This is a genomic window from Microbacterium awajiense, from assembly GCF_039536545.1.
In the GTDB taxonomy this organism is placed as follows: Bacteria; Actinomycetota; Actinomycetes; order Actinomycetales; family Microbacteriaceae; genus Microbacterium; species Microbacterium awajiense.
In genome coordinates, this window is the sequence record NZ_BAAAYU010000005.1 from 289,371 (window position 1) to 404,713 (window position 115,343).

Genomic DNA, 115,343 nt, shown 5'->3' on the forward strand with positions numbered 1-115,343 from the left:
CGCCGACGCCGACATCGTCGTCTACGACCCGAACGGACACACGTCGATCGGGTACGAGAAGACCCACCACATGAACATGGACCACTCGGCGTGGGAGGGCTACGAGATCGACGGACACGTCGACACGGTGCTCTCGCGCGGCAGGATCATCGTCGACGACGATCAGTACCTCGGCTCGAAGGGTGACGGGCGCTACCTCAAGCGCGGCCTGTCGCAGTACCTGGTGTGACCATGGACTTCGGAGTCGTCCTGCAGACCAATCCGCCCGCGTCGCGCGTCGTGCAGCTCGCGAAGCTCGCCGAGGCGCACGGGTTCAGCCACGCCTGGACCTTCGACTCCCACCTGCTGTGGGAGGAGCCGTACGTCATCTACTCGGCGATCCTCGCCGAGACGAACCGCATCACCGTGGGCCCCTTCGTGACCAACCCGGCGACGCGCGACTGGACGGTGACGGCATCCGTCTTCGCCACGCTCAACGAGATGTACGGCAACCGCACGGTGTGCGGCATCGGTCGCGGCGACTCGGCAGTGCGGGTGACCAACGGGCGGCCGTCGACGATGGCCGAGCTGCGCGAGTCGATCCACGTGATCCGCGAACTCGCCAACTCGCGGCCGGTCGAGTACAAGGGCTCCACCCTGCAGTTCCCGTGGAGCAAAGGCTCCGAGCTCGAGGTGTGGGTCGCCGCCTACGGTCCGATGGCGCTGAAGCTCACCGGAGAGGTCGGCGACGGGTTCATTCTGCAACTGGCCGACGTCGACATCGCCGAGTGGATGATCAAGACGGTGAAGGATGCCGCCTCCGCCGCCGGCCGCGACCCCGACGCGCTGCAGTTCTGCGTGGCCGCTCCCATGTACATCGGCGACGACATGGCGCACATGCGCGATCAGTGCCGCTGGTTCGGCGGCATGGTCGGCAACCACGTCGCCGACATCGTCACCAAGTACGGCCATCACGGATCCGGCGTCCCCGAAGCGCTCACCGACTACATCGAGGGCCGCAAGGGCTACGACTACAACACCCACGGCAAAGCCGAGAACGACCATGTCGACTTCGTACCCGACGAGATCGTCGACCGGTTCTGCATTCTGGGCACCGCCGACGAGCACATCGCGAAGCTCACGCAGCTCGCCGAACTCGGCGTGACCCAGTTCGCCGGCTACCTCCAGCACGACAACAAGGAGGAGACGCTGCGCGTCTACGGCGAGACCATCATCCCCGCCCTCGCCGAGCACGTGACGGCGAAGGCATGACGGCACCGCCCGAGACCGCCTTCGACCCTGCGCAGGCCCTTGCCGGTCGGCGCCGCTACCGCCGGAGCGTCGACTCCAGCCGGTGGGTCGCCGTCGGCTGGGGCGCGGTCGGCATCATGCTCGTCGTCTTCCTGTGGGAGGCGTACAAGTTCCTCGGGCCGGCCGAGGGCGTCACGATCGGCGCGGTCGAGGGCGAGGCGGGGTCGGGCGTCATGATCCTGCCGCGCACCCACGACCGCGCGATGCCCCACGTGTGGGACATGGTGGCGCGCCTGTTCGCGCCGACCAGCGGCGGCGACACCGCGCCGCTGTGGGTCGCCGTCGTCGGAGCAGCACTCGTGACGCTCGGGATCGCGGCGGTCGGCTGGCTCATCGGGGTGCTCGTCGGTGCGCTCCTCGGCCTCGCGATGCAGCGCTGGCAGCTCGTCGAGTGGGGCCTGCTGCCCTGGATCGTCGTGAGCCAGATCATCCCCCTCATCGCGTTCGCCCCGGTCGTCAACGCGATCGGCACCCAGATCGACCGCGGCGGCACGCCGTGGCCGCAGTGGCTCTCGGTCGCCGTCATCGCGTCGTACCTCGCGTTCTTCCCCGTCGCTGTCGGGATGCTGCGGGGCATGGCTGCTCCCGATGCGATCCACCTCGACCTGATGCGCACGTATGCCGCCGGGTACTGGCCGACGCTGTGGCGGCTGCGCCTGCCCGCGGCAGTGCCCTATGTGCTGCCGGCGCTGCGGCTCGCGGCCGCCAACGCCGTGCTCGGCGCCGTCGTCGCCGAGGTGTCGATCGGCATGCGCGGAGGCATCGGACGCATGCTGATCCAGCTCGCCGGACAGGCGTCCTCCGACCCGGCGGCCCCCTGGGGACCGACCTTCGGCTCGATCGTGCTGGGGCTCATCGCGGCCGGTTCGGTCGCGATCATCGCGCTGCTGCTGCGCAACTACCGCCGCGGGGAGGCGACCTGATGACCGTGCCGACCACCCAGACGAATGGGGCCTCCGCGCCGACGGCGGCCGCGGTCCACGCTGCCGGCGTGGGCAAGATCTTCCCCGGAACCGGCGGCGAGGTGACGGCGCTCGCGAGCGTGGATCTCGACGTGGCGGCCGGGGAGTTCGTCTCGCTGATCGGGCCCTCGGGATGCGGCAAGTCGACCCTGCTGCGCCTCATCGCCGACCTCGACCGGCCGACCTCGGGCGACCTCTCCCTGTTCGGCAAGCCCGCGCCCAAGGCCCGCACCGACCAGGACTACGGCATCGCCTTCCAGCAGGCGGGGCTGCTGCCGTGGCGCACGGTCGCCGCGAACATCGCGCTGCCGCTCGAGCTGCACGGCTCCTCGCGAGCCGAGCGCGCCGCGCGCGTCGGCGAGCTGGTCGACCTCGTCGGACTCGGCGAGTTCCAGGACCGCTATCCCGACCAGCTGTCGGGCGGCATGCAGCAGCGCGTCGCGATCGCCCGGGCTCTGGCATCCCGCCCCCGTCTGCTGCTGATGGACGAGCCGTTCGGCGCGCTCGACGAGATGACCCGCGAGTACCTGCAGTCCGAGCTCACGCGCATCGCGGGCGAGACGGGGGCGGCCGTCGTCTTCGTCACCCACTCCATCCCCGAGGCGGTCTTCCTCTCGGACCGCGTCGTCGTCATGAGCCCGCGCCCGGGGCGGATCACCGACGTGATCGCGACCGGGTTCACGGCCGCGCGCGACGAGCAGCTGCGCGAAGCGCCGGAGTACTTCGACCGGGTCACCGCCGTGCGCGAGGCGCTGCACGGCCGCCGCCTCGAGCGGGCGGACGAACGCTGATGGCCGCGACGACGACCGCACCGCCGCCCGCCACCCGGACCCTGCCGTCGTGGGTGCGCGTGGCCGCGCCGCTCGGCGTCGGCGTCATCGGGTTCGCGCTGTGGGTGCTCTACGTCGACGTGATCGGCACCGCGCCGCTCGGCCTGCCCAGCCCCTTCGCGGTCGCCGACGAGTTCGTCGCCCGGTGGGACATCATCTTCGAGGACATGCTCGTCACCGCCACGAACGCGCTCGTCGGCCTGATCTTCGGCTCGCTGCTCGCCGTCGCCCTCGCGGGTCTCGCGGCGACGGCGAAGCCGATCGACGGGATGCTGGCGCCCCTGGTCGCGGCGCTCGCGGTCATCCCGATCGTCGCGATCACGCCGATCCTCAACACGATGTTCGGCGCGTCGAGCCAATTCGGGCGACAGGCGGTCGCCACCATCGCCGCATTCATCCCGGTGTTCGTCAACGTGCTGCGCGGGCTGCGGCAGACGCGCGCCGTGCACCGCGACGTGCTGCGCGCCTCGGCGGCCACGCCGGGGCAGACGTTCCGCTACCTCACGCTGCCCACGGCACTGCCGTACCTGCTCACGGGCCTGCGCATCGCGAGCTCGCTGGCCGTGATCGCCGCCCTCGTCGCCGAGTACTTCGGGGGTCCGGCCGACGGAATCGGCACCGCCATCGCCACGTACGCGAAGTCCGGCCGTGCCGCACTGGCGTGGGCGTACGTCGCCGGCGGCGTCATCATCGGGCTCGTCTTCTTCCTCGTCACCGCGCTGCTCGAGCGCCTCGTGACCAGGAGATCGCCGGCACCCTGACCGGCACCGCACCACCTGCACCATCACATCGAAAGGAACAGCATGAGAGTCACACTCCGGCGCGGCCTGGCCGCCGCGTCCCTCACGACCGTCGCGGCGCTCGCCCTGGCCGCCTGCTCGTCCTCGTCGCCCGACCCGGTGACGACCGATGCGGACTCGGGCGAGTTCGAGCCGCTCACCTCGGTCAGTCTGCAGCTGCAGTGGCTGCCGCAGGCCCAGTTCGCGGGATACTACGTCGCCCTCGACCAGGGCTACTTCGAGGAGGAGGGCTTCGACGAGGTCGAGGTCATCCCCTCCGGCGGCGACATCGTCCCGCAGGACGCCCTCGTCGCCGGCGACGTCGACTTCGCGATCGCCTGGGTGCCGAAGGTGCTGGGAACCCTGGAAGCGACCGGTGTCGAGCTGACCGACATCGCCCAGGTGTTCCAGACCTCGGGCACCCTGCAGGTCTCATGGGCCGAGGACGACATCACCTCGGTCGCCGACTTCGAAGGCAAGCGCATCGGCTCGTGGGGCTTCGGCAACGAGTGGGAGATCTTCGCGGCGATGGCCGCCGAAGGCCTCGACTCGACGACCGTGTCGATCACGACGCAGGACTTCTCGATGAACGCGCTGCTCGACCGCGACGTCGACGCCGCCCAGGCGATGACCTACAACGAGTGGGCGCAGATCCTCGAGGTCGTCAACCCCGACACCGGCGAGCTCTACCAGCCCGAGGACTTCAACGTCGTCTCGTACGAAGAGACCGAGGGCGCCATGCTGCAGGACGCCATCTGGGCCGACACGCAGCGCCTCGCCGATGATCCGGCGTACGCCGACGCGGCGGTGCGGTTCCTCAAGGCCGTCACGAAGGGCTGGATCTTCGCGCGCGACAATCCCGAAGAGGCGGCTCAGATCACCTACGACGCCGCGATCAACGCCGAGGCCGCCTTCCCGGTCGGTCCCACCCACCAGCTGTGGCAGATGAACGAGGTCAACAAGCTCATCTGGGCCGGCGGCGAGTTCGGCGTGATCGACTCCGCGGCGTGGGACAAGACCGTCGCGGGCGCCCTGTCGGCGGTCAACCAGGACGGCCTCGAGCTCATCACGGCCGAGCCGCCCGCCTCGGCGTACTCGAACGAGTACATCGAGCAGGCGCTGTCGGAGCTCGCCGAAGAGGGCATCGTCGTCGACGGCGTGTACACGCCGATCGTCGTCGTACTCACCGAGGGCGGGCAGTAGCACCATCGCGGGGCGCTGCGGCTGCGGCCGTAGCGCCCCGCGGCCCGATCGGGAAGGATCTCGGCATGACCGATCACGACCTCGACGCGCAGGCGAAGCAGCTCGACCGCGCGCACGTCTTCCATTCGTGGCTCGCCCAGGGCGGTCTCGACCTGCCCGTGGTCGCCGGCGGATCGGGCGCGACGGTATGGGACCACGTCGGCAACCGGATGCTGGACTTCTCGAGCCAGCTGGTGAACGTGAACATCGGCCACCAGCATCCGGCCGTCATCGCCGCCATCCACGCGCAGGCCGACCGACTCGCGACCATCGGGCCGGCGACGGCCAACCTGCAGCGTGGCGAGGCCGCCGCCCGTATCGTGTCGAAGGCACCGGACGGATTCTCGAAGGTGTTCTTCACCAACGGCGGGGCCGACGCGAACGAGAACGCGATCCGCATGGCCCGACTGCACACCGGACGAGACACCGTCCTGTCGACCTACCGCTCGTACCACGGCAACACCGGCGCCGCGGTCGTGGCGACCGGCGACTGGCGGCGCCAGCCCAACCGCTACGCACGTGGCCACGTCCACTTCTTCGGGCCTTACCTGTACCGCTCCGAGTTCTGGGCGACCACTGCCGAGGAGGAGTCGGAGCGAGCGCTGCGCCACCTCGAGAGGGTGATCCAGTCCGAGGGCTCCGAGACGATCGCGGCGGTGCTGCTGGAGTCGGTTCCCGGCACCGCAGGCATCCTCCTGCCCCCTCCCGGCTACCTCGCCGGGGTGCGCGAGCTGTGCGACCGCTACGGCATCGTGCTGATCCTCGACGAGGTGATGGCGGGCTTCGGGCGCACCGGCCGCTGGTTCGCGTTCCAGGGCTATGACGTCGTGCCCGACCTCATCGTCTTCGCGAAGGGCGTGAACTCGGGGTACGTGCCCGTCGGCGGCGTGCTGATCTCGGACGAGATCGCCGCGACGTTCGACGAGCGCGTGTTCCCGGGCGGGCTCACCTACTCCGGGCATCCGCTCGCCGCCGCGACGATCGTCGCCTCGATCGACGCGATGGAGTCGGAGGGCATCGTCGATCACGCCTGGCGCATCGGCGAGGACGTGATCGGCCCCGCGCTGCGCGAACTGCAGGAGCGGCATCCGCTCATCGGCGAGGTGCGCGGCGAGGGCGTCTTCTGGGCGATGGAGTTCGTCGCCGACCGCGACACGCGCGAACCGCTGCCGGCGACGCGGTTGGGCAGGCTCAAGGCCGAGATCGTCGCGCGGGGCGTGATGCCGTTCGCGGCCGAGAACCGCGTGCACGTCGTGCCGCCGTGCGTGGTGACCGCCGACGAGGTCGCTCAGGCGGTCGCGGCGTACGACGAGGCGATCAGCCTGGTCGAGGCGGCGGGCTGATCCGGACAGGTCGTCTCACGCGCGGGGTGTCACCCCGCCGTGAATCGGCGCAGACTGGTACGGGGCCCCACGACCGGCCCCGAGAAGAGGACGATGATGACCGACACCACCACCCTCGAGCGCGAGACCGCGTCCGCGACCACGATCGTCGAGCACTGGGTCGGGGGCGCACCCTGGGCCGGGGCGTCCGACCGCACCGGCGATGTGTTCAATCCCGCCCTGGGAACCGTGCAGCGCCAGGTGCGCTTCGCCACCGCCGACGACATGGACCACGCCGTGCAGGTCGCCTCGGATGCCGCGGCGTCCTGGCGCGACGTCAGCATCGCGAAGCGGCAGCAGGTGATGTTCGCGTTCCGCGAGATCGTCAACGCACGCAAGGACGAGCTGGCCCGCATCCTCACCAACGAACACGGAAAGGTGCTCTCGGACGCGCACGGCGAGATCGCCCGCGGCCTCGAGGTCGTCGAGTTCGCGTGCGGGCTGGGGCAACTCACCAAGGGTGCCTACAGCGAGAACGTCTCGACCGGTATCGACGTCTACACCCTGCGTCAGCCGCTGGGCGTCGTGGGCATCATCAGCCCCTTCAACTTCCCCGCGATGGTGCCGATGTGGTTCTTCTCGATCGCGCTGGCCGCGGGCAACGCGGTCATCCTCAAGCCCAGCGAGAAGGATCCCTCGGCCGCCAATTGGATGGCCGCCGCGCTCACCGAGGCGGGTCTGCCCGACGGTGTGTTCAACGTCGTGCACGGCGACAAGGTCGCCGTCGACGGGCTGCTCGAACATCCCGAGGTCAAGGCGATCTCGTTCGTCGGGTCGACCCCGATCGCGCGCTACGTCTACGAGACGGGCACGCGCAACGGCAAGCGGGTCCAGGCGCTCGGCGGCGCGAAGAACCACATGCTGGTGCTGCCCGACGCCGACCTCGACCTCGCCGCCGACGCCGCCGTGAACGCGGGCTTCGGCTCGGCCGGTGAGCGGTGTATGGCCATCTCGGTCGTGCTCGCCGTCGACACGGTGGCCGATGCCCTCGTCGAGAAGATCTCGGAGCGCATGGCCACGCTGCGCACCGGCGACGGCACCCGCGGCTGCGACATGGGCCCGCTCATCACCGGCGCGCACCGCGACAAGGTCGCCTCGTACGTCGACGTGGCCGCCGAGGATGGGGCATCCGTCGTCGTCGACGGCCGCGGCATCGAGGTCGACGGCGACCCCAACGGCTTCTGGGTCGGCCCGACGCTCATCGACAAGGTGCCGACGGGCTCGGCGGCCTACCGCGACGAGATCTTCGGGCCCGTGCTCTCGGTGGTGCGCGTCGACGGCTACGAGGAGGGCCTCGATCTCATCAATTCGGGCGCGTTCGGAAACGGCACCGCGATCTTCACGAACGACGGCGGCGCCGCGCGGCGGTTCCAGCACGAGGTGCAGGTCGGCATGATCGGCATCAACGTGCCGATCCCCGTGCCGGTCGCCTACCACTCGTTCGGCGGCTGGAAGGCCTCGCTGTTCGGCGACGCGAAGGCCTACGGCACGCACGGCTTCGATTTCTTCACCGCCGAGAAGGCCGTGACCTCGCGCTGGCTCGACCCCTCGCACGGCGGCCTCAACCTGGGCTTCCCCCAGCACGATTGACGCGAGGCGGGTCAATGCCGCGCAGCGGCGTTGACGCGGCTCGGGTCAAGATCGAGTAGCCGCCGCAGGCGGCGTATCGAGATCTTCAGAGAGAAGCGAGAAACCTCGACCAGGGTCACGCGGGCAGCAGCGGGCGGTTCTCGTAGAACGTCTGCAGCACCACCGTGGTGCGCGTGTTGACGGATGCCGCGGAGCGGATGTCGCGGATGAGGGTCTCGAGCGCACGGGGTGTCGCGACCCGGACGAACAGCATGTAGCTGGCCTCGCCGGCGATCGAGTGGCACGCCTCGATCGCGTCGAGGTGCTCGAGCTGCTCGGGCGCGATGTCGGGTTGCGCGGGATCCAGCGGCGTGATCTCGATGAACGCCGACAGCGGCTTGCCCACGGCCTCGGGATCGACCGTCGCCCGGTAGCCGGTGATGACTCCCCGCGTCTCGAGGCGACGCAGGCGCGCCTGCACGGCCGACACCGAGAGCCCGACCGCGGCGGAGAGCTCGGCGAGGGTCGCGCGCGCGTTGAGCGAGACAGCGCGCACGATCTGCGTGTCGACAGGATCCTCCATGCATGGAAGAATACCGGTGAAGCCCTGCATCCGCAGGAAAGTTTCCCGCCTACTTCCGATCGGAGGTTCCCATGTCCCTCACCGCGCACAACGCAGAGTCCATCATCGGAGAGCCGGAAGTGGTCGAGGACTCGGCCGCGTGGGCCGATCTCAAGGCCGCCGCCACGGCGCTGCAGTCGATGCAGATCAAAGACGGCTCCATCCCGGATGCCGCACACCACGCCGCCGCGCGCGAGCACGTCGCCACCATCACCGCCTCGATCGAAGCGCTGCGGCCGCTGTTCCCCCACGACGATGCCTACCTGAAGGCATCCGTCGCCGACTTCGAGCGCTGGGTCGCGTCGGACTTCGCCGAGCCCGACTTCCTCGATTCGCTCGTCGCCTTCCAGCCGCAGCAGCACCGCGTCGACGGCATCCGGCACCTCGTCGTGTTCCCGATGTACACGCAGAACGGGTCGGCGAACCGCCACGTCGAGGCGCTGCTCGTCGAGGTCATCTGGCCGGAATTCATCGAGCAGCTCGAGGCCGGCGACTACGGCAACAAGCTGTTCGTCTCGCTGCGGCTCATCGACTTCACGCCCGGCTACGACACCAACAGCGCGGTGCTGTTCCCCGAGACGGTCGCGATGCGCGAGATCCCGTCCTTCACGTGGGGCGCGATCTTCCAAGACCGCGAGGCGGCACGCTATCGCCGTGTCGTGCGCGCGGCCGCCGAGATCACCAAGCTCGATCTGCCCGATGACGCGGCGCGGATGCTCGACGATCAGGCGCTCGCTGAGAAGACGTTCGTGATGTGGGACATCATCCACGACCGCACCCACATGCGCGGCGACCTGCCGTTCGACCCGTTCATGATCAAGCAGCGGATGCCGTACTTCCTGTACTCGCTCGAAGAGCTGCGGTGCGACCTCACCGCGTTCCGCGAGTGCGTCGCGATCACCGCACGGCTGCGTGCCCGGGTCGAGCAGGGCGACGAGCTCGACGCCGTCGAGCAGGAGACCCTCGAGCACGCCGTGCTGGTGCAGTACGCCGTGATCTTCGACCGCATCTTCCGCTTCGCCATCACCGGGTCGCGCGTGCGCAACTACGACGGGCTGGGTGGTCAGCTGCTGTTCGCCTGGCTGCATCAGCGCGGCGTGCTGCACTGGACCGACACCGCCCTCGCGTTCGACTGGGACGAGGTGCCGGCGGCCGTCGTCGCGCTCGGCGAGGCGATCGACGAGCTCTACTGGCGCTCGATCGACCGCCCCAAGACGGCGCACTGGCTCGCCGCCTACGATCTCGTGCGCTCGACCCTCACGCCCCACCCGGCCTCGGCGTGGGCACGCGGGCTCGACGACGAGATCCTCGCGGGTGCGCCGAAGGGCTTCACCGACGCCGTGCTCGACGACGAGTTCCCGCTGTCGATGTTCTTCGAGGCGCTCGACCGCAAGATGAAGCCGGTGATCGAATCGACATCGGGGATCCGCGGGACGGATGCCTGAGGTCGCCGGCCGCACGGTCCTGATCGCCGGCGCGACCAGCGCCAGCGGACTCGTGGCCGCCCGCGCCCTGGCCGACGCCGGGGCGCGGGTGATCGCGGTCGGCCGCGACCCCCGCAAGCTCGCCGAGCTCACGGCGGCGGTTCCCGGCATCCGCACCGAGGAAGCCGACCTGACCGACCAGGCCGACGTCGCCGCGCTCGCCGAGCGGGTCCACGCCGACGGCGGACGGATCGACGGCGTGCTTCACCTCGTCGGCGGCTGGCGCGGCGGCGGGGGGCTCGCGGGGCAGACCGACGACGACTACCGGTTCCTCGAGGGGTCGCTCACCGCGCTGCGCCACGTGACGCGCGCCTTCGACGCCGATCTGCGCGCCTCTCCCGGCGCGCGGCTGGCGATCGTCTCGTCGACCTCCGTGGCCCGGCCCCTCGCCGGCGGCGCGAACTACGCCGCGCTCAAGGCGGCCGCCGAGGCGTGGACCCGCGCCGTGGCCCAGGGCTTCGCCAAGGCTGCTCGTGACGCCGAGGAGCCGCTGCAGGCGGCATCCGTCGTCTTCCGGGTGAAGGCGCTCGAGGGCCTGGAGTCCGCGCTGGCGGAGGCGTACGTCGCCCTCTGGGACGAGAGCGCCTCCGAGGTCAACGACACCGTCATCGACCTGACCGCCTGATCGGACGGGCCTCGGCGCGCCCAGCGCGCCCTGGTGTCGAGCGGACGGGAATGCCCGCTCGGGGGCCGGTTTCGCGTGCATCATCGTCCGCTCGACCGAGTGGGTGCCTTGTAGCCGGCGGGGTGCCTCGCTAGGTTGAGGGGCGATTGCGAGTGGGCAACCGAGGAGACTCAGATGCACCAGGCAAGACCACTGGCCGTGATGACCGCGTCGGCGCTGCTGCTGGGAGTGGCGGTCGCTCTGCCGGCCACCGCCGCACAGGCGGCGAAACCCGATCGATCCGTGCTGCAGGGCAGCCTCGACACCGTCTCGGCGGGCGGCAAACCCGGCGGGTGGGGCGGCTGGCGCATCGAAGCGCGCGTGACCGGCATCCCCGCACCCGTCGCGACCGACACCGTCGACGCCGACGGCGACTTCGAACTGCGGGTCACCGTGCCGATCCCCGCCGACGGGTTCCTCTCGATCTCGGCCCGTCCGCCGGTCGGCGGGGAGATCGCGTCGACGGCGTCTCTCGTCTCGGTGCTCGTCGAGATCCCCAAGCACCGGCAGGTCGCCGTGAACGAACGCACCACCGTCGCGGCAGCCTGGTCGATGGCGCAGTTCGTCTCCGACGCGGGCATCGACGGTCCGGCTCCGGGTCTGCGCAACTCCGCGGCGATGGCCGCGAACCTCGCCGACCCGCGCTCGGGCGGGATCGCACAGGTGCTGGGCAGCTCGCCCAACGGCGACGAGACGTCCACGGTCGCCGCCTTCGGGTCGATCTCGGCCGCCCTCGCAGCGTGTGTCACCGGTCTCGCAGGTGCGTGCGACGAGCTTGTCGACATCGCCGGTGAGGCGCAGGATCCGGCGGTGCCCGTCGATGCGTTCCGCGCGCTCGCCGAGATCGCGCGCAACCCCGGCGTGGCAGACCCGGAGCGCCTGTACGAGCTGTCGACGCGGGTGACGCTCGACGGCGGCGACGTGCTCCCCCACGCCCCGGCGGCGTGGACGCTGGCGCTGCGCTTCGACGGCGACGGGAAGTCGCTTTCCGGCCCCGGCAACTTCGCGATCGACCACGAGGGCAACCTCTGGGTCAACAACAACTACCGCTACCGCCCGCTCACCCACACGTGCGGTTCCGACGAGATCTTCCGTTTCTCTCCGACCGGCGACTTCGACTGGTTCAAGGGCGGCGGGCTGTCGGGTTCGGGATTCGGCATCGAGCTCGACACCGCGACCGGTCGGCTGTGGGTCTCGAACTTCGGCTTCGCCGCGCCCGGATGCCCGACCCCGATCCAGCCGCCGCACGACACGGTGTCGCTCTTCGAGACGGTCGACGAGCGGATGCTGACCGGCAAGGACGGGTGGGATGCCGGCGACCTGAACTGGCCGCAGGGCATCGAGGTCGCCCACAACCGCGACGTGTGGTTCGCGAACTGCAACGGCGGGACGGCCACGGTCTACCGCGACGGCGACCCGCAGCGGGCCGAGAACATCGACCTCGGCGCGCACGAGGACTTCGAGGTCGTCGAGCCGTTCGACGTCGTGGACAACGGGCATGGGATCTTCGTGTCGGGCATGATCAGCGACTCGGTACAGATGCTCGACGATGACGGCGTGCCGACGCAGACCTCGCCGGGACGCGACACCGACGTCTTCGCCAACCCGATGGGGCTCGCCGTCGACGGCCACGACAACGTGTGGGTCGCCAATTCGGCGCAGGTCGATCTGCCCTGCCCGACGATGAAGGACGACCCGAACGACGACGATCGTGGCCTCGGCGACCTCGTCGACACCCGTTTCGACGACACCGGCCGGTACGTCGACGGCGCCGATCCCTACATCGGATCCATCGCCCTGATCAGCCCCGACGGCACCACAACGACCCGCTACGGCGGCGCCGGCGCGGGCGGCGCGACGCTGCCGTGGGGAATCACGACCGACGGCGACGGCAACGTGTGGGTCGCGAATTTCGCGGGCAAGCGTCTGTCGGCGTTCTGCGGCGTCGATTCCTCGACGTGCCCGCCGGGTCTCGCGCAGGGCGATGCGATATCGCCCGACCTGACCGGCTTCTTCTTCGACGGTCTGGTGCGCAACACCGGCGTCAAGGTCGACCAGTCCGGCAACGTGTGGCTCGCCAACAACTGGCTCGAGATCCCGTACCAGAACGCGCCCGGCGGCCACGAGATCGTGGCGTTCCTCGGGCTCGCCGCGCCGGTGCAGATCGCCCCGCCCGACTGACGGCCCGCGCCCGAGGCGACGTCGTAGGCTGGTCACTCGTGACCACCCTGCACGATCGCGCCGTCCGCGGATTCGCATCCGACAACTACTCCGGCATCCACCCCGAGGTGCTCGCCGCGATCGAAGCGGCCAACGGCGGCCACCAGGTCGCCTACGGCGAAGACGATTACACCGCGCGCCTGCAGGAGGTGTTCGCCGCCCACCTCGGCGACGGGGTCGAGGCGTTCCCCGTCTTCAACGGCACGGGCGCGAACGTCACCGGTCTGCAGTCGATGCTGCCCCGGTGGGGCGCGGTCGTGAGCGCCTCGACCGCGCACATCAACGTCGACGAAGGCGGCGCGCCCGAGCGGGTCGGCGGCATCAAGATCCTGCATGTGCCCACCGACGACGGCAAGCTCACTCCTGAGCTCATCGATCGCGAGGCGTGGGGGTGGGGCGACGAGCATCGGGCGCAGCCCCTCGTCGTCTCGATCACGCAGTCCACCGAGCTGGGCACGCTCTACACCCCCGACGAGATCCGCGCGATCGCCGACCACGTCCACGCCCGTGGGATGCGCCTGCACCTCGACGGCGCGCGTGCCGCCAACGCCGCGGCATCCCTCGACCTGCCGCTGCGCGCGTTCACGCGCGACGCCGGAGTCGACGTCATGAGCTTCGGCGGCACGAAGAACGGCGCGATGCTCGGCGAGGCGATCGTCGTGCTCGACCCTGCCGCGTCGGACGGCCTGATCTACCTGCGCAAGCTCAACATGCAGCTCGCCTCGAAGATGCGGTTCGTGTCGGCCCAGCTGATCGCGCTGCTCGAGGGAGACCTCTGGCTGCGCAACGCCCGCCACGCCAACGCGATGGCCCAGCGCCTGCGCGCGGGCGTCGAGGCCGGCCTGGCGGACGGCTCGATCCGCGGCGTCGGATTCACCCAGCCCACGCAGGCCAACGGTGTCTTCGCGACGCTGCCCGACGGCGTCGCCGACCGTCTGCGCGCCGCGTTCCGCTTCTACGACTGGGATGCCTCACGCAACGAGGTGCGCTGGATGTGCAGCTTCGACACGTCGGAGGCCGACATCGACGCCTTCATCGAGGCGATCACGCGGGAAGCGGGCTGACGCGACCCCTCAGTGCGCCTCGGCGTGCGCGTGATCCTCGGCGTGCTCGCCGTCGCGGTGCGGCTCGGACTCGGTGCCCTCCTCGCCCGACGGCGCGGAGGCCTCGGATGAGTCGGCCGCGACCTGCTCGCCCTGCTCCTCGGTCACGTCGACCTCGGCCGCCGGCTCGGGGGCGGCGTCCCGCGCGCCCTCGGGGCGGATGAGCTCTTTCATCTCGGCCATGAAGCTCGTGAGCTGGTGCTGCTGCCAGCGCAGCTGGCGCGTGCGGTCCTCGGCGTCGCGGAGCACCGCCTGCGAGTGGGCGGTGACGGTGTCGATGATGTGCTGAGCCTTGTCGCGGGCGCGGTCGAGGTGCTCGCTCGCGCGCACGCGGGCGTCGGCTTCGATCTGCTGCGCCTGGGCACGCATGAGACGGTCGAACTCGTCGGCCTTCGCCGACACGCGCTGCGCATGCTCGAGCGACGCCGCGACCTGCGCGTTCGCGTCCTGCGTGATGCGCTCGGCGTGCGCGACGGCCTGATTGTGCAGCACGAGGAACTCCTGCTGCGCGTCGTCCTGGCGACGCGTGAGCGACTCCTCGAACTCGAGCGCGCGCATCTCGAGCTCACGCACCCGCTCCTCGGCCTCGCTGCGCGCGTGCGCCGTCTCGCGCGCGACGAGCGAGCGCAGCGACGCGGCACCCTTCTCGGCCTCGCTGCGGATGGTCGCGGCCTCCTGCTCGGCTTGCGACACCTTCTCCGCCGCATGCGCGGCCTCGCGCTCGAGCTGCGACTCGTGTGCGGTCAGCTCGGTGTCGATCCGAAGGCGCGCCTGCTGCGCGTCGTGCTGTGCGCGGGCGATGATGCCGTCGGCGTCGGCCTGGGCCTGCTTGCGGCGGTTCTCGATGTCTTCGTGCGCGGCGGCGAGCAGGCGGTCGGCTTGCACGGTGGCGTTGCGGATGATCGAGCTCGCCTGGTCCTCGGCGACCTGCAGGATCTCGTCGAAGCGGTGCCGATTCGACGACTCGGCTTCCGATCCCATGAGCTCCTCGGTGAGGGCTTCGACCTTCTGCTCGGCGGTGGCGGCCTTCGCCTGGGCGGCGGCCAGGTCGGTCTCGAGGCGGGCGACCCTGCCGTCGTCCTCGCGAGCCGCCTCCAGCTGCGCGGCGATCTCCTTCATCCGCTTCTCGGCGGCGTCGGCGCGATCGTTGGCCGCCTCGACCTGTGCGAGCAGCTCCTCGGCGTGCGCGCCGGCCTCGTCCACGGCCGTGCGGCGGCGCTCTTCCAGAGTCTCGCGGTGCTGACGTTCGGAGCGCAGCTGCGCCGACAGGCGCGACATCGCGGCATCCACCTCGTCCTTGTCGTACCCGCGGAACGCGGTCGTGAACGAACCCGTCGATGCGGCGACCGGCGCACCGGCCTCGGCTTCGTCGGCGGCGCCGTTGATCAGCTCGTGGAACGGCGACAGGCCGTCGGACTCTGTCGTGCTGGATTGCGACCGGGGGTCGGACATGGATGCTCCGCTTCGTCGGGGGGGGTGGTGCGGTTCGAAGTCGCCGGGGTCACACCCCTGCCCGCGGAACGTGGCACGCGGTGCTCGTCCGTGCCGACGGCGCGGCACGTTCGGGCGCGCCGCCAGGGGGTGAATCGGGTCGCGTGTATCATACCCGCGCCGCTCCTGCGCCAGGTGCGAGGAACCTGTCAGTGCAACGCGCCGACGCTCGCCAGCGCGAGACGCACGAGGGTGCCTCGCCCACCCTCCATCTCCGACGCCAGCGCATCGGATGCCGCCTCCTGCGGGGTCAGCCAGGTGACCTCGAGGGCGTCCTGGCGCGGCTCGCATGTGCCGGTGACGGGGACGACGAACGCGAGCGACACGGCATGCTGCCGATCGTCGTGGAAGGCCGTGACCCCGGGCAGCGGGAAGTACTCGGCGACCGTGAACGGCACCGGCTGCGGCGGCAGCAGCGGGAACGCCATCGGACCGAGATCGTTCTCGAGGTGGCGGAAGAGCGCGTCGCGCACCGTCTCGCCGTAACGGACGCGCCCCGACACGATCGTGCGGGTGATCTCCCCCACCGGAGTCGCCCGCAGCAGGATGCCGACCTGGGTCACCGCACCCATCCCGTCGGTGCGCACCGGCAGCGCCTCGACATAGAGCATCGGCAGGCGCCGACGGGCTTCTGCGAGTTCGATCTCGCTCAGCCACGCCGGGTTGGAGACGTTGCCGGGCGGCGGGCCGAACGGCTCGTCGCCCGCGGGCTCGGGGTCGGGGGTGCGCACGGCCATACCCCATTCTGACCCCGTGGCCCGGGGGATGCCAGGATGGGCTGATGGCCATCGCCCTCGATCCCGCCCTCACGCTGTGGTCGAAGCCCCCAGGGGAACGCAGCGGAAAGCCGCTCCTGGTGCTGCTGCACGGGTACGGCGCCGACGAGAATGACCTGTTCTCGCTCGTGCCCTTCCTGCCGCCCGACACCGTCGTCGCGGCCGTCGCAGCGCCGCTCAGCCCGCCGTGGCCGATGCCGGGAAGGTCGTGGTACCCCATCGAAGGCCTCGACGGCCGATCGTCGGCGGCGGTCACCGAGGGTGCCCGGGCGCTGCTCGACTGGCTCGATGACGCCGGTTCCGATGCCTCCTCGATCGGCTTGCTGGGCTTCTCGCAGGGGGCCGCAGTCGCGCTGCAGGCGCTGCGGCTCGAACCCGATCGCTTCGCGTTCATCGTGGCGCTGAGCGGCTATGCCGCGCCCGGCGCGCTCGAGGGCGATGCGCGGCTGCGCGAGCTGCGTCCGCCCGTGTTCTGGGGCCGAGGCGCGGCGGACGACGTCATCCCGACGGCGCTCGTGGACGCGACCAGCCAGTGGCTGCCCGACCACTCCGATCTCAGCGGACGCATCTACCCGGGGCTCACGCACAGCATCTCCGAGCAGGAGCTCGACGACGTCCGCCGCTTCCTCGACCTGCAGGCGGCATCGGACTGATCCGTCGGCGCCGATGTCGGCCGGGGGCGCGAAGATGGAGGGATGGCCGAAGTCCTCGAGCGGTTCGGGCCTGCGACGCAGGACTGGTTCCGCGGCGCCTTCCCCCAGCCGACCGATGCGCAGGTCGGCGCGTGGAACGCCATCGCCGACGGTCGGCATGCCCTCGTGGTGGCTCCGACCGGCTCGGGCAAGACGCTGTCGGCGTTCCTGTGGGCGATCGACCGGGTGTTCCACGACAAGGCCGAGGCGCCCGCGCGCGCCGCGGCCGCGAGGGGTGCGGCATCCCCCACCCGCGTGCTCTACATCTCGCCGCTGAAAGCCCTCGGCGTCGACGTCGAGCGCAACCTGCGGTCGCCGTTGGTGGGCATCGCGCAGTCGGCGAGACGGCTCGGCCTGACGGCACCCGAGATCTCGGTCGGAGTGCGCTCGGGAGACACCACCTCGTCGGATCGTCGCAAACTCGTCTCCGCTCCGCCCGACATCCTGATCACGACACCCGAGTCGCTCTACCTCATGCTGACCAGCCAGGCCGGTCGCACGCTCTCCGAGGTGCACACGGTCATCATCGACGAGGTGCACGCGGTCGCGGCCACCAAGCGCGGCGCGCACCTCGCCGTGAGTCTCGAGCGCCTCGACGACCTGCGGCGGGCGGAGCATCCGGATGTGCCCGCCGCCCAGCGCATCGGACTGTCGGCGACCGTGCGACCGATCGACGAGGTCGCCCGGTTCCTCGGCGGAGCCCAGCCGGTCGAGATCGTCGCGCCGCCCGCCTCGAAGACGTTCGAACTCTCTGTCGTCGTGCCCGTCGCGGACATGCTCAACCCGCCGGCCCCGCCGCGCGCCGACGAGCAGTCCGGAGGCGCTGATGCGGCCGATGACGGCGACGGCGAATGGTTCGCGCCGGATGCCGGGCAGCTCGAGATGACCGGGTCGCTGTGGCCGCATGTCGAGGAGGCGATCGTCGAGCGCATCCTTCAGCACCGGTCGACGATCGTGTTCGCCAACTCACGGCGCCTCGCCGAGCGCCTGACGGGCCGCCTCAACGAGATCCACTCCGAGCGACTCGGCATCGAGCTGCCCGACCCGGCCGTGCCCGCCGCGACGATGGCCCAGGCCGGTGCGACCGCCGGGGCCGACCCGATCCTCGCGAAGGCCCACCACGGGTCCGTCTCCAAGGAACAGCGCGCGCAGGTCGAAGAGGAGCTGAAGTCCGGCACGCTGCGGTGCGTCGTGGCCACGAGCAGCCTCGAGCTCGGCATCGACATGGGCGCCGTCGATCTCGTGATCCAGGTGGAGGCACCGCCGTCGGCGGCATCCGGCCTGCAGCGGGTCGGGCGCGCCGGCCACCAGGTCGGCGAGATCAGCCGAGCCGCGCTGTTCCCCAAGCATCGAGGGGACGTCCTGCACACCGCGATCGTCACCGAGCGGATGCTGGCGGGCCAGATCGAGGCGATCGCGGTGCCACAGAACCCGCTCGACATCCTCGCGCAGCAGACCGTCGCGGCCGCCGCGATCGGCGCCGTCGACGTCGAAGGGTGGTACGAGACGCTCAAGCGCAGCGCGCCGTTCCGGTCGCTGCCGCGGTCTGCGTACGAGGCGACGCTCGATCTGCTGTCGGGGCGCTTCCCCTCCGACGAGTTCGCCGAGCTGCGGCCGCGCGTGGTGTGGGACCGCGACCGCGGCGTGCTCACCGGTCGGCCCGGTGCGCAGCGCATCGCGGTCACGAGCGGAGGAACGATCCCCGATCGCGGGCTGTTCGGCGTGTTCGTCGCGGGCGAGTCGCAGAACGCGCGGGTCGGCGAGCTCGACGAGGAGATGGTCTACGAGTCGCGCACAGGCGACGTCTTCACGCTCGGCACCACCAGCTGGCGGATCGTCGAGATCACGCACGACCGCGTCAACGTGCTGCCGGCCTTCGGCCAGCCCGGCAAGGTGCCGTTCTGGCACGGCGACGGCATCGGCCGGCCCGCCGAGCTCGGCGAAGCGCTGGGCCGGTTCAATCGCGAGCTGTCGTCGGCACCGACCGAGAAGGCGCGCGACAGGCTCGCGCGATCGGGCCTCGACGAGCACGCGATCGCGAATCTGCTGTCGTACCTGGCCGAGCAGCGCGAGGCGACCGGCACCGTTCCGACCGACCGATCGCTCACCGTCGAGCGCGGGCGCGATGAGGTCGGCGACTGGCGCGTGATCTTGCATTCCCCCTACGGCATGAAGGTGCACGCCCCGTGGGCCCTGGCCGTCAACGCGCGCATCCGTGAGCGTCTCGGGGTCGAAGGGTCGGCGGTCGCGAGCGACGACGGCATCATCGCGCGCGTGCCCGACGCCGAGGCGGATCCACCGGGCGCCGAGCTGTTCGTCTTCGACGCGGACGAGCTCGAACAGCTCGTCACCGCCGAGGTCGGCGGGTCGGCGCTGTTCGCGTCGCGCTTCCGAGAGTGCGCCGCGAGGGCGCTGCTCATGCCACGCCTCAACCCCGGCCGCCGCAGTCCGCTGTGGCAGCAGCGGCAGCGGTCGGCGCAGCTGCTCGAGGTCGCCCGCCGCTACCCGACGTTCCCGATCATCCTCGAGACGCTGCGCGAGGTGCTCCAGGACGTCTACGACCTGCCGGCGCTGCTGCGCGTGGCCCGCTCGATCGCCGACCGGTCGATCCGTCTCGTCGAGACCACGCCGAGCCAGCCGTCGCCGTTCGCCCGAGACCTGCTGTTCGGCTACGTCGGCGCGTTCATGTACGAGGGCGACTCCCCGCTCGCCGAGCGCCGGGCCGCCGCGCTGTCGGTGGATCCCGCACTGCTGGCCGAATTGCTCGGCACCGTCGAGATGCGCGAGCTGCTCGATCCCGACGTCATCGCCCAGTTCGAGCGCGAAGCCCAACGGCTCGACCCCGATCGCCGGGCACGCGGCGTCGAAGGCGTCGCCGACCTGCTGCGGCTGCTCGGTCCGCTCGACGATGCCGAGGTCGGTGCGCGGCTCGAAGGCACCGCCGCCGAGGCATCCGCGCTGCTCGACCAGCTCGTCGAGGCGCGGCGCGCGATCCGCGTGAGCATCGGCGGCACCGCGCGCGTCGCGGCCATCGAGGATGCCGGTCGCCTGCGCGACGCTCTCGGGACAGCTCTGCCCGTCGGGGTTCCGACCGCCTTCCTCGAGCCGGTCGCCGACCCGCTCGGCGATCTGATCGCCCGCCATGCGCGCACCCACGGCCCGTTCGCCGTCGGGGCGGTGTCGCAGCGGTTCGGCCTCGGCGGCGCGGTCGCGCGCCACACGCTGCACCGCCTCGAGGCGCAGGGGCGGGTGACGAGCGGCTTCTTCCTTCCCGAGGCGGCGCGCACCGACGACGCGGACGAGACGGAGTGGTGCGACACGGAAGTGCTGCGGCGACTGCGGATGCGATCGCTCGCCGCCATCCGAGGCAGTGTCGAGCCGGTGCCGCAGGACGCGTTCGCGCGGTTCCTGCCGGCCTGGCAGCACGTCACGCGCCCGCTCGAGGGCATCGACGGCGTGGTCGCGGTGGTCGAGCAACTCGCGGGTGTGCCGATCCCGGCGAGCGCGTGGGAGTCGCTCGTGCTGCCCTCGCGCGTCTCGGACTATCGGCCTGCGATGCTCGACGAGTTGACGGCGTCGGGCGAGCTCGTGTGGTCGGGCCACGGCGCCCTCGCGGGGCGCGACGGCTGGATCGCGCTGCATCCGGCCGACACCGCCTCACTCACGGTGGCGCCGCCGGCCGACGAGATCGCCGAGGGATCGCTCGATGCGCGGGTGCTCGAAGTGCTCGCCGGGGGCGGCGCGTACTTCGCAGGCCAGCTCAGTCGACTCGCGGGTGAGGAGGTCAGCGAGACCGAGGTGACCGCGGCGCTGTGGCGACTGGCATGGGCCGGACGGGTGACCAACGACACCTTCGCACCGGTGCGCTCGCTCGTTGCCGGCGGATCGCAGGCGCACCGGGTGAGCAGGCGCGCTCCGCGCACCCGCCTCTACCGCGGCGCCGCGGTGCGGACCGTCGCCGCCTCCGTGCCCTCGCGATCGACGTCTCCCGGCGGGCGCTGGTCGCTGCTGCCCCAACGCGAACCGGATGCCTCGGTGCGGGCGGCCGCGGCAGGCGGGATGCTGCTCGATCGCTATGGCGTGGTCACACGCGGCAGCGTGCAGGCCGAAGGTCTGCCCGGCGGCTTCGCCCAGGCGTACCGCGTGCTGGCGGGATTCGAGGAGGCCGGCCACTGCCGCCGGGGCTATGTGATCGAGCAGCTCGGAGCCGCGCAGTTCGCCGCGTCGTCGACCGTCGACCGCATCCGCGAGTTCGCGGGACTGAGCGACCCGCCGCCCCGCGAAGCCGTGGTGCTGGCGGCGACCGACCCCGCCAATCCGTACGGGGCGGCACTCGCGTGGCCCGCCATCGAGGGCGTGACCCACCGGCCGGGCCGCAAAGCCGGCGGCCTGGTGATCCTCGTCGACGGCCGCCTCGCGCTCTACCTCGAGCGCGGTGGACGGTCGGCGCTCGCGTTCACCGCCGAGACCGCCGCGCTCGATGCCGCAGCGGGCGCGCTCGCCGAGACCGCCCGCGCGCGGCACCTGGACACGATCACCGTCGAGCAGGTCAACGGTGCCTTCGTGTACGACACTCCCGTCGGCCGGGCCCTGCGGCAGGCCGGCTTCGTCGAGTCCCCTCGCGGGCTCACGCTGCGTCGGGCCACGGTCCGTGCCTGAGGGCGACACCGTCCATCGCGCCGCGCGGCGGATGAACGCCGTGCTCGCCGGCGCCGAGGTCACACGCTTCGAGCTGCGCATCCCCCGCCCGCAGCGCCGTGCGTTCGCGCCCGCCGCCGATGACCCCGACCTGCGCGGTCAGACGATCCGTGAGGTCGCCGCGCGTGGCAAGCACCTGCTGCACCGCATCGGCTCCGACACGCTGCGCACGCACCTGAAGATGGAGGGCCTGTGGGTGGTCGCACACGCCGGCGAGCGCTGGCGCCGGCCCGCCCACAGCGCGCGCGTCGTGATCGACGTCGTCGATGCGTCCGGGGTCTCCTGGCAGGCGGTCGGGTTCGACGTCGCCCAGGTCGACCTCGTACCCACCGTGAGCGAAGACCTGCTCATCGGCCATCTGGGGCCCGACCCTCTCGGCGAGTCGTGGGATGCCGCTGAAGCCGCGCGGCGCGTCGGCGCCGATCCGCGCCCGGTTCACGTCGCGATCCTCGACCAGCGCAACGTCGCCGGCTTCGGCAACGAGTACGCCAGCGAGCTGCTGTTCCTGCGCGGCATCCCGCCGACAATGCCCGCGAACCGCACGGATGCCGCCGCGCTGATCGACCTGGGCGCCCGGCTGATCCGCGCCAACGTCGACCGTCGCCAGCGCGTGTTCACGGGCGACGCGCGCCCCGGGAGATCGACGTGGGTCTACGGTCGCGACCGCCGGCCTTGCCGTCGCTGCGGCACGCCCATCCGCCGCATCGACCTCGGCGCCGATCCGACGCGCGAGCGCATCGCATTCTGGTGCCCCCGCTGCCAGCCCGAGCCCGGGCAACCCTGACAGACGATCTGTCACGCCGGTCGCAGGTGTCGACCGTGAGCCGCCCGAAACCCCGCGGTTTCCTAACCGTTACACAAGCTCGGACGATCTGTCAGGCAGGGTCGGACTCGGGCGCGGATCGTCCGGTTCGCCCGCGGGTGCGTTGCGGCGCACGATCCGCCGCTATTGAATAACCCGAACAACCCGACTCCGCCGCGCATCGTCGCGCGGCCCCTCGACCAGGAGGCCCTCCGCGGTGATTACGGCGACCGATTCCGGCACGGCTCCGGCAGACAGCACCGCGACGGGCGACGGCCGGGGCGCCGTCATCCTCAACGGCATCACCAAGCGCTACGGCGACCAGGTCGCGGTCGACGATCTGTCGCTGTCGATCCAGCCCGGCGAGTTCATCTCGCTGCTGGGCCCCTCCGGGTGCGGCAAGACCACGACCCTGCGCATGATCGCGGGATTCGAGCATCCGGATGCCGGTGACATCCGCATCTCGGGGACCTCCGTCATGAACGTGCCGCCCTACCGCCGAGACGTCAACACCGTCTTCCAGGCGTACGCGCTGTTCCCGCATCTCTCGGTCGCCGAGAACGTCGCGTACGGCATGCAGCAGCGCCGCACACCCAAGGCCGAGATCCGCGAGCGCGTCTCGTCGGCGCTCGACCTGGTGCAGATGCGCCGTTTCGGCGATCGCAAGCCCACGCAGCTGTCGGGCGGCCAGCAGCAGCGCGTCGCGCTGGCGCGCGCCCTGGTCAACCGCCCCGCGGTGCTGCTCCTCGACGAACCGCTGGGGGCGCTCGACCGCCAGCTGCGCGAAGAGATGCAACTCGAACTCAAGCTGCTGCAGTCGCGCCTCGGCATCACGTTCGTCTTCGTCACCCACGACCAGGGCGAGGCACTGTCGATGAGCGACCGCATCGCCATCATGCGCGCCGGCCGCATCGAGCAGCTCGCCGATGCCGACACGGTCTATGCGCGGCCCACCTCCGCGTACGTCGCAGCCTTCGTCGGCCAGCAGAACTTCTTCCGCGGCGAGGTCGTCGAATCCGGTGCGGCCGTGAACTCCCCCCACGCCGTGGTCCGCGGTGCCGGCACGGCGCTCGCCGGCTCCAGCCAGGGCGAGGCGGCGGTGCGTCCGGAGTACATCTCCATCGAGGCGGCGGATGCCACCGGTGCCGCGTCCGCCGCGAACACCGCGTCCGGCGAGCTCATCGGCGTCGCTCACCTCGGCGACACGATGCAGTACCTCGTGCGCCTCGGCGACGACCAGAGCCTGATCGTGCGGCGTCCCACGCCCGACGCGCCGGTGCTGCGCACCGGCGACCAGGTCACCTGCACCTGGGCTGCCCACCACGTCCTGCTGTTCCCCAACGACGACTCCGCCGAGCAGGGCGGATACGTCGCCCCGCCCACCGCCTGATCCGCCGACCCCGGTCCACCACCCGAACCAGGAGACCACGATGACCACCTCACGCAGCCCCTTGCGCATCCTCGCGCCCGCCGAGTCCGCCGATCGGATCCGCAACGAGCTCTCGCGCCGCCGCTTCCTGAGCCTCGCCGCCCTCACCGGCGGCGCCGCCGTGCTCGCCGCGTGCACCCCGAGCGGCAGCACGTCTCCCACCGCGCAGGCCACCGGCGGAACCCTCGAAGACCAGCTGTCGATCTACACGTGGGGCGACTACGACTCGCCCGACGTCATCGACTCGTTCACAGCCGAGCTCGGTCCTCGCATCACGATGGACTCGTACTCGTCGAACGAGGAGCTCATCGCGAAGCTCATCGCGGCGCGCGGCACCTCGGGCTACGACATCATCGTGCCGACCGGTGTGTTCATCCCGCAGATGATCGAGAACGGACTGCTGCTGCAGCTCAACAAAGAGCTCATCCCCAACATGGCCAACCTCGATCCGGCCTACCTCAGCCGGTCGTGGGACCCCGACAACAACTACTCGGTCTGCAAGGCGTGGGGCACCACCGGGTACGTCTACGACAAGAACGTCATCACGCGCGAGCTGACCACGTGGGCCGACTTCTTCGACGCCGCCCAGAACGAGGCGAGCGGCAAGACCTCGATGTCGGACGACCCCGCCGGCATCATCGGCGCCTATTTCTGGGCCAACGACATGGACTGGAACACCGACGACCCGGCCGAGCTCGACGCCTGCGCGGACTTCCTCATCAATGAGATCGCACCGCACATCTCGGCATTCGACTCCTATGCCGGAAGCAACGCGATCCCGCAGGGCACGCACGCGCTCATGCAGTCGTGGAACGGCGATGCGCGCCTCGGCCTCATGGAGAGCAGCGACCCCGACCGCTGGCAGTGGGTGCTGCCGGGCCCGATCACCGAGCTGTGGATGGACAACTGGGCGATCGCCGAGGGCGCCCCCCACCCTGAGGCGGCCCACGCGTTCATCAACTGGTCGATGACGCCCGAGAACCTGATGCTCAACCTCGACTACATCGGCTACAACGTCGGCGGCAAGGACATGGAGCAGGCCGCGGCCGACGAGGGCCTCGAGCTGCTCGACCTCATGTTCTTCACGCCCGAGCAGCTCGCGACGATGAAGGAGCAGGAGCTCAACGACTCGCAGGCGCGTCGTGTGGAGATCTGGAACGAGATGAAGGCCGCCGCTGGTGCCTAGACGGTCCGCCGGAGCCGCGCTCGCCGTCCCCGCGTGGGCGTGGCTCCTGCTCTTCTTCGTCGCCCCCGTGCTGATGGTGGTGTACTTCAGCTTCGGCTACAAGCCGGGCATCTTCGGCACCCACGCGACCGACATCCTGTCGTTCGACCGCTATGCCGAGGCGCTCTCGCCGACGTTCTTCGTGACCTTCCAGAACACGCTGTGGGTCGGCGTCATCGGCACCATCCTCTGCTTCGCGATCGGCGCGCCGGTCGCGTACTGGATGGCCTTCAAGGTGCGCCCCGAACGGCGCGGCATCCTGATCGCCCTCGTGCTCGTGCCGTTCTGGACGAACTTCCTGGTGCGCACGATCGGCTGGCAGATCATCCTGTCGCCCGAGGGGGCGGTGTCGCAGTTCTTCGCGCCGATCATCGGCGGACCGTTCGACATCCTGTACTCGCGGGCGGCGGTGCTGCTGGGAGTGGTCTACAACTACCTGCCGCTCATGGTCCTGCCGCTGTTCGTCGCCTTCGACCGTGTGGGCCCGGCCCTGCGGGAGGCGTCGAAGGACCTCGGCGCCGGCAAGGTCTCGACGTTCATGCGCGTCACGCTGCCGCTCGCGCGGCCCGGCATCATCGCCGGCGTGCTGCTGGTGTTCATCCCGCTGATGGGCGACTACATCACCGCGACGGTGCTGGGCGGCGCGCAGGGCAACATGGTGGGGCAGCTCGTGGCGAGCCAGTTCCAGACGGCGCAGAACTGGGCCCTCGGCTCGGCGATGGCCGTCGTGCTGATGCTCGTGATCGTGCTCACCATCGCGGTCGCCGGGCTCATCATCTGGCTCGTGCTCCTTCCGTTCCAGCGGTACAACAGGCTGGTTCTGGGACCCGCCCCCGATCCGGAGCCGACAGAGGCGGCTTCCCCCGCCCGTGAGGAGGTGCCGGCATGACCGTGACCCAGACCGAGACGATCCTGCGCGAGCGCAGCGCGGGAACCCCGGCCCCTCGCGCCCGCAAGCACCGCTCGTGGTCGGACATCGCGCTCGGCGTGTGGGGCGTGCTCGTCATGCTCTTCCTGTTCGCGCCGATCATCGTGATCGTCATCTACTCGTTCAACACCGGTCGTCTGCTGGTCGCGTGGGACGGCTTCGGCTTCGACGCCTTCCTCACGATCCTCGAGAAGCCGGCCATCCAGAACGCGGTGCGCGTCTCGCTCATCACCGCCTTCATCGCGGCGATCATCGCGACCGGCATCGGCACGCTCGCCGGCATCGCGATGGCGCGCTACCCCGGCAAATGGTCGTGGTGGTTCCTGGGTCTGCTGCTGTTCGTCTCGGTGACCCCCGAGATCGTCGACGCGGTAGCCCTGCTGCCGTGGATGGTGCTGCTCGGACAGGATCTCGGCCTCACCATCTTCAACGACGGCATCGTGCGCCTCTCGGTCGGCTCGTCGCTGTTCGCCACGGCGGTGGTGTCGTACATCGTCCGCGCCCGTCTCATCGGCCAGGACGCCAACCTCGAAGAGGCCTCGGCCGACCTGTACGCCAAGCCGCTGTCGACGTTCCGCCGCATCACGCTGCCGCTCGCGATGCCGGCGGTGCTCGCCGGCTTCCTGCTGGCGTTCACGCTGAGCCTCGACAACACGATCATCGCCGCGTTCGTCCAGGTCTCAGGCACGACGCCGTGGCCGGTGTATGTGCTCAGCGCGGTGCGCTCGGGCCTTCGGCCCGAGATCGCGGCCGTGTCGACGATCATGCTGCTGCTCACGCTGGTGGCCCTCGCCCTGGTGGCGCTCGTGCTCAAGCGTGCGGGTGACTCCGCGACACAGATCGCCCGCACGATGACCGGCGGCTGATCCGGCGCGGACCGAAACCCCGAGACTGCATCCGCGGGCCGAGACCGCCGGCATCCGCCGCAGTCTCGGCGAACGGGTGCAGTCTCACGGAAAGGACGTCGGATGGCGTATGCAGAAACCGTCTTCACGGGAGGGGCGGTCTTCACCGCGAACACCGTGCGCGCCCGCGCACGGGCGGTGGCCGTTGCGGGCGGTCGCATCGTGGCCGTGTCGCAGGGCGACCTGGACGACCTGATCGGTCCGGACACCGAGGTGGTGGATCTGGCCGGGCGGATGCTGGTGCCCGGCTTCCAGGACGCACACGTGCACCCGGTGTGGGGCGGCCTCGACATGCTGCGCTGCGACCTGTCGGCGCTGGGCACGGCGGCCGAGTACCTCGACGCGATCGGCCGGTACGCGGCATCCCACCCCGACGACGAGTGGGTGCTCGGCGGCGGCTGGGGCATGGCCGCGTTCCCCGGCGGCACGCCCACGGCTGCCGCGCTCGACGCGGTCGTCCCCGACCGGCCGGCGTTCCTGCCCAACCGCGACGGACACGGAGCCTGGGTGAACTCGGCGGCGCTGCGACTGGCCGGCATCGACCGGGAGACACCCGACCCCGCCGACGGGCGCATCGAGCGGGACGCCACGGGCACCCCCTCGGGAACCCTGCACGAGGGTGCGATGAGCCTGGTCAACCGGCTGCTGCCCGAGGAGTCGCTCGACCGGCTCACCGAGGCGCTGCTCGTGGGCCAGCGCTTTCTGCACTCGTACGGCATCACCGCGTGGCAGGACGCCATCGTCGGCTCCTACGGCGATGCCGGCGACCCGGCGCCCGCATACATGAAGGCAGCCGCCGACGGCACGCTCACCGCACGCGTCATCGGCGCGCTGTGGTGGGATCGCAAGGCGGGCCTCGAGCAGATCCCCGCGCTGCGCGCGCGGCGCGAGCGCTTCCAGGCAGGACGCTTCGCCGCGACGAGCATCAAGATCATGCAGGACGGCGTACCCGAGAACTTCACCGCGTCGATGCTCGAGCCGTACTGCGACGGGCACGGCCACCGCACCGACAACTCGGGCATCTCGTTCGTGCCGCCCGAGATCCTGAACGAGGCGGTGCCGCTGCTCGACGCCGACGGCTTCCAGGTGCACTTCCACGCGATCGGCGACCGCGCCGTGCGCGAGTGCCTCGACGCCGTCGAGTTCGCCATCGCGCGCAACGGCCGCACCGACAATCGCCACCACATCGCCCACATCCAGGTGATCCACCCCGACGACATCCACCGGTTCCGAGACCTGGGCGTCGGGGCGAACATGCAGTCGCTGTGGGCCGCGCTCGAACCTCAGATGGTCGAGCTCACGATGCCGTTCCTCGGCGAGACCCGCAGCGCGTGGCAGTACCCGTTCGGCGATCTGCTGCGTTCGGGCGCCGTGCTGTGCGCCGGCAGCGACTGGTCGGTGACCTCGCCCGATCCGCTCGCGGCGGTCCACGTCGCCGTCAACCGTCTCGCCGCGCCGGGCCACGAGGAGGGCGAGTACGACGTCTTCCTGCCCGAGCAGGCCATCGACCTCGGCTCATCGCTGACCGCCTACACCGCCGGTTCGGCGTGGGCGAACCACCTCGACGATGTGACCGGCACGATCGAGGTCGGCAAGTTCGCCGACCTCGCCGTGCTCGACCGCGACCCCTTCGCCGGCCCGCCCGACCAGATCGGCGCGACGCGCGTGCTGCAGACCTTCGTCGAGGGCGAGCGCGTCTACGCCGCCGACGACGCCACCTGAGATCCATCCCACCCTCACCGAACAGGAAGTGATAGCCGTGGGCACCACGGTCTTCGAACGGCATCCCCCCGCAGCATCCGTCATCTCGCGCAGCCTCGAAGGCGCGGCGCACAGCGTCTTCTGGCTGGACGATCTGCCCGACGACCTCGTCCCCGCCCGTCCTGCGCTCGCCGGCGAGCACGACGCCGACCTCGTGGTGGTCGGCGCCGGCTACACCGGGTTGTGGACCGCGATGCACGCGCTGCGCCGAGACCCCTCGCTCCGCGTCGCGATCGTCGAGGCGCGGACGGTCGGGTGGGCGGCATCCGGACGAAACGGAGGGTTCTGCGAGGCGAGCCTCACCCACGGGTACGACAACGGCCTTTCGCGGTGGCCCGACGAGATCGAGCAGCTCGAGCGCATGGGCATGGCGAACCTGGACGCGTTCGAGACCGACCTCGCCGAGTGGGGCGTCGACGCGCAGTTCGAGCGGGTCGGCGAGCTCGACGTCGCCGTCGAGCCGCACCAGCTGGAGTGGCTGCGCGAAGAGCTGACGGATGCCGACGAGCACACGGTGTTCCTCGATGAAGCCGCGGTGCAGGCGTCCATCGCCTCGCCGACCTACCTCGGAGCGGTCTGGCACAAGCGGAACAACGCGATCGTGCACCCGGCGCGCCTGGCCGCGGGACTCGCGAAAGGGGCAGAGGAGCGCGGTGCGACGATCTTCGAGCGCTCGCTGGTGAAGTCCATCGACTCCAGCGGCACGCGCGTTCGGGTGCTGACGGCCGACGGCGCCGTCACCGCCGACCGCGTCGTGCTGGCCACGAACGTGTTCCCGTCGCTGCTGCGCCGCAACGCGCTCATGACGGTTCCGGTCTACGACTACGTGCTGATGACCGAGCCGCTCTCTCAGGAGCAGTGGGATGCCGTCGGCTGGCGCGATCGCCAGGGAATCGGCGACATGGCGAACCAGTTCCACTACTACCGGCCGACGCAGGACGGACGGATCCTCTTCGGCGGCTACGACGCGGTGTACCACTACGGCGGCAGGGTGCGCTCGGCCTACGAGAACCGCACGGAGTCGTGGCAGCGCCTCGCGAGCCACTTCTTCACGACGTTCCCGCAACTCGAGGGGCTGCGCTTCAGCCACCGCTGGGCCGGCGCCATCGACACGTCGACCCAGTTCTGCGCGTTCTTCGGCACGGCCCGCGAGGGACGGGTCGCCTACGCGGCCGGGTTCACCGGACTCGGCGTGGGGGCGGCGCGGTTCGCGGGCGAGGTCATGCTCGATCTGCTGTCGGGCGAACGCACCGAGCGCACCGAACTCGAGATGGTCCGCCGGCGTCCACTCCCGTTCCCGCCCGAGCCGGCCGCCGCGATCGGCATCAATGCCACCCGGTGGTCGCTCGACCGCGCCGACCACAACGGCGGCCGACGCAATGTGCTGCTCAGAACGCTCGATGCGCTCGGGCTGGGGTTCGACTCGTGACCGGTCTCGAAGCGGGCACGGTGGCGGATGCCGCATCCGTCGCCCTCGACCACGAGCCGGTGCCGGCGTCTCTCATCGTCGACGGCTCGCCGACCACCGGTTTCGTCGAGCTGACCGAACTCGACGGCGCCGAGGTCGGTGTGTGGGAGATGACCCCGGGCGCGATGCGCGACACCGAGGCAGACGAGCTGTTCGTCGTCGTCGCCGGGTCGGCGACGGTCGCGTTCGACGACCCGGCACTCGAGTCCATCGACCTCCGCCCCGGATCGGTGGTGCGCCTGCGCGCGGGCATGCGCACGGTCTGGACGGTGCGCGAGACCCTCCGCAAGGTCTACATCGCCCCCTGACCGCCGCCGTGCTGCGGTCGAGCGGACGGGATCGCCCGCTTCCGCCGGCGTGTCGCGTGCATACACGTCCGCTCGACGACGGGGCGGGGTGGGTCAGCGGCCGGCGCTGCGGCGCACCAGCAGCGCGAGGTGCAGCGCGGTCTGGGTCTCGCCGTCGTCGAGATCGACGTCGAGCAGCTGCTCGATGAGCGCGATGCGCTGGTAGAACACCGAGCGGGACAGATGCGACGCGGATGCGGCGGCGGTGCGGTTGCCGGGATGCGCGAGCATCGCCTCGAGCACGTCGAGCAGATCGCCGCCACGGCCGAGGTCGTGCACGATGAGCGGCTCGAGCATCCGCTCGCCGTGCTCGAGAACGCGGTGGTCGTCGCGCAGCGCGGTCACCAACTGCACCAGCGGCCGGTTCTCGGCCCGGCGCAGCTGCGGGCCCCGGCCGGGGCGCCGTCGACGTCCGCGCGCGAGATCGACCGCCTCCTGCAGCGAGACCAACGCACCCTCGAGACCCTCTGCGGCGCGCCCCACCGACACGACGAGGCGATCCGGCTCGGCCGTCGCCGCGTTCTCCATCGCGGCGGTCGCGAAGGCGAGGGCGGCATCGTCGTCGAACGTCGCGTGTGACGGCACCGACAGCAGCACGGTCGCCGCGGGTGCGGGCACCCCGTCGGGGGCCGACCCGACCAGCGCACGACCGCCGAGCGCGCGGGCTGCGGCATCCGCCGTCGTCGCTCCGACCGACGCTCCCGCGAGGATCACGCCGTACAGAGTCGAGCGCTGCATCGGAAGACCGGATGCCTCCAGCCGCGCCGCGACGCCGCCCGCCCCGATGAACCGGCCGGCGAGCAGAGCGTCGACCAGGCGGCGACGGCTGATGCGCGCCCACTCCTCCTCGCCGTCGGCGAGGCGTCCGACCGCGAGCGCGATCGCGCCCTGCTCGAGCACCGCCGAGCGTCCGGCCGGATGCGTGGGACCGGGCAGCGCGAGCAGATGCCCCCAGCGGATGCCGCGCGCCTCGACCGGCACCACGAGCCAGTCGTCGGCGCCGGCGGCCGCGCCGCGTTCGCGACGCTGCTGCGCGCGTCGGTGCGCCGACCGCGACCGCAGCTCCCAGTCGGTGAACAGCTCCTCCTCCATCACCGGGGGCACCTCGGCGGCGACGACCTCGTAGGCGAGGTTCTCGAGCACGACGGGGGCACCGAGCGTCTGAGCGAGCTGATGGACGATGAAGTCGGCCGGTGACCCGCGCAGCGCGAGGGCGGTGAACCGCTCGCGCACCTCGTCGCGCGCACGCAGGGCGTCGGTCTGACCGGCGATGATCCGGCTGTGCACGGCCTGGGTGACCGTGACGAACTTGACCTCGCGGTGCAGCAGGACCAGTGCCAACCCACGCTCTGCGGCGGCCTTCGCGACGACGGCCGGCAGATAGCGGTAGTGGGTGCCCAGCTCGAGCACGAGCCCCGACAGCCCGGCATCGGCCAGCTCGCCGACGAAGCGCGCGAGCTCCGACGGGTCGGCGGGCCACTGCGAGCCGGTCGACAGCAGCAGCTCGCCGCCGTCGAGCAGTCGTGCGACGCCCGCGCTGTCGGACACGTGCAGCCAGCGCACGCGCGCATCGAGCGCGGTGTCGCCGACGACGACCTCGGGAACGCCCTCGGCGACCGCGTCGAGACCGAGGACCTCGCGGACGGTGGGTAGCGTCTCGAGGGCGGAGCGCGCCATCGGACGATCCGTCTGGATCGCCTGCTCTTCGCGACGTTCGGCCACCTGTATCGCCCGATCTGCTCTGACACACTGGGACGACAACAGCCTAGACGATGCCCGGTCGATCTGTCCGGGACGCCTGCTCCCACCCCCGAGACAGCCCGCGAAGGACGCCATGACCCTCATCGCCGACTCCGACCTCGACAGGAACGCGCGCGTCCGTGCCGACGACCGAGCGCACGTCTTCCACTCGTGGAGCGCGCAGGCGCTCATCGATCCGCTCCCCGTCGCGGGTGGCGCGGGGTCGACCTTCTGGGATTACGCCGGCAACGCCTACCTCGACTTCAGCTCGCAGTTGGTGAACCTGAACCTCGGACACCAGCATCCGGATCTGGTCGCCGCGATCCAGCAGCAGGCCGGCCGCCTCGCCACGATCCAGCCGTCAATGGCCAACGATGTGCGCGGCGAACTCGCGCGCCGCATCGCCGGCGTCGCGCCCGCGGGGTTCGAGAAGGTCTTCTTCACCAACGGCGGCGCCGACGCGAACGAGAACGCCGTGCGCATGGCGCGCCTGGTCACCGGCCGGCGCAAGGTGCTGTCGATGTACCGCAGCTACCACGGCAACACCACGACCGCGATCTCGCTGACCGGCGACCCGCGCCGCTGGCCCAACGAGCCCGGCGACGGCTCGGTCGCGAAGTTCTTCGGCCCGTACCCGTACCGCTCGGCGTTCCATGCGGCGACGCCGGAAGAAGAGACCCAGCGCGCTCTCGAGCACCTGGAGCAGACCATCGTGCTCGAGGGCGCCTCGACCATCGCGGCGATCGTCATCGAGTCGATCGTGGGCACCAATGGCGTCCTCGTGCCGCCTCCGGGCTACCTCGCCGGCGTCCGCGAGCTGTGCGACCGTCACGGGATCGTCTGGATCGCCGACGAGGTGATGGTCGGGTTCGGCCGCGTCGGCGAGTGGTTCGCCTTCCAGGCCTTCGATGCCGTGCCCGACCTCATCACGTTCGCGAAGGGGGTGAACTCCGGCTATGTGCCGCTCGGCGGCGTCGTGATCTCGCATCGCATCGCCTCGCATTTCGACACCCTCGCCTTCCCCGGCGGCCTCACCTACTCGGGGCATCCGCTGGCGTGCGCCGCGGGCGTGGCGACCTTCGAGGTCTTCGAGCGCGACGGGATCCTCGAGCGCGTGCGCGACCTGGGCTCCCGCGTGGTCGAGCCGCGCCTGCGCGAGATCGCGACGCGGCATCCGTCGGTCGGCGACGTCCGCGGTCTCGGCCTGTTCTGGGCGATCGAGTTGGTGCGCGACCGCGAGTCGCGCGAGCCGCTCGCGCCGTTCAACGCGTCGGGAGCGGATGCCGCACCCGTCGCCGCGGTCGCGGCGGCCTGCAGGCGCGACGGCGTGTGGCCGTTCACGCACTTCAACAGGCTGCACGTCGCGCCGCCGCTGGTGATCGACGAGGACGAGCTGGTGCGCGGTCTCGACGTCATCGACCGTGCGCTGTCGGCCGCCGACGAGCACACGCGCTGACGGTCGGTCGCCTAGCGTCACCCCGCCCCGCGCGCAAGACCCCCCGGGTTTCCCTCCGATGCGAGGGAATAGAACCCTGCGGCATGAGGTTGTTCCTTTACTCGGCGCAATGACCGTGCCGAAGGAGGGGACAGTGGGCAAGAACTACGTCGACATCGAGAACGACAGTGGCGAGGTGCTTCGGTACCGCAAGCACGCCAACGGTCGGGGTCTGATCGCGCACGGCGCCAAGGTGCACCCGAGCGCGACCGTCGAAGCCGGAGCGTACGTCGAACCGGGGGTCCAGGTGGCCGCCGGTGCACGCATCGGGCGCGGCGTCTGGGTCGAGTCGAACGCCGTCATCGGCCCCGAGGCCCAGATCGCCCCCCACGCGCACATCGGCCCGGGCGCCGCGATCGGCGCGCGGGTGAAGATCGGCATCCGCACCCAGGTCGGACCGGACGCCCGCGTGGCCGTGGGTTCCCTCATCGGCGACGACGAGACTATCGGCGAGGGCGAACAGGTCGCCACCGACCCGCGAGGTCTGCGTCTGGCAGCCTGACGCGAACATCGACTCCGGAGATCTACACGGAGTTCGGACCGCATCGCCACGATGGCTCCGAGGTTCGTGAGATGCTCCGAACCTCGTGACGGGAGCGTCGGCAGCCGCAGTTAGGGTGCCGGTATGACACGTTCCGCGATCACCCGCGCGGGGATCGCGGCGACGGTGCTGCTGATCGCCGGAGCGGTGGGGCTGTCGGCGTGCACGGCGACGATCGGCGAGGTGCAGGATGCCGATCCGCCCGCGCCCGCGGCATCCGAGGCGCCAGACCTGCCGGCCGACGCGTTCGCGATGATCGTCGAGAGCGTCCACGACGGCGACACGCTGCGCGCACACGTGACCCGGCCGAACGATGTCGTCACCGACACCGGATCGACACGGGTCCGTCTGCTCGGCATCGACACCCCCGAGATCTCGCCAGACCTCGAGTGCTGGGGGTCGCAGGCGACCGCGGTGCTCGAAGAGTTCGCGCCGCCGGGCGCGACGATCTGGGCCTCGCCCGACGTCGAGGTGCGCGACCAGTACGACCGTCACCTGCTCTACCTCTGGACCGCGGACGGCACGTTCATCAATGCCGAGCTCGTGGCTCAGGGTGCCGCGCGCGTCGAGGTCTACGCTCCGAACGTCCTCTACGAACCACTGCTGCGTGACCTCGAAGCCGACGCGCAGTCGGCCGGCGTCGGGCGCTGGGGCGCGTGCGGCTGAGGCAGCGGGCGGATCACGCGAACAGCATCAGCACGAAGCCGAGGAGCGGCAGCGTTCCCTGGATGGCCGCCGCCCGAAGATAGGCGCGTCCTGTGGTCAGCAGAACGAGCGCGGCCGCGAGCATCGACCCCAGGCTGAACAGCACCAGCGCGACCCCGGCAGCCCGGATGCCGTCGACGCCGACCCAGTACAGAACGAGGCCGATCACCGCGCCGATCGCCAGGAAGAGGTTGTAGAAGCCCTGGTTGTAGGCCATCGGCCGCACGGTCTCGGCAGACGCCTGGTCGCGCACGCCGAAGCGCCTCCAGACGCGCGGCTGCGTCCACTGCACGCTCTCCATGATGAAGATGTACACGTGCAGCAGCGCCGCGAGCGCGGCGACGACGGTGGCGAAGATCGCGATCATGAGCGAACGATACCGCTGCGGATACGCTGGCCTGGTGGCCAGAGGACGCGGGGGAACCGGAAGGACGCCGCGCCCGAAGCGCGCGACCGGCGCCGCACCGCCGCGCGCGCGGCGTGCCTCGCCCGCGTCCGCCCCGACGCCGGAACCCCCACCGCCCGAACGCTTCGTGCTGGGTGCGATCCCCGGTGCGACGCTGGGGAAGTGGATCGACGCGTGGAGCCGGCGGATGCCACGCACCCCGCTCGTGCTGCGCGAGATCGCCGTCTCGGACCAGCGCTCGGCGCTCGATGCGGACGACCTGGACGCCGCCCTCGTGCGCCTGCCGATCGATCGCGCCGACCTGCACGTCATCCCGCTGTACGACGAGATTCCGGTCGTCGTGTGCTCGGCCGAGTCGCACCTCACGGCCGCCGACGAGCTGGAACTCGACGATCTGGCGGGTGAGGTCGTCATCGCACCGGCCGACGACGTGCTCGCCGTGACGGCGCCGGATGCCGCGCCCGCCGCGTTCGACCCGCCGGCGACGACCGCCGACGCCGTCGAGATCGTCGCCGCCGGGGTGGGGGTGCTGATCGTCCCGATGTCGCTGGCGCGGCTGCACCACCGGCGCGACGTCGCCTTCCGGCCGCTGCGCGACGGCCCGACCTCGACGGTCGCGCTGGCATGGCACGCGTCTCGCACCACTCCCGCCGTCGACACGTTCGTCGGCATCGTGCGGGGGCGCACCGCGAACTCGTCACGCGGCTGAATGCCCCAGGGCCGGGCGCGCAGACGAAGACGGAGGATGTCGCCGACCTGGGTCTCTGCGACATCCTCCGTGGTCCGGCTCGCGGAGTCCTCGCCGATGGCGCCCCAGGGACTCCGCTCCCAGTTCCGACGCCCCCCGGTGCCGGTCATCGAGCCTTTCCACAGTGTCGGAGCAGGCGACCGCACCCCTGATACACCGGACGCGGGATTTTTTCAGAAACCTGCGCCGTGCACCTGGAACGGGGCGCGGATGCCGGTGCGGCGCGCGGCTTCGGCGAGAGCCACGGCGGGGGGCTCCCCGGACGCGAGCCCCGCGTGGAGTCCACCGAGGAGCTCGCACGCGTCGTCGTCGGCGACGACCACGGGCGCGGCGATCACGCAGCGCGCGCCGGCGTGCAGCCAGATGCGCGTCATCCCGACCGCCTCCTCGCCCCATCGCACCGAGGAGCGGCCGACCTCGCACGCCGACAGGACCACCGTCCCCGGCACGCGTTCGATGAGGTCGATGTCGTAGCCGAACAGGGTGCCGTCGGCGAGTTCGAGACCCGAGAACATCGGGTTGTCGGCGGCGTGGCGTCCGTGCGCGGCGACATGCAGCACGTCGACGCGCTCCGCCAGGCCGGTGACACCCGCGATCGCGGCAGGGTCGAGCAGCTGCCCGTCGCGCCACGACGCCGCGGCCGTCCGTGCCTCTTCGGCGCCGCGAGGGACCCGCGGGCCCACGGCGAACCCGGCAGCCGACGGCACGACGAGGTCGCGCCCCGCCTGGAGCCAGCGCGAGACCGATCCGGCCACGGTGAGCACGCGCGTATGAAGGGCGGGCATCATCGCCCACGGGATGCCGTTGAGTACGCCCGGTGCCGTCAGGACCAGGCGGCGGTCGCCGATCGCCGGCAGGATGGGATCCAGCAGGCGCGCCGACAGCGCGCCGACGCGCTCGTCGAGCGAGCGACGGACGACGGCGGCGAGTGGGCCGTGCTGCACGGCGGCGGCCATGTCGAGGTCGCTGCGCAGTCCGGGCAGAAGCGCTCGCACGTCCGACCAGTCGCCGAGGGCTACGAGCGAGACCCGCCGTGCGGTGACCACGAGCGCCGACAGCCCCTCGCCCGAGTAGACGAACGAGATGACAGCGGTCGCGTCGTCGAGGGCGCCCTGCACCTCGTCGAGGGTCGCCCTGCCGTGCACCTGGGCCGAGCCGGTCTCCGACCACTGCCGCTGCCGCGCCCGGTTGCGCAGCTCGGTGGCGCGCGGGTCGCTCATCCAGGCATCGCCGTCGGCGCGCAGCATCCGCAGTTCTGCGAGTTCCGCGGCCAGCTCGGGGTCGGGCGGGGGGCGCAGGGGCGCAACCTGCAGGGTGAGGTGCCGGGCGCGCTCCGACCACTCGAAGACGACATCCGGCCGGCCCGATCCGACCGCCGAACGCAGGCCCTCACCCATCAGCCCGTGCCCCATCCACACGACCGATGTCTGCAGGTCGAGACTGCCGAACCGGCGCTGCCACCCCAACAGCTCCTCGAGACCCGCACGGGCATGTCGTCGCGCCTGCGCGGGCCGATTCCGCGCGGCGGCCCGCACCGCGCGCACCTCGTGCGCCAGCAGGCGCAGGTCCATCGGTGCGTTCGCGGGCGTGCGCACGGTGCGCACCGCGGGCACGCGTCCGCGGCGCGCCAGCCACAGCTCGTGCGCGAGGCGCAGCGCCGTCGCATCGACCGGCATCCCGTGCCCGCGCAGCGCGTCCACGAGCGCGGCGACCGCCTCGGGACGCGGCGAGCGCGCCGATTCCGGCACCCGCTCGCCGCGCGTCGAGACGGCGCCTGCAGCGAGACGCGCCCGCATCTCGATGCCTTCGGCCCGCACCGCCCACCGCTCATTGCGCGCACGACGGAAGCGACGTGCGGCTGAGGCTGCGATGCGCCGGGCCCGCACCGGATCGTTGCGCAGCAGCGACGTGGCCAGCGCGAACTCGGCCTCGGCGCGCTCTTTGGGCATGCGCATGGTCGCCAGGGCATCGGCGGCGTCGGAGAAGAGCTCCTCCGCCTCGCGCAGCAGACCGGCATCGCGCAGGACCTCGGCGCGGTCGAGCGCACTGATGGCGGCCCCCGCCTTCGATGCACGGGCCAGCACCGGATGCGCACGCGTCATCTCGGCGAGTGCGGCGACGACGTCGCCGCGCAGGAGGTCGATGTAGCCGAGATTGTGGCGTGCCTCCGCGGCATCCACGTCGAGCCCCTCGGCTGCGTAGATCTCGGCGGCGGCCCGCGTGTCGGCAGCGGCTCGGGCGAGGTCGCGTCGCTCGATGCCGACAACACCCCGGTTGACGAGCAGGTTGGCGCGCGCCACGCCGTCGTCGAGAGCGTCGATCGCGCGCGTGAGCCAGCGATCCGCATCGTCGAGGCGCCCCGCGCGTTCGGCGATCGAACCGAGTTGACCCGCGAGGATCGCCATGGTGCCGTCGGACAGGCCCGCCGTCTCCCACGCGGCCAACGCCACCGACTCGGCACGCACGAGGTCGCCCGACCGTGCGTGGATGAGGGCCTGCGTGCCCGCGATGCGGGCACGCAGGTCGCGGTCGTCCGTGAGTGCGTCGGCGCGTGCGAGCAGGTGCTGCGCCTGGCCGAAGCGTCCTCGATTGGTCAGGTCGACCGCGTCGTGGTGGAGCGCCTCGGCCGATCTGCCCATCCGCCCATCATGCCGTGCGCGGGGTGCGCGGCGCGTGGGATCAGTGCGGTCCGCGCCTCATCGCGAGCAGATCCTTCTCGACCGCCTTCCAGACCTTGCGCGTGTGCGCGATGCGGGCTTTGTCGTCCGAGACCTTTCCGCTCATCAGGGCGTCGGAGATGCCGGCGGCGATCATGCCCGCGACGTACGGTGCCGCGAAGGACGTGCCGCTCCACAGAGCGAACCCGCCGCGGAAGTCGTCGGGATCGATCGACTCGCGCCGGAGGCCTTCGCGGTCGTTGCGGACCTCGGCCTGCATTCCGCCGTTGAGGGCAGGGAACGAGCTCAACACGGCGGCTCCCGGCGCGTACGTCTTCACCCACGGGCCGATGTTGCTGAACAGCGCCACCGTCCCGTTGGGGTTCAGCGCACCCACCGAGACGTGCGGCGCGGCGGAGCGCGAGTCGGGCACGACCACCTCGGGCCCCCAGGGCCACAGCGCCGCCGGGAACGTCGGCCGATCGGTCGCGTCGTTGCCCGCCGAGCAGACCACGGCGCATCCCGTACGACGCGCGCGAAGCAGCAGCTCGGCGAGCGTCTGGTCGAACAGTCCGTCGTCCGGGGTCTCGTGGTAGTAGCCGATCGAGAGGTTGATCACATCGACGGCCCGTCCGCCCTTGCGCGGCGATGTCAGCATCGCCTTGACGAGCCTGCGCACGCCCAGCAGGAACGCGCCTTCGAGGACGTTGCCCATGCTGTCGGCGACGCGCACGGCGATGATGTCGGACTCGGGGCTGAGTTGTCGCACCACGCCCGAGATGAACGTGCCGTGCCCGGCCGATCCGTCGAGGGCACCGTCGAACGGACCGGCGAGGTCGCCGACGGTCTCGGGGTCCGTCGCCGGGTCGTCCTCGCCGATCACGACGCCGTCCGGTGTGCGGGGATAGCGGGTGACGATGTCGTCCGGAAGCCACTCGTGCCGGCCGCAGCCCGTATCGAGCACGGCCACGACGGGCCGGCGCCCCCCGCGGGCGAGCGCCCCGGTGCGGGTCGGCCCGGGGCCGACGTAGTCGACGACCTGGCGGCCGCCGCTGCCCGCCCACTCATACGAGTCGAGGCCGTTCGTCTTCGAGCTGAACGGGTTCGTCTTCGCACCGAAGGGATTGGTCTTGCCGCCGAACGGATTCGTCTTGCCGCCGAAGGGATTGGTCTTGCCACCGAAGGGGTCCAGGGTGAGCACGTGGTCGAGGGTGACCCGGCGCAGGCGCTTCACGCCGGAGCGGGCGCGCGCCCGCTGCAGCAGCCGCCACGCGTCGATCGGAGGCACGGGCTGGTCGTCGCGATCGGGACTGGGAGACGGGAAGATCTGAACGCGGTAGATCGTGGGCAGATCGAACTCGCGGCGGCCGCGTTCAGCCCGGTCCAGGGCGACGTCGAGCTCGACCGGGGTGTTGTCGAGGTTGCGCAGCGCGATGCCCCAGCCGAAGTCCGCGGCGGCCGGACGCAGCAGCGTCAGCAGGGCCTCGACGTCGTCGACCGCGGTGATCAGCAGGTGGTCGGGCGCGTAGTCGGTCGGGTACGCGTCGACGCCCTCGACCGGCTCGCTGCGCGGATCGAGCGGCACGCCCTCGCCGCGCGCGGCGCGATAGCGCTCCCTCCACGTGCCGTGCCGGTCGCCCGCGGAGCCGCGCGCCGGGTCGTCGGGGTCCAGAGTGCTCATGTCTTCTCCTCACACAGCGGATGCCGGGGCCCCTGGCCGCGGCATCCGCTCTCGTCGGGTCATACTTCGAATTGGGGTGTCTCGAACTCGCGCATCTCGCCGACGTCGTCCTTCACCACCAGGCGCAGCCGCACCACGCCCGGTGTCACCTCGTCGAAGGCGAACCGGCCGTTCTCGCCGGCTTCGGCCGCCCACTCGCGGTCCGCATGCACCAGTCGGATCGCGAGAGGAGCGGCATCCACCCATCCGTCGACCCTGCGACCACCCTGATCGGTGGCCGACACGTGCAGCAGCACGCTGGTCTTGCCGTCGCTGAACTGCAGCGTGGCGGTGTCGGTCTCGCCGCGCACCGCAGCGAGCTCGGCGCCCTCCACGAGCGTCAGCAGCGCGTACTCGCGCGTCAGGTCCTCGACCGCGACCGCGGCGACCATGCGGTCGACGAGGTCGGCGGGCACCGGATCGATGCGCTGCCAGTGATCGCGCATCCGCGCGAAGAGCTGCCCGTCGCTGACGGTTCCGTCATTTTCCATCGTGATCGCCTCCCCATCCGTCGCCCCCGAGAGCGGCGCGGAGCTTGCCCAGACAGCGCTGCCGCGTCGGTCCGATCGACCCCACCGGCATCCCGAGATCCTCGGAGATGCGCGCGTAGTCGGGCCGGTCTTCGAACGCGACGATCCGCAGCAGCCGCTGGCATCGTTCGTCGAGCCCGCCGACGGCCAGCCACAGGCGACGCGACTCATCGTCGTCGGCTGCGGTCTGCTCGGCGGACTGGTGGACGGGCAGATGGGGCTCGAGCGTCTCGGCCTCGGTGGCATCCGCTCTGCGGTGCTGTTTGCCGACACGCCACGCCTCGCGGCGTGCGCACATCGTCAGCCACCCCGACACGGCCTGCGGATCGACGATGCTCTCGTGCTTGCGCACGAGGGTCATCCACGTCGTCTGCACGACGTCCTCGGCGAGCTGGCGGTCGAGCCCGTAGGCGCGCACGACATGCCACAGCGGAGGCGTCATCAGCCGCACGAGGTCGTCCATCGCCCGGCTGTCGCCCACGCGCCAGCGCAGGAACAGGTCGGCGGCGCGCTCCCAGCGCGCCGGTTCGACCGAGTCGACGGATGCCTCGGCGCCGGTGTGCGTCATAAGGCCCATTCTGTCCACACCACGCCCGAGCGCGATAGGCCGCACCTGATACACGACGCGCGGAACTCCGGGGTACTCCCCTGTCGAGCGGGCGGGTATGCACGCCCGACACGGCGTGTCGCGTGCATACCCGTCCGCTCGAGTGGGTTTCGGGGGGATCGCACCCGCGGCCTAGAATCGCGGGATGACGACGCGTCCGCTGGTGTACGTCTGCGTGCGACCGCAGGCCGATGCGGCAGCCGCCGAGTACGAGTCCTTCCGCGCCGGAACACGCCTCGAGCCCGGCGCCCTCGACATGTGGGATCTCGTCGACGAGCCGCTCCCGGCCGACGCATTCGACCGTTGGTCGGGCTTCGTCATCGGCGGCAGTCCGTTCAACGTCACCGACCCCGAGTCCACCAAGACCGAGGTGCAGCGCCGCCTCGAAGCCGATCTCGAGACGATCGCGGCGCGGGCGGCGGCGTCCGAGACGGCGGCACTGTTCACGTGCTACGGCATCGGCGTCGTGACGCGGATGCTGGGCGGCGAGGTCAGCCGCGCCTTCCCCGAGGACACCGGCCCGGTCGCCGTACGCCTGACGGCCGACGCCGCGAACGATCCCGTGTACGGAGCGCTGGCCGACAGCTTCTGGGCTCTCACCGCGCACAAGGAAGGTGCCGGGGTCGCCCCTGCGGGAGCCGTGCTGCTCGCCGAGAACGACGGATGCCCCGTGCAGGGCTACCGCGTCGGAGACCGCCTCTACACCGCGCAGTTCCACCCCGAGCCGACCGGAGCGGCCTTCGTCGAGCGCATGCAGATCTACCGCGACGACGGGTACTTCGAGGCGCGCGATTTCGAGGTCATCGCGGCCCGCGTGACGGCGGCGTCGGTCACCGAGCCGCAGCGACTCCTTCGCGCGTTCGCGAAGGAGTTCGGCGCGTAGCCCGCACGGCCGCGATGATTCCGGCCGCGAGCACCACGATCGCGACCACCAGCGCGGTGATGCCGATGACGGTGCTCGAAGGCTCACCGGTCAGACGTGCGACAGCGAGCCACGACAGGCCCCACGCGAGCGCGAGACCGGGCGCGAGTCGCCCGGTGACCGCCGGGATCGTGACGCCGATGACCGCCACGGCGAGCAGCACGGCCACCCCCCACACATCGGCAGCGGCCTCCCAGTCCGCCGGCACGATCTGCGTGAGCCAGGCGGCCGTGTTCGCCGCGGTTGCCAGGGTCACCCAGCCGAGGTGCAGGCCCGTGACGCCGTCGATGAGCAGCCGGTCGAGCCAGCCGACCGGCGGCGCGACGACGACGGCGCGGCGGAACGTCAACGCCAGCACCGCGGTGAGCGCAGCGATCATGAGGACCGTGAGCGGCAGCGTGAGGAACTGGGCGGTCACCAGCCACAGGCCGTTGAGCACCATGGTCGCCGCGATCCACCAGCCGAGCGCCCGCTGACGGGCATCCGTGCGCTGCGACGGGAGCGCCTGCCACACCGTGTAGGCAATGAGCCCGAGGTAGATCACCGACCAGATCGAGAACGCCGAGGCGGCGGGAGCCAGGTACGAGCCGTCGGTGTCGAGTGCACCGTTCTGCAGGTCCTGCACCGGCGTGCCGCCGAGTGCGCCGGTGCCGACGAGCGCGGCGATGATCATGAACGACGCAGCGGCGATGACGCCGATGCGGCGGGCGAGGTCGTTGGGAGGGGAGTCCATGCCGCCGACGGTACGCGTCCGGGCCCGCGACCGGGGGGGTGTTGACACGATGCGCGAATGCTGGCAGGTCGCAGATCAGGGTCGGTCGGTCGTGCCGTCCGGAGCGTGCAGGGCGAGCTCGATCCGGTCATCGAGATAGCGCTCCAGCGGCTGATAGCCGCCCGCTGTGCTCCACCGGATCATCGGCACGCCGTCGACGGTGCGCAGCGGTCCGGATGCGGCCCCGGTCGCCGCCGCATCGAGATCCAGCTCCTGCCAGCCGAGATGGACGATCTCGCCCTCGGCGAAGCCGCCACGGTGCGCCGCCGCGGCCAGGCCCGCCCGTTCACGCTGCGACTGGGCGGTATAGCCACGGCGCACGTCGGGGCGCGCACGCACGATCTCTCCGACGAGCAGCATCCGATCGTCCGCGAGCAGCACCGTCCCCAGATGCCACGCCGCTCCGCGCCGCACGATGCGCGGCGCGCGGGAGATCCCCAGCAGGCGCCGGGGCTGGATCAGTTCGCCGAGCGCCTCGCGCGGACAGTGTGCGAGGCGTCGGCGTGCGGCATCCAGCAGGGGGATGATCGCTTCGGCCATCAGGTCACGCGGCGTCGTCCTCGATCGGGCGCGACCGGTCGCGCTTGAGTCCGGTGCCCCGGACGGCCGTCGCGAGGAGCGGGAACAGCAGCACCGACAGCATGCCCGCGCCGACCAGCACCGCGGCGTGCGAGGACGGGATGATCTCCTCGCTCACGCCGATGGCGGTCACCGCGACGATGATCGGCAGCGCCGTGGCCCCCATGAGCATCACCGCGACCCGCTCTCGGCCCGACGCGCCCGCGGGCGCCGCCAGCATCGAGGGCAGCCCGCGCACGACCAGGAGCACGACCAGGGTGACCGGCACGAACAACAGCAGCACCGGTTCGGCGATGAGTGCCTCGAGATCGAAGGTGACCCCGGTGTAGATGAAGAAGATCGGCACGAGGAAGCCGAACGCCACCGCCTCGATCTTGCTGTCGACCGCTTCGCGGGTGCGTTCGTCGGCCTCGCGCATGAGCAGCTTCCACAGGATGCCCGCGGTGAACGCGCCGAGGAGCATGTCGATCTCGAGGGCGATGCTCAACACGGCCAGAGCGGCGAGGATGAGGAGCACGAGCCGCACGGCGAACTGGCCGGAGGTGTGCAGCGTCGCATCGACGAACGCGTGGAGCCTGCCCTGCGGAACCTTCATCGCCCACCACACGGCCAGGCCCGCGATCACGGCGAACAGCAGCAGCACGAGCGTCGCCAGACCGGGATTCCGCCCACCGAGGAACACCGAGATCGCCACGAGCGGACCGAACTCTCCGACCGTGCCGACGGCGCTCACCGACTGTCCGAACGGGGTGCGCAGCTCGCCGGCGTCGCGCAGGATCGGGATGAGGGTGCCCAGCGCCGTCGACGCCAGCGCGATCCCCACGATGACCGCCGCCTCGCCCGACAGCAAGATCAGCCCGATCGCGATCCCCGCGACGATGCTGATCAACCAGCCGATCCAGGCACGACGGCCGGTGCGCCCGCGCAGGGCGCTCGCCTGGATCTCCGTACCCGCCACGAAGAACAGGAGCGCGAGGCCGAAGTCGCTGAGCGCCTCGATGAACGCCCACGGCTGGACCCAGCCGAGCAGACTCGGTCCGACCAGGATGCCGAGTATCAGCTCGAACACGATGATGGGCACGCGCAGAACGCGTCCGATGCCGCGGGCCGCGAGCGGTGCGAGCACCGCGAGCGCGCTGATGACCAGCAGCGACGGCATGCTCGACTCCATGGGGCCAGCGTACTGGCGTCGCCGTCACGCAGCGGGCCTACTCGAGGGTGCGCATGGCCGCCTGCGCGCGGCCCCGCGCGTCCTTCGCGCGGGACGCCGCCGCCCGCTCCTGCGCGTCGAGTTCGGCGAGCCGTCGCGCGGCTTCGGCCTCGTCGGATTCGAGGCGGGCGAGGTCGCGGCGCATGTCGTCGATGCGCTCGCGCAGGTGATCGACGCGCTCACGCGCCGTGTCGCGCCGCGTCGCGATCCTGCCGTGCTCGCGCTCGGCCTCGTTCGCGGCGCGGTCCGCCTCGCGCGCCGCTTTCTCAGCGGCTTTCCGCGCTCGCCGCTCGGCGAGGTCGTCGGCGGGCGCCGCCACGACGACACCCGGTACCGAGCCGCCGACGGCGGCGGCGAGGGTGTCATCGTCGACCGACCCCGCCTCCAGGGGCGCGACGAGCCGTGCCGTCATCACGGCGGCGGCCGCGGCGGCGTCCATCACGGCCGCGTTGATGGTCTTGCGGACGTCGTCGACGGCCGCGGCGCTCACCGTGACCCCGCGGTCGGCCGCGAGCTCGACCGCCTGCGCCGCCAGTGCGGCGACCAGCTGCCGCCGCTGCCTGCCGAGCCGCGCGAGTTCGGCCGCATCGAGGTCGTCCTGCGCCTCACGCAGGGCAGCCGCGAGGTCGAGTGCGTCGCCGAGCTGACCCTCCCGCGCGAGCAGGTCGACGGTCCAGGCGGCGATCACCGGCTTGCGGAGGGCCTTCAGACGCTTCGCCAGTGCGGGGTCGGCCAGCGCCGCCCGGCTGTTGCGCGCGGCGGTGAACTCGGCGGGGGTGAGAGCGTAGAGCTCGGCGGCGATCTCGTCGAGCGCGTCGGCGGTGGCCTGCGGCATCCGCCCATTCTCGCGCGTACCGTGTGTGAGCGCAGGGCCTGTCCGGATGACGCGGATGACTGCGGTGCGCCCGACCCGGCCGCGGTCAGGCGCGCAGGACGCGCGACGTGCCGGGGATCGGCGGCGTGCCGGAACCGCCGCGGATCTCGCGGTGGAGCCGCTCCATGCGCTCGTCGAGCTCGGCCGCGGCATCCGCGGCATCCGTCAGGCTCGCCAGCAGCTCGCCGGGGACGTGCGCGTCGTACTTGTAGTAGATCTTGTGCTCGAGGCTCGCCCAGAAGTCCATGGCGATGGTGCGGAACTGCACCTCGACAGGCACATCGATGCGCCCCGTGGACAGGAACACCGGCACCTCGACGATCGCGTGAAGGCTCTTGTAGCCGTTGGGCTTGGGCTTGGCGATGTAGTCCTTGACCTGCACCAGCCGCACGTCGTCCTGAGCGACCAGCAGGTCGAAGAGACGGTAGGCGTCGGCGACGAAGCTGCACGTCACGCGCATGCCGGCGATATCGGTGATGGCGGCACGAATGGACGGCAGGTCGCCGTCGATACCCTTGCGCTGCACCTTCTCGACAAGACTGTCGGGAGATTTCACACGGCTCGAGACGTGCTCGATCGGGTTGTAGTCGTGCACGAGCTGGAACTCCTCGCGCAGGATCTCGATCTTCGTCTCGATCTCGCGCAACCCGAACCGGTACTCCATGAGGAACCGCTGCAGCTCGTCGCGCAGCTCCCTCAACTCGGCCGGCGACACGCGGATCTCGAGGTCTTCGGAGGGGGAGGCGGACGCGGGAGGCGCGGGAGTCGGCATGCCCTCCAGGCTAGGAAGCGGAACTTGCAAGCGCCTGTGAAGCCTGGCGCGCCGCGCCGAGCGCGACGTACTCGCCGGGCGGCGGAACGTCGACCGGCATCCCGAACACGACGGGCGCGATCGCGCGCACCGCCTCGGATTGAGCGCCGCCGCCGATCAGCAGGGCACGGCGGAGTGGAACCCCGAGCCCGCGCAGGGCATCGAGTCCCGCGGCCAGTCCGCCGAGCATCCCCTCGACGGCAGCGCGCGCGAGGTTCTCGCGGGTGGTCGAGGCGAGCGTCATGCCGCTCAGGGTCGCCGTCGCATCCGGCAGGTTCGGGGTGCGCTCACCCTCGAAGTACGGCTGCAGCGCGAGGCCGTCGGCGCCGGATGCCGCAGCAAGGGCGAGCCGGCTGAGCTCGTCGTGGTCGACGCCGAGCAACCGCGCGATCGCGTCGAGCACGCGTGCGGCGTTGAGGGTCGCCACCAGCGGCAGGAACCGCCCGGTGCCGTCGGCGAACCCGGCGACGGTTCCCGTCGGGTCGATCGTGCGCTCATCGCTCACGGCGAAGACCGTGCCGCTCGTGCCGATCGAGACGACGACGTCGCCGGGGGCGGCCCCGAGGCCGAGGGCTGCGCCGGCATTGTCGCCCGCGCCCGACCCGACGCGCCGACCGTCGGCATCGGTCACCCACTCCTCGGGTCCGAGCACGCGTGGCAGCACGGCGTCGTGGCCGAGTGCCGCCGTGAGCAGGTCGCGGTCGGCGTCGCCGGTCTCGGGGTTCCAGTACCCGGTGCCGGAGGCATCCGAGCGGTCGGTCACGAGCTCGTCGAGCACAGGCCCCCGTGGCGACTCGTCGGCGGGTCCGAAGCCGCGCAGGCGCCACGTGAGCCAGTCATGCGGCAGCGCGACGGCGGCGACGCGGGCAGCGTGGTCGGGCTCATGATCGCGCAGCCACCGCAGCTTCGTGATCGTGAAGGATGCCACCGGCACGAGGCCGGTGCGCTGGGCGAGTTCGGCGGCGCCGAACTCGGCGATCAGGTCGGCCGCCGCGCCCGCCGAGCGGGTGTCGTTCCACAGCAGGGCCGGGCGGATCACGCGGCCCTCGGCATCGAGGACGACCATGCCGTGCTGCTGCCCGCCGATCGACCACGCCTCGACGTCCGCCAGGCCTCCGGCGGCGTCGATCGCCCGCTGCAGGGCGGCCCACCAGGCCGCAGGGTCGACCTCGGTGCCCTCGGGGTGCGCCGCACGCCCCTCGCGGACGATCGAGGCCGGCGCCGCGGCATCCGCGATCACGACCTTGCACGACTGGGTCGACGAGTCGACCCCCATCACGAGGCTCACGTCAGCGCGCGCCCATCAGGTGCTCGGTGGCCAGCTGCTGCAGGCGCACGAAGCCGAAGCCCTTGCCACCGAGGTAGGCGTCGGCGTCGAAGTCCTCGAAGGCCGACCGGTCGGCGAGGAAGTCGTCGTACGACTCGCCGTCGGCGAGGGTCGGCACCGAGAGCTCGTCGACCTTCGCGGCGGCCAGTGCCTCCTGCACCTCGGGGTCGGCACGGAACGCCGCCGCGCGCTCCTTGAGCAGCAGGTATGTGCGCATGTTCGCGGCCGCCGAATCCCACACGCCGGTCTCGTCCTCGGTGCGGCTCGGCTTGTAGTCGAAGTGGCGGGGGCCCTCGTAGGCGGGCACCCCGCCGGGACCGCCGTTCTCGAGCAGATCGACGAGCGCGAACGCGTTGTGCAGATCGCCGTGTCCGAACACGAGGTCCTGGTCGTACTTGATGCCGCGCTGGCCGTTGAGGTCGATGTGGAAGAGCTTGCCGTGGTAGAGCGCCTGCGCGATGCCCGCCGCGAAGTTCAGTCCGGCCATCTGCTCGTGCCCGACCTCGGGGTTCAGGCCCACCAGCTCGGGCCGCTCGAGCGAGTCGATGAACGCGATCGCGTGGCCCAGGGTCGGAAGCAGGATGTCTCCACGCGGCTCGTTCGGCTTCGGCTCGATCGCGAAGCGGATGTCGTAGCCCTTGTCTGTCACGTAGTCGCCGAGCAGGTTCACAGCCTCGCGGTAGCGCTCCAGCGCCGCGCGGATGTCCTTCGCCGAGTCGTACTCGGCGCCCTCGCGTCCTCCCCACATGACGAAGGTCTTCGCGCCCAGCTCGGCGCCGAGGTCGAGCTGGCGGAACACCTTGCGCAGCGCGTAGCGACGCACCTGGCGGTCGTTCGAGGTGAATCCGCCGTCCTTGAACACCGGTGCTGAGAACAGGTTGGTGGTCACCATCGGCACGATGAGGCCGGTGTCGGCCAGAGCACCCTTGAGTCGCTCGATCTGGGTCTGACGCTGCGCGTCGGTCGATCCGAACGCGAACAGGTCGTCGTCGTGGAACGTGAGGCCGTAGGCGCCGAGCTCGGCGAGCTTCTCGACGGCGTGCACGACGTCGAGCGCGTGCCGGGTCGGGCCGCCGAACGGGTCGGTGCCGTTGTAGCCGATGGTCCAGAGGCCGAACGAGAACTTGTCGGCGCGGGTGGGGGTGGGCATGGCGCTCCTTCGCGGAATTGTTGCGAACAACAACCTATACCAGCGCGGCGGCTTCGTCCACCCCGCGGCAGGCCCTACAGTGGCCGGATGGGCGAGACGACGACCGGTGCCACCGAGGGACGACGGCGCAACCTCGCCCGCCTGCTGCGACTCGTCCACGTCGACGGACCGCTTTCGCGCGCGAGCCTCACCGAGGCGACCGGGCTGAACAGATCGACGATCGCCGACCTGGTGGGCGAGCTCGCGCGCGACGGACTCGTGGTCGAGCGCGCGCCCGATCCGTCGCGGCGCGTCGGTCGGCCGTCACCGCTCGTCGTCGCGTCGGCCGACGTGGTCGCCGTCGCGGTGAACCCCGAGGTCGATGCGGTGACCATCGGCGCGGTCGCCCTCGACCGCGGCATCCGCGCGCGCGAGCGCATCGAGGTCGACCACCTCGTGACCTCGGAAGAGGTCTCCGAGCTCGTCGCCGACACCGTGAGGCGGTGGCGACGCAGCATGCTGCGCGGCTGCCAGGTCGTGGGGGTCGGGCTCGCGGTGCCGGGTCTGGTCCGCGCCGCCGACGGTCTCGTGCGCAACGCCCCGCACCTGCTGTGGCGCGACACCCCGCTGCGCGAGCTGGTCGAGTCGGCGACCTCGCTGCCGGCGACCGTGGGCAACGACGCGAGCCTCGGTGCGCTCGCCGAGCACCTGTTCGGCGCCGCGCGCGGCGTCGACGACGTCGTCTACCTCAACGGCGGTGCGAGCGGCATCGGCGGCGGGGTGATCGTGCACGGGATGCCGGTGACCGGCGCGGGCGGCTATGCGGGCGAGTTCGGGCAGAACCGTCCGGGGATCGCGTCGGAAGGCGACCGCCGGGTGGAGCACGGCGTTCTCGAAGACGAGGTCAGCCGCGCACGTCTGCTGCGGGCGGTGGGACTCGAACACGCCGACGAGCCGACCCTCGCCGAAGCCCTCGCCACGTCGGACGACCCGTCGGCCGCCGACGAGGTCGCCCGCCAGCGTCGCATCCTCTCGACGGCGCTGGCGAATGCGGTCAACGTCCTCAATCCGTCGGTCGTCATTCTCGGCGGCTTCCTCGCGACGCTCGCCTCACCCGACCTTCCCGGGCTCTCCGCCGAGGTGGCAGCGCAGGCGATGGGCGCCAGCGCCGAGGGCCTCGACATCCGCGTCGCCTCGCTGGGCGAGGATCGCCTGCTGATGGGTGCTGCCGAGTCGGTCTTCGCCGCACTCATCGCCGATCCCGCCGTGTGACGGTCCTCCGACTCAGCCCCGCCAGTCCCGGGGCTCGGTGAGCGGAACCGGAGTCGGCCGCTCGACCGTCGTCGTGAGCGTCTCGCGCATGCCCGACTCGGCCGAGGTCTGCAGCAGGGTCATGATCTCGAGCACGTGCATCGCGAGATCCGCGCCCGCGCGCCGTTCGCCGCGCACGAAGTCGACGAGACCGATGCCGCGACCGGCGCCGACGTATCCGGCCGACGGCGGGAGGGTCTCCCATCCGTCGGACGTGCGGCGCCGCACGTCGCCGTCGAAGCGGTTCGGGTCGGGCACGAGGAGAGTGCCCCCGGTGCCGTGCACCTCGATCGGCGCAGCGGCTGTGGTGCCGCCGTCGAAGCTCATGGTCACGGTCGACAGTGCGCCCGAGTCGTGGTGCAGGATGCCCGCCAGGTGCGTGTCGACCTCGACCGGCACCGACTCCCCCGCACGGGGTCCGTCGCCGATCACACGGTGATCGCGCGATCGCGACGCCGCGCCCGACACCGCGACCACCGGGCCCAGCAGATGGACGAGCGACGTGAGGTAGTACGGCCCCATGTCCAGCAGCGGCCCGCCGCCGGCACGGTAGTAGAAGTCGGGGTTCGGATGCCACGACTCGTGACCGCCCGAGACCCAGGTCGCGGCCGCTGAGACGGGCCGGCCGACGGCGCCGCCGTCGATCGCGGCCCGCGCGGTCTGCACCCCGGTTCCGAGGACCGTGTCGGGCGCCCCGCCGAGCGGGACGGACGCAGCCGCTGCGGCATCCGTCATCGCGCGCGCCTCGGCGAACGTCGCCGCGAGCGGCTTCTCACCGAAGACCGCGGTGCCGTGTGCGATCGCCGCGAGCGCGACCTCGGCGTGTGCCGCGGGGATCGTGAGGTTCAGGACGGTCTCGACGTCGTCGGCGGCGACCAGCTCGTCGGTCGTGAGCGCGCGGCAGCCGTCGATCGTGTCGGCGACCGCGCGGGCGCGCGCCTGATCGAGGTCGGCCACCGCGGTGATGCGCACGTCGGCGACGGTGCGCAGCGTCTCCAGGTACTGGCCCGAGATGACACCCAGGCCGACGATTCCTACCGTGTGCGGGCTGCCCACAGCATCCCCCTCTCGATGATCGTGCGCACGTTCGGTTCGGCGAGCACGTCGAGGCTGTGACCCGGCGTGGCCACGAACACGCGGCCGGCTCCCCACTCGCGGGTCCACACCACGGGAGAGACGATCGGCCGATGCCACGGGTGGTACGGCTGCACCGGGTGCGTCGTCGTGGCGAGCACGTCGATGAGGTCATCGTGCAGCACCCAGTACTGCTCGGTGACCAGCGTGAAGTCGTCGACGCCCTGCATGATCTCGTGTGTGCGACCGAGCGCGGTGAGCTCGATGTCGTGCGCCAGGTAGTTGTCGGACTCGTCGCCGACGGTCTCGCCCGGGTCGCGGGACGGATGCGTCGCGAACTGGCCGCCGACGAGGTGCAGGTAGTCCGAGCTCGACCGGTACGAGTCGGCGATCCCGCCGTGCCACCCGGCCAGACCCGTGCCCGCCTCGACGGCGGAGCGCAATCCTCGCAGCGCCTCGGTCGAGATCTCGGACATCGTCACCGACTGCACGATCAGATCGGTCGCCGCCATGCGCTCGGCATCGGCATAGACGTCGGGCGACGCCTCGATCGCGATGTCGAACCCCTGCGCCTGCAGGAACGGCACGAACAGATCGGTGGCCTCGACGGGATGGTGTCCCGCCCAGCCGCCGCGGACGATCAACGCGTTGCGCGTCATTGCTCTCCATTCATTCGGGTGGGATGCAGGTCTCGGACGGACCGGCGACACGGCGGCGACGAACCGGACGAACCGCTCGGGCGGCGCGCCGGTCGCACGAGTAGCGTGGAGGCACGTCCTACGGAAGGCCAGCCATGTCGACCACGACCGAACGTACACCCCGCACCGAGGCGGAACTGCAGTCGATGGCCCGCGATCACCTCTGGATGCACTTCGCGCGCCAGTCGGTGATGACCGACGGGCCCGGTGTGCCGATCATCGTCAAGGGCGAGGGCCACCACATCTGGGACTCGCGGGGCAAGCGCTACATCGACGGCCTTGCGGGCCTGTTCGTCGTCAACGCGGGACACGGCCGCAAGCGACTCGCCGAGGTCGCCGCCCAGCAGGCTGAGCAGCTCGCGTTCTTCCCGATCTGGTCCTATGCCCACCCCGCGGCGATCGAGCTCGCCGACCGTCTCGCCGACTACGCCCCGGGCGACCTCAACCACGTGTTCTTCTCGACCGGCGGCGGCGAGGCCGTCGAGACGGCGTTCAAGCTCGCGAAGTACTACTGGAAACTGCAGGGCAAGCCCACCAAGCACAAGGTGATCTCGCGCTCGGTCGCCTACCACGGCACCCCGCAGGGAGCGCTCGCGATCACCGGCATCCCTGCGATGAAGTCGATGTTCGAGCCCGTCACGCCCGGCGGCTTCCGTGTGCCCAACACGAACTTCTACCGTGCCGACGACATGGGCGCCCCCAGCGACGACCTCGAGGCGTTCGGGGTGTGGGCCGCCGATCGCATCGAGGAGATGATCGAGTTCGAGGGCCCCGACACGGTCGCTGCGGTCTTCCTCGAGCCGGTGCAGAACTCGGGCGGATGCTTCCCCCCGCCGCCCGGCTACTTCCAGCGGGTGCGCGAGATCTGCGACAAGCACGATGTGCTGCTGGTCTCCGACGAGGTCATCTGCGCGTTCGGCCGCATCGGCCACATGTTCGCGTGCGACGCGTACGGCTACGAGCCCGACATGATCACGTGCGCCAAGGCGATGACCAGCGGGTACTCTCCCATCGGCGCGACGATCGTCAGCGATCGCATCTACGAGCCGTTCGCGCACGGCGACCGCGCGTTCTACCACGGGTACACCTTCGGCGGGCACCCCGTCTCGGCCGCGGTGGCCCTGGAGAACCTCGACATCTTCGAGGAAGAGGGCCTGAACGAGCGGGTCCGCGAGAACTCACCGCTGTTCCGCGCGGCTCTCGAGCGCCTCACCGACCTTCCCATCGTCGGCGACGTGCGCGGCGACGGCTACTTCTTCGGCATCGAACTGGTCAAGGACAAGGCGACCAAGCAGACGTTCGACGACGACGAATCGGAGCGGCTGCTGCGGGGGTTCATGTCGAAGGCGCTGTTCGACGCGGGGCTGTACTGCCGCGCCGACGACCGCGGCGACCCGGTGATCCAGCTGGCCCCGCCGCTGACCATCGGACCGGCGGAATTCGACGAGATCGAGCAGATCCTGCGCGGCGTGCTCACCGAGGCCTGGACCCGCTTGTGACCGTGCAGTCGTAGGATGCACCCGTGGGAACCATCTACTACGGGGGATCGGAGACACCGATCCACATCGAGGATCGCGCGCTGGCCCACCTGAAGGTGATCATCGCGACCAAGCTGCGCCGCAACGAGAGCTTCACCGTCTCGTGGCGGCATCCCGACGACCAGCCCCGCGGCCGCAGCACGATCTGGGTGCATCCGGCGATCCCGCTGCGGTTCGTGTTCGATGACCCCGAGCCCGCCGAGCTCAGCCGCAGCTGGATCGAGAGCCTCGCGAACTCGGCCAATTCATCGGGCGGGATCATGCTCGTGCCCGAGCACCTCGAGGGCGCGGAGGCGGATGCCGCCGAGGCCGACCGCGACGTGTCGCTCGGCACGGTCGAGGTCGAGAATCTCCAGATCGATTCGCTCACCGTCGTCGACGCCGACGTGACGGCGCGCACGCGCGAGACGGTCTGACCTCAGCCCTGCGCGGGTGTGGATTCGGCGGCGGATTCGTCCGGCTCGGGCACGATCGTCAGGCCGCTGGGTCCGCTCGCCGCCTGCATGAGCGCCTCGACCCACGCACGGTTGATACGAGGTTGCCGGCCGCCGAAGAAGTGGAACTGCAGCGGCACCGCCGGGTGGATCCAGAAGCTGCGTCGCCCGCTGCCGTCGCCGATCTCGACGTCGAACATGAAGGGCTCCGACCGTCGCAGCTTGTTCATGACCACCACACGCAGGTGCGCGAGCGTGCGGTCCTCGATGTCGACCGAGTTCGCGACGGTGTCGTAGATGAACCTGCCCATGGCAGGACTATAGGCCTCAGAACGGCCAGATGAGAGGTACGTAGAGCACGGCCATCGCGATGAAGAACAGCGCGAGCGGCGTGCCCAGCCGCCAGTAGTCGCCGAACGAGTACCCGCCCGGCTCCATCACCATGAGGTTGGCAGGCGTCGCGATCGGGGTGAGGAAGGCCGCGGCTCCCGCCACGGTGAGGGCCATCATGAACGGCAGCGCCGACACCCCCATGTCGGCAGCGAGCGACAGGGCGATCGGCGCGACGATCAGGACCGTCGCCGTGTTGCTGATGAGCTGACTGAGCACGACCGTGATCACTACGAGCACCAGGAGCGCCACGTGAGGACCCGCGTCGCCGAGCACCCCGAGCAGGGCGCCCGCGACGAGGTCGGCGGTGCCTGTCTGGATGAAGGCCGTCGACAGCGGGATCATGCCGGCGATGAGCACGATCGTCGTCCACGAGATCGAGCGGTACGCCCGCGAGGGGGTGACGACCCCCGAGACCACGAGCGCGCCGGCCGCCAGCAGCGCCGCGACGGCCGCCGGCACGAGGCCCGTCGCGAGCAGGACGATCATCGCGGCGAGGATGACGAGCGAGCGCTTCGCGCCGCGACCGAGGGGCACCGCCCGTCGCAGGTGATCGGGCGGCGTGACCGCGAGCATCCCGGGTGCGGATGCCTGGCGCGACAGCTCGTCCCACGTGCCCTGCAGCAGCAGGACGTCACCGACTCGGATACGGATGTCGGGCATGTTCAGCAGGTCGTCGCCGCGGCGCACGGCGAGGACGACGAGGTCGCCCGTCGGCGTCTTCATCCCCGGCGTGATGCGATCGCCGATGAGCGGGGAGCGCGGGGCGACGACGAGTTCGCTGACTCCGCCGGCTGAACCGAGGATCACCCCGGTGTCGAGGGTGAGCGAGTACTGCTCGCGCAGCAGCCGGGCGTGACGCACGAGATCGGTCGGCATGATCGCGCCGGTGCGCTCGGGCAGCAGACGATCGCTCAGCAGCAGCAGGATCGCGGTCGCGCCGACGACGATCGGCACACCGACGAGGGCGAACTCGAAGAAGCCGAACGCGCGACCGCCGCCCTGGGCGGCGAAGTCCGACACGATGATGTTCACCGGCGTGCCGGTGAGCAGCAGCAGCGATCCGGCGGACGCCGCGAAGGCGAGCGGCATGAGCATCTTCGACGAGGGGATCGCCGCGCGTGCGGCGACGACCACGACCAGCGGGAGCAGCGCCGCGGTCGCCCCGTTGACGCTGATGATCGCGGACACCCCGGCGGCGAGCAGCGAGATGACGACGACGAGGGTCAGTCGGTTCGTTCCCGCCCGGCCGATCACCTTCTGTCCGGCCCACGCGGTCACACCTGAGGCATCCAGCGCCTCGCTGACCACGAACAGGCCCGCGATGAACAGCACCGTGGGATCGCCGAACCCGGCGAGCGCCTCGTTGAGGGTGAGCACCCCGGTGGCCCACAGCGACAGGGCGACGCCGATCGCGACGATGCCCAGCGGCACGCGATTGCTGACGAAGGCGATGATCGCGAGCACCAGGATCGTGAGCGTCGCGACGATCGGGTCCACGCGCCCAGGCTAGCGAGGGGGGTGTCCTGCGCCCACCGCGTCAGCGGTCGAGCTGCAGCCGATGCCAGCTCCACGCCGTCGCGCTCAGTGCCGCGATGCCCACCGCGACGGCGAACACGAGTTGCGCGGGAGAGGCCGCGGTACCGCCCGAGAGCGCCCACAGCGCTGGGGCCGCGAGCGGCATCCAGCCGTCGATGTCGGCGAGTACGCCCACCTGGGCGACGACCACGAACCCGATGGTCGTCGCGACTCCCGCCAGCAGTGAGCGCGACAGGGACGCGACCCACGCGACCGGCAGGGTGAGCACCGCGGTGAAGGCCCCCAGCGCCGCCTGGCGCCCCAGCGCCGCCGCTGTCTCGCTGTCGGGCGGCCCGAACCCCAGGGCGAATCCGAGCAGCAGCAGCGCGCCGGCGACCAGCACGCTCACCCCGATGGCCCACGCGAGGAAGACCAGTGCCTTCGCGATCGCGATGGTCGCGCGACCGATCGGCTGCGCGAACAGCCCGGTGATCGTGCCCTCCGCGAACTCCCGCGCATACATCCACGCGGCGACGACGCCGAACCCGACGAATGCACCCGCTGACGTGATCTGGGCGGCCGCGCCCAGCAACCCCCGCCAGTCGAACGTGCCGAATTCGCCCAGCCGGGCGACGATCGACGGCTCGCCCGCGACGACCGCGAGCATCATGGCCGCGCACAGCACGACGATGCCCGCTCCGATCGCCGCCGACGCGACGATGCCGACGGTCGATCGTGCGAACTTCGTCGCCTCGATGCGCAGGGCGGTGATCATGCGCTCGACTCCTCGAGGTCGTCCGCGTGGATGCGGTCGAAGAACGTGCGCTCGAGGTCATGGCCGGTCGCATCGAGTTCGCCGATCAATCGGCCGCGGTTCATGACGATGACGCGGTCGGCGATCCGCGCGACCTCGTCGAGATGGTGACTGCTCACCAGCACGGCGGCGCCGGCCGCGGCGCGCGCGACCAGGGCATCGCGCAGGATCAGAACGCCGGCCGGGTCGAGCGCGTTGGCGGGCTCGTCGAGCAGAACCAGACGCGGAGCGTGCTGCAGGGCCGCCGCGAGTCCGACCCGCTGGCGGTTGCCCAGCGAGAGGCGGCCGGCTCGTCGATCGGCGAGTGCGTCGAGGCGCCACGCGGGGAGGGCGCGATCGACGATCGAGAGCGGCGCGCCTCGCAGGTTCGCGGACATCTCGAGGTTCTGACGCACGGTCAGCTCGCGGTAGGAGAACGGCACCTCGATGAGGTGCCCGACCTGACGCCAGGCGTCGGCGGCCAGGCGGCCGATGGGCACGCCGTCGATCTTCACTGCACCGTGGTCCGGACGCAGCATGCCCAGCGCGAGCCGCAGCAGCGTCGTCTTGCCGGCGCCGTTGAGCCCGACGAGCGCGACGATCTCTCCCGGGGCGAGCCGCAGGTCCAGTCCCGTCACTCCGGCCCCGCCCTGGAACCGGCGCGCAACGCCCTCGAGCTCGAGCATCGTCATTCGGCACCTCCCGCCAGGGCGTGCACCGCGATCGCGATCGCCCCACCGAGATCGTCGTCGGATCGCACCGCCCACTGCAGCAGGGCCGCGTTGAGACCCGCGACGACGGATGCGGCCACGACGCCCGCGGTCGCACGGTCGTCACCGCGATCGACGAGGGCCTGCCCGATGGCCCGCTCGGTCTCACGGCTGCCGGCCGCCAGCGCGGGCAGCAGCGACGGGGTCTCGGCCACAAGACGCAGGCGCTCGCGCACGGCCTCGACCGCGGGAGGCTCGACCGCCGTCCACGCGTCGAGCACGGCCCGCGCCGCGGCCACGATCGCCTGCTCGTTCGCCGGGCGCGCGCGCACGGCGTCAGCGATGAGCGGGTCGTAGGGATCGTCCACCACGAGCGATGCCTTTGCGGGGAAGTGCCGGAACAGCGTCATCTCGGTGACCCCGGCCCGATCGGCGATGGCCTTCGTCGTCGTGGCGTCGTAGCCCCGTTCCGCGAACAGCTCGAATGCCGCCTGCAAGAGGGCGGCACGGGTCCGTTCACGTTTGGTCACTACTGTATGTTAGCGACTAACATTCTGCCGTCAAGCAGCATCCGCGCCGCAGCGTCGGAGCCGACCGGCCCGATGCAGCCTGCGCCGTGGCGGGCGAGCGGGGCCGTCTCAGAGCCCGCGCAGCGCCTGGTCGAGGTCGGCGATGAGGTCGTCGACGGTCTCGATGCCCACCGAGAGGCGGACGAGGTCGTCCGGCACCGCGAGTTCGGTTCCGCGCACCGACGCGTGGGTCATCTCGTCGGGGTAGTTCATGAGCGATTCCACGCCGCCGAGCGACTCGGCGAGCTGGAACATGCGCGTCGACTCCGCGAGTCGGCGCGCGGCGGCCGCATCGGCGAGCCGGACCGAGACGATTCCGCCGAAGCCCGACATCTGCGCACCGGCGAGCGCGTGGCCGGGGTGCGCGGGCAGGCCCGGATAGTAAACGTGGGCGATCGCGGGATGCTCGGCGAGGAACTCCGCCACAGCCTGGGCGTTCTCGGAGTGCTGGCGCATCCGCAGTGGAAGGGTCTTGATGCCGCGAGTGGTGAGCCAGGCATCCATCGGCCCCGAAACGGCGCCTGCGGCGAACTGCAGGAAGCGCGCCTGCTCCGCGAGCGCGTCGTCGTCGAGCACGAGCGCGCCCCCGACGACGTCGGAGTGGCCACCCAGATACTTGGTCGTCGAGTGCACGACGACGTCGGCGCCGAGCGCAAGCGGCTGCTGCAGCGCCGGCGAGGCGAAGGTGTTGTCGACCACCACGAGCGCCCCGGCTTCGTGGCCGAGCCGGGCCAGCTCGGCGATGTCGGTGATGCGCAGCATCGGGTTGCTCGGCGTCTCGACCCACAGCATCTGCGGCGCACGCTCGTCGAGCTTGGCCCGCACGGCGTCGAGGTCGCTCATGTCGACGACGCGCAGGCGGATGCCCCACGGCCCCAGGACGCGGGAGATGAGACGGTACGTGCCGCCGTAGACGTCGTTGCCCAGCAGCACCTCGGCGCCGGGCTGCAATGCCGCGCGCAGCAGGGCGTCCTCGGCGGCGAGACCCGATGAGAACGAGATGCCGTGCCGGCCGCCCTCCAGCGCCGCCAGCTGCGTCTCGAGCGCTGCGCGCGTCGGGTTCCCGCTGCGGCCGTACTCGTATCCGCCGCGCAGACCGCCGATGCCGTCCTGCGCGTAGGTGGTCGAGAAGTGGACCGGCGGGATCACCGCGCCGGTCGTCGGATCGAAGGCCTGTCCGGCATGCACCGCCCGGCTGGCGAAGCCGCGCGCGCGGTTTCCGTTCTGGTCGCTCATCGCTGCCCCTCCTCGACCTCGTAGCCCCGAGATCGCATCCACTCGTCGTCGAACACCTTGCTGAGATAGCCGCGGCCGTGATCGGGCAGCAGCACCACGACGATCGCGTCGGCATCGAGGCCGCGTGCGGCCGCGAGGGCACCCACGACCGCCATGCCACTCGAGCCTCCGACGAGCAGCCCCTCCTCGCGGGCGAGGCGGCGGGTCATCGCAAATGCCTCGGCATCGCTCACCGAGTGGATCTCATCGACGACCGACGGGTCGTATGCGGCGGGCCAGAAGTCCTCGCCGACGCCCTCGATGTCATAGCCGTGCACCGGTCCGCCGTTGTAGATCGACCCGACCGGGTCGACCCCCACGATCCGCACGGCGCCGTTCGACACCTCACGCAGATATCGCCCCGTCCCGGTGATCGTGCCACCGGTGCCGACGCCGGCGACGAAGTGGGTCACGCGTCCGTCGGTGTCGCGCCAGATCTCGGGCCCGGTCGACTCGTAGTGACTGCGCGGCCCGTTGGGGTTGGCGTACTGGTTCGGCTTGAACGCACCGGGGATCTCGCGCACGAGCCGGTCGGACACCGAATAGTACGACTGCGGATCGTCGGGTTCGACGGCGGTCGGCGTGACCACGACCTCGGCGCCGTAGGCGCGCAGCACGGCGCGCTTGTCTTCGGCGACCTTGTCGGGCACGACGAACACGCACCGGTAGCCGCGCTGCTGTGCGATCAGGGCCAGACCCACGCCGGTGTTGCCGCTCGTCGGCTCGACGATCGTGCCACCCGGCTGGAGCAGTCCGTCCCGCTCGGCGGCATCGAGGATGTTCGCGGCGATGCGGTCCTTCGACGATCCGCCGGGATTGAGGTACTCGATCTTCGCGAGCACCGTGGCGGCGACGCCATCGGTCACGCGATTGAGTCGGACCAGGGGGGTGTCGCCGACCAGTTCGGCGATGGTGTGGGCGTAACGCACGGTCTGTTGTCCTCGGTCGGGGCCGCACACACGCGTGCGGAGGCTGTCGTCAGGGGTGGAGGTCGCGATTCAACGGCGACAACAGGCGCGGATCAACACGTGTCCAGTCTATCCGGCGGCCGCGACCGTGTTGCCGAAAAGGTGGTTCGGTAGGGCATCCGCGGTTCGTGAAGTGAAATTCGGTATTGACCTGTTAACTGAAAAGCCGCTAGACAGGTCGCAAGCGTCGACACGTCCGCACCCGCGAACCCCCGCCGACGCTGCCGGAGAGGTGCAGGCCCTCCATCCGAGCACCTCCGGCTCGTTGCGCAGCGATGCGCCCCACGAGGAGAGGCAGTTCGCCTGATGTTGTCGAAAGTCAGAAGGAGAGCGCTCGGGGGGACGGCCGCCGCGGCCGGACTGCTCGGGCTGTTGGTGACGACCCTGGGACCGGTCGGCGCCGTCGGATCCGAGACCGAGCTCGAACTCGTCCGCGACGCGGACGAGACCGTGCAGGTCGTCGAGATCACCGTGGCCGACACGACCGAACTCGACCGACTGGTCGACACCGGAGTCGACCTCGATCACCACGTCCACCCCGAGAACAACGGCTCGATCACCGTTCACGCCGTGATCAGCGCGAAGGAGGCCGCCGCCCTCGAATCGAAGGGCTTCGCCGTCGGCAAGTCGATCCACGATGAAGACGACACCGAAGCCGCCATCGAAGAGCGCGACGCGACGATCGCCCGTCACACCGCCGACAACGAGGAGTTCGAGCAGGCCGTCGCCGCCGGCGAGTCGGACGTGCGGATCATCCGTGCCGACTGGTACACCTCGTTCGGCCAGGGCTACCTCTCGGTCGAGGCCAAGTGGGCGAACGGTCAGACCAGCAGCAGCCAGCTGACGGTGCAGCGCGACAGCGGACCGGGCACGGCGATCGGCAGCGGCGGCAGCCAGAACATCAGCCGCTTCGTCGACGCCGGCGTCTACCTCTACCACCGCGGCGCCACGGCGGTCGAGACGCGTCCCGACTACGTGCAGATCACCAGCCCGACCGGTGACGTCGCGAAGATGAAGGTGAACGACTGGCTGCCCATCGAGGGCGAGGACCAGTTCGGCCCGAACTACCAGAGCGACTTCATCACGTCGTACCTGACCCCCGTCGAGCTGTACGACCGGATCAAGGCCCTCGCGGCGGAGTTCCCCGAGATCTCCGAGATCTTCGAGCTGCCGTATCAGACCAACGGCTACCAGCGCCTCGCGCAGGCGCTGGTCGGATCGTCGAGCTCGAACCGCGTCGGCGTCGACTCGCACACGTGGGGACACGAGGGCGGCAACGACCTCAGCTTCGCGATGGTCGACCCCGGTGCCGCGAACTCGCCGCTGTCGGTGTCGGTTTCCGGAGACGACATCACGGTGTCGCTCGGGACGGACGGTTTCGGTGCGATCACGAGCACTGCGGCCGACGTGGTCGCGGCCGTCAACGCGTCGCCTGCCGCATCCGCCCTGATCGTCGCGTACACCTACCGCGGCAACAGCGGTGGCGGTGTGGTCTCGCCGGCTTCAGCCGACCTCACCGATGGCCTGTCGGTGCCCGAGGACGTGCTGCGCGGGCCGCAGACCGTCTACGGCATCCGCATCGGCAAGCACCGCGACGGCTCGAAGACGGGTGTGCTCGCGTACGCCCAGGAGCACGCTCGCGAGTGGGTGCCGCCGCTGGTGACGATCGAGGCCGCCGAGCGCATGCTGCGCAACTACGCGCAGGATGCCGAGACGAAGAAGCTGGTCAACAACCTCGACATCTTCATCATCCCGTCGGTCAACCCGGATGGCGGCATGTACTCGTTCTACGACTTCGCGTCGCAGCGCAAGAACATGACCAACCACTGCGACCTCTCGGGCAGCGCGGACTACCTCGCCCGCAACAGCTGGGGCGTCGACAACAACCGCAACTACGACACGTACAGCCTGTTCGACGGCTACAACGGCGCCTCGACCTCGTGCACCAGCGGCACGTACGCGGGCCCGTCGGAGCTGAGCGAGCCGGAGAGCGCGAACATCGACTGGATCGCCGGGGCGAACCCGAACATCAAGTTCTCGATGAACCTGCACAGCTCGGGCAACTACTTCATGTGGTCGCCCGGTGCCTACATGACGCCGGGTCGCATCGACGCCCCTCGCCCGACCCTCGAGCAGGAGTCGTTCTTCTGGGGTGCGTCGTCGCGGATCCTCTCCGAGATCAAGCGGTATCGCGGCCTGTCGGTGACCCCGGCTCGCACCGGCCCGATCTCAGACGTGCTGTACTCGGCGGCCGGGAACTCCGGTGACATGCTGTGGTACAAGTACGGGATCTACGCGTGGAACTTCGAGGTGGGCTCGCAGTTCCAGCCCCCGTACGAGAGCGAGAACCCGAACGCGGCCGCCGCGCACCCGGAGTCGCAGGAGTACGCGAACGGCCTGGTCGAACTGTTCGAGGTCGCCTACGACTTCGACAAGGATCACCAGCGCCCCACGAGCACGATCATCAGCGCCCCCAGCAGCACGCCGGGCATGGTGAACGTGCAGTTCCAGACGAGCGAGACGGCGTCGGTGTTCTACACCCTCGACGGCTCGACGCCCACCTACGAGTCGCTCCTGTTCGGCAGCGCCGGTGTCCGTGAGGGCGCCGAACTGCTGACCGTTCCGGTCGGGACCCAGATCAACTGGTTCTCGGTCGACTCGGCGGGCAACGTCGAGAAGAACTACAAGCCGGACGGCAAGGGGAAGAACTTCAACAAGAAGAAGATCACCGGCTGATCCCCCCGAGAACACTGCGGCCGCGGCGCTTCGGCGTCGCGGTCGCAGTCATTCCCGCGGTGGTCGGCCGGCCGCGGGCGGTCAGCCGGCCGTCGTCGTCATCACGACCCGGCGCGCACCCGGCACGTCCTCGGTCTCGAACGACACCGACACGGTGCCGAGATCGGCGAGACCGGTGGCATGCGTACCGCCGCACGGGATGCGGGCCTCACCCTCCGGCAAGTCGCACACCCAGCTGCGGCGGGCCGACAAGCCCGGCTCGGAGGCATCCACCCGCACCGACGCGCCCGAGGCCGTCCATTCCCCGAGGATCGCGTTGACACGCCCGGCGACCGCGACCGGGTCGTCGAAGGCCGCCGGATCGAACCCCTTGCGCCTGAGAGACTTGCCGATGCGATAGACGTCGCGCGAACCGCGCTCGAGGATCGTCGAGGTCTCGATCGCCTGCGCGTCGAAGCCCGGCGCCCCGAGGGCGTCACCGGGGACCGGTTTGCCCCAGGCATCCGACAGTGCCCGATCGAGGGCGAGGGATGCCAGGTGGCACGCGGTATGTCCGATCGACAGCGCCGCGCGGTGATCGGCGTCGACGATGACGCGAACGCGATCGCCTTCCGCGATCACCGTTCCGGCGGGCACGAGGTGGGCGACCGAGAACACCCAGCCCTCCGTGCCGGTGCGCACCGGCACGTCACCGCCGAGGAAGAGAGTCTCGCCGTCGGTCGCAGCCACGACCGCGTCGATGACCGGCAGCGCGGGACCTCCCGGGACCGCGACCTCGAGCACTCCGCGGTCCGCGGGCTGGTCGGGCCAGTGGGCGTCGACGGGGTGGAAAGCGGTGCGATCGAGCAGGACGGCGACGAGGTCGCCCGGGCCGTCGGCGACGTGCACGACGGTGCCGTCGGACTCGACCGCCCCCCGCGGGTAGTCGACGACGGTGTCAGCGGAGGGAAGAGCCATCCTCCGACGCTACCCGGCGCCGTGGGAGGGGCCGCTCAACGGCCCGCGAAGCGGGGTGCCCGCTTCTGCTGGAAGGCCGCGAAGCCCTCGCGGTAGTCCTCGGTGTCGCGCAGCGCGACCTGGGCGCGGTTCTCCTCAGCCATGACGTCCCACAGCGCCAGCCGCTCGTCGCGGATGCGCGCGACCAGGCGCTTGCTCGCCAGGAACGCCGCCGTCGCACCCGTCGCGGCGGCGGCGGCGGCATCCTCGGCCGCATCGACCACCTCGTCGACGGGGAGCGCCCGCGAGAACAGACCCGAGGCGACCGCCTCTTGACCGGTCATGAGCCGACCCGTGTAGATGAGGTCGAGGGCCTTGTGGGCGCCCAGCCGATCGACGAACAGGGCGTGTCCACCCGAGTCGAGGGCCGCGCCGAGCGCGGCGAAGGGCGAGCCGATCTTGGCGTTCGCTGCGACGTAGACCACATCGGTCGCGATGAGCAGTCCGAGCCCGACGCCGAGGCACGCCCCGTGCGCGGCGGCGAAGGTCGGCGCGGGGAACGCCGCCATGCGGCGCAGCAGGGGGGTGACGAGTCCGTCGAGGTAGCCCGACACGTCGTCGCGGGCGGGGTCGACGCCCGCGATGTCGCGGCCGGCGCAGAAAGCGCGTCCTTCGCCGCGCAGCAGCAGTGCGCGCACGCCCGATGCCTCCGCCTCGGCGTATGCGGCATCGAGCTCGCGGAGAGCGGCTTCGTCGAGCGCGTTGAGTTTGGACGGGTTGTCGAGCACGACGCGGGCGACCCCGTCGTCGATGGTGAGGTCGATCATCGCGGCTCCTCGGCGTCAGATGTCGTAGTCGACGACGACCCGATCGGTCGTCGGGTGGGACTGGCAGGTGAGCACGTAGCCGCGGTCGAGCTCATCCGGCTCGAGTGCATAGTTCTCGGTCATGTTCACCGAGCCCTCGACCAGGCGCGCGCGGCACGTGCCGCAGACGCCGCCCGCGCACGCGAACGGCACGTCGGGGCGCACACGCAGCGCCGCGTTCAGGATCGTCTCGTGCGCGGCGACGGGGCTGTCGACGGATCCCGCCTGCCCGTCGAGGGTGAAGTCGATGCGACGCACCGGCTCGTCGCGCGCGACGACGACGGGCCGACCGGCCTCAGGGCGCTCGGCCCCCGGCTCTCCCACGGTGAACAGCTCGTACCGCACATGGGCGCGCTCGATGCCGATGTCCGCGAGCACATCGCGGCACATCTGCACGAGGTCGAACGGCCCGCACAGGAACCACTCGTCGACCGTCTCGGGCAGCACGAGCCGGTCGAGGATGCCGCGCAGCTTGGCCTCGTCGATGCGGCCCGACAGCAGCGGCGCGGAGCGGTCCTCACGCGAGAGCACGTGGTGCACGGCGAGCCGCGTCGGGTAGCGGTCCTTGAGGTCGGCGAGGTCTTCGAGGAACATCACATCGAGCGTGGAGCGGTTCGTGTACACGAGCGTGAAGCGCGACGACGTGGAGCGCGCGAGCACCGCATGGGCGAGCGCCATGAGCGGCGTGATGCCCGAGCCCGCGGCGATCCCCGCGACGTGTGCGCCGTCGAGGGCGGCCAGAGACGACGTGAACGTGCCCTGCGGACTCATGACGTCGATCTCGTCGCCGGGTTTCAGGCCGGTCTGGGCCCATGTCGAGAAGCGTCCGCCGTCGTCACGCTTGATCGCGACGCTGATCGTCGCGGGCCCGGTCGCCTCGGAGTCCGTGGGCGGTCGGCACAGCGAGTACGACCGGCGCACCTCGCGGCCGTCGAGATGCGCCCGCAGCGCGACGTGCTGGCCGGGCAGATAGTCGTACTCCCCGCGCAGGTCGTCGGGCACCGCGAAGGTGACCTCGATCGAGGCATCCGTTAGCGGACGCACGGCGTCGACGGTGAGCGTGTGGAAGCGAGCCCGCGCACGGGGCCCGTCGGTGCCGCCGACGGCGCCGGAGAGGAATGCGCCGGCGACCTGCTCGTCGTCGGCGAGGGTGCGGCCGTCCATCAATGCACCTTGAAGTGGTCGAAGGGCTCGAGGCAGGCGGTGCACTCCCACAGCGACTTGCACGACGTCGAGCCGAAACGAGACACCTCGCGGGTCTGCGGCGACCCGCACCGCGGACAGCGCACCGACAGGGCCAACGGAATGGGGCCGCGCACCGCGGAACGGCCGCTCGGCGGTGCGATGCCGTACGCGGTCAGCTTGCGTTTGCCCTCATCGCTCATCCAGTCGGTGGTCCAGGCCGGCGACAGCACGAGCCGCACGTCGACGTCGGAGAAGCCGGCTTCGGTAAGGGCGAGCACGAGGTCGTCGCGGATGGTGTCCATCGCGGGGCAGCCCGAGTACGTCGGCGTGATCGTCACGATCACCCGGTCGCCGTCGGCGCTGACGTCGCGCAGCACACCGAGATCGTCGATCGTGAGCACCGGCACCTCGGGGTCGCGCACCTCGGCGGCGACCGCGCGGGCGCGCATGGCGGGATCCGTCGTGGTCGTCATCGTCACCACGTCGCCCCCGGATGCTGCCGAGCGAGAACCTGCATCTCGGCGAGCAGGTAGCCGAGCGACGAATCGTGGCGACCGTGCCTGCCACCCGCAGCCGAGACGAACGTCGTCGGGGCCTGGAGGTCGGCCTCGCCGAAGACGGCGGCGATCACGCGGTCGAAACCCTCACTCAGACTCGACGGGCGCACGGCGACGCCGGTCTCGGCGAGCACGTCGGTGAGCGGTTCGTCGCGGAACAGCTCGTCGACGTACGGCCAGACGTCGTCGACCGCGCGGATCATCCGTCGGCGCGACTCATCGGTGCCGTCGGCGAGCCGCAGCGTCCACTGCACGGCGTGGTCGCGGTGGTACTCGACCTCTTTCACGGCCTTCTCGGCGACGGCCGCGAGAGTGGCGTCGCCACTCGCACGCAGGCCGGTGTAGAGCTCGAACTGGTAGACGGATGCGGCCAGCTGGCGTGCGATCGTGTGCGCGAAGTCGCCGTTGGGCTGCTGGAACAGCCATGCGCAGCGGAACTCGGGCTCGTCGCGCCAGAAGGCGAGGTCGTCTTCGGAGCGCCCGTCGGCGGTGCCGGCGTAGCGCAGCAGCGAGCGCGCATGGCCGAGCAGATCGAGGGCGATGTTGCCGAGCGCGACATCCTCCTCGAGCTCGGGGGCGCGCGCGATCCAGGCGCCAAGCTGCTGCGAGAGGATCAGCGAGTCGTCGCCCAGCCACAGCGCGTACTCCGCAACGTCGGGTGAGGCGACGGCGTCCGCGTCGCCGGCCAGCTCGGCGGCGAGCTCCACCCGGTCGACCGTGACGTCGCCGTGGATGTCGATCTCGGGGGCGGTCGCATCGCTCACAGGTGAGGCACCCCCTCCGACGCCGTGTAGTACGTGGCGTGCCGGTAGTTCTTGCCCGCGGCGCTCTCGAAGAAGGCGCCCTTCGCGTCGGGGTCGCTGGTGGTGATCGCCTCGGACGGCACCACCCACACGCTCGTGCCCTCGCTGCGGCGCGTGTACAGATCGCGCGCGTTGCGCAGCGCCATGTCGGCGTCGGGTGCGTGCAGCGAGCCGGCGTGCACGTGGCTGAGCCCGCGGCCGGCGCGGACGAACACCTCCCACAGGGGCCACGTCTCGCGATCGTCGTTGCCGGGGGTCGCCATCACGCCACCTCGCGCGTGTCTTCGACGCGGGCGGCCTGCTTCCGCGCGTACGCGGCCGCGGCCTCGCGCACCCACGCGCCGTCCTCATGGGCGTCGCGGCGGATGCGCAGCCGTTCGGCGTTCATGGGTCCGCGGCCGGCGAGCACTTCGAAGAACTCGTCCCAGTCGATCTCGCTCATGTCCCATCGACCGGTCTCGTCGTTCCACCGCAGGTTCGGATCGGGCAGGGTGACACCGAGCACTTCGGCCTGGGGCACCAGCATCCCGACGAAGCGCTGGCGCAGATCGTCGTTCGAGAACCGCTTGATGTTCCACGCCATCGACTGCGCCGAGTTGGGCGACGCGTCATCGGGCGGGCCGAACATCATGAGGCTCGGCCAGTACCAGCGGTCCACGGCGTCCTGCGCCATCTCGCGCTGCGCGTCGGTGCCCTGCATGAGCGACAGCAGGATCTCGAAGCCCTGCCGCTGGTGGAAGGACTCCTCTTTGCAGATGCGCACCATGGCGCGGCCGTAGGGTCCGTACGATGCCCGGCACAGCGGCACCTGGTTGCAGATCGCCGCACCGTCGACGAGCCAGCCGATCGCGCCCATGTCGGCCCACGTCGGGGTCGGGTAGTTGAAGATCGACGAGTACTTCGCCCTGCCGGTGATCAGCTGCTCGGTCATCTCGTCGCGCGTGATGCCGAGGGTCTGGGCGGCCGAGTACAGGTACAGGCCGTGGCCGGCTTCGTCCTGCACCTTCGCCATGAGGATCGCCTTGCGCTTGAGGCTGGGCGCGCGCGTGATCCAGTTGCCCTCGGGCTGCATGCCGATGATCTCGGAGTGCGCGTGCTGCGATATCTGCCGGATGAGCGTCTTGCGGTAGGCCGCGGGCATCCAGTCGCGCGGTTCGATGCGCGAGTCGGCGGCGATGACGGCGTCGAACGCCGCCTGCCCCGCCTCGTCGTCGGCGGTGATCGTCGTCGATCCCTGTGTCGTCGTCATCGGCGCTCCTTTACAGAACGATCGTTCAGTTAGTCTACGCTCGGAGGTGGAGCACCGCAACAGCGGGATGGGAGCATGGGCGCATGACGACCGAGACCTCGCGCGCGGCATCCGCCGCCGTGCCCGCCCGGCGCGGACGGCCGGGATACGACCGCGACCGCGTGCTCGAGATCGCCGTCGAGCTGTTCAACGAACAGGGGTACGACGCGACATCGGTGTCGGATCTCGCCGCCCGCCTCGGCCTGTCCCGCTCGGCGCTGTACCACCACTTCACATCGAAGGAGGAACTGCTCGCCGTCGCGCTCGACACGGCGCTCGGCGGACTCGAGGGCGTACTCGAGCGCCCCGAGGCGCGGCAGGGCAGCGCGGCCGCCCGGCTGCAGTTCGTCATCGCCGCCGCCGTCGAGGTGCTCGTCGACCAGCTGCCGTCGGTGACGCTGCTGCTGCGTGTGCGCGGCAACGGCGCGGTCGAGCAGGCGGCGCTCGCGCGCCGGCGCCTGTTCGACCAGCGGGTCGCCGCCCTCGTCGCCGACGCCCAGCGCGAGGGCCTCGTGCGCGCCGACCTCGATGCCGCGCTGGCGACCCGCCTCGTGTTCGGCATGGTCAACTCGGTGGTCGAGTGGTACCGCCCCGACGGCCCCGTCGACCGCGACACGCTCGCCCGCGAAGTGCTCGCCGTCGTGCTCGAGGGCCTGCGCACCCGCTGACGTGGCTCACGCGGCGGGGGCGTGCTCCTTCGCGACGAGGGTGAGCACGTCGTAGGTCGCGACGGTCTCGTCGTTCTGATTGAGGATGAGCGCGTCCCACCGCACTTCACCGTACTCGTCGGTCTCGCGCGGCGTGATCTGCTTGGCGGTGAGGATCACACGGATCTCGTCGCCGGGCGAGACGGGTGTGATGAACCGCAGGTTCTCGAGCCCGTAGTTGGCGAGCACGGGGCCCGGGTCAGGATCGACGAACAGTCCCGCGGCCCACGACACCAGCAGGTAGCCGTGCGCGACGCGGCCGGGGAAGAACGGGTTGGCCGCGGCGGCCTCCTCGTCCATGTGCGCGTAGAAGGTGTCGCCGGTGAAATCCGCGAAGCTCTCGATGTCGTCGAGCGACACCGTCCGCGGCGCCGAGATCACCTGGTCGCCAAGGGCGAGTTCGCCCAGCGACTTGCGGAACGGGTGCCGGTCGACGCGCGCCTTCGCACCCGTATGCCAGATGCCCGTCAGCGCGGTGAGCACGTCGGGCGACCCCTGCACGGCGGTGCGCTGCATGTGGTGCAGCACGGCGCGGATGCCGCCGAGCTCTTCGCCGCCGCCGGCACGCCCGGGGCCCCCGTGCACGAGATGGGGCACCGGCGCGCCGTGCCCCGTCGAGGTGCGGGCGTTCTGCTCGCCGACGAACAGCACACGGCCGTTGTAGGCCGCGATCCGCGACATGAGCGTCACCGCGACATCGGGATCGTCGGTCGCGACGCTGGTGACGAGCGACCCGCCGCCGCGGTCCACGAGGGCCGCGGCCTCGTCGAGCGAGGCGTACGGCAGGATGCTCGCGACCGGACCGAACGCCTCGATGCGGTGGACCTCGTCGGGCGAGTCCGCCCCGAAGCCGAGCAGGATCGGGCCGACGAACGCGCCGGCCTCGGCGGTTCCGGACGTGCCGTCGGCACGCGTGACCTCGGGCGCGTCGGTCGATCCGAGGAGCACGCGACCCCCGGCGGCCTCGAGCTCGGCGACCCGCTCCAGCACCTCGTCGCGCTGGGCTGTCGACACGAGCGGGCCCATCGTGACGCCCTCGGCGTGCGGGTCGCCCAGCACCACGCGCTTCGCGATCTTCTCGCCGAGCGCGCGGACGACGGCGTCGACGGATGCGGCGGGCACGATCGCCCGGCGGATCGCGGTGCACTTCTGCCCCGCCTTCGAGGTCAGCTCGACGAACAGCTGCGAGATGTAGGCGTCGAAAGCCGGCGTGCCGTCCTTCGCGTCGGGGCCGAGCACCGATGCGTTGATCGAGTCGGTCTCGCTCGTGAAGCGCACCCCACCGGTCTGCACGCTCTCATGGCGGCGCAGGCGGTCGGCGGTGGCGGCACTGCCGGTGAAGCCGACGATGTCGCCCAGCCGCAGGTGGTCGAACAGCCCGGGCACGCCACCGCTCACGAGCTGCAGCGAACCGGCAGGCAGCAGGCCGGTCTCGACGAGCATGCGCACCCACGCCTCGGCGACGTACGCCGTGGGCGAGGCGGGCTTGACGATGGTGGGCACGCCCGCGAGGAACGCCGGTGCGAACTTCTCGAGCGCTCCCCACATCGGGAAGTTGAAGGCGTTGATCTGCACGGCGACACCGGGCAGCCGTGTGTACACATGCCGGCCGAGGAAGGAACCGTCCTTCGACAGGGGTTCGGCCGGTCCGTCGACGTAGACCCGGCTGTTGGGCAGCTCGCGGCGGCCTTTGGACGAGTAGGTGAAGAGCACCCCGATGCCGCCGTCGACGTCGCTGAGCGAGTCGCGCGCGGTCGCGCCGGCCCGCTTCGACAGCTCGTAGAGTTCCTCTTTGCGGTCGTTCAGCGCCAGTGCGTACTGCTTGAGCAGAACGGCACGCTCGTGGAACGTCAGATCACCCAGACTCGCCTGGCCCACGGTGCGGGCGTGTTCGAGTGCGCCGGCGAGGTCGAGTCCGTCGGTGCTGAGGGCCACGACCGGATCGCCCGTCGAGGCATCCCGCAGCACCGTCGCGTCGCTCGCAGCGGTGGGCAGCCACCACTCGTCGCGCACGTAGCTCGGCAGGATCTCGGTCATCACTCGCTCCATTCGTAGAAGCCCCGTCCGCTCTTGCGTCCGAGGTGGCCGTCGGCGACCATGCGCCGCAGCAGGTCGGGCGGCGCGAACCGCTCCCCCAGTTCGGCGTGCAGCTCTTCGGCGATGCCGAGGCGCACGTCGAGCCCGACGAGGTCGGTCGTGCGCAGCGGGCCGACCGGATGCCGGTAGCCCAGCACCATCGCGGCGTCGATGTCTGCGGCGTCGGCGACACCCTCTTCGAGCATCCGGATCGCCTCGAGACCGAGGGCGACGCCCAGGCGGCTCGACGCGAATCCCGGCCGGTCGCGCACGACGATCGGGGTCTTGCCGATCCCCTCGACCCAGCCGCGCGCGGCCGCGACCACCGTGGGATCGGTCGCCTCGCCCGTCACGATCTCGACGAGAGCCGAGGCGGGCACGGGATTGAAGAAATGCAGCCCCAGGAACCGCTGCGGTCGTGCAAGACCCCCGGCGAGGGCGTCGATCGAGATCGACGATGTGTTGGTGGCGAGCACCGCGTCGGGGTGCAGCAGCGTCTCGGTGTCACCCAGCATCCGAAGCTTGACGGACCTGTCCTCGGGAAGCGCCTCGACGACCAGCTCGCACACCGCGAGGGCCGTGCGGTCGGACGAGACCGACAGCATCGCGGTGAGTTCGTCGGCCGACCGCTCGGTGGCGCCGCGTTCGACCGAGCGCGCGACATACGCCTCGACCGCGCCGCGCGCGCGGTCGGCGGCCGCGGCGTCGCGCTCGACGATCGTCACGCGCGAGCCGGCGAGCAGGAAGGCATGGGCGATGCCGGCGCCCATGCGCCCGCCGCCCAGCACACCGATCTCGGCGGGCACGGCGCTCATCGGCTTCTCCTCGCCAGGAACGCATCCATGCGGCGGAACTTCTCGGGACTCTCGAAGAGCTCGGCCTGCAGTTCGCCTTCGATGTCGGGATGCCGCTCGACGGGCGCACGCAGCGCGGTCTTGGTGTGGCGTGTGGCGAGCGGATCGTTCGCGGCGATGCGGTCGGCCAGTTCGTGCGCGGCGTCGAGCAGGTCGTCGGGCTCGTGCAGGGCCGAGACCAGCCCCCACGCCAGCGCCGTCTCCGCGTCGAGGAGCCGCCCTGTCAGCAGCAGCTCCGCGGCACGGGCGTCGCCGACCAGACGCGGCAGCCGCCAGGTCGCGCCGGCCGCGGCGATGATGCCCAGGCCGGTCTCGGGATTGCCGATGCGCAGCCGCGGGGTGGCGATCCGCAGATCGGCGGCGTAGGCGAGTTCGGCACCGCCGCCCAGGGCGTAGCCGTCGAGCGCGGCGATCACCGGCATGGGAAGGGCACCCACACGCAGGAACGCGTTCGAGTTGATGCCGCGGCGCGCGTCGTCGGCGCGGCGCTCGCGCAGCTGAGCGATGTCTGCTCCCGCGGCGAAGTCGCCGGCCGCGCCGATGAGGATCAGCGTTCGAGGCCGCTCCTCGAGGCTCTCGCACAGGGCGTGCAGCGCATCCACCGTCGCCTGGTCGATCGCGTTGCGGGTCTCAGGTCGGTCGAGGGTCGCGACGACGCGGTCTTCGCGCTCGTCGACGCGCAACGGTCCTGCGGACATCCTCATCCTCTCGATCCGACGTTATCGAACGATCGTTCAGTAAATCATGCCAGGCGGATGCCCGTCCGCCAACCCCGCGGCTGCGTCAGCCGGTGGAGGGGTCGGGGCGACGCGGTCCGCGGCGCCTCACGCGCGAGGCGGGGATCGCCACGACAGCGTCGATACCCACCCCGTCCGGCTCGCGTTCGGCCGCGATGATCACCGCGCCCGGATGCGCCTCGAGGCGCTGACGCAGGTACGAGACCTCGAGGTTCGCGTACCGGTCGTGCGCATCGCGCACGTCGGTCCGCTTTCCGAAGAGCGCGTCGGCCTCATCGAAGAACAGGATCCACCCGCCCTGTTCGGCGCGGTCGAAGAGGGCGTCGAGGTTCTTCTCGGTCTCGCCGATGTACCGCGAGGCCAGCCGCGACAGGTCGACGCGGTAGAGCGGCTGGTCGAGCTCGGTGGCGAGCGCCTGCGCCGCGAGGGTCTTGCCCGTGCCGGATGGCCCGGAGAACAGGGCGCGGAAGCCGCGGCCGGTGATGTCTTCGTGGGCTTCCTCGGCGGTCCGCATCCGTTCGGCGGTCGCGCGCAGCATCCGCACGGTGTCGTCGTCCATGCCGCCTCCCGTCTCAGCCCCTCGCCGTCAGGCTAGTCCGCGGCGCTCACCGCAGGTAGGCATCGACCAGAAGGGGACCACGGATGTCGCGCAGGCGGTCGATCACGCGATCGACGCCGCGCGCACCGAGCGAGCCGAGCCGCAGGTCGTGCGGCCCCAGCGGTTCGAGCCTGCCGGTGCGGATGCGCACGACCTCCCAGCGCGCTGCGCGCAGCGCGCGGTCCTTCCGCCGGTCGGCATCCTCGCGCGCACCGACATGCTCGAGACCGAACCGACCGGGGCTGTCGTACTCGATCGCGATGCGCAGTTCGGGCAGCAGGATGTCGGGCCACACCTCGAGGTGGTCGAAGAACGGGCGCGCGACCCGCACCGCGGTGAACCCGGGGGTGAGGTCGAGGCGCGCGAACAGGTCGGCGCGCAGCCGCGCCTCGACGGCCGACGCGGGCTTCGGCGCGCACTGGCTCACGAAGGGCTCGCCGACGGGCAGGTCGGGCGTGCGAGGACACAGCGCGCGCGGCCGCTTCACCCGGCCCGGGCGCGCGCCGCCGGCGGGCCGCACGCGTGGCGGCGCGGCCAGGATGCTGCACTCCGGGCACCACGCCGACCTGCGGCGCTGCCGACCGGGGCGCGCCCGCTGCTCGGCCGGCGTCGCGGCGAAGGTGTGCCCTGCCTCGCACTGCCACAGCAGCAGCACGTCGGCGGCGGGTGGGATCTGCGTGAGGGTGATGCCGTCGTTGAGATCGGGATGGTACTGGCGGATGAGCGCGGGATAGGAAGCCCACGCCTCGCGGTAGGTGCCGACCGCATAGGGCACGTCGACGCCGCGCGAGAACTGCCGCCGCGCCCACCAGTCCTGCACCCGCTCCGCCATGGCCGGCACGGTACCGTCGACCACCCCCACTGCGTGGGGCCGTCTCGCTCAGGCGATCGGCGACGTCGCCTCGGCGACCCGGGACGCCTTGATACGGGTCTTCGCCTCACGCTCGACCAGCACCGGGACGAAGTCGCGCACTCGCGCGTTGGCCATCCCGGCGTACGCCTCCTGCACGATGGTCTCCACCATCGCCGGTTCGACGTCGGGGAACGCGAGCCCGAGGCGATCGATGATCTCCTGTTCGGCGCCCGCCTCGTCGATGCCCTTCTCGCCCATCGCCATCTCCGCCCTTTCAGCCCGCCGCGGCGAGCGTCTCGTCGTTTCTGCCGCTCGAGTCCCGCCCGGTGAGGGATCTCAGGCGTCGCAGCGCCCGCCCCTCGACGAGGACGGGGACGTAGTGCCGCAGCCAGGCACCGTCGAAGGCGATGAACTCCTCGATGACGATGTCGCGAACGACGTCCTCGTCGACCGAGCGGAACCGCGAGGACAGCCGTGCCACCACGTGCAGCAGCGCCTCGTACTCGGTCGACGGGTTCGTCGCGCTCACACTCTCAGGATGCGCTCTCCCACCGGGCGATGCAAGGCCCGCGATGACGCGTAACCTTCCGTTCCCCTTGACGCTGTAACCTATGCCCCGCCCGACCGCGGTACCCCCGGTGCGCGTCGGCGAACGGAGGACGACATGGCCAAGGCGACGACCAAGACGGCGAAGGCGGCACTGACCGCCGCCGCCGATGCCGCGAAAGATGCCAAGAAGCTCGCCAAGACGCTGCCCAAGAAGGATGCGAAGAAGCTGCGCGAGCTCGTCGACGACGCGAAGGACGCCTCGTCGACCACGAAGAAGAAGGTCGCGAAGAATCCGCGGAAAGTGCAGAAGAAGGCCGAGACGGTGACCGAGCGCCTTCAGAAGGCCGCAGACAAGCTCGAGGCCAAGCACGGCACGCCGTCGGCCCCCAAGAAGGCGAAGAAGGCGAAGAAGCCCGACGCTGCCGAGGCCGAGCCGAAGAAGAGCCGGAAGCCGAAGAAGACGAGCGCGAAGCCGGGCGAATCCGGCCCGAAGAAGGCGAAGAAGCCCGCACCCGACCGTGAGACCGTGCTCGTCACCGAGCCGGTGGTCGCCGAGCCGGTGGTGGCCGATCCGGCACCGGTGGCGTCCGAACCGGCCGCGACCCCGACAGCATCCGCCGACGAGCTCGCCGGCCTCACCGTTGTGCAGCTGCGGGCCCGCGCGCGCGCCGAGGGCCGCACCGGGTACTCGCGACTGACCAAGGCGCAGCTGATCGCCCTGCTGTCGGCCTGACCCGCCCGTGCAGCAGTCCTTCGACCGCGCCGACGCCGCTCCTGCGCCACGGACGCTGATCGACATCCTTCGTGCGACCGCCGCGAAGCATCCGGATGCCTCGGCGATCGAAGACGCCGACGGAGCGCTGAGCTACGGCGAGCTGCTGGCCTCGGTGCTGCTGACGGCCGCCCGTCTGCACGAACACGGGGTGAGACGCGGCGACCGCGTCGGCGTGCGGATGACGTCGGGACGCAAGGAACTGTACATCGCGATCCTCGGGGTGATGGCAGCGGGCGCGGCGTACGTGCCCGTCGACGCGGACGACCCGCAGGAGCGGGCAGACCTGGTCTTCGGCGAGGCCGGCGTGGTCGGTGTCATGACGGGCGACGGCGTGCTGCAGCGTGCAGGCGCCGACACGTCGGCGTCCGACTCGCTGTTCGACGGCGATACCCCCCACCCCAACACCAGCAGCCTGATCGCGCTGCCCCCGCCGACCCCCGACGACGACGCGTGGATCATCTTCACCTCCGGCTCGACCGGGGTGCCCAAGGGCGTCGCGGTCACCCACCGTTCCGCGGCGGCATTCGTCGACGCCGAGGCCCGGCTGTTCCTGCAGGACGCGCCGCTGGCTCCGGGCGACCGCGTGCTGGCAGGACTCTCGGTGGCCTTCGATGCGTCCTGCGAGGAGATGTGGCTCGCGTGGCGCCACGGCGCATGCCTCGTGCCGGCACCGCGCGCGCTCGTGCGGTCGGGCGAAGACCTCGGACCGTGGCTGGTCGGCCACGGCATCACCGCCGTGTCGACGGTACCGACGCTCGCGGCGATGTGGCCGCCCGACGCCGTCGAGAACGTGCGGCTGCTCATCTTCGGCGGCGAGGCGTGCCCGCCGGAACTCGTCGCGCGACTGGTCGCCGACGGGCGTGAAGTGTGGAACACGTACGGCCCGACCGAGGCGACGGTCGTCGCGTGCGGTGCGCTGATGGCCGCAGACGACACTGTGCGCATCGGACTTCCCCTCGACGGCTGGTCGCTCGCAGTGGTCGACCAGGACGGGCGGCGTGTGGCGGACGGTGAAGTGGGCGAGCTCATCATCGGCGGCGTCGGTCTGGCGCGCTACCTCGACCCCGAGAAGGATGCCGCGAAGTTCGCGCCCATGCCCGCACTGGGCTGGGAGCGCGCCTACCGTTCGGGCGATCTCGTGCGCGCCGACCCCGAGGGACTGGTCTTCCAGGGTCGCGCCGACGATCAGGTGAAGATCGGCGGTCGGCGGATCGAACTCGGCGAGGTCGAGGCCGCCGTGCAGGCGCTGCCGTCGGTGACCGCGGCCGCGGTGGCGGTGCAGCGCACCGCCTCCGGCACCGCGGTGCTCGTCGGCTACATCGTCCCCGAGGTCGGGTTCGACGCGGCGGATGCCCGCTCTCGACTCGCCCACGTACTGCCGGCTCCGCTCATCCCGCTGCTGGCCACGGTCGACGATCTTCCGGTGCGCACGTCCGGAAAGGTCGACAAGGCCGCACTGCCCTGGCCGCTCACCGCTGCCGACGACGATGCCTCGCCGCTGTCGGGCACGGCCGCGTGGCTGGCCGATCAGTGGGCGGAGGTGCTCGGCATCCGCCCCGACGACGAGAACGCCGACTTCTTCCAGCTCGGCGGCGGATCGCTCGCGGCCGCCCAGCTCGTCTCGCGCATCCGGCAGCGCGCGGCGGCGTTCACGATGTCGGATGTGTACGACGTGCCGCGACTCGCGAAGATGGCCGAGGCCGTCGAGGCGGAACTCGACGACGCCGACGCGCAGACCGGCTTCACGACGGCGCACCCGACGCCCCGGGCGATGCAGGTCGTGCAGACCCTCGCGGGGTTGCCGCTGTTCATCCTGGCCGGTGCACGGTGGATCGTGTGGCTGCTCACGGCGACGTGGCTGCTGCAGCTCGTGCCCGGCTTCGAGTTCCTTCCCGCTGCCCCGGGATGGGCCGTGCTCGTCGGCCTGCTCGTGTTCGCGACTCCGTTCGGCCGCATGGCGATCTCGGCGCTGCTGGCCAGGATGCTGCTCGCGGGAGTGCGCGCCGGGGACTACCCGCGCGGCGGCGGGGTGCACCTGCGCCTGTGGCTCGCCGAGCAGGTCGCCCACCAGGTGGATCCCGTCGGCCTTGCCGGAGCCCCCTGGGTGGTCGCCTACGCCCGCGCACTCGGCGCCCGCATCGGCCGCGGCGTCGACATGCACACCGTGCCACCGGTGACGGGGATGCTCGAGATCGGCGCGGGGGCCGCCATCGAGCCCGAGGTCGACCTGTCGGGATACTGGATCGACGGCGACACGGTGCGCATCGGCGGGATCCGCATCGGAGCCGAAGCGACGGTCGGCGCACGCAGCACGCTCGCCCCCGGCACGCGTATCGGCCGGCGGGCCGAGATCGCCCCCGGATCCGCCGTGTTCGGCCGGGTCAGAGCCGATCAGCGCTGGGCGGGGTCGCCCGCCGTCCGGGTCGGCGGCACATCCGAGCCGTTCGCGCCGAAACGCCCGCCCCAGCGCACCCGCTGGGTGGTCGCCTACGCGGTGTCATCGATGTTCCTCGGGCTGGCACCGTTCCTCGGCTTCGCGGCGGGCGCCGCCGTGCTGGCCGCGGGCATGCGCGGCTCGCAGACGCTCGGCGACGCCGCCATCGCGGCGCTGGCGTGGCTCGTGCCGGGTGTGCTCGTGGCCGGGCTCGCCTACGGGCTGCTCGTCCTGCTCGTGACGCGGCTCCTGTCCATCGGGCTGCGCGAGGGCGTGCACCCGGTGCACAGCCGCACCGCGTGGCAGGCGTGGACGACCGAGCGGATGCTCGACTCGGCCCGCACGCTGCTCTTCCCCATCTACTCGAGCCTCGTCACCCCGATCTGGTTGCGCGCGCTCGGCGCGCGCGTGGGACGCGACGTCGAGGCGTCCACCGTTCTGCTGCTGCCTGCGATGACGACCGTCGACGACGGCGCGTTCCTCGCCGACGACACGATGGTCGGCACCTACGAACTCAACGGCGGCTGGATGCGGATCGCCCCCGCCCGGATCGGCAAGCGCGCGTTCCTCGGCAACTCGGGACTCGCCGCCGCGGGCCACCGCGTGCCGCGCGACGGCCTGGTCGCGGTGCTGTCGGTGGCGCCGGCGAAGGCCAAGCCCGGCTCGTCGTGGCTCGGATCGCCCGCCGTGCGGTTGCGCCGCGTCGTGAACGAAGCCGATCTGGAACGCACCTACCACCCGAGCGGCGGGTTGCGCCTCGCGCGCGCCCTGTGGGAGCTGTGCCGCCTCATCCCCGTCGTCGTCACGTGCGGCATCGGCCTGTCGGTGCTCCTCGTGCTCGCCTGGATGATCCAGGTGTGGGGCCTGGCACTCGCCGTCGTGGTGTCGGGCGCCGTGCTGCTCGCGGCCGGCGCCGTCGCCGCGGCGATCACGACCGCCGCGAAGTGGGTCTTCGTCGGGGTCATCCGCCCCGGCGAGCATCCGCTCTGGTCGAGCTTCGTGTGGCGCACCGAGGTCGCCGACACCTTCACCGAGATGGTCGCGGCACCGTGGTTCGCCCGTGCCGCCGCCGGCACCCCCGCTCTCGCGTTGTGGTTGCGGACGCTCGGCGCGAAGGTCGGCCGGGGGGTGTGGACCGACAGCTACTGGCTGCCCGAGCCCGACCTGGTCGAGCTCGGCGACGGCGCGACCGTCAACCGCGGTTGTGTCGTTCAGACCCATCTGTTCCATGATCGAGTGATGAGCACCGACACCGTGACCATCGAACCGGGGGCGACCCTGGGGCCGCACAGCGTCATCCTGCCCGCGGCGACCATCGGATCGGATGCCACCGTGGGGCCTGCCTCGCTCGTGATGCGCGGCGAGGTGGTGCCGGTCGGCAGCCGGTGGAGCGGCAACCCGATCGGCCCGTGGCGCGCTGTGAAGGTGCGCGCCTATCAGGCGACGGGCGCATGACCGTCGACGCGTACACCCCCGACAGCGGCGACGCGTCGCTGCAGATCGACCACTACGACCTCGAGATCGAGTACCGCGTCGCCACCAATCGCCTGAGCGGCACCGCCGTGATCTCGGGCCGCACGGTCGCGCCCACGAAGACGCTGTCGTTCGACCTCGTGGGGCTGCGGGCGAGCCGCGTGCGCGTCGACGGCGATGCCGGCGCGGGCTTTCGTCAGTCGGTCAAGAAGCTCAAGATCAAGTTGACGACCGAACGGGAGGCGGGCGCGGAGTTCCGCGTGACGGTCGCCTATTCCGGTGCACCGCGACCGCGGCGGACCCGGTGGGGTCTGCTGGGCTGGGAGGAGCTCGAAGACGGCGCCCTGGTGGCGTCCCAGCCGACGGGCGCGCCGACGTGGTTCCCCTGCAACGACGTGCCCTCCGACAAGGCGACGTACCGCGTGCTGCTGACCACCGAGCAGGGCTACACCGCGGTTCTCGGCGGTCATGGGACCACATCGAGCAAGCGCGGCAGGCCGACGTGGGAGTTCGTGCTCGACACACCCACCCCCACGTATCTCGTGAGTCCGCAGATCGGCCGCTACACCACACGGACGCTCTCGCTCGGCTCGGTGCCGGGACGCCTGCACCATGCGCGATCGCTGACCGCACGGGCCCGCGCCGACCTCGCCCCCTTGGCGCAGATGATGGCCGTCTTCGAAGAGGCCTTCGGCCCGTATCCGCTGCCCGACTACCAGGTCGTGGTGACCGCAGACGAACTCGAGATCCCCCTCGAGGGTCAGGGCATGGGCATCTTCGGCTCGAACCACATCGACGGCGCCGGCGGTTCCGAGCGTCTGGTCGCCCACGAGCTCGCCCACCAGTGGTTCGGCAACAGCGTCGGCGTCGCACGGTGGCAGGACATCTGGCTCAACGAGGGCTTCGCGTGCTACGCCGAATGGATCTGGTCCGAAGCGTCCGGCGGGCCCACCGCCCACGCGAAGGCACTCGCCCACCACGGCCGGCTGCGCTCGCTTCCACAGGATCTCGTGCTGGCCGACCCGGGACCGGCGGACATGTTCGACGACCGCGTCTACAAGCGCGGCGCGCTGGCGGTGCACGCGCTGCGGCTCACCCTCGGCGACACCGCGTTCTTCGCGCTGCTGCGCACCTGGACCGAACGCCACGCCCACGGAACGGCGACGACCGAGGACCTGCTCGCGCTGGTCGCCGACGAGTGGGGCAGCGGCGTGGTCGGGGTGCTGCGGCCGTGGCTGTACTCGCGGGCCCTGCCGGATCTGCCGGCGGTCGCGGGCGACGACGGGGTCGCGGCGCCCATCACCGCCCCGCTGCCGCGGGTGGGACGCGGGCCACGCTGACGACGAAGCCGTCGGGCCCGTCGAGGGTCGTCGTCCGCACGGGGTGACGCCTGCCGGGAATCGTGGCGAGGAACTCGCCGGGGTCGGGCCCCGGATGTTCGTGCACGCGGTCGGGGGGCACGCGCAGGCCACGGCCGTCGGCCTTGAGGGCGGCTTCGATCCGTGTCCACCCGGCGAGGTCGGGAGCACGGCGCCCGGCGAACAGCGGAGCGAGGTCGCGCAGCATCGTGGCGGGGTGACCGCGTTCGACGTCGACGCCGACCGCAGGGGCGGATGCGATGGCTGCGGCGGCCGCGACCACGAGACCGTCCGTGTACGCGACGCTGAGAGCGAGCCCGTCGGCTCGGGGCGCGCCGTGCGGGCCGCCGCACCTCTCGCACACGCTCTCGATGAGGATGCCGTCGTGGCCGAGGTCGTGCGCGAGTGCGCCGAGCAGGTGGCGCCCGACCGCGAAGGCCGCGCGGCGACCGGGCGGCAACGCACGGAGCCGGTCGATCTGCGGGCGGCCGAACGGCTCGACGACCTCGAACGGGTCCGCGTCGGTCGCGTCGGACGGCATCCACCGCACCGTCACGTCGTCCCAGCGAACACCGTCCCTCACGGCGTCAGCCTACGGAGTCGTCAGTGCACAGGCTGCAGCACGGCGATCGCTCGATCGAACAGCAGCGTCTGCTCCACCTCGACGGCACGGTCGTAGCGGGTCCCCCGCAGCGCGACGAAAACGGCGCCGACGACGTCGACGTACCCCACGACGGACCCGCCGACGATGACCTCGTATCGGTCGAGATCGACCCGATGCCAGCGGGCGCCGTCATCGTGCGAGGTGGACTCGGTCGCAGCACTCGGCGGCGCGGTACTCGGCGGCGCGGTACTCGGCGGCGCCGTTCGCAATGGCCTCGATGTCCGACGCGGGCCCGGTACGACCGTGACCATCGCCACTTCCCCTCCGATGTCGCGAAACTCCCCACCTGCGGGCAATGTTCCTCCTGCGACCCCTGATCGGCGAGGGGGTTGACAGGCAATCCACCGAGAGTTCACATCGTCGTAGCGTGCGGTCGGAGTTCCCGACGCCGCGTCCGGGTGCGTCGCGCCCACCGTGAGACGGGAGTGCGTCTCTCGGTGCGAGCCCCGTCGAGTCAGCCGACGATGCCGACGGCGACCCCGTTGCCGCCTGCGGACTTGGCTCGGTACATCGCCTGGTCGGCGGCACGCACGAGACGATCGAGCGTGAGAGCATCGTCCTGCGACGCGACGACCACGCCGACGCTCGCACCGAGAGCGGCATCCACGAGGTCCTCATAGACATCGCGCAGCCGTTCGCAGATGCGCCGCGCCATGTCATGGGCCTCGTCGCGGCTCGGCACATCCGCGATGACCACGAACTCGTCGCCGCCGTACCGCGAGACGAGGTCGTGCTCGCGGACGATCGCGCGCAGGCGCTGCCCGACCTCGCGCAGCACCGCGTCGCCGCAGTGATGGCCGTAGCGGTCGTTCACGGCCTTGAACCCGTCGACGTCGACGAAGATGACGGCGATGGTCCCGGTCGTCGTCGCCGGGACCGCCCGTTCGAGGGCGCGCCGGTTCGGCAGGCCGGTGACCTCGTCGTGCATCGCGGCGTGGGCGAGCCTGGCTTGGAGTCTCATGGTCGCAAGCGCCTGCGCCCCCTGCCCGGCCAGGGCTTCGGCGAGCGGCGCCGCCTCCTGGTCGAAGACGCGCTCGTGCGAGAAGAACGTGATGATGGCGCCCAGCACCTCTTCGCCCAAGCGGATGGGTGCCGCGAGGATCGCGTGGACCCCCGCGCGCCGCATGGAGTCGCCCAGTCCGGGGACCAACGCATCCGCCTCGTCCGGCGCGCTGACGGTGACGACCGCCTGCGCGCCGTCGACGAGGCCGACGAGCGCGCTCGCAGTGGAATCGTCGAGTGGCGATCGACCGGCCACCTGCTCCGCGCCGCGGTCGTCTCCGGTGAGCACGACCACCGCGTGCTCGGCTCGATAGGCGTTCTCGGCGGTCTGCGCGAGGATGCCGGCGAGTTCGGTCTCGCCGGTCGCGGTCGACAGCGCGATCGACGCCTCGATGATCAGCGCGAGCCTCGATGCCGTGCGATCGGCGAGCGCGTACGAGGCGCGCAGTGCCCGCAGCGCCCGGTACCGCTCGGTCGCCTCTGTGACGACGAGCAGATCACCGCCGGGCTGCGGGTGTCGGCTCACCATCACGGCCCGCTCCGGTGCAGACACGTGCCGCATGATGAGGGGCCCCGGCCACTGATCGCCTTGGAACAGATCGTCCTCGACGTGGATCAGGATGCTGCTGAGCGCCCGCCCCCGCAACGCGTCGAGCGTTCGCGCCGACCACGCCGCGAACCACGGGTTCGCGTCGACGATCATGTCGGTCTCGGAGGTGCGGATGACCCCGAACGGCTGAGCCTCAGGCTCCACCCCGCTCATCGTGCCTCCGCACTCCGCGTTGGACGGACGCGACGGTCCTCACGATAGCGGGGCGCACGGCGGGATGCGTCACAGTGGGCGACCGCCCGTCACCGGAATGATGGCACCCGACACATACGATGCCGCCTCGCTCGCGAGGTACACGTAGGCGCCGGCGAGTTCGGCCGGCTGCCCCGCCCGCCCGAGCGGGGTGTCGGCGCCGAAGTTCTGCAGCTTCTCTTCGTCGAAGCCGGTGGCGGGGATCAGAGGCGTCCAGATGGGTCCGGGTGCGACACCGTTGACGCGGATGCCGCGCGGACCCAACTCGGCGGCGAGTGCTTTGACGAACGCGACCTGCGCTGCCTTGGTCATCGCGTAGTCGATGAGTCCGGGCGACGGGTCAAAGGCCTGGATGGAGGTCGTCACGATGATCGATGCCCCGGGGCGCAGGTGCGGCACAGCCGCACGCGCCGTCCACATCAGTCCGTACAGGTTGGTGCGGAACACGCGGTCCATCTCGTCCGTCGCAAGATTCTCGAGCCCGTCGCGGTCCTTCTGGTAGGCGGCGTTGAGCACGAGCACGTCCAGTCGACCGAGGCTCATGAGCGTCTCGGCGACGATCGACGTCGCGAAGTCCTCGTCGCGCACGTCGCCCGCGAAGGACACCGCGCGTCGCCCGGCATCTTCGATCAGCTCGCACACGCCCATCGCATCCGGACGCTCCTCGGGCAGGTGGGCGATCGCGACGTCGGCACCCTCGCGTGCGAACGCCAGGGCGACGGCACGGCCGATCCCCGAATCGCCGCCTGTGATCAGTGCCGACCGGCCGAACAGTCGATCTCCGCTCGGATACGTCTGCTCGCCATGGTCGGGCGTCGGTCGGGTCTCGTCGGTCATCCCGGGCTGACCCTGCTCCTGGGTCGGGAAGTCCGCCGTCGTGTACTTGGTGCGCGGGTCCTGAGGTTCCTCGCCGGTCACGGGCACTCCTCTCGTCAGCTCGAACAGCAACGCCGAAACGGTATGACGGACACGTGCCCGGCCGGGAGGGGGTTGACGTGCGACGACGACTCACCTAGAGCCCAATACATCGTTGCGGCTCGGGATTCAAGCGCCTTCATCCTCGCCGCACGCAGAGTTACGTTCTCTGAGCCGACCGGACACGATCCGGCGCCGAAGAGGACAAGGAGATCACCATGGGACTCGACGACAAGATGCAGAACACCGGCGAGAAGCTGGGCGGAGAGGCGAAGGAGGCGGCCGGCAAGGCCACCGACGACGAGCGTCTCGAAGCCGAGGGCAAGACCGATCAGGCGAAGGCAGACCTCAAGCAGGCGGGCGAGAAGGTCAAGGACGCCTTCAAGTAGGCCGATTCGACCGGGCGGGCGGGCGCCACATCCGGTGCCCGCCCGTCCGTGTGCGGCGAGCCGGCCGCAGACCGCTCCTCAGTGACCGTCGCCCGAGCCTCCACTGAGCCGCCCATGCAGATCCTGCGTGGCCTCGTTCATCCCCTCGAGCACGACCCGCTTGCCACGGGACTCGTAGCGGGTGACGATCGCATCGAGCGCGGCGACCGTCGAAGCGTCCCAGATGTGGGAGCGCGACATGTCGATGACGACCCGTTCGGGATCATGCGAGTACTCGAACAGGGTCGTCAGGTCGTTGCTCGACGCGAAGAAGAGCTCGCCGTCGACCGTGTAGCGCACGGTCGGGACGGAGGCGTCCTTGTCGACCTCGCGGGTGACGCTCACGAAGTGCGCCACGCGGCGCGCGAACCCGACCATCGCGGCGATCACTCCGACCACGACGCCGATGGCGAGGTTGTGGGTCCACACGGTGACGACGACGGTGACGACCATCACGAGGGTCTCGCTCTTCGGCATCCGTCGCAGGGTCGACAGCCGGATGCTGTGCCAATCGAAGGTCGCGACCGAGACCACGATCATCACGGCCACGAGCGCCGCCATCGGGATGACGGCGACGACGTCGCCGAGGACGAGCACGAGGATCAGCAGGAACACCCCCGCGAGGAACGTCGAGATGCGCGTGCGCGCTCCCGACGCCTTCACGTTGATCATCGTCTGACCGATCATCGCGCAGCCGCCCATGCCGCCGAACAGACCCGACAGCACGTTCGCGGCGCCCTGGCCGAACGCCTCGCGGGTCTTGCGGGAGTGGGTGTCGGTGATGTCATCGACGAGTTTCGCCGTCATGAGCGACTCGAGCAGGCCGACCACGGCGACCGCGGCCGCGTACGGGCCGATGATCCCGAGGGTCTCCCACGTGAGCGGCACGTTCGGGATGAACAGCTCCGGCAGCGTCTCGGGCAGGGTGCCTTGATCTCCCACCGTCGGCACCGCGATGCCGAACACGACGGCCGCGCCGGTGAGCAGGATGATCGCGACCAGCGGCGCGGGCACCACCTTGGTCCACAGCGGCATGAGGTACATGATCAGCAGCCCGATCGCGACCATCGGATACACCAGCCACGGAACGCCGATCAGCTGCGGCACCTGCGACACGAAGATGAGGATCGCGAGCGCATTGACGAACCCGACCATGACGCTGCGCGGGATGAACCGCATCAGCTTCGCGACCCCCAGGGCGGCCAGCACGATCTGGATCGCGCCGCCCAGCAGCACCGTCGCGATGAGGTAGTCCATTCCGAACTCGCGCGCGACCGGCGCGACAACGAGCGCGATCGCCCCGGTCGCTGCGGTGATCATCGCGGGTCGACCGCCGAGGAAGGCGATCGCGACGGCCATCACGAACGACGAGAACAGGCCGACGCGCGGATCGACCCCGGCGATGATCGAGAAGGCGATCGCCTCGGGGATGAGCGCGATCGCCACCACGAGGCCCGCGAGCACTTCGCGCGTGAGGATGCGGGGGCTGCGCAGGGCCTGCAGCACGGTGGGCTCGATGCGATAGCGAGCCGCCGGGTCGGGGACTGAGATGACGTCGGTCATGGACGCTCCTTGACGGGGTCGGACACAGGGAGGGGCGCGTCGTCGCGCAGGCGCCGGAGCGCGGAAACGGTGGGGATGCCGCACCCGCAGAGCGCGGGGGCCGCGGCCAGTCTAACGGCGGGTCCGGTCGGGGCCGATGGTGTGGGCGGCGCCGGCCACCGAGATCGCCGTCGAGTCGGGCACGGCCGAGATCACCAGCCGGCACGGCACGCCCATGTCGACGCCCTGGTGGAGCACGACCTCGGAGCCCTGCGGCAGCGACCCGCGGTCCCGGAGGTAGGCCCCGAACGCCGCCGCCGCGGCACCCGTCGCGGGGTCTTCGCGCACGCCGCCGGGCGGGAATGCATTGCGCACGTCGAAGACGCCCTCGGCCCGCCGGTGGAAGACGTGCACGGTCGTCCACTCGCGACGCGCCATCACGTCGGCGAGCGCGTCGTAGTCGTAGTCGAAGCGCGCGAGGCGTTCCCGGTCGCGGAGCCCGATGAGCGGATGCCTGTTGCCCGCCGACCCGACATGGGGCGGGAATCTCGGGTCGAGGTCGTCGACCGCCCACCCGAACGCCGACCGGAGGTCGTCGAGCTCCGCCTCGGTCATCGGCGCCGAGGAGGCCGGCGGCGACACGAGGGCGGCGATGATCTCGTCGCCCTCGCGGCGGGTGACGACGTCGACAGTGCCCGCGGGAGTCTGGAAGCGCATCGGTCCCGCGCCGTGACGCTCGGCGATCGCGACCGCGGTCGCGATCGTCGCGTGCCCGCAGAAGGCGACCTCGGCGAGGGGGCTGAAGTACCGCAGCACCCCTTCACCGCCGACGAAACTCGACAGGAAGGCGGTCTCGGAGTACCCGACGTCGGCAGCGATGCCGAGCATGGCATCGTCGGCCAGCTCGTCGGCCGTCAGCACGACGCCTGCCGGGTTCCCGCCGACGGCGTCGCTCGTGAACGCCGCATACCGCAGCACCGCGACGGGGGATGAGCTCACGAGGCGACGGTACACCCCCGCGCACCGGGCTACGGTGGAGCGGTGTCAACGTCTGATCACGACCTCGTCCCGATCCCGGCGGGATCGTTCCTCATGGGCTCGGATGACTTCTACCCCGACGAGCGGCCCGTCCACGAGCGGGCGGTCGAGGCGTTCCTCATCGACCGGTACCAGGTGACGAACGCGCAGTATGCGGCGTTCGTCGACGACACCGGGTACGTCACGGTCGCCGAGCGCGACCTCGACCCGGCGGACTTCCCCGGCGCCGACCCCGCCGACCTCGTGCCCGGCGCGATGGTCTTCACCCCGACGTCCGGACCGACGGACCTCGGGAACTGGCGCAACTGGTGGCGCTGGCAGCCGGGGGCTTCCTGGCGGCATCCGTTCGGGCCCGACTCGACGATCGACGACCTGATGCAGCATCCCGTGGTGCACGTCGCCTATCCGGATGCGGTCGCCTACGCCGACTGGGCCGGCCTGCGGCTGCCGACCGAGGCCGAGCACGAGTACGCGGCGCGAGGTGGACTCGAGGGCGCGCCGTTCGCGTGGGGCGATGAGGCGTATCCCGGCGGCGAGGCGCAGGCCAACTCGTGGCTGGGCCGGTTCCCGTACGACAACCGGGGCGTCGGCGGCACCGCACCCGTCGGCTCGTACCCCGCGAACGGTTACGGGCTCTTCGACATGATCGCCAACGTGTGGGAGTGGACGAGCGACTACTACACGCCCCGGCACCTGCGCCTGTCGGACAAGCCCGTCGACGCGGGCAAGCGGGAGAACCTGCTCGCCGCGGCGAGCGCGCAGGAGGGCTTCCCGCAGATTCCGCGGCGCGTGCTGAAGGGCGGTTCGTTCCTCTGCTCGCCCGACTACTGCCTGCGGTTCCGGCCGGCGGCGCGTTCGCCGCAGGCCGAGGACACCGGCATGTCGCACGTCGGGTTCCGCTGCGCGCGCGACGCCTGACCCCGGCATCGGCGCCGGCGAGACGAAGCATCGTGGGCAGCAGTCCGGCGCCGGCCGCGACGCGTTCATTCGAGCTCCTTCCCGAAGTGCTGCTGGTCGCAGTGTCGCAGGTATGTTCTAATGTCGATGTATGGCGAACGTGCGGATGGTGCCCTACGACGGGGAGTACCCGGATGCGCCGCCGGATGTGTACGAGCTCGTTCCGCCGGATCCGATCGATCTGATCTGCGACGCGGATGCGGTGCTGTGCATGATGGCCGCGGACCGGTTGGAGCGGATCGCGTCGGCTCGCGAGTCCGCGGTCACCGGTGTGACGTATGGGGCGTCGATGGAGATCGCGCTGCGGTCTTTGCGGCTCGAGATCGCCGCCGCATTGCGGATCACCGAGTACGCCGCGGACCGGCTGCTGGACCTCGCCGACGCGCTCACCTCGCGGTACCCGGCGGTGCTCGAGGCGTTGGGTCGGGCGAACATCACCCAGACCCATGCCGAAGCGTTCGTCGACCTGATGCGCGAGGTCGAACCCGACCTGCAGGACCAGCTCGCCGCGGAGGGGCTCGCGTTGGCGGAGGAACTGCCGGTCGGGTCCTTCCGACGGGCGTTCGGTGACCTCATCGCGGCCGTGCGGTCGGTGACGCTCGCGGAACGTCACGCGTCCGCGGTCACCCGGCGACGGGTGGTGTACCAGGACGATGTGGACGGGATGGGGTGGCTGTCCATCCACGGCCCCGCCGTCGAGCTGAAGGCGGCGCACGGTCGGGTGTCGGCGATCGCGAACCCCATCGCCGCGTGCGGGGACGACGACCGCACCCTCGACCAGGCCCGTGCCGACGTGGCCCTGGACCTGCTCATCGACGGCACCACCGCCCACCTGCCCGACACCGCGCGAGGGATCCGCGCGACCGTGGCCGTCACCGTCCCGGTGCTCACCCTCCTCGGCGTCGACGAGACCACCCCCGCGACCGTCGACGGCATCGGACCGATCCCCACCGACAAGGCCCGGGAACTATGCGGCAACTCAACAGGGTGGATGCGGGTGCTCACCCACCCCGAAACCGGCGTCGTCGTCTCCGTCGGACGCGACACCTACACCCCACCAGCCGACCTCGCCCGCCTCGTGAAATGGCGGGCAGGACACTGCATGGCACCCGGCTGCGGGAAACCCGCCGCCCAGTGCGAAATCGACCACACCATCGCATGGGAACACGGCGGCACCACCACCGAGGCCAACCTCGCCCCCTTGTGCAAAGCGAACCACACGGTCAAACACCACGGCAACTGGACGGTACGACAACAACCGGGTGGGATCCTGGAATGGACCTCACCCACCGGACGCATCTACACCGTCCACCCCGAACGGCGCACACCCACCTTCACACCCGTCACCAACGGCACCGACCCACCCTTCTGACCGAAGCGCCGGCAGCCTGCTGACGCGGCCCGTCAGGCATCGATGCCGTCGGGTGCCCCCCACGCGGACCACTCCGCTTCCCAGCCGACGCCCGCGGCCGTCGGCGCGCGCACCAGCCCGTCGGCGCCGACCGCACGCTCACGCTCTACGACGGAACTCGATACGAGCGACTCGTAGTAGGTCGTATTCGAGATAGACATGCACAAGTGGGTGTTGACCAGGCCGCCCCCATGCACTTCAGCGCGGAGCAGGAACGAATCGGCGAGATGCGCGATCCGCATCGCGCCCGTCACACCCCCTTTCAGCGCCGAACTCGTACGTACCGCGGCCGCACAGCCGGAGGCGATGAAGTCGCCGGTGTTCATGTGTGCGCCACCGCTCGTCTCCGCCACGAGAAGTGGGATGTCCACGCGGTCGGCGAGTGCCTTGTACGCAGTGACGCTGTGCTCGCGCATGGGCTCTTCGTACCAGAGGTAGCCGTAGTGGCTGAGTGCCCGGCCGACGTACAGCGCATCGGCGAGGTCGAAGCCGGCGGAACCGTCGTACATGAGATCCATGTCGTCACCCACGCGCTCGCGCAGCGCCCCAGCGAGCGCGGCGTCCTTGCGAGGGTCACCCCACGCGTGGAGCTTGATGGCGGGGTACCCGAGGTCGCGGCACTGATCGGCGACGTCCAGAAACTCCGGGATGTCGTCGAACGTCACCGTCGACGCATATGCGGGGATCGACTCACGGAACGAGCCCAGAAGCATGTACAGGGGCACGCCCGCGGCCTTCGCACCGATGTCCCACAGGGCGACGTCCACGACGCCGAGCAGGTGCAGCGGCATCGATTCGATGCGATCGATCTCCCAGATCCGGTGCCAGAGGTACTCGCGCGCCAGCGCATCCTGGCCGACGAGCTCGCGTCGCAGCCGTCGCTCGACGACGTCGTTCAGGATGACGCCGCGCCGGCTGTGCGCGAAGCCGCGCAGTCCCGAATCCGTCGTGACGACGAGCCATCCCTCGACTCCCGCGCCGTCGGAGCCGGGCAGTCCCTGGCGCCAGACGAACGCCGGCGACACCGCCGGAGTGTCGACGAGGACGACCTCGACCGAGGCGATGCGATGCTGCGCCGAGTCGGGTTCAGCCACGAAGACCGCCTCCCATGAGGTCGGCGCTCTTGAGCACTGTCCGCTGCGCGACGATCAGGACGATCATCACGGGGGCCATCGAGATGATCGTCGCGAGGATCAGCTCGGGCAGCCCGATGTCCGCCGACTGAGCCGACAACGGGTTGAGCTGCGGCACGTTGCTCGCCAGGGTCGCGAGTCCGACCGGAAGCGGATGCTGCGGGCCGCCGAGCATGACGAAGGGCAGGAAGTACTCATTCCAGTTCCGCATGAACGCGAAGAAGGCGAGGAGCACGACGATCGGCTTCGCCAGCGGCACGGCGACGCGGGCGAACACCTGCCATTCGTTGCAGCCGTCCAGGCGTGCGGCCGAGTACACGTCCTTGTCGACCGTCGTACTGAAGTAGATGAAAGACATGTAGACGCCGAAGGGGAAGACACCGAGCGGAAGGATCACCGAGAGCGGGTTTCCGACCAGGCCCAGCGTCGTCATCTCGAGGAACAGTGGCAGCACGAGCGCGGACGCGGGAACGAGCATGAGCAGCAGGCTGACCATGAGCACCGACTTGCGTCCCGGGAACTCCCGCGTGCCGAGGGCGTAGCCCGCAGGCACCGTGGTGAGGACGGCGAGGGCGATGCCGCCGACGGTCAGGACGACGGAGTTGCCGATCCAATCGAGGACCACCCCGTGGTCGTACCCCTGCAGGTTGCCCCACGCGATGAAGATGTTGTCGAAGCTTCCGAACGAGAACGGGAAGTCGTTCTGCAGCTGCGCGTTGTTCTTCGTGACCGCGAGCAGGACCCAGATGATCGGCGTCAGCGAGAACGCAGCCCATGCGAGCAGCACGATCCACGCGCCGGTGCGTGCGGCGGAGGCTCCGAACTGGGGGCGGGCAGAGGTTCGCCCTCGCGCGTCCGCCTCCGTGCGCTGCTGCGGGGGCGTGTCCGTGCGCGTCGAGGGATCGGTGAGCTGTGCCATGTCAGATCTCCACTCGGAACATGTTCGTCTTGCGAAGCACCACGGCGGCGAGGATTCCGGCGATCGCCAGGAGCTGGACCGACAGTGCGGCGGCCGCGGGGAAGTTCCCGTAGGTGTACGCGAACGTGTAGGTCAGCTGCAGCGGCGCGAAGTTGTCGCCGATCGCCCCACCGGTCGCACTCGCGAGGATCTGCGGTTCGACGAAGAGTTGCGTCGCCGCCGCGATGTTCAGGATGAGCGTGTAGCCGATCCACTTGCGCAGCATCGGCAGCTTGATGTGGAACGCGGTCGTCCATGCACCCGCACCGTCGATACGCGCCGCCTCGAGGATCTCGGACGGGATCGAGGTGAGCGCCGCGTACATCAGCAGGATCGCGTTCGCCGAGGTCCACACGGCGATCATCGCCAGGATCGGGGGCACGGCCGCGGGCCTGAGCACCTGGAAGATATTCTCCATGCCGAGTGCGTTCAACAGCCCGCCGACGGGGCTCGTCGCCGGGTTGAGCATGAAGATCCACGCGACCACCCCGGCCGCGCCGACCATGGCCTGCGGAAGGTAGTACGCGAACCGGAAGCCGGAGCCCACCCGCGACGATCGGCCCTGGAGCAGCAGCGCGATCCCGATCGAGACGATCATCGACGGCCCGATGAAGAACACGGCGTAGATCGCGATGTTCACGAAGGCGTCGACGTACCGGAAGTCCTCGAAGGTCTGCACATAGGCGTCGAACCCGGCGAATCCGCCTTCGGGCCCGGAGACCGAGATGATGAGCGCGTAGATCGCCGGCACGATGCCGAACGCGCCCACCAGCAGGAGGTACGGCAGCAGGAACAGGTATGAGGAACGCACCATCGAGCGCGAAGCGCCAGCGGAAGGGCGCCGGCGGCGGCCGGACGCGGCGCCGTCAGGGGCCGGGTCCAGGGCGGGCGGCCCCGCGCTTGCGGATGCAAGCGCGGGGCCCATCGGAGCGGACATCAGTCTTCGACGTCCCATCCGCCAGCTTCGAGATTCTGCACGAGCCGGGTCTCCCACTCGGGAACCGTCTCGGTCATCGACTTGCCGGTGCCGAGTGCCGCGGGGACCACGGAGCGGTAGGTCTCCGAGTTGGCCTGCTTGTAGGTGAGGCCGGTCCAGATACCGTCGACCGCCGCCGCGAGGACCTCATCGAGCGGGGTGTCCACGACAGCGAACGTGCCGTCGCTGATGTTGCGGTCCAGCCACGCGCCCTGCATCGGCTCGTAGGAGGGAAGCGTGGTCGACGCCTCGGTGGCGAGGAACGGACCGGTCGTGACCCACGTGACGAGGTCGGCAGCGGCCTGCTGGTACTCGCTGTGCCGCGAGACGACGTACGCCCGGCCGCCGATGTCTCCGGTGTGGGCCTCGGCGTCGGCCTCCCACTTGGGGGGAGCGGCGAAGGACAGCGACCCGGGGGCGCTCTCGTACATGTTCGCGTAGACGTTCTGCCCGTACCAGATCGGCCCCATCATCATGAGGACCTTCTCGGGGGTGCCGTAGTCCTGGGCGAACTGCGGGTCGACGACCGCCGTGCGAGCGAACGCGCCCGCGTCGAGCAGAGTGTCGATCATCTCGGTCACCCGCGTGCAGTTCGGGTCCTCGAGATCGACCTTCACCTCGTTGACGCCGGTGAACTCCGGACCGGGGCATTCGGCGGCCGCGTAGTAGGTCAGGTCGTCCCACGGGTTGCTCGCGCTGCCCACGATGTAGCCGGGGTGTTCCTCGGCGAGCTGCAGACCGATCTCCTGGAACTCCTCCCACGTGGTCGGCAGCGAGTATCCGAATTCCTCCATGAGGTTCGGGTTGTACCACAGCACCCCGGGAGCGAAGTCGCCGCGCAGGCAGATGAGCTCGTCTCCGACCGTGCAGGGGTCGAGAGTGCCCTGCGAGAAGTCGGCGACGATCTCGTCGTCGACCAACCCGTTCAGGTCGAGGGTGAAGTCGTAGGGGTCGGATGCCAGCGAGCTGGCCGCGGAAGCGGCCGTCGCCAGGACGTCGGGCCAGCCCTGACCGGAGGTGTTGGCCAGGAGGATCTTCGACGCCAACTCCTCGGGGCTGCTGTCGAGCGTCTCGATCTCCAGCGTCACGTCCGGGTGCGCCTCCTGGTATGCCTCGAACAGCGGCAGACGGACCGCATCGGTCCAGACGACGAGCGTGGCGTCGCCATCCGCCTGCTCGACCTCCTCGGTGCTCGCCCCGCCGACGGCGCAACCCGTCAGCAGCATGCCGACGGCGGCTGCCGCTGCGGCCGCACGCGCAGCGCGTGTCTTGGAGAACTTCATCGTTTCTGTCATGGCAGCTCCTCTTCCTTGATCTCTGCCTCGTTGATCCTGGGATCAGGATCGGTAGTGGTGGTGTGGGTAGGTCTTCGTGCGAGCTCGTGGTGCGATGTGGTCACGGTGTCATGACACGACTGTCCAATCTCGTCGCAGAGCGGACGCATCCGCACCGAGGTCGGGTCGTTGGGCGTCGGTGAACCAGGCGTCCAACTCCGCGCGCATCCTGCGCACCCTGTCGGGCTCGGCCGCCGCCAGATCGTCCAGCTCGAGCGGATCGATGGCGAGGTTGTAGAGCTCGGGCCGGACCTCGTCCTCAGTGATGACAGGCATCGGAGGCATCGGATCGGTCCTAATGTGCGTGAAGCGATCGGGCTCGTAGCGCAGCGCGCGGTCCATCTCGAGATCGTCGGCGGTGACGTGCATCGCGGACTCGATCTCGGGGAGGACGAGCTTCCAGTGGCCGTCGCGCATCGCCGCGTTGCACACGCCGACCGGACGATAGCGGTTCCACTGCCAGAAGCGCTGCTCCGGAACATCACCGGACTCACCCCGCAGCGCGGCGAACATGTCGGCACCGTCTCGGGCGAGGTCCGGGTTCACCGACGGCGCGCCCGCCATCGCGAGGATCGTCGGGTACCAGTCGGTGAAGTGGATCATCGCGTCGACCCTGGTTCCGCCGTCCATGCCGTCCGGCCAGCGGATGAGGCCAGGCACCCGGATGCCGCCTTCATAAGTGTGGCCCTTCGAGCCTCGGAACCCGCAGTTGAAGCGGTCCGTCGCCTCGGGCCCGTGACCGCGCATCTGAGGGCCGTTGTCACTGGTGAACAGGACCACGGTGTTGTCCGCGAGTCCGAGCCGATCCAATTCCGCGAGGACGCGTGCGATACCGGTGTCCATCGCCTCGACCATCGCGTAGAGCGCGGCGACCGCCGGGTTGTTGCCACGTGCGAGGTGCTTGTCGATCATTCCGTCGGGAGCCTGGAACGGGGCATGGGGAGCGTTGTACGCGAGGTGCAGATAGAAGGGATCCTGCTGGTGCCGGCGCAGGAAGTCGACGGCTTCGTCGGTCCAGACATCGGTGAGGTACCGTCCGTCGGCGCGACGAACCACGTCGCCCTTCTGGATCGTCCAATCCCAGTAGTCCATCCAGCCGCCCTGGAATCCGACGAACTCGTGGAAGCCGCGACGGGTCGGGTGGAACCTCGGGTCGAGCGCGCCGCTGTGCCACTTGCCGACGAGGCCGGTGGTGTACCCCGCTGCGGCGAGGGCATCGGCCAGCGTGTCCTCGTCGAGCGCGATGCGGTCCAGGCCCCGTCCGTCGAGTGTGTCGACGGCACCGGTGCGATGGGGATACCGCCCCGTGAAGAGGGCCGCTCGGGCCGGCGCGCACACCGGGGAGGCCGAGTAGTGCTGGCTGAGCTGGACGCTCTCAGCGAACAGGCGGTCGAGCGCGGGAGTGTCGGTGATTCCGTAGTTGAAGCATCCGATGTCGCCGAAGCCGAGGTCATCGACGACGATTTGCAGAACGTTGGGCCGAGCCATCAGCACTCCCCGCGTTCCACGCGCTCGAGTTCGATGACCGAGAGCACGGGATCCGGCCGGCATGCGCGCAGATCGAGGACGATCCAGTCGCCCTCGACCCGCATCGGGACACTCTCGCCCCCGGCGTTCGTCAGCAGACTGGCCGAGGCGAATCGGGTGTCGCATGAGAGCGCGAACTCGCCCGTCGGAGGCCACTCGCGCAAGTGGAGGTACACCCGGTCGGCGTCCTCGGTGCTCCATGCCCCGTCAAGTCCCGTGAACGGGCCCCGGGTGGTGCCTCGGATGGCTCGTCCGCAGCGGTCCATCCATTCGCCGAGTGCCGCGAGCTGTGCGCGCTGACCGTCGGGGATCCGCCCTTGGGCGTCCGGGCCGACGTTGAGGAGGACGTTTCCGCCCAGTGAGGCGGCTTCGGCGACTGTGGCGGCGATCTCGCGGGCGCTCTTCCAGTCGTCCCGTCCTGCCATGTACCCCCACGTGCTGTTGCCGGTGATCGGCGTCTCCCAGTCTCCGGGAGGAGCGTCGGGCATGTCGTTGTCGGCCGTCTGCCCGTAGTCGCCGAGGCCGTTTCCCACACGGCCGTTGACCAGGCAGTCCGGCTGGAGCGCGTGGACGTGGTCGACGAGATCCTTGCTCTGCTCGGCGGAGATGCCCAGCGGAGTGTCGAACCAGATGAGCGCGATCGGCCCGTAGCCGGTCAGCAGCTCGGTCAGCTGAGGCTTCACGTATGTCTGCAGGTAGCCCTCGAAGTCCTTGGTCTCGGGGTCGAAGTCCCAGTCGTTGCCGGCGGCGTCGGGGTGCGTCCAGTCCTGCGTCTGCGAGTAGTAGAGCCCGAACGCGACTCCGCGCTCGGAGCAGGCGCGCGAGATCTCCCCAATGATGTCGCGGCCGAAGGGGGTCCCTGTCACCGAGTTGAACTCGGTCTGCTCAGTTCCCCACAGGCAGAAGCCGTCGTGGTGCTTCGCGGTGACGACGATGTAGCGCTGGCCGGCGCGTACGGCGAGATCGACCAGCTCGCCGGCGTCGAAGGACTGCGGGTCGAAGTCGTCGGCGAGCCGGCGGTAGTCCGCCGCCGGGATCTCGAGGTCGTGCATGATCCACTCCCCCATGTGCGGGGTGGGCTGACCCTGCCATGTGCCCGCCGGCAGGGCATACAGACCCCAGTGGACGAACATTCCGAACCGCGCCTCGCGGAACCAGGCGAGAGCGGGATTGGATGCCGCATCCGCTCGCTGAGCGAAGCGGGTGTGAACGTAGTCTCGTTTGTCGGTGTCGACCACAGAGGGAGTCTCTTTCTGGAGCGGGGCGGGGGAAGCGGGTTGGCGCAGTGCGGTGTCAGGACACATCGGTGAGTCTCCGATCGGGTCGTGACGGCGCCTGCAGCGCGCGGCGCAGCTGGGGGAGGACGGCTTCGGCGTCGTCGACGTCCGCGGCCGACGCATACGCCCGAAGGATGAGACTGTACTCGTCAAGCGCCCGGACCAGCTCGAGCGGATGCTGCTCGACGCCGTTCCACGCGACGACCGAGCGGGTGAGCGCCGCCTGTGCGTGCGCATCCTCCGTCTTCCAGTCGAGGTCGCCACCGGACCGGCGCCCCTCGGCATCGCACTGCCACGACCACATGTTCCATTCGAAGCGGTCGCCGGCCGCGGACGTGGCCTTCACGCGCTTGTGAAGGTGGATGCCGTCCGCTCGGTGGTCCGGCACGCGAGGCGCGCCCACACCACAGTGGAGCCGGATGTTCCCCGCGGCGGTATGGAACCGGGCCTCGAGATCGTCGGGCGCATAGTGCGCAGCAGGGCTGGGTTCCAGACCGTTCGACCCTTCGGCCTCGGCCGTCACGTCGGTGACCTCGGAGGACAGCAGATCGCGGGCGGATTGCATGAGGTGGGTCCCCTGGTAGGCGGCGTTCATCCCCGCCGACGCGTAGATGTCGATCGGCCCTGCCCAGGCGCCCACCGACTCCTTCATCCGCGCCATCGCACGGTGGAAGTGGAGCTGATGGTTCACGGCGACGCGCATGCGAGTGCGACGTTCGAACGCGGCCAGCTCCTCGAGGTCTTCCCGATCGATGGCCACCGGCTTCTCGAGGATCACCGCCGCGACGCCGGCCTCGTCACAATCGCGCAGGATGGCCAGTCGCGCCGAGGGCGGCGTGCTCACGTGGACGAGTTCCGGACGTACGGCATCGAGCATCTGCCGGTGGTCGGTGAACGGGTCGACTCCGGAGTATCCGGCCGCGAAGGCGTCGGCGGCGTCGGACGTGCGGGCCGACACGGCGACCAGCTCCGCGTCGTCGATGCGGCGGTAGGCGTCAGCGTGGGCGCGTGCTCGTCCCCCGGTTACGCCGATGATCGCGCTTCTCATCCATTCCACCTCCTGGCGTCCTTCTCGTGCATCTCGCCTATCACGCCCCGAACGGGGCGTAGTGCGGCTCGACCCTCGGCGAGAAGTCGCCGGGATCGAAGTACAGGGCCGTCGGTTCCGCGTCCTCGGTGCGGATCGACCAATCGAGCAGCCGTCGACGCATGTCGGCGACGATGCCGCCGTGCGCCGGGTCGGCGGCGAGGTTGTGCAATTCGCGGGCGTCGGCCTCCATGTCGTACAGCTCGTCGACCGGATCCATCGGGTCGTAGATGTACTTCCAGCGGCGCGTGCGAACCATCTTCGATCGGCCTTCCGCCTCGGCGGCCCGCAGAAGTGGTCGCAGCTGATCGCGCTGCGCGTGACCACGAGACACTCCTTGGTCGTAGGTCATAGGCGGCGATCCGGCCCCGTACTCCGCAAAGACCGCACTGCGGGCTTCGGTGGGGATGCCGAGCCCGGGCAGGACGCGACCTCGGCTCCCGGTCGGCGCGGTCACGCTCGCGATATGCGCGACGGTGGGCATCACGTCGATCAAGCTGACCGGATCGGCCACTGTGTCGCCCGCTGCGTCGATTCCGGGGATCCGGATCACGAGAGGAACCCGCGTCAGTGCGTCGATGAGCGAATTGCACTTGACCATCAGCCCGCGCTCACCGGCGAAGTCGCCGTGGTCGGCCAGGAACACAACGATCGTGTCTTTGTCCCGGTCCGCCTCGGTGAGCGTGTCGAGCAGTCGTCCGATGCAGGAATCGACGAAGCTGACCATCGCGTAGTAGGTGGCGACTGCGGTCCGCAGGGACGCCTCGTCCATGTCGTCGAATCCGCACAGCTCGCGGTAGAGCCTGCGCCGCACGGGCTCGGCGGTGTCGTCCTCGAGCGCACCCTCGGGGAGGTGGATCCGCTCCGGGTCGTACATCGAGGCGAACGGCTCGGGGGCGTAGTAAGGCTCATGCGGCTCAGGTAGCGACATCCACAGCAGGAACGGTTCCGCTGCGGTGCGGACGAAGCGGCTCGCCTCCTCGGTAATGCGCGCGGCCGGGCACTCCTCCTGCGGGACGGGCGTCGGGTGCGCGTGCCACAGCCGATCGAACTCCGCGTCCGTGTTGAGCCACGAACGGAATCGGTCGTCTCGCGCGTCGCTCGCGTGCGTGCGCCCGCGATGGCTGAACTCCTCGACTTCGTCGAAGAGGGCGAGGTCCTCGGAGCCGAAGCAGTGATTCTTCCCGATGAGGGCGAGCCGGTACCCGGCCTGATGGAACTGGCGCAGATAGTTGTCGCGCGACTTCGGCGCCTGCGCTTCGTTGGTGCGCACACCGTGGTCGTGGGGGTAGGCGCCGGTCCAGAGCGAAACGCGCGACGGGGTGCACAGGGGGTGCGCGGCGAATGCCAGGTCGTAGCGCACGGACTCCTCCGCGAACCGATCGAGCACGGGAGTGCGCACATCGGGGTTGCCGTAAATCGGCAGCGCCGTGGCCTTGAGCTGGTCGGCCATGATGACGATCACATTGGGACGGGCCATGCGGCACCTCCCGTGTCATCGGATGCGAACGCCGGCGAGACGTCGAGATCGTCGTCCAGTTCGGTCTGCCACCGCTCGAGGTCCCGGCGAAGTTCCCCGATGCGCTCCGCCTCTTCCGGGCGATCGCTGAGGTCGGACGTCTCCCACGGGTCGCGCGCGATGTCGAACAGCTGGTGGCGGCGCTGGTCAGGGTAGGCGATGAGCTTGTGGGACTTCGTCCGCACCATTCGCTGATAGTCGCGGTATGCCCCGACGATGCTGCGGTAGAGATCATCGACCTCGCCGGAGATCACCGGCGCGAGAGAGGGCGCCTCGACCGTCGCGGGGGTGGGGATGCCGACAAGATCGCACAGCGTCGGGAAGATGCTGCTCTGATACACGAGCGCATCGCGCGTCTCGTTTTGGGGAGCTCCGGGACCCGCGAAGATGAGCGGCACCCGCACGGAGTGGTCGTACAGATTCTGCTTCCCCATCAGGCCGTGCTCGCCGACGGCGAGCCCGTGATCGCTCGAGAATACGACGACCGTGTCATCGATCAGGTCGTTCGCGTCGAGCGCGTCGAGGATCCGACCGATCTGCTGGTCGGCGTGGCTGATGATCGCGTAGTACTCGCTTCGGTGCAGCCGGACCGCGTCCTCGGTGCGCGGGAAGGGGGCGAGCCACTCGTCGCGAATGCGCGCGTCGCCCTGGTCGAAGGGGTGCTCCGGCAGGAAGTTCGGCGGGACCTCGATCTTGTCGGCGGGGTACAGGTCGAGGAACTCGGGATGCGTCTGCCGCGGGTCGTGGGGCGCGTGATAGGCCACGTGCAGGAAGAACGATCGCTCGTCGCCGGTGGCGGATTCGAGGAAGTCGATGGCCGCATCCGTCCAGCGTTCGCTGCTGTGGACGACCTCGCCGTCGCGCTCCATCCAGTGCCGGCCCTGTTCGCGATCGGACGGGCTCCAGTCGTTGCCCGGCGCCGGGCGCAGGTACGCAGTGTTGTCGGGGTGGAATCCGTCGGCGTTGATACCGCCGAACCAGGGCCCGATCTCGTCGTAGCTGCGTTCCAGCGCACTCGCGCTGTTGTGCCACTTCCCGGTGAAGAAAGTGCGGTAGCCGCAGTCGCGAAAGTGCTGGCCGAGCAATGATCCGGTGTTGACACCCTCCCGAGCATGAAAAAGTCCCGTTCCCGTGATCAGCATGGCGCGCGATGCCACGCACACCGCCGGCACCCATGAGCCTTGGTTGAAGGCGTGGGTGAACGCGGTGCCACGACGAACGAGCGCGTCGAGGTTCGGAGTGTGAATCTCGGGGTTGTTGAGAGAACCGATCGTGCGGAACGCCTGGTCGTCCATGAAGATGAGCACGACATGGGGATGCCTGCCCGGCGAGGCGACATTCTCAGCGGTCATCGGACCCGTCCTTCTCGAGTGGCATCGGCGCCGGTCTCGGGATGCGACCGAACCTGCGGTGTTCGGCTCGCACACTTCACGATGCCGAGCCCCTTTCGATAAAGCAACGCGCCGCCACTTCTAGTTCGATATCGTTCCCTTATGGATCTACGGCAGATGCGCGCATTCGTCGCCCTCGCGGACCACCTGCACTTCGGACGGGCGGCGGCATCGCTGGGCATTTCGCAACCCGCGCTGAGCCAACAGCTGTCGAAGCTCGAATCCGAGATGGAGGTGGAGCTCATCATCCGCACCAGTCGTGAGGTGAGTCTCTCGCCGGTCGGCGAACTGTTCCTCGACGGTTGCCGCCGCACGCTCGCGGAAGCACTGCGAACCACGGAGATCGTCCGAGACGCACCTCTCGGAGTGAATGCGCGACTCATCGTGGGTTCGCTCGGGGCCGGGGCGAACGGCCCGCTGCCCCACATGATCTCGTCCTTTCGAGAGTCGGTGGACGGACTGATCGTCGAACTGCACCACCATCCGAACAACGCCACACTCGAACGCGACATCCTGGACGGATCGATCGACGTGGGCGTCGTCCGTTCGATAAGCAACGAGCAGCTGATCGCCTCGCGCAAGCTGTTGGATGAACCGTTCATCGTCTACCTGCCTGACGCGCATCCCGCCGCGGACCGCGCGTCCATCAAGCTCCAGGAACTCGCAGACGAGGATTTCATCCTGTGGCCTCGCTATCACGGACCCTGGTACTACGACAGGGTGATCGCCGGCTGCCAGCGGGCCGGCTTCACACCGCGGATCACCGGGTACGGCACCTCCCTCGAGTCCCAGCTGGCGCTGGTCTCCGCCGGGATCGGGCTCACCCTCCAGGCCGCGAGCAATCAGTCGATTCGCCGTGAGGGTGTGCGCTGCATCCCCCTCGCAGACTCCGATCTCAGCTCTCCGCTGTGGCTCGCCTACCGCCGATGGCACAGACCGAAGATCGTCGACCGCTTCTTGGACGCGTCCTCGCCCGGGCGAGGTACTCGATCCGGTTGACCGACCGCGATGCGACCGGGGACCGGGTGCGCCAGGACCCGGTCCTCCGGGGTAGGTTCGCATCATGTTCTCGAAGCATCGCCGGCCGTCCGAGCTGATCGTGCGCGCCGGCTTCGCCACCGAGCAGGCCGTCTACGGAATGCTGCTGGTCGCCGGCATGATCGTCGCCGCGAGCGCCCACGGCGGAACGTCGGCCGAAGTGCTGGTCACCGTCGTCGTCACCGTGCTCGTCTTCTGGGCGGCACACGTCTACGCGGGAACCGTCGCGCACCACGGTCTCGAAGAGGGTCACAACGTCGGCCTCGGCGAGGCATTCCGCATGTCGCTGCATGCCACGTGGGGCATGCTGCTGTCGGCGATCGTCCCCTGCGTCATCCTGCTGCTGGGCACGCTGCGGGTCTTCCCCGACCGACTCGCGGGCTGGCTCGCCCTGATCTCCTGCATCGTCACGCTCGCCGTGCTGGGGTACGTGGCCTACCAGCGCCGGGGCGCGCCGCTGCACCTTCGCATCATCGGAGCTCTGGTGACCGCGGGCTTCGGAGGGCTGCTGGCCCTGCTCAAGGCCATCATCCACTGAGCCGCTCGGGCCGGAAGCCGTAGCCGACCATGCGTGCGACCAGCGGGCGGGCGACGGGGATCGCCACGCGCATCACGGCGCGCTGAGCGCGGGTCGGCGGGTTGTCGAGCACTCGGACGGCACGCCCGTTGGCGATCGCACGGTGCACCACCTGCTGGATGCGCTGCATCATCGCGGTCGGCCACGCCCGGCGCCGCTGCACGCGGGCGGCCGCGCGGTCGATCTCCGCGTGCCCTCCGCCGCGTGTCAGCACCGGAACGAGGATGCGCGCCGCGGCGACGGCGTCCTGCACCGCATAGTTGATGCCCACGCCGAAGGCGGGCGACATCGCGTGCGCGGAATCGCCGATGCACAACACGCCCGGCGCGGTCCAGGTCGGCAGGCGGTCGATCTGCACCGAGAGCAGTTTGACGTCGTCGAACGACACGATGTGGTCGGTCACCTCGGTGAGAGGCGGCGATCCGCGCGCCACGCGGGCGCGGAAGCGTTCGATCCCTTCCGCGCGCATGTCGTCGAACCGGCCTTTGGGGATGAGGAACCCGCATTGCAGGTAGTCGGGGCGCGGAATCGTGATGAGCATGCCCGCCTCCGACAGCCATGCGAGCGTGTCGGGCACATGGCGGCTCGGGTGCGGCAGCCGGAACCAGACGACGTCGGCCGGCACGCCGCGGGCCGCGGGCCTCAGTCCGACGCGGCGACGAACGGTCGAGTCGCGTCCGTCGGCGGCGATGACGAGATCGGCGCGGACCTTGCTCTCTCCGTCGCTGTCGCGCACGCGCACTCCGCTCACGCGACCGGCGTCGTGCAGCACGTCGATCACCTCGGTACCCATCCGCAGGTCGAACGACGGATGCCGCGCCCCCTCGCTCGCCAGCAGGTCGAGCAGGTCCCACTGCGGCATGAGCGTGAGGAAGTTGTTGGGTCGCGGGAGTGTGGTGAAGTCGACGGCGTGCACGCGCACGCCGTTGGCCACGACGTCGAGCATGGTGAGCGGGTGATGCGGGATGGCGTCGAATCCCGCCCGGAGGCCGAGTGCGTCGAGCAGGTTCATCGTCGACGGATGCACGGTGTCGCCGCGGAAGTCACGGAAGAAGTCGTCGTGCTTCTCGAGAACGACGACGTCGATCCCGTGTCGCGCCAAGAGCAGGCCGAGCATGATCCCGGCGGGCCCGCCGCCGGCGACGCACACGCGGGTCGTGGTCACGGTCGGCAGGCTACCGGAACGAACCCGCGCGGGCGATGCCCCGGACTGCCGTCGGCCGCCTGCATCGTCCTTTCGACCGGCGCCCATACCGTCCTTCGGTGCCGGCACGCAAGGGGCGCCTCGATGCGAAAGCCGCGGGATACTCTGCCGCGGTGACGAAGCAACGCTGGCTGGACCGACCCCCGGTGCGCGACTTCCCGCCGGCGTCGGCGCGCGCGCGGATCGTCGCGCTCGGTTTCGGTCTGGGAGCGGCGGGCGTCTTCCTCGGAATCTTCGCCATCGTCGCCGCCAACGGTCTCCAGCCACTGGAGTTCGACCTGTGGTGGCGGGACCTCTTGGAGTCGCAACGCACCGAGGTGGGCGTGTTCATCGCGTTCATCCCGGCGTTCGTGGGTGGCACGGTCGTCATGGTCGTGATCCCGATCCTCGTCGTGGCCGCGTTCTTCTGGCGAAGACGACGATGGAGCGCGGTCAACATGGCGACCGCGATCATCGTCGTCGTCGCGATCGGCGCGCCTCTGTCGTACGTGGTCGGACGCGAACGACCCGAAGGCACGCTCGCCGAAGACCTCGCCACCTCGTTCCCGTCGGGCCACACCGCCGTCGCGACGACGTTCGCGATCACCCTCGCGCTGCTGCTGCGCCGATGGTACGTCACCGTCGCCGGCGTCCTGTGGATCGTCTTCATGATGTGGGGGCGCACCTACCTCAGCACGCACTGGCTGTCCGATGTGTTCGGCGGTCTGTTCGAGGGGATCGCCGTCTCGCTGCTGGTGTGGGCCGCGATCGAGACCTGGCGGGCGTCGGGCGACTCTCCCGCGTCGATGGACGAGCCCTCCGCCGAGCGGGGCTCGATCAGCACGTGACGGCGCGCGAAGCGCGATGAGCGCAGCACCACGCCGGCACGATGCGGCCCGGCACTCCTAGACGGCGGTCGTTCGCGGGTCGTCTTCGGCGGGATCCTCCCGCGCGACTCTGCGGCGCTCGGCGTCGAGCAGCGCCATCGCCGGCGCGGCAGCCATGCCGTGGATCACGATCGAGAACACGACGACGAGTCCGACGATCGCCCACAGGCGATCGGCCTGGGCGAACGCACCGTGGGTGAGGGCGTACGCGACGTAGAACAGCGAGCCGATCCCCCGCACGCCGAAGAACGCGATCACGGTTCGCTCACGCGGTCCGGTCCTGCCCGGCGTCAGACCGATCCACCCCGCGAGGGGCCGCACGAGCAGCACGATCACCAGCGCTGCGACGATGTCGATCCAACCGATGTCGGCGAACAGTCCGCGCACCGCCGCGCCGCCCAGGAGCACGATCACGACGACCGTCAAGAGCCGTTCGATCTGCTCGACGAACGTGTGCAGGACGCCGTGATACCCGTGAGCCCGCTCCGATGCGCGGATGGTCGCCCCGCATACGAACACCGCGAGGAACCCGTAGCCCTCGACGATCGCCGCAGCCCCGTAGGCGAGGAGGATCGCCGCGATCGCGATGAAGCCCTCCGCGCGCTGCACGATCCTCAGTTCGTCACCGGTCCGCGAGAAGAAGAGCTTGCCGAACAGCCAGCCGATGACGAAGCCTGCCGCCACGCCCACGCCGATCCGCCACAGCACGTCGACGAGCAGCCATTCGCCCAGCCACCCCGCGGGGTCCACACCGACGAGACTCACAGCAACCGCCGCGAGCGTGAACGGGAACGCGAGCCCGTCATTGAGACCCGCCTCGGACGTGAGCGCGAATCGCGTCTCGTCGTCGACGGCGCCGGGCTCGTCGACCGGCTCGCTCACCTGCACCTCGGTGGCCAGCACGGGGTCGGTCGGCGACAGGACGGCGGCCAGCAGGACGGCGCCGGCCACTCCGAGTCCGAGCGCCCACCAGCCGAGGAGCCCGACCGCCAGGATCGTCAGCGGCATCGTGAGGCCCAGTAGCCTCCACGTCGATGACCATCCGCGGAACGAGAACTTCCGATTGATGGCGATGCCGGCCCCCAGCAGTGAGACGATCACGCAGACCTCGGTCAGCCGCAGCGCGATCTCAGGATGCTCGCGGGGAAGCGGGTCGGGCAGCCCCGGCACCAGGGCGAACGCGAGAGCCCCACCCGCCAGGAACACCATCGGCATCGACACCGGCAGCTTCCCGAGCAATCGGGGAAGCAGCGCGGCCGCCAGTGCCGCCACACCGAGAGCCAGGAACAGGATTCCGTCACCGGTGAAGTCGGCCATCGTCCCACGATCGCGCACCGCGATCACGGCCGGGTAGTGCTTGCGCGGCGTCGGGCCGTGCGCTACCGCGCTGCGCCGTCCGCCGAGCCGGACCGGCTCACGCCGCGCGCAGTCGGCGACGGTGGTACGGCCGCAGGATCGGGCGCAGCACGAATCGCAACGGGACGCCGACCACGAGCACCACCGCCCCGGCGAGTGAGCGATCGTGTCGGCCGAACGCCAGTTTGCGCTCCCACACGTCGCGCACCCGACCGCCGCGGCGCTCGCGCGCGGGCTTGGGCGCGAGCACCCCGCCGCGGCGCAGGGCGACGAGCTCGTCGAGCTGCGCCACCCAGTCGTCGGCGGCCCGATCGTGGAAGTAGTTGTCGGCCAGCCAGCCCTCGGCGGGCATCCGGAAGTCCCGCTCGCGCACGGCGTCCTCCGAACCGAACAGCCCACTGCCGACGAAGACGGGATTGATCAGCCTGTCGTCGACGCCGAACGAATCAAGCACGATCACCGGCACCCCGCGCGCGACCGCCTCGATCGCCGCCGTCGAACTCACCGTGACCAGGCCTTCGGCGTCGTCGAGAGCCCGCAGCATCGGCGCGTGCGACACCACGAGGTTGGAGGGCACGGGCCCGACCGTCGCGAGCAGGTCCGGATAGGAGTACTTCTGCCGGTGCGTCTGCTGCTCTCCCCCCACCGCACGCTCCTTGACGACCACGCGCCGGGTCGGATCGGCGGCCGCCGCGGCGACGAGCATCCGCGCCACGCGCACCCGGTCGGCGCGCTCGCGCGGCACGATCGCCTGCGAGGCGAAGACGAGGTCAGTGCCCCCGGCGCTGCGATCGGCCGTGCGGGCGACCGCGGCGAACGGCAGTGTCGACAGCGCGAAGCGCTGCGCAAGGCCGCGGTGCCGCGCGAGCTCGGTGAACTCGCGCACTTCGCGCGTGGAGTGCAGCACGAACAGGTCGCACTGCGTGCGGTGGAGCATCGCCGCGGTCGTCGCCGGGATCGAAATGCCGGGCAGTCCCGTCACGATCACCGGCCGCGGCACGAGCGACGCGACGGTCGCGGCGAGCACGCGTACGACCGGACCGCGCGAAGCCATGAGCACGGCGTCGGGGGCGGCCTCGTCGAGGATGGCGGGCACCTCGCCGAACTCGACGCGACGGACCGTCTCGGGGTCGATGCGGGTGCCGGCCAGCGCGTTGCGCAGCTGCCCGGCACTCACGGCGAGCGGCGTCTCGACGATCACCAGTTCGGTCTCGACGTCATCGGGCAGCGCCTCCAGCAGCGCGGCCGCCCACTTGACGTAGGAGTCGGTGTCGGCGAGTGCGACGATCCGCCGCACGCCGCCTGTCACGTGAGGACGCGGCGCAGCTTCGCCATCGGCGCCAGCTCGCCCGGGAAGACCCGCTTCACGCCGTCGCCGAGCGCCGCCTCGACGACGCGGATGTCGCGCACCAGGTGCTGCAGGCCCGTCGGCTCGAGCGAGGCGGCGTGGTCGGAGCCCCACATCGTGCGGTCGAGCGTGATGTGCCGCTCGACCGCGGCGGCGCCGAGAGCGACCGCGGCGATCGAGATCTGCAGACCTCGCTCGTGTCCCGAGTAGCCGACCGGCACCCCGGGGTAGCGCTCGCGCAGCGTCGGGATGACCCGCAGGTTCGCCTCGTCGGGTTCCATCGGGTAGGTCGACGTGGCGTGCATGAGCACCAGTCGGTCCACGCCCAGCACGTCGATCGCGAGATCGATCTGCTCGAGCGTCGACATGCCCGTCGACAGGATGACCGGCTTGCCGGTGGCGCGCAGCGCTTGCAGCACGGCCAGGTCGGTGAGCGACGCGGACGCGACCTTGTGCGCGACGACGCCGAGGTCCTCGAGGAAGTGGACGCTGGGCACGTCCCACGGCGACGCGAACCAGTCGAGTCCACGCAGCACCGCATGGTCTGCGACCTCGATGTACTGTTCGCGCGAGAATTCGACACGGTGGCGGTACTCGAGGTACGTCATCGTGCCCCACGGTGTCTCGCGCAGGGTGTCGCGCATGTGCGCAGGCGTCGCGATGTCGGGCGTGCGCTTCTGGAACTTCACGGCGTCGGCTCCGGCTTCGGCGGCGACGTCGATCAGCTGCTTGGCGATCTCGACGTCGCCGTTGTGATTGAGGCCGATCTCGGCGATCACGTAAGCGGGATGGCCCGCCCCGATCGTGCGGGTCCCGATCTTCACGGTCATCGGTCTGCCTCGTCTCCTGATGAGGTGCGCCCGGCACCGGTGCGCACGGGCTGAGCGGCGCCGCGGTCACGCAGCACGCGATCGGCGAGCTCGCGGACGGCACCGTGTCCGCCGGCATGCCGCATGACGACCCGGGCCGCGGCCAGCACGAGCGGGTGCGCCTCGGGCACGGCCACCGGGAAGCCGACGAGCTCCAGGCAGCCGAGGTCATTGACGTCGTTGCCGATGTACGCGATGCGCGAGAGCGGAACCTGCTGGGTCGCGGCCCATTCGCGCAGTACGGCGACCTTGTCGTCGACGCCCTGCCGCACGTCGACCTGCAGCTTGCGAGCGCGCGCGCTGACGACATCGTCGGTCTCGGACGACAGGATGAGAACCGGGATGCCCGCGCGCCGCAAGCGCGCGACGCCCATGCCGTCCGAGCGGCTGACCTGCACGCTCTCGCGCCCGTACGAGTCGGTGATGACGGTGTCGTCGGTGTGCACGCCGTCGAAGTCGGTGACGACGGCGACGACGTCGACGAGGTCGGATGCCTCGGGCACGAGCGGTGCGATCGCCTGCGCCATCGCGAGCTGCTCTTCGGAGTCGATCTCGATGGCGGTGCGCTCGGCCACCTCGACGATTCCGATGCGACCGAAGAAGCGGTGACGCGCGGCCGCGAAACCCGCGGCGTCCATCACGTAGAAGGCGCCCGTCTCGAGATAGTGGGGATCGCGGTCCTGCCGGCGCGGGCGCACCGCGGAGTCGTGGTTGACCCCCGTTGCGTCTCCGGCCTCGGACTTCCACAGGAAGCCGTACGTCTCGATCGCCGAGAAGACGCAGTCGTGCTCGTTCGCCGCGAGAAGCTCCACTGCCAGGTCGAGATCGCGCGGGTCGATGAACGGCGACGTCGCCTGCAGGAACGCCAGCGTGCCGACGTCGACACCGGCCGCGGCCAGGTCGTCGAGGGCGTGCAGCAGCACCCGCTCGCTCGACGTGGTGTCGCCCGCGAGCTCGGCGGGCCGGTCGATCACCTGCGCACCCCATTCGTGCGCGACGGCCGCGATCTCGTGGTCATCGGTCGAGACGACCACGCGGTCGACGGATGCCGCGCCCTGCGCGGCCGCGATCGCCCGGGCGACGAGGGGCACGCCGCCCACGCGCCGCAGATTCTTGCGCGGAACGCCCTTGGATCCGCCGCGCGCGGGGATGACCGCGACGACTTCGGATCGGTTCACGGCATCACCCGTCGGCCGTATCCGCGCACGAAGCCACCCTCGGTGCGGATCGTGCTGCCCGTACCGTCGAGCACGAGCGGCAGCGTGGTGGTCGTCGAGGATGGAAGGGTGAGCAGCTCGAGGGGCTCGGTCGTGCCGGCGAGCAGCAGTTCGGCGGGCAGACCGCTCGCGTCGACATGCACGCCGGCGATCGCTTCGACGGCGGCGAGCTGCTCGTCGGTCTCGCGACGGTGAGGCAGGTAGGTCACGGGCGACTGCGCCGCCAGGCGCGCCACCCAGTCGAGGTACGCGGTGAGCGGCATCCGCCCGTCGACGACACGGGCGCTGCCCAGCATCACGCGCCCGGCGGTCTCGGTCGTGAACGCCGGCGCGGTCTGCCGGGTCCACGGGAAGGCGTGGCGGTCGACCCGACCACCGAGTTCGCCGATCATTCGCTCGCGACGGTCGCCGAGGTCGAAGGCGGTGAAGACGTCGACCGCGCGCGCACGCATCCGCGCCAGCACATGGTGTGCGGCGAAGGGGGCGGCACGGGTGGTGAGACCGCCCTCGCGCACGCCCGGCCTGGCGTACGGACCGTCGCCGATGAGCGCGTCGACGAACGGCAGCGTGTTCGCTCCGTCGTCGAGGAACGTGATGCGTCGCGGCCGCAGGACGGATGCCGCGAAGCGGAACTGTCCTGAGAAGCCGTCGCCCACCAGCCAGTGACGATGGCGGGCGAGCAGGTTCCACGGAATGCCGAGGTAGGGCTCGCACGCGCCGAACATCGCGCCGCGGGCCAGCAGTTCGTCGGCGGTCTCCGACATCTGCGGGGTGAGCCGACCGGCCACCGGTACGCGTCGGCCCTGCGCCGCCGCCCACTCGGCGGCACCGATGAGCTGGAGCGGCGACTCGACCCAGGCGATGACGGGCGACGCGTGCGCGTGCATGCGGCCTCCTTCATCCGGCCTCATCGGATGGGTGCCATGGTGGAGTCACCGGGTGAACGTACGGGGGCCGCCGGGTGGCGTGGAGCGCTCCGTCGCGTGAACGGACCGCCGCGGGCTCCCCAGGCTCGGTCCCCACCACCATGCGCCTGTGCCGAACCGGCGCGCTGGTGCGCCCCGTCCCGTCGCCCACGTCGTCGGGGAGCGGCGCCCTGCTAGCTTCGTCGGCACGGCCGTGATGCCACCGGCCCGGCACCTGCGGAGGAGCATGGAAGTCACCAAGCGCGAAGACGCCGTGCCGATCCCGCCCGGACTCCTGTGGGTCGTGGCGGTCGCAGCCATCGCCGGCGTGGCCACCGGGCTCGTGGGCGGCGCGTTCCGGTGGGTGCTCGAGCAGGCCGACGCGCTGAGGGCGTCGATCGTGCAGTGGGCGCACGCCACGCCGTGGGGATGGATCGTGCCGGTGCTGCTGACCGCGCTGGCCGCGGCCGCGGCCGCGGCGATCGTCCGCCTCTCACCCCGATCGGCGGGCAGCGGCATCCAGGACGTCGAGGCGGTCGTCCGCGGCGAGGTCTCTCCGGCACCGCTGGGCGTGATCCCGGGGCGGTTCGTCGGCGGCGCCCTCGCGATCGGCGGCGGCCTCGTCCTCGGACGCGAGGGGCCCACGGTGCACATGGGCGCGGCGATCGGCACCGGCACCGCTCGCGCGCTGGGGCGTCCGACCGATGAGGTCCGCGTCGCACAGACAGCCCTCGCGGGCGCCGGACTCGCCGTCGCGTTCAACGCACCGATCGGGGGGGCGCTGTTCGTGTTCGAGGAGGTCACCCATCGGGTGAGCACGCGGCTCACGATCGCGACGCTCGTCGGCGTGGGTCTTGCGGTCGCCTTCGCGCGGATCATCATCGGCGACCATCCCGACTTCACGGTGGCCGCGATCGCGACCACCCCGATCCACCTTCTCCCGCTGTTCGCGGTGTTCGGGGTCGTCGTCGGACTGCTCGGAGCGGCGTACGCCTCGCTCACGGTGGGCTTCGTCGTCCTCGCGCAGCGGATGCGACGGGTCCCCGTCACGGTGCGGGCTGCGGCAGTCGGCGCGATCGTCGGGGCGGCGCTGCTCTACGATCCGCTCGCTGTGGGGGGCGGTGACGTCGTCACCCAACTCGCGTTGGGCGGAAGCGCCTTCGCGCTTCCGGTGCTGTTGACCTACATCGCGATCCGCTTCCTAGCCGGACCGCTCTCGTACGCCGCCGGCACACCGGGCGGGCTGTTCGCACCGCTGCTGGCGTTGGGCGCGCTGCTGGGGCTGGCGTTCCATCAGTCGACCGCGTGGCTGAGCCCCGATCTCGACGCCGACATCGCCCTCACGCTCGCGCTCGTCGGCATGGCGACGCTGTTCGCCGCCGTCGTGCGCGCACCGCTGACCGGCATCGCCCTGATCGTCGAGATGACGGCCACGACCACGGTCGTCATCCCGATGATCATCGCGGCGGCGATGGCCGTGCTGACGACGACGCTGCTGCGGTCCAAGCCCGTCTACGACAGCCTCCGCGAGATCTTCGTGAAGACCGAGGACGGCGACGCAGCGCCGCCGTCCCGCGGCCGCTGACAGGTCAGGACCCGGTGCGCACCGTGTCGACCAAGCCCTGCAGGCCCGCGTTGAGGCGCCGCAGCTGAATGATGGTGGGGTTGGACGCGCCCGCACTGGGCATCGCCAGCTCCGATACCGTTTCGAGGCCGACGATGTGACGCGGCAGCCGATCCCGGCAGGCGGTGACGGCGGCCGCCACATTCACCTCCGTGATCTCGGCCGCGCGGCGTCGCAACCCCGCGTCGCCGAGCTCGTGAGATGCGCCGGGAACGGAGTCCGCGAGCTCGTCCGCCGCCGACTCCAGGTACCGAAGCTCGGGCCTCAGCAGCGGCGCGGTCGCGACCGGCTGGACGCCCAGCCACGCGGGAGCGATCGGCATCGGCCCGGTCGCGCCATCCGACTCACCGTCGAGCGCGGGCATCCGCCGCCCCCCGAGCGATGCCTTCACCGTGCGGCCGATCTCACTCAGCCGCGCCGCGGCGGAGTCCCGCTCGTCGCGACGAAGCGTGAGCGGGAGCACGCCGAGGGCGATCGCGTTCGAGAGGACGATCGTGCCGACGAGCAGGCCGAACATGATCCACCAGTCGGGTAGCAGGAACGCACCGGAACCCGCATAGACGGTGGCGAACAGGGCGTTCACGGCGAACGACTCGACGGCCGCCGAGCGACCGTGCACCAGCGCCAGGCACAGACCGGCCAGCGCGATGACGACCAGCGAGATCGTGTGCGTCGCCGCAACCGTGCCGAGGAGGAGCCCGGACGCCGCACCGAGGGCGGACCACACCGCGCGAACGAGGAGTCGCCCGCGGCTCTCGACCCCGGGTCCGTGCACGAGGTGTGCCGACGGCGCGGCCGGCCACGGCTGGGGCGACCCCGCGACCGCACCGGCGACGCCTGTGGCGGCCAGGACCGCGATGCCCGCCTGGGCGGCACGTCGCAGGCCCGCCGCCCGCGGCGGTTCGCCGTCGAGCATGCGAGACGGTGCCGATGCGGGCGCGTCGCCGACTTCGACGAGGTCGCGCAGACTTGCGCTCAGGTCGGCGAGATCGCCGAGCAGAGCGGCCTGGACTGCGTCCTCTGCTCGATCGGCCACACCGGGCGACCTGCCGTCCCGCACCGAGTCGAGCCTTGCGGAGACCACGGCTCGGGCGGCGGGGTTCAGCTTCGCAAGGCCGTCGCTGACGCTGGCGCGCGCCACGCGGTCGGCTTCGGCACAGACCTGCACGGTGACCGACTCGATCTCCCGCCACGCGAGCGGGGGCGCGCCGGCGGCGTCGGCCGAGGCCACCAGGCGGTCGAGGCCGAGGGCCGCAGTGCGCCGGAGTGCCCGGACGCGATGCTTCAGTGCCCGGTGCTGCCGACGGTCGGCGAAGCGCGCATCGACGGCGTCTGCGGCGGCGACGAGGACATCGTCGACCCGGCTGCGGATGGAGCGCACGGTCTGCCCGAGCAGACGATGGGGGTCGCGCGACCGCAGCGCCGCCGTGACCGATACCGCCGATGCGACCGCGGCCGCGACCGCGACCGCGGTCCAGGGCGCTTCCTCGACCGCGACCCCGGCGAACAGCGCGAGCAGATAGGCGGCGGCGACCTGGCGGCCGACCACGGCTGGGGCGTGTCCGATCACCTGGGCCGCGATGGTGACGGCGACCACGACGGCGATCCCCACGGCAGACCACAGCGGGTCCCCGGGTGTGACCGCCGCCAGGAAGACCGCCGCGGCGGCGGGGATCGCTCCGACGACCGTCCACCAGGGTCGTCTCGTCATCGCGAGGCCGGGATCGATCACGCTCAGCACGGTCGTACCCGCGGCGACGACGATGCCGGCAGCCGGAAGCCCCGCTGCGAGCCCGACACCGACGATCGCGACGAGGGCTCCGGCCAGCACCCCGACCGTCCGCCGGGTCTGCCCTCCCGGATCCGCGGCGACGAGTCGCCGCTGCGACCACGACTGCCGGGTGCGTGGGGGCGCGGGCGCATCGCCGGGCGGAAGCGCGACCGGCACCCCCGCGGCATCCAGCAGGGGCGGCGACGCGCCGACGTAGAGCGGCTGGTAATCGAGGTCGGCGCTGAGTGCGTTGTTGAATCGCCGCGTGGTCACAGCGAACGGCAGCCACTCGACGTAGCGGTGGTAAGCCTCGTCGTCATCGGCGGTGAGCGCGGCGTCATCCGATCGATCGGCTGATGTCAGCCGCGCCATCGCTCGGCACATGGTGTCGAACTCGGCGACCCACGGATCCACGATCGCGCCGGGACCCTCCTCGGAGTGGAGGGCGCGCATCGCCTCGGCGAACGCCCCCCGCTCGACCGGGATCGGCGGGGCGAGCGGTTCAAGATGCAGGATCTCGGCGCTGATCCAGCGACGGGCGGCCGCGAGCGATTCCTCGAGTCGCAGCAGACCCGGCAGGGTGGGGATGCCGGACGCCGTCGGCAGACCCCAGCGCAGGCCCGCGACGATCGATCCGATCGACGACAGGGCGAACGGCGAGGCGAACGTGTCCTCCCCCGATTGGAAGTAGTACGTGACACGCGTCTGTCGCAGCACATCGCCGTAGAGATTCATGTCCCCCCACGTCACCGTGAGGTAGCGCTCGAGGTCGCGCATCTGTCCGTGTGGGAAGAACGGATACAGCACGGCGACGGGATCGTCGATGCCCGCGGGCACCGACACATCCGCACAGAGTGAGCGGAGCATCTGGATGCCGTTGAACACGTTGAGCAGGAAGGTCACGATCATCGAGAGCATGACCACCGACGTGAGCGCCTGCAGCACGGCGAGGACCGCGATGACCGGGTTGACGGCGGTGACGGTCTCGACCCCGACGGTGGAGAACTGACCGATGCTCAGGTAGAGCGCGGCCCAGTACCCTTCGGGCGCGCCATCCGCGCGGCTGATGGCGCCCGTGCTCATCGCCCCGAAGTAGATGAGG

Annotated in this window: 100 protein-coding genes and 3 pseudogenes (1 of these 103 only partly in view); 42 read left to right on the forward strand and 61 right to left on the reverse strand. The window is 70.7% G+C overall.

Annotation, left to right across the window (positions count from 1 at the left end):
• From ABD663_RS08140 to ABD663_RS08175, 8 genes and pseudogenes are all read left to right on the forward strand, one after another.
• Nucleotides 1-229 (forward strand): annotated as a pseudogene (locus ABD663_RS08140) (dihydropyrimidinase); the annotation flags it as partial.
• Between the two features lie 2 nt (nt 230-231).
• Nucleotides 232-1,251, forward strand: coding sequence for a TIGR03842 family LLM class F420-dependent oxidoreductase (locus ABD663_RS08145; RefSeq protein ID WP_344737480.1), 1,020 nt, complete (start codon nt 232-234; stop codon nt 1,249-1,251).
• Nucleotides 1,248-2,213 carry an ABC transporter permease gene (locus ABD663_RS08150; RefSeq protein ID WP_344737481.1) on the forward strand — a complete coding sequence of 322 codons (966 nt, stop codon included), beginning with the start codon at nt 1,248-1,250 and terminating at the stop codon, nt 2,211-2,213. The genes ABD663_RS08145 and ABD663_RS08150 overlap by 4 nt, the downstream gene beginning before the upstream one ends.
• The gene (locus tag ABD663_RS08155; protein WP_344737482.1) at nt 2,213-3,043 is read left to right on the forward strand and encodes an ABC transporter ATP-binding protein; all 831 of its coding nucleotides are present in this window, start codon (nt 2,213-2,215) and stop codon (nt 3,041-3,043) included. Before ABD663_RS08150 ends, ABD663_RS08155 begins: the two co-directional genes overlap by 1 nt.
• Nucleotides 3,043-3,843: an ABC transporter permease gene (locus ABD663_RS08160; protein WP_344737483.1), complete on the forward strand. Its 801-nt coding sequence runs from the start codon at nt 3,043-3,045 to the stop codon at nt 3,841-3,843. Before ABD663_RS08155 ends, ABD663_RS08160 begins: the two co-directional genes overlap by 1 nt.
• Before the next feature lie 42 nt (nt 3,844-3,885).
• Complete coding sequence (locus tag ABD663_RS08165; RefSeq protein WP_344737484.1) at nt 3,886-5,064, forward strand: ABC transporter substrate-binding protein; 1,179 nt, start codon at nt 3,886-3,888, stop codon at nt 5,062-5,064.
• A gap of 65 nt (nt 5,065-5,129) precedes the next feature.
• On the forward strand, nt 5,130-6,446 hold the full coding sequence (locus ABD663_RS08170) for an aspartate aminotransferase family protein (RefSeq protein ID WP_344737485.1): 1,317 nt from the start codon (nt 5,130-5,132) through the stop codon (nt 6,444-6,446).
• A gap of 96 nt (nt 6,447-6,542) precedes the next feature.
• Nucleotides 6,543-8,075 carry a CoA-acylating methylmalonate-semialdehyde dehydrogenase gene (locus ABD663_RS08175; RefSeq protein WP_344737486.1) on the forward strand — a complete coding sequence of 511 codons (1,533 nt, stop codon included), beginning with the start codon at nt 6,543-6,545 and terminating at the stop codon, nt 8,073-8,075.
• A 115-nt stretch (nt 8,076-8,190) separates the two neighbouring features.
• On the opposite strand, the gene ABD663_RS08180 is transcribed toward ABD663_RS08175, so the two are convergent.
• Entirely contained in the window at nt 8,191-8,637 is a 447-nt protein-coding gene (locus ABD663_RS08180) for an Lrp/AsnC family transcriptional regulator (RefSeq protein ID WP_344737487.1), read from the reverse strand.
• A gap of 71 nt (nt 8,638-8,708) precedes the next feature.
• Between ABD663_RS08180 and ABD663_RS08185 the strand changes: the two genes are divergently transcribed.
• The 4 genes from ABD663_RS08185 (at nt 8,709) to ABD663_RS08200 (ending at nt 14,108) form a co-directional block, all read left to right on the forward strand.
• Nucleotides 8,709-10,121 (forward strand): DUF6421 family protein, encoded by a 1,413-nt coding sequence (locus ABD663_RS08185; protein WP_344737488.1) that lies wholly within the window; start codon nt 8,709-8,711, stop codon nt 10,119-10,121.
• Entirely contained in the window at nt 10,114-10,785 is a 672-nt protein-coding gene (locus ABD663_RS08190) for an SDR family NAD(P)-dependent oxidoreductase (RefSeq protein WP_344737489.1), read from the forward strand. The genes ABD663_RS08185 and ABD663_RS08190 overlap by 8 nt, the downstream gene beginning before the upstream one ends.
• Nucleotides 10,786-10,959: 174 nt before the next feature.
• Complete coding sequence (locus ABD663_RS08195; protein WP_344737490.1) at nt 10,960-13,005, forward strand: NHL repeat-containing protein; 2,046 nt, start codon at nt 10,960-10,962, stop codon at nt 13,003-13,005.
• A gap of 38 nt (nt 13,006-13,043) precedes the next feature.
• A complete protein-coding gene (locus ABD663_RS08200; RefSeq protein ID WP_344737491.1) occupies nt 13,044-14,108 on the forward strand; it encodes a threonine aldolase family protein in 1,065 nt (354 codons plus the stop codon).
• A gap of 9 nt (nt 14,109-14,117) precedes the next feature.
• Here the strand turns inward: ABD663_RS08200 and ABD663_RS08205 are convergent, their stop codons facing one another.
• Together ABD663_RS08205 and ABD663_RS08210 are read right to left on the reverse strand one after the other, a co-directional pair.
• Nucleotides 14,118-15,599, reverse strand: coding sequence for a DivIVA domain-containing protein (locus ABD663_RS08205; protein WP_344737492.1), 1,482 nt, complete (start codon nt 15,597-15,599; stop codon nt 14,118-14,120).
• Between the two features lie 188 nt (nt 15,600-15,787).
• On the reverse strand, nt 15,788-16,375 hold the full coding sequence (locus ABD663_RS08210; RefSeq protein ID WP_344737493.1) for an NUDIX hydrolase family protein: 588 nt from the start codon (nt 16,373-16,375) through the stop codon (nt 15,788-15,790).
• A gap of 44 nt (nt 16,376-16,419) precedes the next feature.
• Between ABD663_RS08210 and ABD663_RS08215 the strand changes: the two genes are divergently transcribed.
• The 10 genes from ABD663_RS08215 to ABD663_RS08260 all read left to right on the forward strand — a co-directional run bounded on the left by ABD663_RS08215 (nt 16,420) and on the right by ABD663_RS08260 (nt 30,630).
• Entirely contained in the window at nt 16,420-17,067 is a 648-nt protein-coding gene (locus tag ABD663_RS08215; protein WP_344737494.1) for an alpha/beta hydrolase, read from the forward strand.
• Between the two features lie 42 nt (nt 17,068-17,109).
• Nucleotides 17,110-21,765 (forward strand): ATP-dependent helicase, encoded by a 4,656-nt coding sequence (locus tag ABD663_RS08220; RefSeq protein ID WP_344737495.1) that lies wholly within the window; start codon nt 17,110-17,112, stop codon nt 21,763-21,765.
• Complete coding sequence (locus tag ABD663_RS08225; protein ID WP_344737496.1) at nt 21,758-22,588, forward strand: DNA-formamidopyrimidine glycosylase family protein; 831 nt, start codon at nt 21,758-21,760, stop codon at nt 22,586-22,588. The genes ABD663_RS08220 and ABD663_RS08225 overlap by 8 nt, the downstream gene beginning before the upstream one ends.
• A 235-nt stretch (nt 22,589-22,823) precedes the next feature.
• On the forward strand, nt 22,824-23,996 hold the full coding sequence (locus tag ABD663_RS08230) for an ABC transporter ATP-binding protein (RefSeq protein WP_344737497.1): 1,173 nt from the start codon (nt 22,824-22,826) through the stop codon (nt 23,994-23,996).
• A gap of 40 nt (nt 23,997-24,036) precedes the next feature.
• On the forward strand, nt 24,037-25,221 hold the full coding sequence (locus tag ABD663_RS08235; RefSeq protein WP_344737498.1) for an ABC transporter substrate-binding protein: 1,185 nt from the start codon (nt 24,037-24,039) through the stop codon (nt 25,219-25,221).
• Nucleotides 25,214-26,149 carry an ABC transporter permease gene (locus ABD663_RS08240; RefSeq protein ID WP_344737499.1) on the forward strand — a complete coding sequence of 312 codons (936 nt, stop codon included), beginning with the start codon at nt 25,214-25,216 and terminating at the stop codon, nt 26,147-26,149. The genes ABD663_RS08235 and ABD663_RS08240 overlap by 8 nt, the downstream gene beginning before the upstream one ends.
• A complete protein-coding gene (locus ABD663_RS08245; RefSeq protein ID WP_344737500.1) occupies nt 26,146-27,054 on the forward strand; it encodes an ABC transporter permease in 909 nt (302 codons plus the stop codon). Before ABD663_RS08240 ends, ABD663_RS08245 begins: the two co-directional genes overlap by 4 nt.
• Nucleotides 27,055-27,156: 102 nt before the next feature.
• The gene (locus ABD663_RS08250; RefSeq protein WP_344737501.1) at nt 27,157-28,815 is read left to right on the forward strand and encodes an amidohydrolase; all 1,659 of its coding nucleotides are present in this window, start codon (nt 27,157-27,159) and stop codon (nt 28,813-28,815) included.
• 37 nt (nt 28,816-28,852) lie between these two features.
• On the forward strand, nt 28,853-30,283 hold the full coding sequence (locus tag ABD663_RS08255; protein ID WP_344737502.1) for an NAD(P)/FAD-dependent oxidoreductase: 1,431 nt from the start codon (nt 28,853-28,855) through the stop codon (nt 30,281-30,283).
• Entirely contained in the window at nt 30,280-30,630 is a 351-nt protein-coding gene (locus ABD663_RS08260; RefSeq protein WP_344737503.1) for a cupin domain-containing protein, read from the forward strand. Before ABD663_RS08255 ends, ABD663_RS08260 begins: the two co-directional genes overlap by 4 nt.
• 93 nt (nt 30,631-30,723) lie before the next feature.
• Here ABD663_RS08260 and ABD663_RS08265 read toward each other — a convergent pair whose 3' ends face one another.
• Nucleotides 30,724-32,346, reverse strand: coding sequence for a PucR family transcriptional regulator (locus ABD663_RS08265; RefSeq protein WP_344737505.1), 1,623 nt, complete (start codon nt 32,344-32,346; stop codon nt 30,724-30,726).
• 157 nt (nt 32,347-32,503) lie between these two features.
• Between ABD663_RS08265 and ABD663_RS08270 the strand changes: the two genes are divergently transcribed.
• From ABD663_RS08270 to ABD663_RS08280, 3 genes are all read left to right on the forward strand, one after another.
• A complete protein-coding gene (locus tag ABD663_RS08270) occupies nt 32,504-33,865 on the forward strand; it encodes an aspartate aminotransferase family protein (RefSeq protein ID WP_344737506.1) in 1,362 nt (453 codons plus the stop codon).
• A 133-nt stretch (nt 33,866-33,998) separates the two neighbouring features.
• The gene (locus ABD663_RS08275) at nt 33,999-34,406 is read left to right on the forward strand and encodes a transferase (RefSeq protein ID WP_344740195.1); all 408 of its coding nucleotides are present in this window, start codon (nt 33,999-34,001) and stop codon (nt 34,404-34,406) included.
• A gap of 123 nt (nt 34,407-34,529) precedes the next feature.
• Complete coding sequence (locus ABD663_RS08280) at nt 34,530-35,111, forward strand: thermonuclease family protein (protein WP_344737507.1); 582 nt, start codon at nt 34,530-34,532, stop codon at nt 35,109-35,111.
• A gap of 13 nt (nt 35,112-35,124) precedes the next feature.
• Here ABD663_RS08280 and ABD663_RS08285 read toward each other — a convergent pair whose 3' ends face one another.
• Nucleotides 35,125-35,517, reverse strand: coding sequence for a DUF1304 domain-containing protein (locus ABD663_RS08285; RefSeq protein ID WP_344737508.1), 393 nt, complete (start codon nt 35,515-35,517; stop codon nt 35,125-35,127).
• 34 nt (nt 35,518-35,551) lie between these two features.
• On the opposite strand from ABD663_RS08285, the gene ABD663_RS08290 reads away from it, so the two are divergent.
• Nucleotides 35,552-36,265 (forward strand): LysR substrate-binding domain-containing protein, encoded by a 714-nt coding sequence (locus ABD663_RS08290; RefSeq protein WP_344737509.1) that lies wholly within the window; start codon nt 35,552-35,554, stop codon nt 36,263-36,265.
• 212 nt (nt 36,266-36,477) lie between these two features.
• On the opposite strand, the gene ABD663_RS08295 is transcribed toward ABD663_RS08290, so the two are convergent.
• The 4 genes from ABD663_RS08295 to ABD663_RS08310 are packed head-to-tail and all read right to left on the reverse strand — an operon-like array spanning nt 36,478 to nt 41,779.
• Entirely contained in the window at nt 36,478-38,943 is a 2,466-nt protein-coding gene (locus ABD663_RS08295) for a CHAT domain-containing protein (RefSeq protein ID WP_344737510.1), read from the reverse strand.
• Nucleotides 38,944-38,983: 40 nt separating this feature from the next.
• On the reverse strand, nt 38,984-40,642 hold the full coding sequence (locus tag ABD663_RS08300; protein WP_344737511.1) for a S8 family peptidase: 1,659 nt from the start codon (nt 40,640-40,642) through the stop codon (nt 38,984-38,986).
• Nucleotides 40,643-40,701: 59 nt separating this feature from the next.
• Complete coding sequence (locus ABD663_RS08305) at nt 40,702-41,172, reverse strand: hypothetical protein (RefSeq protein WP_344737512.1); 471 nt, start codon at nt 41,170-41,172, stop codon at nt 40,702-40,704.
• Nucleotides 41,162-41,779, reverse strand: a complete 618-nt coding sequence (locus tag ABD663_RS08310) for an RNA polymerase sigma factor (RefSeq protein ID WP_344737513.1) — start codon at nt 41,777-41,779, stop codon at nt 41,162-41,164. The genes ABD663_RS08305 and ABD663_RS08310 overlap by 11 nt, the downstream gene beginning before the upstream one ends.
• A gap of 184 nt (nt 41,780-41,963) precedes the next feature.
• Here ABD663_RS08310 and ABD663_RS08315 point away from each other — a divergent pair, with 184 nt between their 5' ends.
• The gene (locus ABD663_RS08315) at nt 41,964-42,701 is read left to right on the forward strand and encodes a type 1 glutamine amidotransferase family protein (protein ID WP_344737514.1); all 738 of its coding nucleotides are present in this window, start codon (nt 41,964-41,966) and stop codon (nt 42,699-42,701) included.
• Here the strand turns inward: ABD663_RS08315 and ABD663_RS08320 are convergent.
• The 7 genes from ABD663_RS08320 to xylA all read right to left on the reverse strand — a co-directional run bounded on the left by ABD663_RS08320 (nt 42,649) and on the right by xylA (nt 49,463).
• Nucleotides 42,649-43,473 carry a tryptophan-rich sensory protein gene (locus ABD663_RS08320; protein ID WP_344737515.1) on the reverse strand — a complete coding sequence of 275 codons (825 nt, stop codon included), beginning with the start codon at nt 43,471-43,473 and terminating at the stop codon, nt 42,649-42,651. The genes ABD663_RS08315 and ABD663_RS08320 overlap by 53 nt on opposite strands.
• Before the next feature lie 75 nt (nt 43,474-43,548).
• Nucleotides 43,549-44,052: a glutaminase gene (locus ABD663_RS08325; protein WP_344737516.1), complete on the reverse strand. Its 504-nt coding sequence runs from the start codon at nt 44,050-44,052 to the stop codon at nt 43,549-43,551.
• A gap of 4 nt (nt 44,053-44,056) precedes the next feature.
• Nucleotides 44,057-45,262, reverse strand: coding sequence for a cation:proton antiporter (locus ABD663_RS08330; protein WP_344737517.1), 1,206 nt, complete (start codon nt 45,260-45,262; stop codon nt 44,057-44,059).
• 37 nt (nt 45,263-45,299) lie between these two features.
• Nucleotides 45,300-46,136 (reverse strand): transposase, encoded by an 837-nt coding sequence (locus ABD663_RS08335; protein WP_344737518.1) that lies wholly within the window; start codon nt 46,134-46,136, stop codon nt 45,300-45,302.
• An 85-nt stretch (nt 46,137-46,221) separates the two neighbouring features.
• Nucleotides 46,222-46,947 (reverse strand): GTP pyrophosphokinase, encoded by a 726-nt coding sequence (locus ABD663_RS08340; RefSeq protein WP_344737519.1) that lies wholly within the window; start codon nt 46,945-46,947, stop codon nt 46,222-46,224.
• Between the two features lie 10 nt (nt 46,948-46,957).
• A complete protein-coding gene (gene xylB / locus ABD663_RS08345; RefSeq protein ID WP_344737520.1) occupies nt 46,958-48,274 on the reverse strand; it encodes a xylulokinase in 1,317 nt (438 codons plus the stop codon).
• A 1-nt stretch (nt 48,275) separates the two neighbouring features.
• Nucleotides 48,276-49,463, reverse strand: coding sequence for a xylose isomerase (gene xylA, locus ABD663_RS08350; protein ID WP_344737521.1), 1,188 nt, complete (start codon nt 49,461-49,463; stop codon nt 48,276-48,278).
• A gap of 87 nt (nt 49,464-49,550) precedes the next feature.
• Here xylA and ABD663_RS08355 point away from each other — a divergent pair, with 87 nt between their 5' ends.
• Nucleotides 49,551-50,714, forward strand: a complete 1,164-nt coding sequence (locus tag ABD663_RS08355; RefSeq protein WP_344737522.1) for an ROK family protein — start codon at nt 49,551-49,553, stop codon at nt 50,712-50,714.
• 12 nt (nt 50,715-50,726) lie between these two features.
• On the opposite strand, the gene ABD663_RS08360 is transcribed toward ABD663_RS08355, so the two are convergent.
• Together ABD663_RS08360 and ABD663_RS08365 are read right to left on the reverse strand one after the other, a co-directional pair.
• Complete coding sequence (locus tag ABD663_RS08360) at nt 50,727-51,809, reverse strand: Gfo/Idh/MocA family protein (protein ID WP_344737523.1); 1,083 nt, start codon at nt 51,807-51,809, stop codon at nt 50,727-50,729.
• Nucleotides 51,788-52,486, reverse strand: a complete 699-nt coding sequence (locus ABD663_RS08365) for a ThuA domain-containing protein (protein WP_344737524.1) — start codon at nt 52,484-52,486, stop codon at nt 51,788-51,790. The genes ABD663_RS08360 and ABD663_RS08365 overlap by 22 nt, the downstream gene beginning before the upstream one ends.
• Nucleotides 52,487-52,620: 134 nt before the next feature.
• On the opposite strand from ABD663_RS08365, the gene ABD663_RS08370 reads away from it, so the two are divergent.
• Both ABD663_RS08370 and ABD663_RS08375 read left to right on the forward strand, forming a co-directional pair.
• Nucleotides 52,621-54,024 (forward strand): aspartate aminotransferase family protein, encoded by a 1,404-nt coding sequence (locus ABD663_RS08370; RefSeq protein WP_344737525.1) that lies wholly within the window; start codon nt 52,621-52,623, stop codon nt 54,022-54,024.
• Between the two features lie 23 nt (nt 54,025-54,047).
• Nucleotides 54,048-54,347, forward strand: a pseudogene (locus tag ABD663_RS08375) (DUF7882 family protein); the annotation flags it as partial.
• A 134-nt stretch (nt 54,348-54,481) separates the two neighbouring features.
• Here the strand turns inward: ABD663_RS08375 and ABD663_RS08380 are convergent.
• The 7 genes and pseudogenes from ABD663_RS08380 to ABD663_RS08410 form a co-directional block, all read right to left on the reverse strand.
• Nucleotides 54,482-54,808 carry a DUF7882 family protein gene (locus ABD663_RS08380; protein WP_344737526.1) on the reverse strand — a complete coding sequence of 109 codons (327 nt, stop codon included), beginning with the start codon at nt 54,806-54,808 and terminating at the stop codon, nt 54,482-54,484.
• Nucleotides 54,809-54,824: 16 nt separating this feature from the next.
• Complete coding sequence (locus ABD663_RS08385; protein WP_344737527.1) at nt 54,825-56,387, reverse strand: SLC13 family permease; 1,563 nt, start codon at nt 56,385-56,387, stop codon at nt 54,825-54,827.
• 40 nt (nt 56,388-56,427) lie between these two features.
• The gene (locus ABD663_RS08390) at nt 56,428-57,180 is read right to left on the reverse strand and encodes an ABC transporter permease (RefSeq protein ID WP_344737528.1); all 753 of its coding nucleotides are present in this window, start codon (nt 57,178-57,180) and stop codon (nt 56,428-56,430) included.
• A complete protein-coding gene (locus ABD663_RS08395) occupies nt 57,177-57,890 on the reverse strand; it encodes an ABC transporter ATP-binding protein (RefSeq protein WP_344737529.1) in 714 nt (237 codons plus the stop codon). Before ABD663_RS08395 ends, ABD663_RS08390 begins: the two co-directional genes overlap by 4 nt.
• Complete coding sequence (locus ABD663_RS08400) at nt 57,887-58,438, reverse strand: TetR/AcrR family transcriptional regulator (RefSeq protein ID WP_344737530.1); 552 nt, start codon at nt 58,436-58,438, stop codon at nt 57,887-57,889. Before ABD663_RS08400 ends, ABD663_RS08395 begins: the two co-directional genes overlap by 4 nt.
• A gap of 108 nt (nt 58,439-58,546) precedes the next feature.
• Entirely contained in the window at nt 58,547-59,713 is a 1,167-nt protein-coding gene (locus ABD663_RS08405) for a cystathionine gamma-synthase (RefSeq protein WP_344737531.1), read from the reverse strand.
• Between the two features lie 2 nt (nt 59,714-59,715).
• Nucleotides 59,716-60,681 (reverse strand): annotated as a pseudogene (locus ABD663_RS08410) (pyridoxal-phosphate dependent enzyme); the annotation flags it as partial.
• A gap of 345 nt (nt 60,682-61,026) precedes the next feature.
• Here ABD663_RS08410 and ABD663_RS08415 point away from each other — a divergent pair.
• Nucleotides 61,027-63,456, forward strand: a complete 2,430-nt coding sequence (locus ABD663_RS08415; RefSeq protein ID WP_344737532.1) for a M14 family metallopeptidase — start codon at nt 61,027-61,029, stop codon at nt 63,454-63,456.
• 81 nt (nt 63,457-63,537) lie between these two features.
• Here the strand turns inward: ABD663_RS08415 and ABD663_RS08420 are convergent, their stop codons facing one another.
• Genes ABD663_RS08420 through paaA form a run of 7 tightly spaced genes read right to left on the reverse strand, consistent with a single transcriptional unit; the run spans nt 63,538 to nt 69,052 of the window.
• Nucleotides 63,538-64,413 (reverse strand): alanyl-tRNA editing protein, encoded by an 876-nt coding sequence (locus ABD663_RS08420; protein ID WP_344737533.1) that lies wholly within the window; start codon nt 64,411-64,413, stop codon nt 63,538-63,540.
• Nucleotides 64,414-64,448: 35 nt separating this feature from the next.
• Nucleotides 64,449-65,219: an enoyl-CoA hydratase/isomerase family protein gene (locus ABD663_RS08425; protein ID WP_344737534.1), complete on the reverse strand. Its 771-nt coding sequence runs from the start codon at nt 65,217-65,219 to the stop codon at nt 64,449-64,451.
• A 15-nt stretch (nt 65,220-65,234) separates the two neighbouring features.
• Entirely contained in the window at nt 65,235-66,422 is a 1,188-nt protein-coding gene (gene paaE, locus ABD663_RS08430; protein ID WP_344737535.1) for a 1,2-phenylacetyl-CoA epoxidase subunit PaaE, read from the reverse strand.
• The gene (gene paaD / locus ABD663_RS08435) at nt 66,422-66,916 is read right to left on the reverse strand and encodes a 1,2-phenylacetyl-CoA epoxidase subunit PaaD (RefSeq protein ID WP_344737536.1); all 495 of its coding nucleotides are present in this window, start codon (nt 66,914-66,916) and stop codon (nt 66,422-66,424) included. Before paaD ends, paaE begins: the two co-directional genes overlap by 1 nt.
• A gap of 2 nt (nt 66,917-66,918) precedes the next feature.
• Entirely contained in the window at nt 66,919-67,764 is an 846-nt protein-coding gene (gene paaC / locus ABD663_RS08440) for a 1,2-phenylacetyl-CoA epoxidase subunit PaaC (RefSeq protein ID WP_344737537.1), read from the reverse strand.
• Nucleotides 67,761-68,066 (reverse strand): 1,2-phenylacetyl-CoA epoxidase subunit PaaB, encoded by a 306-nt coding sequence (gene paaB, locus ABD663_RS08445; protein WP_344737538.1) that lies wholly within the window; start codon nt 68,064-68,066, stop codon nt 67,761-67,763. The genes paaC and paaB overlap by 4 nt, the downstream gene beginning before the upstream one ends.
• The gene (gene paaA, locus ABD663_RS08450; RefSeq protein ID WP_344737539.1) at nt 68,066-69,052 is read right to left on the reverse strand and encodes a 1,2-phenylacetyl-CoA epoxidase subunit PaaA; all 987 of its coding nucleotides are present in this window, start codon (nt 69,050-69,052) and stop codon (nt 68,066-68,068) included. Before paaA ends, paaB begins: the two co-directional genes overlap by 1 nt.
• 83 nt (nt 69,053-69,135) lie before the next feature.
• Here paaA and ABD663_RS08455 point away from each other — a divergent pair, with 83 nt between their 5' ends.
• Complete coding sequence (locus ABD663_RS08455) at nt 69,136-69,759, forward strand: TetR/AcrR family transcriptional regulator (protein WP_344737540.1); 624 nt, start codon at nt 69,136-69,138, stop codon at nt 69,757-69,759.
• Nucleotides 69,760-69,765: 6 nt separating this feature from the next.
• Here the strand turns inward: ABD663_RS08455 and paaZ are convergent, their stop codons facing one another.
• The 7 genes from paaZ to ABD663_RS08490 all read right to left on the reverse strand — a co-directional run bounded on the left by paaZ (nt 69,766) and on the right by ABD663_RS08490 (nt 75,445).
• Nucleotides 69,766-71,835, reverse strand: a complete 2,070-nt coding sequence (paaZ, locus tag ABD663_RS08460; protein ID WP_344737541.1) for a phenylacetic acid degradation bifunctional protein PaaZ — start codon at nt 71,833-71,835, stop codon at nt 69,766-69,768.
• Nucleotides 71,835-72,689 (reverse strand): 3-hydroxyacyl-CoA dehydrogenase family protein, encoded by an 855-nt coding sequence (locus ABD663_RS08465; RefSeq protein WP_344737542.1) that lies wholly within the window; start codon nt 72,687-72,689, stop codon nt 71,835-71,837. Before ABD663_RS08465 ends, paaZ begins: the two co-directional genes overlap by 1 nt.
• Nucleotides 72,686-73,426 carry an enoyl-CoA hydratase/isomerase family protein gene (locus ABD663_RS08470; protein ID WP_344737543.1) on the reverse strand — a complete coding sequence of 247 codons (741 nt, stop codon included), beginning with the start codon at nt 73,424-73,426 and terminating at the stop codon, nt 72,686-72,688. The genes ABD663_RS08465 and ABD663_RS08470 overlap by 4 nt, the downstream gene beginning before the upstream one ends.
• Before the next feature lie 85 nt (nt 73,427-73,511).
• Nucleotides 73,512-74,024 carry an ATP-binding protein gene (locus ABD663_RS08475; protein ID WP_344737544.1) on the reverse strand — a complete coding sequence of 171 codons (513 nt, stop codon included), beginning with the start codon at nt 74,022-74,024 and terminating at the stop codon, nt 73,512-73,514.
• Between the two features lie 46 nt (nt 74,025-74,070).
• Complete coding sequence (locus ABD663_RS08480; RefSeq protein ID WP_344737545.1) at nt 74,071-74,895, reverse strand: zinc-ribbon domain-containing protein; 825 nt, start codon at nt 74,893-74,895, stop codon at nt 74,071-74,073.
• 48 nt (nt 74,896-74,943) lie between these two features.
• Entirely contained in the window at nt 74,944-75,174 is a 231-nt protein-coding gene (locus tag ABD663_RS08485; RefSeq protein WP_344737546.1) for a three-helix bundle dimerization domain-containing protein, read from the reverse strand.
• A gap of 16 nt (nt 75,175-75,190) precedes the next feature.
• Nucleotides 75,191-75,445 (reverse strand): three-helix bundle dimerization domain-containing protein, encoded by a 255-nt coding sequence (locus ABD663_RS08490; protein ID WP_344737547.1) that lies wholly within the window; start codon nt 75,443-75,445, stop codon nt 75,191-75,193.
• Between the two features lie 135 nt (nt 75,446-75,580).
• Between ABD663_RS08490 and ABD663_RS08495 the strand changes: the two genes are divergently transcribed.
• From ABD663_RS08495 to ABD663_RS08505, 3 genes are read left to right on the forward strand one after another with little or no spacing between them, the layout of a single operon-like run.
• A complete protein-coding gene (locus ABD663_RS08495) occupies nt 75,581-76,198 on the forward strand; it encodes a hypothetical protein (protein ID WP_344737548.1) in 618 nt (205 codons plus the stop codon).
• A gap of 7 nt (nt 76,199-76,205) precedes the next feature.
• The gene (locus tag ABD663_RS08500) at nt 76,206-80,129 is read left to right on the forward strand and encodes a Pls/PosA family non-ribosomal peptide synthetase (protein ID WP_344737549.1); all 3,924 of its coding nucleotides are present in this window, start codon (nt 76,206-76,208) and stop codon (nt 80,127-80,129) included.
• A complete protein-coding gene (locus ABD663_RS08505) occupies nt 80,126-81,487 on the forward strand; it encodes a M1 family metallopeptidase (RefSeq protein WP_344737550.1) in 1,362 nt (453 codons plus the stop codon). The genes ABD663_RS08500 and ABD663_RS08505 overlap by 4 nt, the downstream gene beginning before the upstream one ends.
• On the opposite strand, the gene ABD663_RS08510 is transcribed toward ABD663_RS08505, so the two are convergent.
• From ABD663_RS08510 to ABD663_RS08525, 4 genes are all read right to left on the reverse strand, one after another.
• The gene (locus tag ABD663_RS08510) at nt 81,447-82,088 is read right to left on the reverse strand and encodes a 4'-phosphopantetheinyl transferase family protein (RefSeq protein ID WP_344737551.1); all 642 of its coding nucleotides are present in this window, start codon (nt 82,086-82,088) and stop codon (nt 81,447-81,449) included. The genes ABD663_RS08505 and ABD663_RS08510 overlap by 41 nt on opposite strands.
• A 20-nt stretch (nt 82,089-82,108) precedes the next feature.
• The gene (locus tag ABD663_RS08515; RefSeq protein ID WP_344737552.1) at nt 82,109-82,237 is read right to left on the reverse strand and encodes a hypothetical protein; all 129 of its coding nucleotides are present in this window, start codon (nt 82,235-82,237) and stop codon (nt 82,109-82,111) included.
• A 386-nt stretch (nt 82,238-82,623) separates the two neighbouring features.
• On the reverse strand, nt 82,624-83,925 hold the full coding sequence (locus ABD663_RS08520) for a diguanylate cyclase domain-containing protein (RefSeq protein ID WP_344737553.1): 1,302 nt from the start codon (nt 83,923-83,925) through the stop codon (nt 82,624-82,626).
• 78 nt (nt 83,926-84,003) lie between these two features.
• Nucleotides 84,004-84,891: an SDR family oxidoreductase gene (locus tag ABD663_RS08525; RefSeq protein ID WP_344737554.1), complete on the reverse strand. Its 888-nt coding sequence runs from the start codon at nt 84,889-84,891 to the stop codon at nt 84,004-84,006.
• Between the two features lie 215 nt (nt 84,892-85,106).
• Here ABD663_RS08525 and ABD663_RS08530 point away from each other — a divergent pair, with 215 nt between their 5' ends.
• Nucleotides 85,107-85,277, forward strand: a complete 171-nt coding sequence (locus tag ABD663_RS08530; protein WP_344737555.1) for a CsbD family protein — start codon at nt 85,107-85,109, stop codon at nt 85,275-85,277.
• 78 nt (nt 85,278-85,355) lie between these two features.
• Here the strand turns inward: ABD663_RS08530 and ABD663_RS08535 are convergent, their stop codons facing one another.
• The gene (locus tag ABD663_RS08535; RefSeq protein ID WP_344737556.1) at nt 85,356-86,879 is read right to left on the reverse strand and encodes a SulP family inorganic anion transporter; all 1,524 of its coding nucleotides are present in this window, start codon (nt 86,877-86,879) and stop codon (nt 85,356-85,358) included.
• A 111-nt stretch (nt 86,880-86,990) separates the two neighbouring features.
• Nucleotides 86,991-87,857, reverse strand: coding sequence for a PhzF family phenazine biosynthesis protein (locus ABD663_RS08540; protein WP_344737557.1), 867 nt, complete (start codon nt 87,855-87,857; stop codon nt 86,991-86,993).
• A 42-nt stretch (nt 87,858-87,899) separates the two neighbouring features.
• Between ABD663_RS08540 and ABD663_RS08545 the strand changes: the two genes are divergently transcribed.
• Entirely contained in the window at nt 87,900-88,814 is a 915-nt protein-coding gene (locus tag ABD663_RS08545; protein WP_344737558.1) for a formylglycine-generating enzyme family protein, read from the forward strand.
• A gap of 130 nt (nt 88,815-88,944) precedes the next feature.
• A complete protein-coding gene (locus ABD663_RS08550) occupies nt 88,945-90,225 on the forward strand; it encodes an HNH endonuclease signature motif containing protein (RefSeq protein WP_344737559.1) in 1,281 nt (426 codons plus the stop codon).
• Nucleotides 90,226-90,257: 32 nt separating this feature from the next.
• Here the strand turns inward: ABD663_RS08550 and ABD663_RS08555 are convergent, their stop codons facing one another.
• The 9 genes from ABD663_RS08555 to ABD663_RS08595 all read right to left on the reverse strand — a co-directional run bounded on the left by ABD663_RS08555 (nt 90,258) and on the right by ABD663_RS08595 (nt 101,427).
• Complete coding sequence (locus ABD663_RS08555) at nt 90,258-91,358, reverse strand: enolase C-terminal domain-like protein (protein WP_344737560.1); 1,101 nt, start codon at nt 91,356-91,358, stop codon at nt 90,258-90,260.
• Entirely contained in the window at nt 91,351-92,316 is a 966-nt protein-coding gene (locus ABD663_RS08560) for a carbohydrate ABC transporter permease (protein WP_344737561.1), read from the reverse strand. The genes ABD663_RS08555 and ABD663_RS08560 overlap by 8 nt, the downstream gene beginning before the upstream one ends.
• Nucleotide 92,317: 1 nt before the next feature.
• On the reverse strand, nt 92,318-93,169 hold the full coding sequence (locus ABD663_RS08565; RefSeq protein ID WP_344737562.1) for a carbohydrate ABC transporter permease: 852 nt from the start codon (nt 93,167-93,169) through the stop codon (nt 92,318-92,320).
• Nucleotides 93,170-93,291: 122 nt separating this feature from the next.
• Nucleotides 93,292-94,626 (reverse strand): ABC transporter substrate-binding protein, encoded by a 1,335-nt coding sequence (locus ABD663_RS08570; RefSeq protein ID WP_344737563.1) that lies wholly within the window; start codon nt 94,624-94,626, stop codon nt 93,292-93,294.
• A 108-nt stretch (nt 94,627-94,734) separates the two neighbouring features.
• Nucleotides 94,735-96,153, reverse strand: coding sequence for a sulfatase-like hydrolase/transferase (locus ABD663_RS08575; RefSeq protein ID WP_344737564.1), 1,419 nt, complete (start codon nt 96,151-96,153; stop codon nt 94,735-94,737).
• On the reverse strand, nt 96,153-97,430 hold the full coding sequence (locus ABD663_RS08580) for an alpha-L-fucosidase (protein WP_344737565.1): 1,278 nt from the start codon (nt 97,428-97,430) through the stop codon (nt 96,153-96,155). The genes ABD663_RS08575 and ABD663_RS08580 overlap by 1 nt, the downstream gene beginning before the upstream one ends.
• A gap of 55 nt (nt 97,431-97,485) precedes the next feature.
• Nucleotides 97,486-98,517 carry a Gfo/Idh/MocA family protein gene (locus ABD663_RS08585; RefSeq protein ID WP_344737566.1) on the reverse strand — a complete coding sequence of 344 codons (1,032 nt, stop codon included), beginning with the start codon at nt 98,515-98,517 and terminating at the stop codon, nt 97,486-97,488.
• A gap of 40 nt (nt 98,518-98,557) precedes the next feature.
• Nucleotides 98,558-100,036 (reverse strand): sulfatase-like hydrolase/transferase, encoded by a 1,479-nt coding sequence (locus tag ABD663_RS08590; protein WP_344737567.1) that lies wholly within the window; start codon nt 100,034-100,036, stop codon nt 98,558-98,560.
• A complete protein-coding gene (locus ABD663_RS08595) occupies nt 100,018-101,427 on the reverse strand; it encodes a sulfatase family protein (protein ID WP_344737568.1) in 1,410 nt (469 codons plus the stop codon). Before ABD663_RS08595 ends, ABD663_RS08590 begins: the two co-directional genes overlap by 19 nt.
• A gap of 141 nt (nt 101,428-101,568) precedes the next feature.
• Between ABD663_RS08595 and ABD663_RS08600 the strand changes: the two genes are divergently transcribed.
• Nucleotides 101,569-102,465: a LysR family transcriptional regulator gene (locus ABD663_RS08600; RefSeq protein ID WP_344737569.1), complete on the forward strand. Its 897-nt coding sequence runs from the start codon at nt 101,569-101,571 to the stop codon at nt 102,463-102,465.
• A gap of 64 nt (nt 102,466-102,529) precedes the next feature.
• Nucleotides 102,530-103,042, forward strand: a complete 513-nt coding sequence (locus tag ABD663_RS08605) for a hypothetical protein (protein ID WP_344737570.1) — start codon at nt 102,530-102,532, stop codon at nt 103,040-103,042.
• On the opposite strand, the gene ABD663_RS08610 is transcribed toward ABD663_RS08605, so the two are convergent.
• Nucleotides 103,032-104,246: an FAD-dependent oxidoreductase gene (locus ABD663_RS08610; protein ID WP_344737571.1), complete on the reverse strand. Its 1,215-nt coding sequence runs from the start codon at nt 104,244-104,246 to the stop codon at nt 103,032-103,034. The two genes, ABD663_RS08605 and ABD663_RS08610, sit on opposite strands and share 11 nt — an antisense overlap.
• A gap of 152 nt (nt 104,247-104,398) precedes the next feature.
• Here ABD663_RS08610 and ABD663_RS08615 point away from each other — a divergent pair, with 152 nt between their 5' ends.
• Nucleotides 104,399-105,112, forward strand: a complete 714-nt coding sequence (locus tag ABD663_RS08615; protein WP_344737572.1) for a phosphatase PAP2 family protein — start codon at nt 104,399-104,401, stop codon at nt 105,110-105,112.
• A 57-nt stretch (nt 105,113-105,169) separates the two neighbouring features.
• Here ABD663_RS08615 and ABD663_RS08620 read toward each other — a convergent pair whose 3' ends face one another.
• From ABD663_RS08620 to ABD663_RS08640, 5 genes are all read right to left on the reverse strand, one after another.
• Nucleotides 105,170-106,468: a cation:proton antiporter gene (locus tag ABD663_RS08620; protein ID WP_344737573.1), complete on the reverse strand. Its 1,299-nt coding sequence runs from the start codon at nt 106,466-106,468 to the stop codon at nt 105,170-105,172.
• 97 nt (nt 106,469-106,565) lie between these two features.
• Nucleotides 106,566-107,816, reverse strand: coding sequence for a DUF6716 putative glycosyltransferase (locus ABD663_RS08625; protein ID WP_344737574.1), 1,251 nt, complete (start codon nt 107,814-107,816; stop codon nt 106,566-106,568).
• The gene (locus tag ABD663_RS08630) at nt 107,813-108,685 is read right to left on the reverse strand and encodes an N-acetylneuraminate synthase family protein (RefSeq protein WP_344737575.1); all 873 of its coding nucleotides are present in this window, start codon (nt 108,683-108,685) and stop codon (nt 107,813-107,815) included. Before ABD663_RS08630 ends, ABD663_RS08625 begins: the two co-directional genes overlap by 4 nt.
• Entirely contained in the window at nt 108,682-109,902 is a 1,221-nt protein-coding gene (locus ABD663_RS08635; RefSeq protein WP_344737576.1) for a cytidylyltransferase domain-containing protein, read from the reverse strand. The genes ABD663_RS08630 and ABD663_RS08635 overlap by 4 nt, the downstream gene beginning before the upstream one ends.
• Nucleotides 109,899-110,828 (reverse strand): hypothetical protein, encoded by a 930-nt coding sequence (locus ABD663_RS08640; protein ID WP_344737577.1) that lies wholly within the window; start codon nt 110,826-110,828, stop codon nt 109,899-109,901. The genes ABD663_RS08635 and ABD663_RS08640 overlap by 4 nt, the downstream gene beginning before the upstream one ends.
• Nucleotides 110,829-111,093: 265 nt before the next feature.
• On the opposite strand from ABD663_RS08640, the gene ABD663_RS08645 reads away from it, so the two are divergent.
• Entirely contained in the window at nt 111,094-112,431 is a 1,338-nt protein-coding gene (locus tag ABD663_RS08645; protein ID WP_344737578.1) for a chloride channel protein, read from the forward strand.
• 4 nt (nt 112,432-112,435) lie between these two features.
• Here ABD663_RS08645 and ABD663_RS08650 read toward each other — a convergent pair whose 3' ends face one another.
• Nucleotides 112,436-115,343, reverse strand: the 3' portion of a protein-coding gene (locus tag ABD663_RS08650; RefSeq protein WP_344737579.1) for a hypothetical protein. The gene runs 260 nt beyond the window's last position; only the last 2,908 of its 3,168 coding nucleotides appear in the window; its start codon lies off the right edge, out of view; its stop codon occupies nt 112,436-112,438.

Coding starts and splice junctions, on each gene's coding strand:
- ABD663_RS08145 (WP_344737480.1), top strand. CDS start 232: ATGGACTTCGGAGTCGTCCTGCAGACCAATCCGCCCGCGTCGCGCGTC.
- ABD663_RS08150 (WP_344737481.1), top strand. CDS start 1,248: ATGACGGCACCGCCCGAGACCGCCTTCGACCCTGCGCAGGCCCTTGCC.
- ABD663_RS08155 (WP_344737482.1), top strand. CDS start 2,213: ATGACCGTGCCGACCACCCAGACGAATGGGGCCTCCGCGCCGACGGCG.
- ABD663_RS08160 (WP_344737483.1), top strand. CDS start 3,043: ATGGCCGCGACGACGACCGCACCGCCGCCCGCCACCCGGACCCTGCCG.
- ABD663_RS08165 (WP_344737484.1), top strand. CDS start 3,886: ATGAGAGTCACACTCCGGCGCGGCCTGGCCGCCGCGTCCCTCACGACC.
- ABD663_RS08170 (WP_344737485.1), top strand. CDS start 5,130: ATGACCGATCACGACCTCGACGCGCAGGCGAAGCAGCTCGACCGCGCG.
- ABD663_RS08175 (WP_344737486.1), top strand. CDS start 6,543: ATGACCGACACCACCACCCTCGAGCGCGAGACCGCGTCCGCGACCACG.
- ABD663_RS08180 (WP_344737487.1), bottom strand. CDS start 8,637: ATGGAGGATCCTGTCGACACGCAGATCGTGCGCGCTGTCTCGCTCAAC.
- ABD663_RS08185 (WP_344737488.1), top strand. CDS start 8,709: ATGTCCCTCACCGCGCACAACGCAGAGTCCATCATCGGAGAGCCGGAA.
- ABD663_RS08190 (WP_344737489.1), top strand. CDS start 10,114: ATGCCTGAGGTCGCCGGCCGCACGGTCCTGATCGCCGGCGCGACCAGC.
- ABD663_RS08195 (WP_344737490.1), top strand. CDS start 10,960: ATGCACCAGGCAAGACCACTGGCCGTGATGACCGCGTCGGCGCTGCTG.
- ABD663_RS08205 (WP_344737492.1), bottom strand. CDS start 15,599: ATGTCCGACCCCCGGTCGCAATCCAGCACGACAGAGTCCGACGGCCTG.
- ABD663_RS08210 (WP_344737493.1), bottom strand. CDS start 16,375: ATGGCCGTGCGCACCCCCGACCCCGAGCCCGCGGGCGACGAGCCGTTC.
- ABD663_RS08215 (WP_344737494.1), top strand. CDS start 16,420: ATGGCCATCGCCCTCGATCCCGCCCTCACGCTGTGGTCGAAGCCCCCA.
- ABD663_RS08220 (WP_344737495.1), top strand. CDS start 17,110: ATGGCCGAAGTCCTCGAGCGGTTCGGGCCTGCGACGCAGGACTGGTTC.
- ABD663_RS08235 (WP_344737498.1), top strand. CDS start 24,037: ATGACCACCTCACGCAGCCCCTTGCGCATCCTCGCGCCCGCCGAGTCC.
- ABD663_RS08245 (WP_344737500.1), top strand. CDS start 26,146: ATGACCGTGACCCAGACCGAGACGATCCTGCGCGAGCGCAGCGCGGGA.
- ABD663_RS08250 (WP_344737501.1), top strand. CDS start 27,157: ATGGCGTATGCAGAAACCGTCTTCACGGGAGGGGCGGTCTTCACCGCG.
- ABD663_RS08265 (WP_344737505.1), bottom strand. CDS start 32,346: ATGGCGCGCTCCGCCCTCGAGACGCTACCCACCGTCCGCGAGGTCCTC.
- ABD663_RS08270 (WP_344737506.1), top strand. CDS start 32,504: ATGACCCTCATCGCCGACTCCGACCTCGACAGGAACGCGCGCGTCCGT.
- ABD663_RS08280 (WP_344737507.1), top strand. CDS start 34,530: ATGACACGTTCCGCGATCACCCGCGCGGGGATCGCGGCGACGGTGCTG.
- ABD663_RS08285 (WP_344737508.1), bottom strand. CDS start 35,517: ATGATCGCGATCTTCGCCACCGTCGTCGCCGCGCTCGCGGCGCTGCTG.
- ABD663_RS08295 (WP_344737510.1), bottom strand. CDS start 38,943: ATGGGCAGATCGGCCGAGGCGCTCCACCACGACGCGGTCGACCTGACC.
- ABD663_RS08300 (WP_344737511.1), bottom strand. CDS start 40,642: ATGAGCACTCTGGACCCCGACGACCCGGCGCGCGGCTCCGCGGGCGAC.
- ABD663_RS08305 (WP_344737512.1), bottom strand. CDS start 41,172: ATGGAAAATGACGGAACCGTCAGCGACGGGCAGCTCTTCGCGCGGATG.
- ABD663_RS08310 (WP_344737513.1), bottom strand. CDS start 41,779: ATGACGCACACCGGCGCCGAGGCATCCGTCGACTCGGTCGAACCGGCG.
- ABD663_RS08315 (WP_344737514.1), top strand. CDS start 41,964: ATGACGACGCGTCCGCTGGTGTACGTCTGCGTGCGACCGCAGGCCGAT.
- ABD663_RS08320 (WP_344737515.1), bottom strand. CDS start 43,473: ATGGACTCCCCTCCCAACGACCTCGCCCGCCGCATCGGCGTCATCGCC.
- ABD663_RS08325 (WP_344737516.1), bottom strand. CDS start 44,052: ATGGCCGAAGCGATCATCCCCCTGCTGGATGCCGCACGCCGACGCCTC.
- ABD663_RS08330 (WP_344737517.1), bottom strand. CDS start 45,262: ATGGAGTCGAGCATGCCGTCGCTGCTGGTCATCAGCGCGCTCGCGGTG.
- ABD663_RS08335 (WP_344737518.1), bottom strand. CDS start 46,136: ATGCCGCAGGCCACCGCCGACGCGCTCGACGAGATCGCCGCCGAGCTC.
- ABD663_RS08340 (WP_344737519.1), bottom strand. CDS start 46,947: ATGCCGACTCCCGCGCCTCCCGCGTCCGCCTCCCCCTCCGAAGACCTC.
- xylA (WP_344737521.1), bottom strand. CDS start 49,463: ATGCCCACCCCCACCCGCGCCGACAAGTTCTCGTTCGGCCTCTGGACC.
- ABD663_RS08355 (WP_344737522.1), top strand. CDS start 49,551: ATGGGCGAGACGACGACCGGTGCCACCGAGGGACGACGGCGCAACCTC.
- ABD663_RS08365 (WP_344737524.1), bottom strand. CDS start 52,486: ATGACGCGCAACGCGTTGATCGTCCGCGGCGGCTGGGCGGGACACCAT.
- ABD663_RS08370 (WP_344737525.1), top strand. CDS start 52,621: ATGTCGACCACGACCGAACGTACACCCCGCACCGAGGCGGAACTGCAG.
- ABD663_RS08380 (WP_344737526.1), bottom strand. CDS start 54,808: ATGGGCAGGTTCATCTACGACACCGTCGCGAACTCGGTCGACATCGAG.
- ABD663_RS08390 (WP_344737528.1), bottom strand. CDS start 57,180: ATGATCACCGCCCTGCGCATCGAGGCGACGAAGTTCGCACGATCGACC.
- ABD663_RS08395 (WP_344737529.1), bottom strand. CDS start 57,890: ATGACGATGCTCGAGCTCGAGGGCGTTGCGCGCCGGTTCCAGGGCGGG.
- ABD663_RS08405 (WP_344737531.1), bottom strand. CDS start 59,713: ATGAGCGACCAGAACGGAAACCGCGCGCGCGGCTTCGCCAGCCGGGCG.
- ABD663_RS08415 (WP_344737532.1), top strand. CDS start 61,027: ATGTTGTCGAAAGTCAGAAGGAGAGCGCTCGGGGGGACGGCCGCCGCG.
- ABD663_RS08420 (WP_344737533.1), bottom strand. CDS start 64,413: ATGGCTCTTCCCTCCGCTGACACCGTCGTCGACTACCCGCGGGGGGCG.
- ABD663_RS08425 (WP_344737534.1), bottom strand. CDS start 65,219: ATGATCGACCTCACCATCGACGACGGGGTCGCCCGCGTCGTGCTCGAC.
- paaE (WP_344737535.1), bottom strand. CDS start 66,422: ATGGACGGCCGCACCCTCGCCGACGACGAGCAGGTCGCCGGCGCATTC.
- paaD (WP_344737536.1), bottom strand. CDS start 66,916: ATGACGACCACGACGGATCCCGCCATGCGCGCCCGCGCGGTCGCCGCC.
- paaB (WP_344737538.1), bottom strand. CDS start 68,066: ATGGCGACCCCCGGCAACGACGATCGCGAGACGTGGCCCCTGTGGGAG.
- paaA (WP_344737539.1), bottom strand. CDS start 69,052: ATGACGACGACACAGGGATCGACGACGATCACCGCCGACGACGAGGCG.
- ABD663_RS08455 (WP_344737540.1), top strand. CDS start 69,136: ATGACGACCGAGACCTCGCGCGCGGCATCCGCCGCCGTGCCCGCCCGG.
- paaZ (WP_344737541.1), bottom strand. CDS start 71,835: ATGACCGAGATCCTGCCGAGCTACGTGCGCGACGAGTGGTGGCTGCCC.
- ABD663_RS08465 (WP_344737542.1), bottom strand. CDS start 72,689: ATGAGCGCCGTGCCCGCCGAGATCGGTGTGCTGGGCGGCGGGCGCATG.
- ABD663_RS08470 (WP_344737543.1), bottom strand. CDS start 73,426: ATGTCCGCAGGACCGTTGCGCGTCGACGAGCGCGAAGACCGCGTCGTC.
- ABD663_RS08475 (WP_344737544.1), bottom strand. CDS start 74,024: ATGGACGACGACACCGTGCGGATGCTGCGCGCGACCGCCGAACGGATG.
- ABD663_RS08480 (WP_344737545.1), bottom strand. CDS start 74,895: ATGGCGGAGCGGGTGCAGGACTGGTGGGCGCGGCGGCAGTTCTCGCGC.
- ABD663_RS08485 (WP_344737546.1), bottom strand. CDS start 75,174: ATGGGCGAGAAGGGCATCGACGAGGCGGGCGCCGAACAGGAGATCATC.
- ABD663_RS08495 (WP_344737548.1), top strand. CDS start 75,581: ATGGCCAAGGCGACGACCAAGACGGCGAAGGCGGCACTGACCGCCGCC.
- ABD663_RS08505 (WP_344737550.1), top strand. CDS start 80,126: ATGACCGTCGACGCGTACACCCCCGACAGCGGCGACGCGTCGCTGCAG.
- ABD663_RS08530 (WP_344737555.1), top strand. CDS start 85,107: ATGGGACTCGACGACAAGATGCAGAACACCGGCGAGAAGCTGGGCGGA.
- ABD663_RS08535 (WP_344737556.1), bottom strand. CDS start 86,879: ATGACCGACGTCATCTCAGTCCCCGACCCGGCGGCTCGCTATCGCATC.
- ABD663_RS08550 (WP_344737559.1), top strand. CDS start 88,945: ATGGCGAACGTGCGGATGGTGCCCTACGACGGGGAGTACCCGGATGCG.
- ABD663_RS08560 (WP_344737561.1), bottom strand. CDS start 92,316: ATGGCACAGCTCACCGATCCCTCGACGCGCACGGACACGCCCCCGCAG.
- ABD663_RS08565 (WP_344737562.1), bottom strand. CDS start 93,169: ATGGTGCGTTCCTCATACCTGTTCCTGCTGCCGTACCTCCTGCTGGTG.
- ABD663_RS08570 (WP_344737563.1), bottom strand. CDS start 94,626: ATGACAGAAACGATGAAGTTCTCCAAGACACGCGCTGCGCGTGCGGCC.
- ABD663_RS08575 (WP_344737564.1), bottom strand. CDS start 96,153: ATGGCTCGGCCCAACGTTCTGCAAATCGTCGTCGATGACCTCGGCTTC.
- ABD663_RS08585 (WP_344737566.1), bottom strand. CDS start 98,517: ATGAGAAGCGCGATCATCGGCGTAACCGGGGGACGAGCACGCGCCCAC.
- ABD663_RS08590 (WP_344737567.1), bottom strand. CDS start 100,036: ATGGCCCGTCCCAATGTGATCGTCATCATGGCCGACCAGCTCAAGGCC.
- ABD663_RS08595 (WP_344737568.1), bottom strand. CDS start 101,427: ATGACCGCTGAGAATGTCGCCTCGCCGGGCAGGCATCCCCATGTCGTG.
- ABD663_RS08600 (WP_344737569.1), top strand. CDS start 101,569: ATGGATCTACGGCAGATGCGCGCATTCGTCGCCCTCGCGGACCACCTG.
- ABD663_RS08605 (WP_344737570.1), top strand. CDS start 102,530: ATGTTCTCGAAGCATCGCCGGCCGTCCGAGCTGATCGTGCGCGCCGGC.
- ABD663_RS08620 (WP_344737573.1), bottom strand. CDS start 106,468: ATGGCCGACTTCACCGGTGACGGAATCCTGTTCCTGGCTCTCGGTGTG.
- ABD663_RS08630 (WP_344737575.1), bottom strand. CDS start 108,685: ATGACCGTGAAGATCGGGACCCGCACGATCGGGGCGGGCCATCCCGCT.
- ABD663_RS08640 (WP_344737577.1), bottom strand. CDS start 110,828: ATGCACGCGCACGCGTCGCCCGTCATCGCCTGGGTCGAGTCGCCGCTC.
- ABD663_RS08645 (WP_344737578.1), top strand. CDS start 111,094: ATGGAAGTCACCAAGCGCGAAGACGCCGTGCCGATCCCGCCCGGACTC.